Genomic DNA, 112,121 nt, shown 5'->3' with positions numbered 1-112,121 from the left:
CTCCTGGGAGCTGCGGCCATGCTCAAGCAGAATCCGCCGCCAGGCCACGTGGTGCTGATTTTTCAGCCGGCCGAAGAGCGGGGGGCCGGGGCTAGGGTGATGATCCAGTCCGGGGCTCTCGATCGCGTAAAGGCGATCTTTGGCGGTCATGTGATGCGTCAGTTCAGGGTAGGTGAGATCATGGTCGCCCATGGTGTCATTACCGCCCAGTCCGATAGGTTCACCATCCGGGTACGAGGCCGCGGGGGACACGGTGCAAGACCCCATGAGGCCGTCGATGCCGTGGTCGTCGCCGGTCTGTTGATCATGGCGGTGCAGACCCTGGTTTCACGGGAAATCAACCCGTTTCATCCTTCGGTGGTGACCATCGGCCAGGTACAGGCCGGTACGGCGCCCAATGTCATTGCGGAGCATGCCGTCCTGCAGGGAACGATTCGAACCACCCAGCGCAAAGTGAGAAAGCAAATCATCGAGGGCCTCAACCGCATGGCGAAAGCGACCGGCGTCTTGCATAACGCAGTCGTCGATGTGGAGGTTGCGGAAGGTTACCCGCCCGTGGTTAATACCGAACAGGAGGCGGAGATCGCCAGACTCGCGGCGCTTAAGGTGGTCGGGCAGCAGGGACTGGTCCCCCTTGATTATCCCAGCATGGGAGCGGAAGATTTCGCTTACTATCTTGAGCAGATTCCGGGCTGTTATGTCCGGTTCGGCGCCCGGCGAGAAGGCTGGGAGAACATTCCCTTGCATAGTCCGGCCTTCGATTTTGATGAAGAAGCCTTGAAGGTCGGAGCCGCCTTCTTCAACGAGGTCGCAAGAGAAGCGATCAGAGTTTATGCCTGACATGCCTGAGCACGAGATTCATCCCTACATCGAATTCAAGGCATGCCCCGATGCCACGTTGGGTATGGAAATCGAGTTCCAACTGCTGAATCCTGTTACACTGGATTTGACGGATGGCATATCAGTCCTGCTGAACAGCTATCCCGAAACGCCGGAAATCAAGCCGGAGTTGACCCAGTGTTCCGTTGAGATCAACTCGAAGGTCTGCGCAAACATCCGGGAGCTGGAAGCGGATGTGATTTCGCTGGTCAGGACGTTGAAGGGACGCTGTGAGTCTTTAGGCATGGCCCTTTGTACCGCCGGCACCCATCCTTTCAGCCAGCGTCCGGTCCGCATCACCCCGCGGCCGCGTTATCTCGCCATCGAGAAGAGAATGGCGTACCTGTCGCACCGCCTGAAAACCTTCGCCCTGCATGTCCATGTAGGGATGCCTTCCGGCGATGCGGCGCTTGCCGTCATGACCCTGCTCAAGCCCTATTTGCCTATCTTGCTGGCGTTATCGGCCAGTTCACCCTTTTGGGAAGGAGAAGACACCAATTTTGCCTCTTTCCGTCAGCGATTCCTGGCGATAATGAAAGATTACGGCGTGCCGCCCAGTTTCAGTGCCTGGAGCGATTTTGCCGAATTCTTCCAAAATACCCGTACGGCCGGACTGAGCGCCATCTGTCGCGATCTCCACTGGGATTTGCGCCCCTCCCCCGGTTTCGGCACCCTTGAAGTCAGGGTGATGGATGCGCTGCCTACAGTCCGCGAGAATATAATGATGGCGGCGCTGGTCTACACCCTGATCGTCTATCTCCTGCGTTGCCACGAACAGGGAGCATGTGGCCATCTTCCCCCGCATCATTGGTGGATGGAAAAAATGAATCATTTCAACGCATCCTGCCAGGGACTGGAGGCCGACTATATCTTCGATGGCCAGGGCCACAGCAGTCCTCTCAGGGAAGTGATTCTGGAAACTTTCCAAAAGCTGACCCCAACCGCTCTTGAACTGGGAACCACGGCTTACTTGCAGCATCTGGAAAGCCATCTTGTCAAGCAACCCAGCTATCTTCGCCAACGGCGGCTTTTTCAGGAGACCGGCTCCTTAAAAATCCTGGTCGCCACGCTGGTCAGGGAATTGGAGGAGGATCTAGCCGTTTAGTAATGAGCACGGAATAAATCAGGAATTTGCAGGTGCGAATTCATTCGCACACTTCCTGCGGGACCGGGTTTTACAGCCCCGTCCCAAGCGTTTGATGCGGCCATTACCTTCATGCTTTGGGCTATACTGCTGATTTGGAGCGATTTGCCTTGTTAAGTGTAGCCACTTGGCTCAGACAATAGATAAACGTTAGGGACGGGATGCATATCGTCCCGCGCAAGATCCTGATTTTCTCAGACCATGCCAAGCCGATGACGTAGCGAATGGAAAACCCTGCATTAATTTTGGTTATAATCGACCCTTTCCAGCTTTCGCCCCTACTGACCCAATGATATGTCCGCGGTACTGATAATTGAAAACGAACCCGTCATCGCGGAAACGATCTGTTACGCGTTGAATACGGATGGTTTTAAAACGCATTGGTGCGCTACCGGCGCCGATGGCATACAGCAAGCGTTAGCGCTGCGCCCGCAGTTGATAATTCTGGACATCGGCCTGCCGGATATGAACGGCTTCGATGTCCTGAGATCGCTGCAAGCCAGACTGGCCGCACCGCCGCCGGTGATTTTCCTGACCGCGCGCACCGAGGAGATCGACCGGGTTGTCGGCCTGGAGCTGGGCGCCGATGACTATATCGGCAAACCGTTCAGTCCACGCGAACTCAATGCCCGGGTCAGGGCCGTATTGCGCCGCAGCCAGCCGAAACCGGAAGCGCCGCCATCGATTGCCGCCACCGAGCGTTTCCGGATTATTCCCGAACAGTATGAAATCCATTATTACGGCATCCCTCTCGATTTAACGCTGCAGGAGTACCGGCTCCTGCATACTTTCATCAATCAGCCGCAGCGGGTCTTTACCCGGGAAGCGCTGCTGGCGCATTGCTGGGACGCGCCGGAGCATCGCCTGGACCGGGCCATCGACACGCATATCAAAACCCTGCGAGCCAAACTGCATGCCATCCGTCCCGATGAAGACCCCATTCGCACCTTGCGCGGCATCGGCTATGCCTTGAATCCGCCGGCATGACGGTCAGGACCCGCATACTGCTGATATTTCTGGTCACGCTGGGCAGCGGTTTTTTTGTGCTTGAGCGCTGGCTCAGCCTGGAGCTGCGGCCGCGTTATTATCAATCGTTCGAAGAGCCGTTAGTGGACATGGCCAACATTCTGGCCGAAATCGCCGCGCCTGAATTCAATCAGGCCGCGCCGCGCTTTGACAAACTGCAGGCCGCGTTAACCCATGTTTATGCGCGGCAGGTCAACGCCGATATTTACGGCCTGAAAAAAAACGATGTCGATATCCGCATCTACATTACCGATAGGGCCGGTACAGTATTATTCGATTCATACCAACTCGATGTCGGTAAGAATTTTGCCGGCTGGCGCGACGTGTCCAGGACTTTACAAGGCCAATATGGCGCCCGTTCGTCGCCGAATGACAAGCGCATGCATGGGATCGAACAACGCGAGAGCAATTCCATCGCCTACATTGCCGCACCGATTTATCGCGGCAATGACATCATCGGCGTACTCAGCGTCGGTAAGCCTAAGGTCACCGTGTCGCATTTTATTATGGCCGCCCGCGAGGATTTATTATGGACGGTCCTGGGCGTCACCGTGCTGGTGATTGCCATCGCCACCATGCTCTATCTTTGGGTAAGCCGTCCGCTTTATCAGGCGGCCCAATTTGCCGAACGCATCGCCGCGGGCGAGCCGGTTAGCGTTCCCGATCTGGGCCGCAATGAAATCGGCACGGTCGTCAATGCCATCGATGCCATGCGCAAAGCCCTCGACGGCAAGAACTATATCGAAAAGTACACGCAAACCCTGGCGCATGAATTAAAAAGTCCGTTAACGTCGATCAAGGCGTCGGCGGAATTATTGCTGGAAGAGATGCCTGCCGCCCAGCGCCAGCGGTTCATTCAAAACATTCAGTCCGAAAACGACCGGGCGTTAAATCTCATTCAGCGCCTGCTGGAACTGGCGGCGCTGGAAAACCGGCAAGGCTCGATTGAAGCGCAAACGGTTCCGCTTGCCGAACTGCTGGATGAAATCGGCGGTTCCTTGCAGGGCACGCTGGAGCGGCGCTCAGTCAGTTTAAACCTCGATAATCCGATAACGTTCAGCGTGCAGGGCGAGCGCTTTTTGATTCGTCAGGCCTTGTTCAATGCGATCGACAACGCCATCGATTTTTCGCCCGATGCCGGGCGCATCCATATTAGCGGCTATGCCGACGAGGACTGGCTAGTGGTGTCCATTCGCGATCATGGCACGGGCATACCGGACTATGCCAGGGAACGCATTTTCGAGCGTTTTTATTCCCTGCCCCGCCCTGCTAATCGCGGACGAAGTTCAGGATTAGGGTTGAACTTTGTGAAGGAAGTGATGGAACTGCATCAGGGCCGGGTGGAACTGGTTTCGCATGATAACGGCACGGAAGCGCGGCTCAAGTTTCCGCAAAGAGGATGAGCGACGACTTAACCCGGCTCGGTAGGATGCGGTGAGGCGCGAACCGCATCGATCGAGTTAGGATAAGCATGATGATCATCCGTATTCCCCAACGGCATGTGTAATGCTTGGCTTAGTGGTTCGATTTGACGGCTAAAGCCTATGCTCGACATAACGGTGAAAGGTTGAACGAGACTAATCGGCCATCTGTTCAACCAAGCCGTGTTTTAGGGTTGATAGGGCAGTAATCGACATGGCCGCATAGTCTTCGTCATCCCGAACCACATGTTCCCAAAAACGGCGGTACCAAATGCCCCTTTCGCTACATGCGATACGGACATACGGAACGCCATTCGGTAATCGGCAGGCATGCGGCGCAATACGCTAGCGCTATTGCGCCCTACGGTTTGTGCGCCTTACCGCGTTGGAAACATTAATAGTTGTTTAAACCAATCATCAGTCATTGAATAGCATAACGCTGCATTCAGCGGCTTGTCCGCTGTAATGCTTTGTTAGCAGCCAGTTGTTCAAGGCGCTCAGCCAACCAGACTTTTATTATGGATTGGCGTGTTACTCCGACGCGGCTTGCTTCTCTGTCCAATGACTCAAGCATCCAGGCAGGAAAATCGACATTAACCCTTTTTTGATCGTGCATAATTCTTTTGGCTTTAGATAAATCCAAGGAATCCAGGATGTCTTCCCCGTTATCAAATTTTTGGTCAAGCTCTTTAGCTTTCATATAGATCCACCTCTTCTTGCCGCGCTCGACGCACAGAAATAATTCTAATGTTTCCATCCCGGTATGTAATCACACCAGACCAGTGCTTTCCAGCAATCATGCCTATGATTAGCGCTCGGGGTTCATCAACAGTTTTTGCGGGTATTTCAAGAAGGTCTGGATCATCCCAAAGTTGCTGAGCGCCGACAAAATCAATTCCATGTTTCTCAAAGTTGGACCGGCTCTTATTTTCATCAAACTCGAATGTAATCATGGTATAGAAAATATACCAATATCACATTGCTTGCAAGTGGAATGGCGTGATAAGCGACTGACAAATAAGTATTTTATCTACCGTATGAGCATGACAGATAAATGCGTGTTGGACTAAGCCGCCCTGGATGTTTGGCTTAGCCCGTATTCTTTATTAATGGGGACTGTATTGTTTTCGATCAGGGCTGTCTAAAATTTATCGACTTTTTTGGGGACGTTAGGCTTGTTTGTAGCTGGCAGCTTAGCGTCTGCTTTGTCCTTCGAGGAAAGGATTTTTTCCATTTTGCTCGCTTCATCGGTGAGTTTTTTGATTTTTCGTTGCTTTCGATCGCACGGTATCCCAGACTTCTTTGGCGTCTGTAGGTAGGTTGTGCCGTACGTGGTACGGTTTGTGCGCCTTACCGCGTTGTTATAAACATTATTCGCCTTTCTTGATCTTTTCTACAATTTCCTCAATAGAAGGAGATTTAAAAAAGTACCAAAATGACTTTAGTAGCCATAAAGAAGATAGCACTAGAATAATTACAAATATCGCCTTCCACGTGTCTGCCGAGAAATAAGCTTCTTGAAAAGTGGTTGTTGTAAGAACAACAACCAAGGTAATAACAATACCTAAAGGAGCTATCCATTCCTTCTTTCTCTCCATGAGATGTAGGTGGTCCTTTAGAATTAACTTTAATTTGTCTGTGGTTATTTTAATTACTTCTTGACTTAAGTTGCTGTGAACGTATGTCACTTCAACAGTCTCAGGAATTAACTTACCTTGTGGTTCAGTCATTTTTGCTTCCCATGAGAACTTGAAAGGTCAAATTGTTCGTTCCTCCGATACAAAAATTGGCAGCTGTAAAAAATATTTTTTCACCTGAATGATATGTACCTAACTCTGCTGGTTTAGTGGTGCATGTACCAAGCCCGTTATCCCATTTTATTAGGGTAATTTCAGCGTAATCATTAATTGGTCTAATTGTTATTCCTTGTTCCTTGCCATTTGGATCAAAAATAACAACAATTTTAAGTTTCCAGCCTTTGAGGTTAAGGAACATCTCAACTTGCTCTCCTGCTGGGACTATAAAATCACCAGAATACAATAATTCTCGATTTCCAATTTTTTCCATTTGTACACACTTCATTTCATGCTTATAACAAGTGATTCTCTAGATCTGCATATTTTATATACTGGGCCACCGTATCAAAACAATTTTCTGAAAATGTTATGGCTCTAAACGGAATAACCTACGTAATTTTCACGATAACCAGATCCAGATAACTTCAATACTCATGTTTACAACTGCCTTGCCCAAGCCGCTCAGCGACAGATCGAAGTTAGACAATTAATTTCAGACTCAATCAGAGCTATTTCGAATGCAGAGAAATGACGGGGTCATCTCCTGCCCATACAAGTCGTTCATGGCGAAATATTCAGGTTAAGCAACATTGTAGGGGCGACTTCGCCTAGAGCGCCTACTTTTGGCAGTCGCCTTGGGCGAATTAATTCGCCCCCACAGGCGGGCACGGGCTTTACACATATTCCCCATCAAAAACACATGTTCGCCACATAAAAACCCCTTATCCGGTTTTTATACTCGTTTCATCCCAAACCACAGATGACGAGGAAAAACCATGTTCAAGCCCCTATCAATTATCATCCTGCTGTTCTGCATCGCCGCCGGCAGCCATGCCGGGACGACTTGCGACGACTGCACCGAAAGCCTTGCACCCAGATTATGGATACCGGACGGAGACCCTGCGACCGATGTGCTGCCGTTAAAAGCCAGCCATGCCGATATTCGCATCAACGGCCCGATTGCCGAAGTGACCGTCACCCAGCATTACAGCAACGCCGGCAAACGCGCGATCAATGCCCGTTATGTGTTTCCGGGCTCCACGCATTCCGCCGTGCATGGCCTGACGATGAAAATCGGCAACCGTATCGTCAAAGCCAAAATCAAGGAAAAAGCCCAGGCCGAGCATTTATTCGCCAAGGCGCAACAGGAAGGCAAGCGCGCCGCGCTGATGACCCAGCAGCGGCCGAATGTGTTCATGATGGATGTCGCCAATATCATGCCGGGCGACGACGTGGAGTTGAAGCTCACCTACAGCGAACTGCTGATTCCCGAACAAGGCGTTTACGAGCTGGTGTATCCGACCGTGGTCGGGCCGCGCTATGGCAGCGATCCGTTTCAGGTGGCGCGCGATGCCGCCTGGATCGCCAACCCTTACGCCAAGGATACCGGCGACGGCCGCAATCCGGCGGCGACCGAAACCCGCATCAATCTGAGCATCGACAGCCCCATCGCGCTTAAGGACCTGCAATCGGTTCAGCATGAAATCGAAACCCACTGGCAGAACGACAGATCGGCGACGGTCAGCCTGGCCGGTTCCGAAACGCAGCCGGGCAATCGGGATTTTATTCTGCGCTTTCGCCTGCAGGATGAGCAAATCGTCTCCGGCTTGATGACTTACAGCCAGGGCGCGGAAAATTACTTTCTGATGATGGCCGAACCGCCCGCCCGCGTGCAGTCCGGGCAAGTCATGAACCGTGAATATCTGTTCGTGGTGGACGTGTCCGGCTCGATGATCGGTTTCCCGCTCGATACGACCAAACAGTTGATGACCAGACTGCTGAGCGCACTGAAACCGACCGAATCGTTCAACATCCTGTTTTTTGCCGGCGATGCCCGTGTTTTGTCGCCGGAGCCGTTAACGGCAACGCCCAAGCACATTCAGCAGGCGCTCGGCATGATGTCGGCGTATACCGGCGGTGGCGGCACGGAACTGATCAATGCCCTGACCCAGGCGTATGCCATGCCGCGCAAGCCCGATGTGGCGCGCAGCCTGGTCGTGGTCACCGACGGGTTTGTGAGTGCCGAGCGCGAGGCCTACACGCTGATCGCCGACAATCTCAACGACAGCAATCTGTTTGCGTTCGGCATAGGCAGTTCGGTGAACCGCCATCTTATCGAATCCATGGCTAAAGCCGGCGCCGGTGAGCCGTTTATCGTCACCGGCGAAAAAGAGGTGGATGCGGTAAGCACGCGTTTTCGCCGCTATATTGAAGCGCCGTTGCTGAGCAATATTGCCGTGAGCGGTAAAGATGTCGAGATTTATGATCAGGAACCCAAAAACGTACCGCTCATGCTCGCGGAACGGCCCATCGTGATTTTCGGCAAATACCGCTCAACGAGCGATCAAGCCGTGATTGATCTGCACGGGCAAAGCGCGAACGGTGTGTATCATGTCGCGATGCCGCTGGCCGAGGCAAGCCATGACAGCCGCGCCGAACTGCTCCCCGTACTGTGGGCAAGAAACCGGTTGATGCATCTGGCGGACATGGCGGGCAACGAGATGGAATCGAATCGCGACGAGATTGTAAAGCTGGGCTTGGGCTATTCCCTGCTGACGCCGTACACCGCTTTCATTGCCGTGGATGAGGTCGTGGCCAATGCGGCAAAACAGGCTGAAAACGTACAGCAGCCTTTGCCTCTGCCGCAGGGCGTTTCCGAATACGCGCTGGCCTCGCAGCCCATGCCGGAACCCGAATTTTACTGGCTGATGGCCATGCTCATGGCGTTGATCGCCGCCAACTCGCTGCGTAAGAGCCAACCCCATGTTTAACAGCAAATTGAAAATGTTCAACCGTACGGCGGTCAATTGGGGGTTGACCGCCCTCATGGTCTTCGGCCTAAAACACTACTACAGCCAGGCCAGCGCCGACGAACTGCAATGGCTGCTATATCCCTTGGTTCTGTTGCTGGAACTGCTCAGCCCGCTGTCCTTTGAACCGCTGGCCGGCGGGGAATGGCTGGACGTGCGGCATCATATCCGCATCGTCAAGGCCTGTGCGGGTGGCAATTTTTTCATTATCTCGCTGGTCGGTTACTTGTGGTTGCTGCCGGACCGGCGACAACCCCTGAGCCGCATCGCCGTTGCGGTTCTGGCGGCCTGGCTGACTACCTTGTGCGCCAATAGCCTGCGGATTCTGCTCAGCGTTTATGCAGGCGCAGCGCTGTCCGACGGACTGGCCTTGCCGGCATCGGACAGCCATCGCCTCATCGGCATTTTGAGCTATTTCCTGAGTATCTGCCTGCAACTGAGCCTGGACCGGCGCCGCGATTGGTACGCGTCCGTGATGATTGCGGCATTGCTGTATTTAACCGTAACGCTACTGATTCCGCTGCTGCGCGGCTGGGTGGATGGCCGGAACACGCTGAATTCAGCGTACATCGTTTGGGTAACCGGCATTCCTTTGGGCCTGCTGGTATTGGCTTATGGCGCGAAGAGCGGCGGCCTTGCCGTTCGGGCAGCGGGGTTATTGCGGCTCAATCTGCCGAAGTCCTGAGACAGAATAAAGTTGCCGATGCCCGGAAACATTTCCTTTCTGTCTCCGTCATAGTTAAATCTGAAAATTCGGGAGAAAACCTCATGAAAGCACCCGAATCCGCCGCGAAGAATGTAAACATGCGCAAACCCGGCCAGACAGGACCTGAAACAAGCCGGTACTGAACGTTCACCACTGACCCGGAGGAACATCTCATGACGGAAATTCACGGCTGGGCCACGCACGGTCCCAGGCAGAAACTCAAACCGTTCAGCTATGACGCCGGGCCGCTCGGTCCGGAAGAGGTGGAAATCGCCGTCGAATATTGCGGCCTTTGCCATTCCGATCTGTCGATCATCAATGACGACTGGGGCATGTCCCAGTATCCGGTTATTCCGGGGCATGAGGTGACAGGAAAAATCGTGGCCCTGGGCGATTACACCAAGGGCTTAAGTATCGGGCAGCGGGTCGGCGTCGACTGGAATGCCGGCAGCTGCATGCATTGCCATGAATGCATGACCGGCAACAACAACCTCTGTGCGGAAGCGGTGCCGACCATAGTCGGGCACCAGGGCGGTTTTGCCGACCGGGTCCGGGCGCACTGGGCCTGGACCATTCCGCTGCCGGACGCGCTCGATATGACCAGTGCGGGGCCGCTGCTGTGCGGGGGCATCACGGTATTCGCGCCGCTGATGACCTTCGGCGTCAAACCGACCGACCGCGTCGGCGTCGTCGGCATCGGCGGCCTGGGCCATATGGGCCTCGGATTTGCCAATGCCTGGGGCTGCGAAGTGACAGCTTTTACGTCGCAAGCATCCAAGGCCGAGGAAGCGCGCGGCTTCGGCGCCCATCACGTGGTCCCGAGCCACGACAGCGAGGCCATGCAGCAAATCGACGGCTCGCTGGATATGCTGATCGTGACCGTCAATGCGCCGCTGGACTGGGCGGCGCTGTTGAAAACGCTGAAGCCCAACGGCCGTCTGCATGTCGTGGGCGCCGTACTCGAGCCGATGCCGATTCCGGCCATCGATCTGATTTTCGGACAAAAGAGCGTCTCGGGATCGCCGACGGGCGGCCCCATAAAGATAGCGACGATGCTGGATTTTGCCGCACGGCACGACATCGCCCCGCAGGTCGAGCATTTTCCGATGAGTCAGGTCAACGAGGCGCTTGAGCATCTGGCGGCGGGCAAGGCGCGTTACCGTATCGTGCTGGATGCGGATTTTGCCTGAGCGGATGGGTTTTGAGGAATGCTTCTGAAAAATAGCTTTAAGCGGCCCGACCGTTGGACCAGGCCGCGACTGTCGTAAGACGGTCAGCTAGTTCATGAGGCCGGGCAAACCGATTTCGTCCGCTGAAGATGAGTCAGCAGGCGGTTCAGGACAGCCGTATCAATGGCCAGCCCGAAATGGTCCACGCCCGCGTTGTCATTCAGCTCAAAATGGTAGCAGGGCATGTTCTGCCAGACATAGGCCGCATCGTTAGTGAGATCTTCCTGGTTGCCATCCCCGTCGCGGACAAACACGGGCGCGCTGTTGAAGTCAACCACCTGCCCAACCGACAGGTCCGGAAGTCCCAGACCCACCAGCGTATCAAGCCCGGAACCTTTTTCGGCGTAGACATCCACGTTCGGGAAGTGCTGTGGCTCATTGAATTTGACGAAGCCTATGTAGGCAGCGGCCAGCTCTTTCGACAAGGGCAGATGGGCATCCTCGAACAGTTGCTGGTGATCCTCCGGCGTGTACGAGATATCCCCAACCTGCAACACGGTTTCCTGATCTTTGAAAATCGCAGGATCGGCAGAACTCATGTAGCTGGAAGGATGGCTCTGGTACATGGCGGCGCTGCTGGCCGCATTCGCGGCGTCGGTCGGGAAGGTGAAGTCAATGATATTCAGGCCGGTAAAATAAACGGGGTACAAGAGTCCTTGTCCGGGCCAGTTGCCGGCCAGCGGCGTGAAGCCGTGGATGAATCTGTTCTTCCATTCCTGGGTCGTGTGCGTGAGCAGGTACTGTATGTACAGAGGGCCGTTGGAGTGCCCCACCAGGTGCACGGGGGTATTCTGGTTCTGGTGGTAGGTTTCCTCGATCAGTTCCTTGGTTTTCTCCAGAAAGCTGCCGATATCCGGCGTCAGCCGGGAATCATAGCCGGCAACGCGGATATTCTGGTTGCGCGCGTAGCCGTTTGTTTCCAGAAACACGTACAGAGGCTCATAGAAAGGCGCACTCTCGGTATCGCCATAGTGTTTTACCTTGACCTTGACGCCCGGTTGATTGGAGAAGCGCGATGACATCGGCAGGTTCTTGTCCGGGTCGACCACCAATGTCAGCAGTTTGTCTCTGCAAACCTGGCTGAATTCCGTGCCGGGATTCGGGTTGGGGAACCAGTCTTCGAAACTGCCGGATGCGGGACAGTCCGGGAATGCCGTCTGGTTATGGACTTTCACTTCGAGAGTGGTCAGATGGAAGGCAGGGAACACGACGACCGGCGTGCGCGTATCGGCCAGGGACGACACCGATGCCGCGGACATGAGCATGCCTGCGACAATGGAGGGTACAGATGTTTTTTTCATAAAGCTTTCCTTGTTGTATATGTAAAATGATCTGATCAGAAAGCCCTGTCATACCGATGAATCCCGCATTTTCACGCCTAAGCAGTCCATAGCCCTTGCCCGGCAACGCCGTAGCTTCCTTTAAAAATTCAACAGGGTTGTTTTTTCGAGGCGCGGCCCTTTCCCAAGCGAAGATATTTGCAGTGGAGCGGCTGTAAAGGCGGGATTCCAGCCATGGCGTTGGCAGTTATAAAAATTGTCTTTTGCCAACCGTCATTTCCGATCGGCTCAATTTATACGCTAGAACTTTCCGATTGGCAATAAGCTCAAGCTCTGCCTTATCTATAGTGTTCAGCATCAAAATTTGCTATCCGGGAGAGCATATATTTTGCTTGGCATCCCCATAAGAAACGCTTGATGGGAGAATCTGAAGCCGACTTTTTCCAAAATCCGTACTGATGCGAAATTATCAAGCGTGAAAACCATCGGGTCTTTCAGGCCGGACACGAAAACATAGGTCAGCGGCCACAAAAGTACCGTCACATCACAAACTTCTTTGCAGCACATCTAAGACCAGGCTCAGTGATTTAAGCGCCGCCTCGGAATTTTCGTCGAATTGCGCCCGAACGATGGCGCCGTCCACCGCCACAGATATGGCCTGCGCATACGGTTCGCGAAGCTCGGAAGGCGGAAGCAGGTCTGAAATGGCCTTTGTCATGTCTTGCTTGTGGCTCCGGGTGATCTTAACCACTTCGGGCAGAGTGGTGCCAAGTTCCCCCACGCCGTTAAGGAAAGCGCAGCCGCGAAAGCTGCCGCTTCGAAACCACTCCGCCAGGGTGGGTATGAGCGCATTCAAATTACCGCCATGGCGTTCAAGCGCGTCAATAAACCACGCCATCCAGCGCTGATGCCGGTATTCCAGGAATGCGCGGATCAGATCATTCTTGCTCGGAAAGTGCCGGTAGAAAGTCACCTTGGTGACGCCTGCATCCGCAATGATCCGGTCAATGCCGGTTGCACGGATGCCTTCCTGGTAAAAAAGATCATGCGCGGTAAGAAGAATGCGCTCGCGCGCCGGGAGCGATTGCCTGTCTGGGTTCATATTAGTTTGCATCCTTGTATTGTAGACAGATCTGTCTACAAAGGGTACTATTTTTCGCAGTAGACAAACCTGTCTACATCTAACGCAACTCATTGCCGCAGGAGATCAGACATGGAAAACAAACCGCCGCTTCCCCCTTTTACACCTGAAACCGCCGCCCAAAAGGTGCGCATGGCCGAGGATGCCTGGAACACCCGCGATCCTGACCGTGTCGTGCTGGTCTACACGGAAGACTCCCGTTGGCGCAATCGCGCCGAATTTCCGGCCGGACATGAGGAAATCCGACAGTTCCTTTCGCGCAAATGGGCCAGGGAACTGGACTACCGGCTGATCAAGGAATTATGGGCCTGTACCGGCAACCGCATTGCCGTACGTTTTGCCTACGAATGGCATGACGACTCAGGGCAGTGGTTCCGCAGCTACGGCAATGAAAACTGGGAATTCAACGAGCTCGGCTTCATGATGCGCCGCTACGCCAGCATTAACGACCTGCCCATTGAGGAATCCGAGCGCAAGTTCTTCTGGCCGCTGGGCAGGCGCCCCGATGAGCATCCCGGATTGAGCGATCTGGGCCTGTAAAACAGCATCGAATATTTTCCGCCGATTTGCCAGTCAACGCATGGATCAATTTCGATGCGCTTTGCTGGCAAATTTTCAATGAGATGGTGCAACCATCTTCTGAAAATGGCACCCTCTGTTAGAAGTTTCTCAGCTTCTGTTCAGTGCGGCTGCGGCATCCTGCTCTTGCCCGGCCAAATGCGCATCGCGGGGCGGCAATACATCGGCCACAACCTCCAGATGCTTCCAGGCCGGCGCGGGCGTTTCGCATTGGGCCTTGGGTACAAAAGCCGATTCTTCAATCAACTCCATTTTGTGGATATAACGCGGGCAGTTCGGGAACATTTCACGCACGCTGACCCGCAGGACCATTTCAGCTTCCGGCCAGTGATTGAGCAAGGGCTCATCGTCCTGGATGAACGCGTCGCCGTTCAGGCGGAGACGGGCTTGCTGCTGAAAATCGACGAACAGCAAACTGACATGCGGATTAACCAGGACGTTGCCCGCTGAAATGTACATGCCGCTGCCATCGTACAGCGGAAAAGCCAGTGTGGCTTCATCGACCACCTTGACTAAGCCGCGGCTTCCGCCTTTATAGGAGCAGTTGGGCCGGCCTTCCCGGTCAACAGTTGCCAGGAAAAACATGTTCTGTTCTTCGATGAATGCCTTGTCCTCCGGGCTGATTTGCGAGCTGACGATTGCTTCAACCAGCCGGTCCGCTAACGGGCGCGTCTCAAAGCGATCCTGTAATTGCCGGCTGCCATCGTGGAAAAATTCACTCATTGTCTCTCCTGGGAAGTTTGTTTTTGGGGATGTCTTGTTTTTTTATGGGGTATGCTGCCTTCAATAAGCATTTTGGCAGCCTGTTTGGCATATTCGCCTGCGCCTGAATGGCGTTTCATCTGTTCAGAAACGATCGCGCCCTCGACCAGTAAACTCAGTTGCAAAGCCAGGCTTTCCGGATCGGCGCATCCCGCCGCTTTCGCCAGATCTGAAATATAGCTTCGGAAACTGTCGTAAAACTCGGCGGACACCCGATGGACCGGATTGCCTTCCAGTGGAAATTCGGCAGCGGCATTAATAAAAGCGCAGCCTCGGAACTCCGGAATGGCCATCCATGCGCCAATCACATCAAAAACCGCCAGCAATTTGCCTTCGGGCGTATCGGCTTTTGAATCCACCTGCTCAACAAACCACTGCCGGAAATCCCCGTCCCGTTTGCGCAGAAAAGCCAGCACCAGATCATCCTTGGATGGGAAATATTTATACAGGCTCATCTTGGTGGTGTTTGCCGCTTTAACAATGGCATCCACCCCTGTTGCCCGAATGCCCTGGCGATAAAACAGATCAGCTGCGACATTCAGGATTTTTTCTTGCAGATGGGTGGGCATTTTCATGATCAGGCGGTGGCAGGGTTGCAAACGATTATACCGATCAGTATACTTTTGCGACACTATACAGACCGGTCTGTATAGTTTTAATTTAAAAACTTAGTGATAGGAACAGGTAATGGAAGTTTTATTGATAGGCGCTGTATTGATGATTTTTGCCGTTCTGGCATCGGCATGGTTGATGACCTTTGCCAGATGGTTTCCTGTTAAAGGCATCGATGGCGATTTTCTGGTCGACTATAAGACCCTTATTAGAGCTCATATCGATTTTGCCTTGATGGCGCTATTTTGTTTGGGATTCTACGCCGTAAAGGTGCCATTGCCCGTAATCGCCTGCTGGCTGGTGGTCATCGGCGGCATCAGCAATCCCGGTGTTTTTGTGATTGCCGCCTTCGATCCGGACTTTTGGAATAAGCCGGTGTGGAGAGCCTACACCGCGATTAGTTTTGCCATTACCACGATAGGCTTTGGCTGGGTTTGTGTCAGTTTACTGGATTATGCCTTATCGCTGTAAAACAGCGTCAGCTATTTGACAGTTGTCGCATCCATTTAAAAACAGAGCATTAATGCCACTTTTAATGCTCAATCCGGACGCTCTTTACCGGCAGTTTTCAACGCCTTTCGATCTGCGGGATACGGGTTATCCACAAAAATTGTGGATAACTCTGTTACAAAAAAGTGAAATTCCCCCCCAAATCCTCATTATTCGGATCATTGAATCAGATTGACTAAAAATTGGCCGATCAGCAAGGCGCCATCCGCATGACTTGAAAGCGTCGGATTCATCGGCTTTGTTAAAGATTTTCCGCATTCAACAGTATGACCTCAATTTCCTCGGTGATTTCTTCCTGCCGGCGCATCTGGAATTTCCGGTGCAGTTTTGCCGTTTCATTGTCGAGATGCAGCACGGCCCCATCCAGATGCTGCAAGCGCCGGTGATTTTCCGCCATCAGCGACGTGTAGCAGAGCTTATGCAGTACGGCGAATAAATAATGTTCCACCATGTCCGCAAAAAAATCGGCCGGATCGAGATTCAGTAGCGGCGGGAAAGCGAAGCGGGGGCGCTCCTGAACGGTTTGCTGAAAAGGCGGCAGCAGGGGCTGATGCGTGGGCCGGCTCAGCGTGTTGTCGTGATAAACGGCACTCAATTCAAAGAAACCGCGCGTTTCCTGCAGCGAGGTAATCGCGCCGAGCAAGCGGTTGACAATGGCGGGCACTTCTTCGGCGACATTGGCGCCTTCAAGCGTGGCAACCGGCTCGGGATAGACATCGGACCAGCGGTTGGCCAGTCTGCTGCCGATGAGGATGATGTCCTCCGAGTAGGCTGCTGGCGCTATTTCATTAATCAGGCTGTCATTGAAGTCGCCGCAAAAACCGCGCTCGGACCCGATCAAAATAACGATATGCGGGGCCTTGACATCGGTATCCAACAGATAAGGGTGAAAACTCAGGAAATCCATGGCCGCATCTTCAATGGCCTTGACCGCCTGGTTCTGCACGGATTGAAAGCGGAGCAGCTTGTGCGTTTCTATAAACGCGAGATTTTTCATCGAATTTAAAATGCCCCGGATATCCTCCATCTGGGCGATATGCTGTCGCAGACGCCGGCTTTGGCTCATGGCTGCGGATTCGGTTCGATGCCCAGCCAGTCGCCGATGGCTTGCAACCACTGGTCAGGGCTGCTGTTCAGCGTCAGCCTGGTGTCGCTGATGCCTTTTTTCATCCGCGCCAGAAAATCTTTAATCTCCTCCGGCTTGGCCTGGTCGAACAAGTGTTCATTGAAAGCAATCAACCAGGCGAGTTGAAAAAGACTGCTGAGCGGGCTCAGCCGCTCCTGCTTGAGAATCTCCCGCAGCACGCGTCCGCGTTGAATCCGCGCTTCCATCGAGGCTTCCAGGCGCTGGCCGAACCGGGAAAAGGCTTCCAGTTCCAGAAACTGCAAATAATCCAGCTTCATTCGCCCGGCCTGATTACTGATGCTCAAGTGCTGGGCCTTGCCGCCTATCCTCGATACCGACTTGGCGATATCGATGGCGGGACGGAATCCCGAGGCGAACAGGTTGGCATCCAGATAAATCTGGCCGTCGGTGATGGAGATCAGGTTGGTGGGAATATAAGCGGCAATTTCACCCTGCTGGGTTTCGACGATAGGCAAGGCCGTCATGCTGCCGCCGCCGTTTTCGGCATTCAGGCAGGTCGACCGTTCCAGCAGGCGGGCATGCACGAAGAAAATATCGCCGGGATAGGCTTCGCGCCCGGGCGGGCGGCGCAGCAGCAGGGACAGTTCGCGGTAAGTTCTCGCGTGGGTCGACAAATCGTCATAGATGACCAGCGTATCGCGGCCCTGCGCCATCCAGTGTTCGGCCAGCGCACAGCCGGCGAACGGGGCGATATATTGCAGGCCGGGCAAGGCGCTGGCTTCGGCCACGACGCAAACGGTGTAATCCATCGCGCCTTGTTTTTTCAAGGTTTCGATGGTGTTCACCACAGTTGAGCGTTTCTGCCCGATCAACACATAAATGCAGACGACATTTTTGTCTTTTTGATTGATGACGGTGTCGATTGCGATCGAACTGCGGCCCAGCCCTTCGTCGCCGATCAGCAGTTGCCGCTGACCTTTGCCGATCGGAATCAGGGTGTCGATGATTTTAATGCCGGTGTACAGCGGGTCGTGAACGAAATCCCGTGCGATAATCGGCGGCGACGCTCGCTCCAGGCCGCCCCGTCCGGCGGGAACCGGAGCGGGAATGCCGTCAAGCGGAGTGCCCAGAGGATCGACCACCCGGCCGATAAAAGCGTCTCCGACCGGTATGCTGGGCGCGTTTTTAGACAAATGCACCAGCGTGCCGGACGTCAGCGCTTCGGTTTCATACAGCAGAATCGCACCGACCCGGTCACGGTTGAGGTCAAATACCATGGCGCGGCTGCCATCGGCAAATATCAGGATGTCGTCGATGGCTGCCGAGGGCAATCCCATGATCCAGGTAATGCCGTCCCCGATCGTTACGACCGTGCCCTGCTCGGTGACCCGAAGCTCCGGCTGATACTGATCCAGCCAGGCGCTTTGCTTGTCTACCAAGTCAGCGAGCGCTTCGGCATCAGTCGAATTCATGGGCAATCTCGGCAAAGCCGGTCAGTTCATGCTGCAGGTTGGCGTGCAGGACCCAAGCGCCGATATCGATGCGCAGGCCGGCGATCAGCCCGGCGTCCTGTTGATAATGAAACACATCGGGCCTGTTGATGAGTGCCCCCAGCTTTTGCTCCAGATTTTGTCTTAGCTCGTCCGGCAGGAGATAGGCGCTGGTAATGTGAATGGACACCGATTGGTCAGCCTCCAGCATTTGCAGGCAGCGTCTGCATTCCTCGGGCAAATCATTGAAATGCTCCAGCAGCATGGCGCACAACCGCTCTTCCAGTTCGGGACCTGCGGCTTGGCGCAGCAATATGGCTGCAAAGCGGGCGCTGTTTTGCAACGCCTTTTTTTCGGCCTGCTGCTGGATGTCACGCTGCAGCCTTGACAGGATTACTTTGGCTTTTTGCCGTTCCTGGTCAAGATCGGCCTGCAGCTGATCCATTTGCGTTTTTCTTTCGGCCTCGATTTCCCGGCGCAGCGCGCTAAGCGCGGCCTGTTTTTCCTGCTCCCACTCGTTTTGCCGGTTTTCATAGTGTTGGCGTAAATCTTCGGCCTCTTGATGCAGCTTTTTGGCTTCGGCCAGTGTTTGGTCGATGTGCTGCTTGCGCCGGGTAATGACGGCCAGTACCGGTTTATAAAAAAGCCGTTGCAGGATCCAGATCAGGATCAGGAAATTGATGATTTCAAGCGCAAAGGTGGAAAAATTGAATTCCATGGCTGTTCTGGCCCGATTATTTGGTCAGGAATTCAAGCAGCGGATTCCTGAACAGTACGATCAAAACAATCACCAGACAGTAGATAGCCAGCGATTCGATCATCGCCAATCCGATAAACAGCGTCCGCATGATCGACTGCTCCGATTCCGGCTGACGGGCCAAGGCTTCCAAGGCGCTGCTGATCGCTTTTGCCATGGCCAGAGCCGGCATCATGACGCCCAGGGCAATGCCGATGATGGCGGCGAGAGTGGAGCCGAACACGATTGAAGCGATGTCTGTCATAACTATTCCTGTCGATTAAGTTGTTGGGATTGTATCGCGCCGGCCAGATAAATCAGCGCGAGCATGCCGAAAACATAAGCTTGCACCAGCGCTTCGACGATATGCAGCATCAAAATCGGAATCGGCATGAGAAAACCCGCGACCAGCAAAATCAGCATCGCCGTCATTTCCAGGCTCATGATGTTGCCGAACAGCCGAATCGCCAGGGCCAGCGTGCGAGTCAATTCGCTGATGATGTGAAAAGGCAGTAAAATCGGACTGGGCGCCAGATAATGGCGCAGATATTGTTTAAGTCCCCAGGTCTTGATACCGAACCAGTGTACCGAAAAAAACACCAGTACGGCCAGTGCCGAGGTGACCGACAGATCGCGTGTCGGCGAATGCAGGCCGGGTATTAAGCCGATCAGATTGGCGACGATCAGAAACAGCCACAAGGTCCCGACAAAAGGCATGATTTGCCGGCCATGTTCCGGCGCGACCGCGAGAACAGCTTCCTCCAGCGCCGAGACGATGCCTTCCACCATGGCCTGCAGAGGACCGGGCAGCATGTCCAGACGCCGGGTTGCAAGCCAGGCCAGTACCGCAGTGACCAGCATGATGCCCCAGGTGGTCAGGACCGATACGCCAATGGCCAGTGGCCCGAGCATAAAAACCAATTCGTTTTCCATGATTTAACCTTGCTAAAGAGGCCGTCCTACAAAGCATTATTTACTGATGTTACGCAGACAATTTGCCCATGCGTCAAGCGCCTGTAGGGTCGAATTCACTTGTGCCCCATGGGTATTCGACCCGAGACGCTCTGTTAGTCATTTAGTGCGAATACCCAAAGGGCACAAGTGAATTCGCACCTACGCGAGCATTTGGCCGCTTTCGTTAAAGGCGGCTCAAGAACTGTAGTGCTCGGGAGCGGCAAACGGCATAAAAAGCTATCCGTGCGTAACATCAGTTATTTATTTTGAATCAGAAAATAAACGTTAAACATGCCGACCACAATGCCCGCGAACAACAGGCTGAGCGTCCAGCACATCGAATAACCCGGCATTATACTATCCAGCCAATGCCCCAGGTAGGCGCCGCCTATGATGGGCAACACCATGACCAGCCCGAGCGTCCCGATATAAGCGGTCTGCGAAAGCAGGTTCGGGCGTTCCCGGTCCGCTTTTTTGATGCGTTTGACCTGATTTTCTATCTGCTGTTTTAATCGCCGCTGTTGATTCATGTCATTTCTCGCTTGAGCGCCCGGAGCCGGGTCAGCATGGCCTGTTCCATTTTTTGCAGACTGGCCTTGGTCGCGCGCAGATCTTCTTCCTCGGCTATCAATTGCTGCTCCAGTAATGAGCTGATGCGGTCGAGGTCTGTGTCTATCATGAAGCGCCGCGTGCTGAGCGCCAGTTCGTTATTGTTGAAATACAGAACCGCACCGGGCAAAGCCAGGTATTGCCAGTCTTCTTCCTCCCCCTGCCGAAAGCGCGCCAGTCCGAATACCAGCGTGGTCATGAAGCGGGCATGGTTGGGGCGGATGCCGAAACTGCCGGACGCGTCCTCGCCGATAAAGGCCGTCACGCCGGTTATGCGCTGTTCATGGGTGGCATCATACAGTTGCAGCGCGAATTCTTTCATACCGGTTCCTGCATGCTGCCGCGCATATAACACTGGGCTTCGGTCAAATCGTCATAACGCCCGGCCAGAAAAGCCTCGCAGTCGGTCAAGGTCTGTTCGAGCGGAACCGAAACGCCGGCTTGCCGGGTGTGCTGCGCCAGAACCGCAAACGGCTGGGTCAGATAGCGTTGCAGCTTACGGGCGCGCATGACAATTTTCCGGTCCCGTTCGGACAATTCCTCCATGCCCAGCATGGCGATGATATCCTCCAGTTCATCATAACGCGCCAGATGTTCGCGCACGCCTTCGGCCACATTGTAATGGCGGTCGCCCAGGGTATGGCGGTCCATCAGGTGACTGCCGGAACGCAACGGGTCGACAGCGGGATAAATGCCCTTGCTGGCCTGGTCTCTGGACAGGATAACGGTGGTGTCCAGATGGCTGAGGATGGCGCTGACCGCCGGGTCGGTCATGTCGTCCGCCGGCACGTAAACGGCCTGAACCGACGTGATGGCGCCCTGGCGGCTGGACAGAATGCGGTCCTGCAGCTCGGCGACTTCCGACGTCAGGGTCGGCTGGTAACCGACCGTGGCCGGCATGCGGCCGAGCAGACTTGAGATTTCGCTGCCGGCCTGAACGAACCGGAAGACGTTGTCCATCACGAACAGGACTTCCTTATGCAGGGTATCGCGCAGATATTCGGCATAGGTCAAAGCCGACAGGCCGACGCGGAAGCGCACGCCGGGCGATTCGTCCATTTGCCCGAACACCATCAGGGTGTCGGACATGACCTTGGCCTGTTCCATTTCCCGCCATAATTCGTGGGCTTCCCGGATGCGTTCGCCGACGCCCGCGAACACGGAAACGCCCTGGTGGATTGCCGAAACCGCATGAATGAATTCCATCACCAGCACCGTCTTGCCGACGCCGGCGCCGCCGAACAACCCGGTTTTGCCGCCTTTGACGAAAGGGCACAACAAGTCGATGACTTTGATGCCGGTCTGCAAAATACCGCTGATGCCGATTGCTTCCGACAAGACCAGCGGTTTCGAGTGGATATTGCGAAATTCGGTATGAGGCAGCGGACTGCCTCCATCCAACGGTTCGCCGAAAATATTCAGTAATCGCCCCAGACATTGCTTCGAAACCGGAACATGCAGCGGCGCTCCGGTGTCGTAGACGGTCAAGCCCCGGCTCAGGCCGGCCGTACCGTGCAGCGTAATAGCCCTGACATGCCGCTCATCAAGATGCTGATGCACTTCGAACTGGTAGACGGTATGATCGAAACGGGCGCATAAAGCCCGGCGCAATGGCGGCAACCGGGCACAGTCGATAATGACGACGGGGCCATGAATTTCAGCGATGGTCCCGATCGGGTGTCGATCTTGTTGTTGACCCGACAAACTATCCAATGATGCTCGCTCCAATTGACTGAGGGTGAACGCGCTTTGTTATGAAAGTTGTCAAGCGCCTTGATCGCTAGTATTACAAAACGCAGTCCCCGCAGCAACGGTCGGCGCCCAAGTTTTGTTTCCGCCAGGACTTGCGCATTTTGCCTTTCTCTCGCCGCGCCGGGATGCACATAAGGAAGAAGAGCAGCGCAAGACATTATCCTGAAACTGCTTTTATGTGTTTTAAAGATCGGAACAAGCAAGACCGAAAGGTACTCTTACCAAATTGTGATCGAAAAGATTGTAAGATAGTCAAATCCCGAAAAATAACCAGTTGACCAAAAGAGAGACATAGGTGAGCGATCGTTTAGTTCAACTTGATGCAATGCGGGGATTTGCCGCCTTGATGGTCGTCGGATTTCATTACACGACGGGATACCAGGATTTATATGGACATCCAGGCCAGCTGCCGCTTGAATTGCCTCTTGGACGCCATGGCGTGCAGCTGTTCTTTATGATAAGCGGCTTTGTCATTTTCATGACGCTTGAGCGGACCGAAGACTTCAGGGACTTTGTTGTCTCCCGCTTCGCCAGGCTGTATCCGGCCTATTGGACTTCAGTTTTCCTTACCTATATTTTCGTATCAATCGCATCACTCCCGGGCAGAGAAACATCTTTTTCCGAAGCGCTTGTTAACCTTACCATGCTTCAGCACTGGTTCCGGGTACCGCATGTTGACGGAGCCTATTGGACATTAACTGTAGAGCTGTCGTTCTATGCAATCATGCTCGCGCTGTTTCTTTTGCGCTGTCTCAATAGAATCAATCTGGTGGCGATCCTATGGCTAAGCCTGATGATTGTGGTTTACAAAGTAGAGCGTTCCACTGCTTTGCGACTTCCTGATCTTGTTAAGACAACCCTGATTCTGGAATACGCCAACCTGTTTCTTGCCGGCATCGCGTTTTATAAGCTATATCGTGCTGATAACCCGCTGCATAACAAGTTGCTCATCAGTGCCTGCCTGGCTGTGGAATTCATAATCCACGGTTGGAAATTGGGGCTGATATGCGGTGTATTTTTCGGCCTGTTTTACAGCGTTTTCGTTTTGAAAATAAAATTTTTAAATAGCCTGCTTTCAGCCAGACCATTCGTCTATCTTGGGACAATCTCCTACAGCCTCTATCTCTTGCATCAAAATATAGGCTATGTACTGCTGCGCATAGGGTATGCAAACAACCTGGAACCCGTTACAGCCATAGTCCTTACTTGCCTTGCATCTGTCCTGCTTGCTTCATTCATAAACACGGTGATTGATGTTCCCGCCAGAGTGGCCATTCGATCCTTTTGGAGGAACAGTAAAGCAATGAAGCAAATGGCAACGGCCACAAAACCATAAAACCTTTCCCAGCAAGATTAATAACCCTACAGCGATAGATGCGCTATCAGTGCAATAGGATGCCGGGGCATGAGGCGCATCCTATAAACTAGCGCATCTTATAACCTTAATGAAGATCGAAAATGAGTATTGAGATTAAGCAGGCAACGCCGGAACAATCCCCGGAGATAGCTGAGATGGTGGGACAGTTGCTGGAAGAAATCATGAACAACATCGGCGTAAAAGCCTTCAATTTTGACTGGAACCAGACCAGGGACAGACTGAGGCAGTTTTTGCTGGATCAAAAATACTTCGTGTTTGTGGCAGAGGATGCGGGCGAGCCAGTGGGATTCATAGCGCTCTATGAAGGCTATGCGCTTTATGCTGAAGGGGCGTTTGGAACGATACCGGAGCTTTATGTACGCCCCGAGTACCGTTCCAAAGGTGTCGGTAAAAAACTCACCGACAAGGCAAAAGAGTTTGCCGCCACGAAGGGATGGACCCGGCTCGAAGTAACGACGCCCCCACTTCCCCAGTTTGAAAGAACACTCGAATTCTACGAGAAAGAGGGGTTCAGCATTACAGGTGGCCGCAAGCTCAAAGTGAATTTGTGAGGTATGGACTTAGCGATCGCTTAATCGGGCGTAGCCAAGTAGGGTACGCACCGCGTACCTTTTTGCGGTTTGAGTCATCACAGACGGTACGCAATGCTTACCCTACTTCATTACCCTTTCAGCCTTCTCATAACAGCCGAACTGGACGTGCAAGTCGCCAGCAACTTGCCGCCGGGGTTTTTGACTTCGGCCCGCAGATGGATCTGCATGGGTGTTCTTTCCACCAGAAAGGCCGTGACATGGATGAATTCGTAAGCCATTTTGACGGGCCGGATGAACGTGGTGTTGACATGGGTCGTGATGCTGGGCGGCAATAGCAGGTAGCTCAGCGGCGCCAGGGTATTGTCCATGGCCGCCACGATCATGCCGCCCTGCATGAATCCGAACGGGTTGCTGTAGCTCTCCTTGATCGGGAACCGGGCGGTCAGCGATTGCTCTTCAACATATTCCAGAAACTCGCCTTCCATTTCCTTGAAGATTTGGGGGGGCAGTTCCATGCCCGGATTCGATCCTATCAACTCCCTGATTTTTATTAACAGATTGTCCTGCACTGTGCCCCCGCTGCGCTTTGGGTTAAAAAACATCAATTCCGGTCGATATTTTATTGCTTATGAGCCGGTTCAAACACAAAAATCGAGTAGCCATGCATCAGTGTTTTCATGAACAGGTTAAAGAGTAGCACGGGCACTTTTACCGATCCGTATTCCGAGGCTTTGGCGACGATGGAATGCTTTTGCCCGATCTGATAGCCGTACCGGCAGAATAACTCGGCGGGATTTGGCAACGTAAACCTGAAGTCGGCGCCCAGTCTGCCCAGTTTCTGCTGCAGAGTATGGCTGTATTTGTTGAAGAACTTTTCCGTCATGAGGTCGCATACCAGTTTATGCGCCGGGAACAACCGGTGTAAGGTTTGCAGGGTTTGCCTGATGGCATCCTCTTGCAGATAAATGAAAACGCCTTCTATGACGACGATGACGGGCTCATCGGTGGAAAACGCCTGCAGTTTCTCTTCCAGCGATTCGGTTTCGAAATCGATCGCGATGCGCTGCAGCCGGTTTTTGCAGGCTTCAATCGGCAGCCGCTCGTTTTTGTAGGCGATGATTTGCGGCTCATCCAGTTCGATCCATGCGCCGCCGTCAAGCCGGTAGGCACGGCTGTCAAAGCCGGCGCCGATCAGGATAATCTTTAAATCCGGGTTATTGGCCAGCTCCTGCCGGATGCAGTCATCGATAATCCGATGCCTCGCCACATTGCCGGCATTGGGATTGGTTTCCTCTTTGAAAGCGGAAAAAATGTTCAAGCCCCGTTCATCCATAAAAACCCTGGCATAGGTGTCCCGGCAGACCGGGTTTGCGGTTTCGGCATCCTGCATGCGAACGCCGCAGCAATAAAAGGCGGTATTGGATATCGGTTTCATAGTGTCCTTTTTTGGATAGAGGGAAAATTTTAGTTGCTGATATTCACAGCTAACGACGCATCTGCCAGCAGTAAACCGGATTAGGACCTCTAGCGCGTCCGCGCGGAATGTGAAAGGGGTTCGGAATCAGGAAAGCAGTCGTTGCCGCTCACTACCCGCGTTAGAAATATTTTAAGTATTTTTTAAGCATGGATCAATACCGGCACATCAGCATCAAGCTCACGCACTTGATGCCGTTTTGTTTGAAGAATGTGTGAAATCACACAGTTTTGGTGCACCAAATACCTTATCCTGAGCACTTCAACCCGGGAAAAAGCCGCTGTAGCGCTGATTTTCCGGAGGCAAAACTATTTATACAGTGCAGATTGTATGCCAACTGTAGAGGCATATTGTCGCGCGTCATCATGTCGCATTTTCAATGAGCCCGGGGATAAATACACTAAACCCGACTCTTGTATGCGCTCTCTTTATGAGAATCAGAGTTTATCTATCCTTCCTCTCAAATGCGGACTTCCCGTCCGCATTCTTTTTCGGCTCATTAAATCCAAAGTTGAATTATTAAGGAGTTTTATGATTTTTTTCGATAATCCGAACTTTCCATCCGCTCAGGATCTTGATCTGGAAAACAAGTTGTTTTTGCCCACCTCAAGACTCTATACGCAGCTGAACTTCCAGTTGCAGACGCTGTATCAGGATATCCGCGCAGAGCTGTTCGATATCCATGCGCTGATGGCTTCATCGGCCAAACAATTGTATGAGCAGCCTGGGCCGACCCTGACGGCCTGGTATGATCAGGCCGCCAGTCGCTCTGTTGAACTTTACGCACGAATTAACGGAGAGCTGTTGCCGAAAGCACAGGCGTCTTACCAACAGCTTATCGTCGATCTGGCCGATGCGGGTCGGGAAACACAGCTTTACCTGCAGAATTTCATGGAAAACCCAGAGACCGCCGCGGCTGCGGCAATCGAGCCTGTCACGGCTTATCTTGCCGCGGCGACCGAAGCATCCGAAGCGGCCCTGGTAAGCGGTTATTATGCCCTGGCCGACCTGTTCAATATGTTTCTGGAACAGCCCACCGAAACACTGGAGGCTTCTTATCATTACCTGTTGTCGCAGTTGCTTGAGCTCTATTTTCAGGCGGTCTCTTCATTATTGATGCAAATATAGCGCTTCACTGTTTGGTTGCACGCACTCCAGGACAAACATTACGAACGGCTGCACGGACAGGAAATGATCCCGCCATTTTCCCGCATTCGCCTCATCCGTCGGGCGAATGCGGGAGCCATTGCCAGACGCACGAAGTTCGTAGTTCATTGAACTGTTTATCTTATGGCCGCTGATGTCAGACGCAAGCCCATCATAATATTTGTTTGCTTATGTCTCGTGTTGCGCTAGAATCTGGTTTCGAATCGATACAATAATTAAAGCAGGCCATAGGGGTGCACTATGAAACACAAGATGCTTTATTTGCTGAGTATGTTGTTATTCAGCTTAATAGGACTCAGCTGCATCGGGGTTGCCAACGCGGACATACCCGATTTTGAACAGCTCAGGAAGAATTACTATGACTCTCATCCGGGCAAGGGATCGCATGCCGACTATTGGGAACCGATTCCCATCCAGAAATACTGGAATCCCAAAGATTTCTACAAGCCACCCAAAACCGTTCAGGGCGAATTCGGCCGAGATGACTGCGTAGGCTGCCATCAAGCCACCAGTCCGGGCGCATTCCATGCCTGGAAAAACAGCGTCCACAGTGATCTGGCCGCGATTCGAAACCTGCCGGACAGCGATGTGCGCGCCTACAAGAAAGAAAAACTGGCGCAAGTGGAAGCCAACCTGGTTAAACAGGATTTACTGGAAGAAGGCCAACAGCTCGATCAGGTCGGCTGTATCGATTGCCACGGCGGCGTCGGCAAGGAAACCGTCAACCACGCCGAGAATCTGGTAATGCCGGACCGCGCCGCCTGCGGCTCGTGCCATTTGAATGAATTTGCCGAAGCGGAATCGGAAAGAGATCAGGAATGGCCGCAGAAGCAATGGGGCAAAGGCCATCCCTCCCATGCGGTCGACTGGGAAGCGAACGTCGAAAATACCGTTTGGGCGGCCATGCCTCAGCGGGAAGTGGCGCAAGGCTGTGACATGTGCCATTACCAGCAGAACAAATGCGACGGGTGTCATACGCGCCACACCTTCTCCGTCGCCGAGGCCCGGCAACCGGAGGCCTGCTCAACCTGCCACAATGGCGTGGATCACAACGAGTTTGAAAATTTCATGATGTCCAAGCATGGCACCCAGTACCAGACACAGGGCAAAGCCAAGTGGAATTTCGAAGTTCCGCTGAAAGACGCCATCACCAAGGGCGGCTATACGGCGCCGACCTGTCAGGTCTGCCATTTCGAATACAAGGGCGAATATTCCCACAATCTGGTACGCAAAGTGCGCTGGGCGTTCAACCCGACACCCGCCATCGCCGACAACCTCGGCGATCCCTGGTTTGAAGACCGCAAACAGGCGTGGATTGACACGTGCAGTCTGTGCCATTCGGCCAGCTTCGCCAAGGCTTATCTGGACACGGCCGACAAAGGCACCATTCAGGGCCTGGCCGTTGAGCAGGAAGCCAAAAAAGTCGTCACCAAACTTTATGACGACGGCCTGCTGGTCGGTCAGAAAACCAACCGCCCCAATCCGCCGGCACCGGAAAAAGACGTACCGGGCGGATTCTTCCAGCTGTTCTGGGCCAAAGGCAACAACCCCAGTCACGTGGAACGCATCCATGCCGATATGTGGGAGCATGACCTGATCAAGCATTATAAAGGCATTTTCCACGCCAATCCCGGCGGCTTCACTTACACCGAAGGCTGGTCGGAACTGCTGAAGGACTACACTGAAATCATGGATGAAGACACACGCCTGCGTGAAGCGGCCGGCAAGACGGCGTCTGCTCCGGCTTCCGCTCCGGCATCATCTCCGACTGGCGAGAAAGAGGGCGGTGACAACAGTCTGATCATCAGCGGCCTATTGCTGATCGTGTTCGGGCTGGGTGTGGCTTATATGGTCCTGAGACCGGCCCGGATCAAAAAACCGGAAGAGGTGGGCGAGCAGGACAAAGAGCAACCGGAGGATGCGAGCGAACAGGGCAGAGAGCAAGAGTGATGTCCCGTAAAATAAGACAAGGGCTGCTTATGGTGATCAGTATTGTGCTGCTGGCGACAGGCGGCACGATACTGTACCGGCAACTGCTGCCCTCGCCCGCCGTTAAGGCGGATGGCGCGAAAAGCGGTGATCAGCTCAGCGTCCGCCATGCGCCGGAACCGAAAGCCGATGTGCAGGGCCGTTTCCCTGCACAGTCGGTCGAACGCTATGCCTTCAGCCAGGAAGGCAAGGATTTGTTCAGCCTGCTGGTGGCCCGGTATCAGGATAGTACCGGCCTGCCACAGGGCGCGGTCCTGTTTCCGAAGGACGCGCAGGAGATTGCTTCCAGTCCGACCGGGTTGCGTCATGATATCTGGCAATCGGCAGCCGACATCATTGCCCGCAAGGCGCCGGAAGATGCCCTGTTCCTGAGCTGGTGGGACGACGGTCAGCGCATTCATTATCTGAGCGGCAAGGAAGCCTGGCTGTGCAAGCCTTCCGATAAAACCTTTGCCGGTCCGGTATGGAAAGCCCTACAGGACAGCCTGCCGGCAGCATCGGACGAGGAACGCGCGCGTTTGACACAAATGGCGCGCTGGCTGACCATGGACAGCGAAAAAGCCCTGTCCGAGATCGCCGCGCATTTTGGCGTGTCGCGGCCCGTCTATCTGCTGGTCAATAATGATCTGCTGCTGCATCTGGCCGAGTTCGCGGCTTACGGCGGCACGTCCCTGTCGCTCGATTCGAAAAACATCCCGGCAGGCAATGATCTGCACGGGGATATTGCCCTGGTCAAGCGCTGGGCTTTCGAAGCAGGCGACGGCAATTATCTGGCGCAGAAAGAAGGCAACTATTACCGCGTCTGGTCCACGCCCGATGCGAAAGCCAAAAACACTCTATTGGTGAGGTTGCTGCCTTTTATCGATTCGCTAAAGAAATTGCCCGAAGGTGTCAGCCTGGTTTACCAGAGCCATTGGGGCGGATTTTTGTCTGTTTACAAAATTGATAACCAGCCAGTACATTAAAGCTTAAGACTCTGGACTTGATCTGGCGGCTTTAAATATTAATCGGAATTGAATCTGATATTGACTGGCTGAATTCGACTCAATATAGTCCTTCCGTCCTGTTTTAAGTGATACGCAGCACAGCTGGCAGGTAGCTGCCAGTAAATCAGGACATGCACCTGCGGGCTACGAATAGTCCGACCCCAGCATTTTAATGTTCACCGGTTTGGTTTCGAGCCCACGGATGCGCTTGGGATCACTAACAAATACTCAGGGCTTGTCGCGGCATCGACTCACCTATATTGCTTTCGCAGATCTCAGGCAGGCATGTACCTCTTGGTTAATCTACCCCGCAGGAGGTCAGGTCTGAACAGCCTTGGTAACCCCTCTTTTACAGCTTTTGTCGGCATTTCTCAGAGAACTCTCAGATCGCTCTTAAAAAGTCCTCAATTAATAATTTAACTCGATATCGAATTGAACCTTTAGCTTTTTCAAGGGCTCAACTATCTAGTATTTGAACTGCCAAAAACTCCAATTAAGTGATTCTTAGCACGAAATTTATCTTTCTAAAATTTATCTTTCTATTAGGGAGGGGTTTATGAAAATAAGCAGTAATATAGCGATACTAATAGCAGGTTCTTTAGCCGCAACTACACCTTTACTTGCGAAGGATGGGCCTGATGATGGAATCAGTTCATCGAGCGCATCGTCTACAAACGACACATCAGGCGATATTGAACCTAAGAAAAAAGTTGTAGCCGGTTTTAGTGATAAATTATTGGTTATACCTTGTGTTGATGTGAGAAATTCTCCATTCGATGGACATTACAACGTATTGATGAGCTTGGCTGGTGACGGCAGCGGCTTTGACTGGAAGCTTAAACGCGCTGAAGTCACAACAGACCCGGTTTGTGATTACCCATTAGACAATGAAATTGATACCGACGATGTACTGGCCGCCATCGGCATGCCGAGTGTTTCGGAGTTCAAAGGCAAGGATGGAACTGACAGAACATTAGAAGTCACGGTAGATTATGACCTGCGCAAGAAAGTGATAATCAGTTTTTCAAATAACTTGTTGGTGATTCCTTGCGTCGACGTGCAACAAACAATCTTCGCCGGACACTACAATGTTGTGATGGAAAGAAATCCGAATAATGTTGAGGAGTGGAAAGTCAGGGAGGCTAAGCCTACAACTTGTGATGGAGAGTCGGCCGAAGAAATTAATCTGGAAATTACTCTTGATGAAGTTTTGCAGAGCATCGATATGAAAAAGTAATTTTTAGGCATTGTTAATAATGCTATTCAATAGTGTCAAGCGCACAGTTCAATCATTCTCTGCTCATTTATTTAAATCCTGTGTGACATGCACCTAATTTAGGTGCCTACTTAAAGTTGTGAGTGAGCAGTTTGTGCCATAAACCAGCCATTCCGGAATGCACTTCAATTGACAGAAAATGGTCGGGATTTCGCCAGTCAACCAGCTAGTGAAAACCGACCATTAAGTAACAGGCGAATTAATTTTTTGGAAGTTGAAGCTGAGCAGCGGATTGAGGCTTGCCAAGAGCGGCTCAAGCGGACTGGTTAAGGCTCATTCTGTGCAGGAACTGTTGATAACAAGTTAACGCCCATTGGAAGTTGTATCTTTTTATTATCGGGCATGACGTGATACGGTTTCTGTTGAAAGTCGCTGAGCATATTCCAATCCAGCTTGACAGACTTAATGCGACAGAACCGCCAAATTACCCAGATAGCCGTTTTTCCGGGCCAAATATTCATCGACAAATGCCTGCATCGGTTCAGATTCATAAACGCTCGATACACTGATCGCCAGTTTTTTAAAGCCTGAGCCAACCACATTTTCGCCCGCCTTGATCTGAAAGTGTAAAAAAGCCGTAGCGCGCTTGCCATTGACTTCCATCTTCGGTTCCATCATTTCAACGGACGCTTGCCGGAAATCAAGATGATGAAATGACAAAGTCATGCTTTCGTAAATCACCAGTGGCCGGTTGAGGTTAAACATAACGTTTTCCTTGGCCAATAATGGAACCAGCACATAGGGAAAATTTTGTCCCGAGAAAGCCACATAATCGCGAGTAAAGCTTTCAATCAATGCTGAATCTCGGCTGAGGTCCCCCGAACGTTCGATCTGCAAATAGGTTTTACCCTGATTGTCGTTCACATCAATCTGCTCGGCATCGGTGTCGGGAAAGTTCAACAGCACACCCTGCCCGACCATGCCAGAAAAGATAAAGTGCATATTTTGGCTCAGGCCATATTTCTCCAATGCCAGTGAGAAAAGCAAATCGCCTGGTACGCAAAAACGTTTGGCATCAACATCGTGTAAAGGGTTGAAATCATGCGCCACTTCTTTGGCGAATGTACTGGCCTGTTCGGCGGAAATACTGACATTGCCTTCATGAATGCAATAAAATTCTTTTAAAAACATATTGTTATTTATTAATCGTACTAAAATAGATAATTCTACCACAGCTTAATATGTTTCACTTTATGACTTCCTAACCGACATGAATTGTCGGTATCTGTAAATCAAATCCAGCTATTTCCATACGTCAACATGTACCTTACCTGAAGGCCTAGACTTTCAAGCGAGAATGTCTCATAAACTTAAATTGAATCCTATTGATACACTGAATTTGCCTCAATAGCTGTGTCTTGTATGGGTAGACTAAAATGATACGCTGGCAGCAATGTGCCAAAAGTGGTCTATCAACAATTTCTATTGAAGGTCTGATGCAAGTTTGAAAAGAGCCATTCAACGATATTCCTGAGCCGTGCGCCGCTGCGACTGCATGACAAAGAGGCGATGCGTCCAGCGCGTCGGATTCAAGGAGATTGTTAGGTCACGTCCCACTTAGACACTTCTTTGCGCCATTCCACTAATGCGTACACGACCAAGGTGAATGCGGCGCCGTAGCGAACAGGAGCATAATCAAGCATTCCGCTCCACACTACCAGTAACGCGGCGGCAACACACGCCACGAGGATTAAAAGGACGATGGCAAGATTTCTCTGTTTTCTTTTTGACGCGGGACCGCCATGAAGGGAGATCTGTACCGCGACAACAAGCGAAGCATTTCCAAGAAAGAGCAACAAGGACCGAGCAGTGCCCGCGAAGACAAGGCTCGCCGCGAAAGCACCCATGGCAATGAAGTAGAAAGTCGAATAGGCGACGAGCTGGGGCCGTTTCATGGGTGACCTAATAAATGATTATCTAAATCTGTATATTTACACTTGAGCTGACTCGGTTGCAAATTAAAATATAGTGAAAAAGACGAAGAACTTGATTTATTAGGCGGGATAAGCAGATACGGATATCTCATCTCATGCTCCTACTACCTAATGAATGAGCGGTTAACCATGCCAAGCTTACCAAATGGGCATCGGCGCATTCGTTTCGGCATTCGTCTCAGCATTCCTTTGCCAGCCATGTATTGCAAGTCAACTAGAGCAATTGTCTGTTACTTGAGATCAACTTGTACTGCTAAAATAGAGTTTTGTTGATAACAGACATGCATCGAAGATGCCCAAACCTTATTCAGAAGACTTGCGCCTGCGTGTCGCGAGGGCCGTTGACAGCGGCAAAACAACACGCGAAGTCAGCGCGATCTATCAAGTCAGCCCCTCCTTTATCTCCAGAGTGCATCAACTCTGGAAAAACACCGGCGGCGTTCAGAGCAAGCCGATCGGTGGTTATCGGCGGGCTCTGCTGGAACCTTATGAAGCGGCCATCAAGGCACAGCTGGTGAACAGTCCGTCGATGACCTTGAAGGAACTGCAAAATTGGCTGGAAACTGAACAAACCTTGAGCGTATCGATTTCGGCGATCGATAAGTTTATCCGGCACAAGCTGGGCTATCGCTATAAAAAAACGCTGGTCGCCAGTGAACAGCAGCGCGAGGCTGTCGCGATAGCTCGTGAACAATGGCAAGCCTGGCAGCAAACTTGTGATCTGTCGAAGTTGGTGTTTCTGGACGAAACGGGGCTATCCACGGACATGATCTGTCGCTATGGCCGTGCGTTAGGCGGTTCTCGCTGTCGGGATGCCGCCCCGGCTGGCCACTGGCAAACGCTGACTTTTATTGCCGGCTTGCGTGCCGACCAACTCACGGCGCCTTGGTGCCTGGATCAGGCCATGACCGGTGAGGGCTTCAAAGAATATCTGCGCTCGCAGCTGGGACCGACCTTAAAGCCCGGCGATATTGTAATCTGTGACAACCTGTCAGCACATAAGGTGGCGGAAGTACAAGCCATTATTGAAGCGCAAGGGGCGACGATCAAATATCTGCCGCCTTACAGTCCTGATCTGAATCCGATCGAGCAGGTATTCTCCAAGCTCAAAGCCCTTTTGCGCAAGGCGGCAGAACGAACCTATGAAATGCTCTGGCGTACTGTGGGCCAATTAATGGATCGGTTTCATCCCGACGAATGCCTGAACTTCTTCAGGCATTCAGGTTATGTTTCTGACTAAAAGATAATCGCTCTGGCTCTCGCTAAATTATTTGAATGCATTATTCAAATGGCCCCGAATTTTTAAACAACAGCTCACGATGGACTATAACTGAAATAATCAAGTTTACCATCTCTAAACGTCGCCGAAGTAAAAGGTGTTCCATATTGGCCATCACTCCAGTAAAAATCTACGCCAGCCGAAGACATACTGTCAAAAACTCCATGACAACCTATAATTTTAACAACCTGATCATAGGTCATCCCTTTCTGGACCTGAGCTGCTTGGGATAAGTCAGGTATGCAAGAAGGATACTTCCCGTCATTGCAATAACTGGTTCCAGGTACATAAGTAGAGCAACTTAAACTATCGGAGACCGGAGGCGCTTCAGTAGAAAGAACACTAAGGGTTCCATCTGAATTAAACCCCAATTTAACATTGGCATACTCAACCTTACCATCAGCCTCCACCGCTGGAATAGTTACTGTGCCATTAGTGGCATCATAAGTAGTGGCAGTAGTGGAAACCGGAGGCGCTTCCTTGGAAAGAACACTAAATGTTCCATCTGAATCGGCCTTCAATTTGACGGTAATTGTCAAAATAACTGTCGCCTCAACAGTTAAATCAGGCCGCTTTTTTCAGCGCCTGCCGAATTATATTTTTGTCCTTCTGGTCAGGGTTCAAATAGACCTCAAGTACAGGCTCCCAATTTCGTGTTTTGTTCCGCCAGCGTTCCGGACGGCGCTTTTTGGCGGCTTCATAGGCCGCCTTTCGCTGTTTCAAAATCGCGAAGTCTTGTCCGCTATGCCGCTGATCTGGCGTGACAAACTGAATGGCGCTGTGCCGATGTTCATGGTTATACCAGTCCACAAAGCCCGACACCCAGCGTCGGGCCTGATTCAAATCCGTAAAGGGGTGGACCGGATAGTCCGGCCGATATTTGAGGGTCTTGAACAAGGCTTCCGAATACGGATTATCATTGCTCACCGCCGGTCGCGAGAACGACGGCAGGATGCCCAAGGCCTGCAGGGTCGCCAGCATCGTGGCNCCCTTCATGGGGCCGCCGTTGTCAGAATGCAAAGTCACCTGCTGACGGGGGATGCCTTCCCGCTGCACGATATCCCGCACAATGTCCGCCGCCCATTCGCTGCTTTCGCGTTCGTACACCTGCCAACCGACAATCTTGCGGCTGTAAACATCCATAAACAGATAAAGATACAGGAATACCCCTTTGACGGCCGTGGGCAGATAGGTAATATCCCAGCTGTACAGCTGATTGGGCGCCGTGGCCTTCAGGGCTTTCGGCTTGCGGCAGTCGGTGGCCGCCCGACTGGCCTGGCGATGCTGAAGTTGCTTCGCCTCGCGCAAGATCCGGTAGAAGGTCGATTCCGAAGCCAGATACTGACCCCGCTCGGCCAGAATCGGCACGATCTGGCTGGGCGCCAGCGCGGCAAATTCGGCCGAATTGGCTACCGACAACACGGACTGACGCTCCTGCTCACTGAGTTTGTTCGCGGGAATCAGCTGGCGGCCGCGACGACCGTCTTCCGCGACTTCACCCGATTGCTGCCAGCGCTGCAATGTGCGCAAGGTGATCCCCAATAAGTCGCAGGCTCGATGCCGACGGGCTCCGGCGGCGTGGGCTTCGTCTAGCCAAGACACAATTTGTTGGCGCTCTGACAGGGAAATCATGCGTCCTTTTCCTCCCAGAGCGCCTGATACTTTTTTTGCAGAACCAGTAAGGCCGCCGCTTCCGCCAAGGCTTTTTCCTTGCGCTTCAGCTCCCGCTGTAACGCTTGATGGCTCACTTGCAGTTCTCGCCAGTCAGCGCGACTGACGGCAGTCTCCGACGTGCCGGTTTCAAAGGCTTTACGCCAGGCGTGTAAATGATGCGGAAAAATCCCTTGTTCCCGGCACCAGGCATGCAATGTTTCCCCTGCCTTGCCCTGACTATCCAGGATCAGTTGAAAACGTTCGCTCTGATTCCAGTCTTGAGGTCGTTTTGTCATCAGGTCGGCTTGGCCCTCAACCACGTCTTTCGGTAATTTCATCCAGTTCTTCAACGTCCAGCTATTTATGTTCAAGTCATCGGCAATCGCTTGAACGGTACGATCGCCCCGGTTATAAACTTTCTCCAACGCCTGTTGGCGAAAAGCTTTCGTATAATAAGTCTTCTTTTTCAATTTCATTACCTCTAATAGTCAATCAATGAAAATTAGAGGCGACAGTTATCCTGACACAGGGGGTAAATGAATTCGCACCTACGCGTGCATTGGGCCGCTTTCGGTAAAAGAGACTCAATAACTGTAGTGCTCGGGAGCGGCAAACAGCATAAAAAGCTACCCGTGCGTAACATCAGTTATCATTTCATCAGCCTGGAAATGTTGAGTCGCGGAAAGCAAAAAATTCCCCACGCGGCTAATTGTTCTCGGCTCTCTGATCGCTCCCTTTCAACAGTTTGTCGATTTCCTCCTTGAAAGTCGGGAAGGGATGCGCGCCTTGAATCATTTTCACATTCTCCACCTTATCGCCATTGCTCACTCCGAGCATCAGCGTAGGCGTGCCGTTGATCCCCAGCTTCTGGCCCTCGGCGATATCTTTCCTGACCTGCTCGGCATACTTGCCGCTGTCCAGGCATTTCTTGAAAGGACCGGCCTTCAGTCCGACCGCGCGGGCATACCGGGTCAATTGTTTCGGTTTCAGCGCCTGCTGATTGGCGAACAACTGGTCGTGTATTTCCCAGTACTTGCCCTGCTCGTCCGCGCAATGCGCCGCCTCGGCCGCTTTCAGCGCCTGCTTGTGCATTTCCAGCGGGAAATCGCGGAACACGTAGCGAATCTTGCCCGTAGCGATGTACTCTTTGTCGATCTGCGACAAGGTTTCTTCCGCATGGCGTTTGCAGAACGGGCACTGGTAATCGGAGAATTCTATCAGGGTAAGCTTCGCATCCTGATTGCCCTTGAGGGGAGCGCCGCTGATCTCAAGCACTTTGTCGAGCGCCTGCGCCACTGGCTGTTCCTCGCCTATCTGGAGCAGTTTCTTGATTTCGGCCATATCTTTGAGCAAGGCTTCCTGGCTCTGCTTGAGCGCCTCGACGTCCTGCCGCACAGAGTCCTTGCGCGGCGTTTCCCGGCCCTGCTCGAGCGCCTCGACATCCTGCCGCACTGGTTCCATGCATCCCGTCAAGGCAAGCCCTACTAAAGTAACAAGCAGTGTTATTCGTTTCATAGTCTTCCTTTGATTTCTTGTGGGCCTGTGAATGAAAACCTCCGTATCCGGCCCCTATTCAGGATAGGAGGAATTAAATCAGGATTGAAAAGTGGGAAATGGAGCGGAAATAGCCTCCCATCCCTTACACCACCGACGCCGGCGGAATAAAAAACCGGAGCCTGCCGAATGAGTCGCGAAACTCAACCGCTGCCGCGTCATCGATGGGTGTAACCCTACAGGAAAGCCGGGAGCCGGCAATTACGCCGCCTCCCGGCGCTTCTTTCAAGACTGGTCGGATCAGTCTCCCGAGAGAGTGTCCGACCAGGTCCAATTGCTGAAATTTACTCAGACTAATATTTAGTCTTCTCTGTCTTATAGTCATCATCACGGCCATAACCATCATGACCATGATCATCATTACGGCCATAACCATCATCATGACCATCATCATGATCATTATCCCTATCAGGGAAGCAGCCTTTATCTTCGCATTTGCTCGTGCGAACGGGTTTTCCATGTGAGTCAAAGCAAGCAACAATCTCGCCTGGGAGCTTTCTAGTCACACATATATTGCCAACGCGTATGAACACTTTGGTGGCGGCGGTTATATCTGCCTCAAACGGATATTTCTTGGGCTCTTTGCAAGTCACGCGATAGGGATCTTTGTCGATAACGCATTTTTTGACATGATGCAGATGAGAGAATTCACCACCCAGTTTCTCGCATATCCTTTCGTTGTTTGCAGGAAATTTATCTTTTTTCGAGCAATCAAAGTTAACATTGTCCATTTTTGGATCGTCATACGAATCGTCATTTGTGTCGTTATATGCTACTACTTTGTCATCATGTCTTTTCTTGTCATCATGTCTTTTTTTGTCGTCATCCTTCTTTTTTGAATACTCATGACCCTTTTTCGAGTGGTCATTACCCTTTCCATAGTCATCACCGGCTCCAGCCGTTCCTACGACAGCCAAGGACAGGACCAGCGCCAGTGCGCTCTTACAAAAAATATTCTGTAACATATTACTCTCCTGTTTCATGATCGAATCATCGTGGCTTCAGAATAGAAGGCTTCATCACTCCGGATTTGTGCCATTTTTCGCTTATCACTAACTCGACTAATTGGCCCTCCTATTCAATAGTTAAAGAGAAGCCACCTCTTGTTAGATAAATTTAACGAAACGGCAAGCGCCGTTACTCAGTTGCAACTTGATTTCAATTTCATTCAAGCCGAAGTCAGTCTATTCAATTTTATCGATGGTCCGCATCCTTCAAATGGAGGACAAGTTCATCTTTTATTTACACTCGCGTGAACAAATAAATCAGCCGCATCAGATCGGATTGCCCATGTGTGGCGGTTTTGGCAAATACGTCCCTCAGCTGGCTGCGTGCGGTGCTGATCCTGACACGCCAGATGGTGCAGTAATCGTTGAGCGTCAAGCCGTCCGCCAAGGCGCGACAGAGCCGGGCCTCGGCTGGCGTCAAACTGAATTGGCTGGTGAAAAAATGCCACTGCCGGACAGGATAGTGGTTGGGGTCACGCAACGCGACCATGTAACGGGCCGCATGCAAATTGGCTGTCAAAGGCTCCGGCAGGCGAAAGCAGGTCAGCAACAGCAGGTCCGCGTCTCTCTCGCCCGTCAGCAGCAGGATGAACGGCCCCGGCTCGGTAGTTTTCCCGTTCACGAAAGCCGCGAAGCGGAAAGCATCCTTATGCCGAGGCGGCAGGGTAAATTTCTGCACTAACGTGCAAGGCATGCCGAACCTGCTCATGATTTTATCGGCTTGCGATGTAGCGTACATGATCCGCCTTTCGCTATCCAGCAGCAGCACGGCATCGTCCGTACGCTCCAGGCAGGAATGGCAATGCGGGGTTGAGAAGGTCTTATAGAGATCGTTAATGGCTCGATCTGCCAGCCGGCGCGGCAAATAGCGGCGCTCGGCTTTTTGATGAGTAGAGATAGTCATCACATCAATCTCCTTTTAGTACTGTGGTACTGCCATTTCTCGATATGAAAACGATTCTGTCTTTTGTAGAGCTTGAAAGATATCAATAACATAGAATACGTAAAAATAAATTGATTAATCTCAGCCATTTTTTAATTGGTGTAGACATTTTTTTTAGCTATGTCCTATCGCTAAAAATGGCTTTCACGGCAGCCTCGTCCTTGACTAACGGCTAAGCTCCAGCCTGATCTATCATGCTGTTCATTTATGTAATGTTTGCCGACATCAGCAGCGCATTTACAGACAACCGGCTCAGAATCACATCCCCGCGCGCGGTAATGCGGAACTACCGCGGACGATGCCTATCGAATGATTCGAGCAGATAACAGCCGCTTGACGATAAAACCCGCCTGCAAGCTATCTGGCGATACGGCCGGGAAATGTCGGTGTCATTCGGCCTTTAAGAAATTAAGCGGCGCGCATTTCCTATCCTTCACTGCCGCATCCGCTACTGTCAAACGCGATCAAATCCGCTCCTGGCAGTGGCTGAAAACCAAAACCAGTTCTGCACCCAAAGGGGAAAACAATGACATTTTACTTTCATTTTCTTTCTCGCATGACTCTTGCCCTCATTTCCGTCGGCCTGCTGGAAGCCTGCAATCCAAAATCCGATGCTCCCCAGCAACCGTCCGGCAAGGAAAAGACGACGAAAACCGAAATGCTCGAATCAGGCGCCGCCATTTTCCAGAGCGACTCGCCCTTGCAGCCCATGAACATCTATCTGGACGGTTTTCATGCCGCCAAGGATGACCCGACTCATCAAATGGAAGCCCACCATTTCTGCCGTCAGGTCAATGAAGATTTCGCCCAATGCGTCCTGTTTGACGGCAATACCCGGCAGGCGAACCTGATCGGCATTGAATATATCATTTCGGAAACGCTGTTCGAGACATTGCCCGAGGAAGAGAGACAGTACTGGCATCCGCATAATTACGAGATTCTGTCCGGCCAACTCATCGCGCCCGGCATTCCCGGAATAGCGGAAAAGGAACTGATGAAAGACAAAATGAACAGTTACGGCAAGACCTGGCATGTATGGAACTCCGCCCCATTCGGAAAAACCGGCGACAAAATACCCTTGGGCGAAGCCGTACTGGAGTGGTCGTTCAACCAGGACGGTGAAGCCCTGCCCGGCCTGATCGAGAAGCGGGATCAGCGGATGAACATCAGCACCAACGAGAAGCGCAATGATCGCGCTGCATTAAAGGACCTGGCCAAACCACAGTCCGGCGTCGATGCGCTGAAAGGCAAATTTTCAATGCCTGCGCACCCGCTTCCCGGCGTCGTCGATAAAAAGGCTGCGGGGCCGAAATAGCCGTGTCGCAATATCAGAAAGCAAGCCCGGCATGGACGGCTTCGAAATGCCGGGTTTATCAGCCCGGCCTATCGCGCTATCATATTCAATGAAGTCAGGACTTACGCAAGCCCCCACATAGGCATAACAACTTAGATCATCTCATCCCTGCCGGTGAGAGAAGGGAAAATGCGTAAGTTCTGGAAGCATAAGCTATTGCAAGGAAATATTGATTAGTTCAAGGGCGAACAATGGTTTCGAATGAATCGTTCTTACAATCGCTGAAAATCTTGGAAACGGAGCATTAACGAAGTGAAGATTTTTAGCCCCCGATAGCCGTAGCACCGAGTGTTTTTGCCTGAATCTGCGTGAACAGCATGGGAGAGAGGCAAAATACAAGGCATCACAAAACGGCGTAGTCATTGATTGGGATTGCCACGAAGCCCGCATCAAGTTTACCGGGATGCGGCAGAGGGGTAAGGACGCAGGACGAATCGGAGCCGCATAATTTTTGCCGCTTGATTGGGTTGCCATACCCAAAACAAGCTTTCGCAAACCCAATCAATAAACTTCTTGGTGAATATATGAAAACATTGCAAAAAACCATCATTGCCGTATCGATGTCAATTGCATTGGTTCTGGCTAATTATGCCGTCTTCGCGGAAGTCGATGTTCCTATTTCCGAAACCAAGGAAAGTGGAAATAAAGTTGCTACCGGAGTCACTATAAACAAGCGTCCGACGACCGACGCATCCCCACTGGCGGGTGGCTGGATTGAATCAAAAGACGAAGATTCGTCGCATAAATTAAATGTTTACAAAGATGGAACCGTATCCATGAGTGCGCAACAAGGCCAATATTCAGGTTCAGCTAAACATTCGCCGAGTACCGGGGATAAATCACTAAAGCTTGGCGTGGATAGCGAACACGGTAATCTATCCGGTTCTGTCAGCCATTCTCCGGATACCGGAAGCTCATATGGTGTAGGCGTAGGTCATGGCCAATATTCGGGTTCAGTCACGCATTCGCCGAGTACCAAGGATAATTCACTAGGGATTGGCGTTGGCAGCGAATACGGTAAATTCTCCGGCTCTGTCAACCATTCTCCAAGCACAGGAGATAAATCCTATGGTATTGGTTGGAAAACAACCTGGTAGCAAAAACTAAACCGCTTTTATTTTTTATCGTTCGCCGTCAGTCCTGAAGGGGTTGATAGTCATGTAGTCATATAGGCCGGGTTGGAGCTTTGGCGGAAACCTGGTCTACAACGAAAATGAAATTCCCGACACCGGGCAAAATGCCCGCTTTCAAAAGGCAGTTTTCACTTTCAAGCCTGACGTTCGTTCAGTAGCATTCAAATTCACCTTCACAACCTGTGCAGCCAGTGGCAAAGCTGATGAATGCGCTTCAGCCAGCCGGAACAGCTGTCGAGTTGAGGGCTTCGCTTCAAATAAGGAAAACCGCTATGAGCAACTACCTTTTTAATGATAAAAACATCGCATGGCAGCAACTTGGCGAATTTGAGAATTTCCGCTACTCGATTCTGAATATCGATCAAGACAGCAAAATTGTCGACGTAATCTTCAAATTTGAACCACACGACCCGATAATCCTGCATCGGCACCGCGCGCTGAATCACACCTTTGTTATTCACGGCGAACACCGGCTCTATCATGCCAATGGCGAATTAAAAGCCGCTCGCGCCGTCGGGAGTTACACCATCAGCCATCCTGATCCGATACCTCACAGAGAATGCGGTGGCGATGAAGGGGCGATTGTCCTGTTCAGCATTCGGGGAACCGAGGGTGTGATGTATGAACTACTCGATGATGAAGAAAATATTATTGCTACATTGAGCATGCAGGATTTTGTCGGCTTATATGAAATGAATAACCGCATGTAGGCCGGGCTGGCGCTTGCGGAACCCCGGCATGGGCGGCTTTAAAATGCCGGGTTTGCCCACCCGGCCCATCGTGCTCAAGTGAGTTCGTGTCCATTCCCAGACGCGATTTCATCAGGCGTAACTCAATACCGTTTACCTCGATGCTCCGATTAGGCTATGCTTACCCTCGGCGCTTATTTCTTATCCAAATACAAGGATTTGAAATATCTTCAGCCGCAGATAACCAACACAATAAATATAAAGTATGAGGAGCTTGAAATGGCAAAGAGTTTTATAGATCAATTGCTCGACCTGGTAGGGGTAAAACTGCCCGATGCTCATGGTCACTACAGTCCATCGGTCTACAGAGACGAGCAAAGCAGTAAGGAACCGTCGGATGCAGGGAAACATCAGCCGAAAAAAAGTCCCGAAACCGCGCAAGCAACGGCCGAATTGACGGGTGTTGCAAGATACCTGGCAAACAACTACCCGGAAGAACAGAAAGATGCAGCCCAGGCAGATACCTCGGGAACCGCAGGCTTGACCAGGGTTGCAAAATACCTGGCGAAAAAACAGCAGGAAGAACAGGAACAAGCCGAAGCGGAGGCGGCAGCACTGGCCAAGATGACGGGTGTTGCAAGATATCTGGCCAAACTGGAAGGTAAAATTGCAACCGCCCCTGCCAAAACAGAAACAGCAGAGCCCGCAAATACCGCGAGCCTGACACGCGTAGAGAAATACCTGGCCAAACAACAAATTACGCCATCCGACCTACCACAACCCGAAGCGGTCCAGCCAGCCGCCCAGGCAAAGGCAGCAGAGCAAAAACCTGTTGTCGAAGAGAAAAAAACCCAACCTAAACAAGAGGTCGAAAAACAATCGCCCCCTGCCGCTAAAACGCCAGGCAAAATCATCAACCTGGCCGAAGCCGCCTCACAATGTCAGTCGACAACCTCGAAAGGCACACAATGCAGACGCAAAACCAACCTGGATACACTCGAGAAAACCATCAACCAGCAAAAGTACAAATTTGTTGCCTGCAGCCAGCATAACAGTGAAGGATTCATACCTTTTGCAGAACTTCTGCAAGAAGAGTGAACGAAGCTTTCTGGCTCATCAATCGTTAAAAAATCGAGCATGTAGGCTTGGGCGGCTTTGAATGCTGGGTTTATCAACCCAGCCTACAGCGCTATCTCAGTTTTGTAGGCTGGGTTGGAGCTTTAGCGGAAACCCGGCATTGGCGGCTAAAATCATCATCAATGCAAAAGGCAAAAAAAAGCCCCAATTAAGGGGCTCGGTAGTTTAGGGACTAAGGAGAGCAATGATTAATGCAATTCTGCAAGATAGCGTAAAAAGATATAGTGTCACGACAGCTAATTTTCAACTGTGGATTGGAAATATCTTTTGTGGCCCGCTCCAGCAAAGGATTGCACCATCAAAAATTTATAAGCATTCAAGCAGTAACGGATACGATGAACGGGAAACGATGCTTAGAGCGCAATAGCCGTCAATTTGATGGCTTTGTTAAATTTCAGGGCAGCTTCGAATGCTGGGTTTAGCAACCCTGCCTACCTCTCTATCGCTCCAATTTCGTCCAAAACACCATGCCCCAACAGCGGCGCGAGAGCGTCGTACACCATTCCGCGACTGTTACGCTTCCTTGACTCCTTCACGGTCTCTGCAGTTTCATCACCATAGAAGGCAAAACGAGAGCCGAGTCGGCCCCCCGTTGCGTGCCCGGCTTGATGTAATCTCGTATAGTGGCTAAGAATTGATCGCCCGATGGGATTAATTCCTCCGAGAGCGGAAAGCAGTGGCCGTCCGTGAGGTCTTCCAGGCCGGAACAGTCCCGCGTGAAGTAGTAAAGATAGAATTTGCCGGTATTGCTTGCTTCTCCCGCGTATCCATTCGCAGTGCCTTTCAGGTCATCATTGAACAGATTGGCGACCCCTACAATGCGTGATCTCTGATTGATACCGAAGCCCACATACGTTGCATTGCCGGTTTCCGTTCCGAGCGTGCCCGCAATGGCATAGATCTCTCCGTTGTCGAGCGGCATGGGGCCGAAGAGCTGATAGGTAGTGTCCAAAGTGTCGAGAAGGCAGTTCTGTCCAACTGAGAGGCAGAGCGGCCCCACCATATAAGTGGGGAACTCCTGCAGCATTGTGAAGCTTCCGGCCCGGTCCGAACAATCGGCAGTGGCACAAGGCTGCTCCCATCGATCACCGACCGCTTTCACCAGATTCAACAGATCGGGTTTGAGATAGAGCTCATCCTGTGCTGTTCTGGTTTCGATCTCGACCGGCGGGTACCCTTGAGGCTCGCGGTCGGAACGCGTGTCCCTGACGCGAAGCACAACCAGGGGCAGATCCTTTCTCCAGGTGTCCGAGCGCGTGCCGGGCGCTCCTCCGTCATCAGGTTTGACATAGCGAATAAGGTTGGTAAAGTCATCGGCGCCTTGGTCGAGACCGATATTCATGTCGGATGGGATCGGTTCGGTAAAGACGTCCTTATCTTCCACCGAGATACGGCTGAAGGCCTTACGGACCTCCTGATCCATGACCTGGTCCGGGGTGATGATGAAATAGCGGATCTGGTCAAAGGCTGCGCCGGATTGTCTTTCGATGACCACATTATTGTTGGGATTGCTCAGGCTGGATAAGACCTGAATGCGTTCGGGATGATCGGGCACGTTCGCGAAAAAAATCGACAGGAAGTCGGGCAGATACTTTTCAATATCCTTATACTTCTGGCTGTCCTTATCGTAAGCCCCCTCCCGCGTAAAAATCCATGTCTGTTCGGAAAAAAAAGCGGCTGGCGGAGGCAGTTGCCCTAAAATTATGATCGCCTCGCGCGGATCGAGGCGATAGATATCGTTGTAACCCGCTTGAGAGGGCCCCCACATGTTACCGAATATGGGGTCCACAAATTCCTCCGGCCAAGGGGGCACCGTGAAAACTGCATAAGGTGCGGCAGGATTGTTGCCGTAACAAGACCCGATTTTGTCAAAGGTGTAGTCACAATCATCGACTGTGTAGAGCTTGAAATAGCCGCGGCTGACTTCGAAACCCTGTTGCTTCAGGTCGTCCATGAGATTCTGCGCCTTGCTTTCAACACTCTCGGGAACCTTGTTTTCCGGCGTAGTACTGCCGCCTCTGGCAACCGCTCCCGCTGCAAACAGTACAGCAGTTACAAACAGCAAATAAACTGGAATCTTTCGATAACTAGTCATTTTGGCTTTCCTCCTAAATGAAAGGCATCCGTGGTGAATTACTCTTTCCTAGGATTCAATGCGGCTACAGTTCCAGTTATGCATTAAGATTACTGTCGCTCATCTCCCGACTCATTATCTATCGTAAAGAAAATAATGCCGTGCTTCACTAGATCTGGTCCATTGAGTCCGCCAATTTTACAGATTTTATAGATAGGACGAGGGGGCAAATAATTCCGTGTAACCGCTTATTTTCAACATAGCCTGCGCGCTTCGATGACCCGGTCGTGCGCAGCCTTTAGGATGTCGTCGTAACGCCCGGTCAGCGGGTTGAGCTTTTTCCGGAAAAATTCACTGCCTGAAAGCTTGTTTTTTTGATCTATTTCAAAGACGGCCGATCATATACTTTGGGGGTATTCAGCCCCGGCAAAGAAAGCGTGGAGGTAAGCAAATGCCGAAATTCCTGATCGAACGAGATTCCCGCTTGGTCCGGGCGTGCAATGGATTCAGAGCCACGAAACCGGCGACAAGGCCTGCTGCGTCTACATCGCTTCCGATGAAGCCATCATCCGTCAGCAGGCCGGGCAAGGCGGTTTTCCCGTTATAACCGCATCAGCGAAATCGAACCGTGATCGACCCGACTACCGCGGGCAACTAACCGAATAGAACACTGGAGAGAAATCCATGAAACAAGCATTGAAGATAGTTGGCCTATGCGCAATGGCGCTAAGTGTCCCGGTTACCGCAAACGCGGAATTGCTGGCTCTACTCAATTACGAGAGCAAGGCTGACCAGCCGAACCGGCGCGAAGGCATTGCCGTCATAGACGTCGACCCGAAATCGCCGAACTTTAACAAGATCATCAAAGATACGCCGCTGCCCCCGGATTTCGTGGCGCACCATATCTTTTACAACAAAGACATGACCAAGGCTTATGTCACTTCGCTCGGACACACCGAGCTCTACATCTATGACGTAGCAAAATTTCCCGAGTCGAAAACGATTGTGCCGGTGCCAGACTGCAAGGTCGGGGAGGACCTCACCTTCTCAGCCGACAAGAAGCGCTGGTTTCTGAGCTGCATGGGCTCCAGCAACATTATCGTGGGCGACGCCCAAACAGACAAACCCATAGGAACCATCGCCAGCGGCGACTCCCCCGATAAATTCATCAAGTATCCGCATGGCATCATGTTGAACGACGAACTGGACCGGATATTCGTCACCAGCACAGTAAACCCGAACGACCCCAAAGACGCCGGCGAGACCGTCACGGTCATCGAGGCCTCGACACAGAAACTTCTTTCGACGCATAAACTCTCGACCAAACCGTCTCCTTCGGGAGAAGCGCCCGTTGAAATTCTCTTTGCGCCGGGTCAAAACCCGCCGCTGGCCTACATCGACAATATGTATGGCGGCACGCTCTGGACCGCGACCTGGCGCCCTCAATCCAGGGATTTCGGTTTTCATCAGGTATTCGATTTTGTCGGCACCGGCCAAAGCCTGCCGCTGGAAATGGGCTTCAATGAAAAAGGCGATCGCCTTTTCGTTACGACGGCCAAGCCGGGCGCTTTCAATATCTTCGACATCGCCGAGCCTTACGAGCCAAAGCTCCTTGCGACCATCCCGACCGCGGGAGGCGCTCACCACTTCGTCTTTTCGCCTGATAACCGCTACGCCTTCGTCCAGAACAGCTTCCTCAATCTGCCGGAGATGGACGATGGCTCTGTCAGCGTCATCGACATGACCCGAAATAAAGTGGTCGCAACGGTTGACGTCCTGAAAAAAGCCGGACTGACGCCGAACTGCATCATCGCCATGCCGAGCTGGCATAAACACGTCCAATAAAGGACCGCAGGCGCTTTAGATGCGAAATGTTGGCCGCCTCCCCGGACATCCACGACCATTCATGGGAATGAGTTTATGTAACTTATGTAGGCTGGGTTGGAGCCTGGCGGAAACCCAGCTTTGGCGGCTTTGGTAGGCTGGGTTTATCAACCCAGCCTACAATCTGGACTATGGATATAGCACAACCACGGCGCTTCATCTAAGCTTTGTGGATGCGAACCTATAAGCGAGTCCGGCTGACCGGCGTACAGTATTTCTTTACCGTGAATCTTGCCGAGCGCCAGAACAATGACCAACTGACTCGGCATGTCGATCACTTGCGCGCCGCCTTCCGGCAAACACGAAATGATCATCCCTTCAACATAGACGCCATCGTCATCCTGCCGGAGCATCTGCACTGCATCTGGACCCTGCCGCCGGGCGATGACGATTATTCTACGCGCTGGCGTCTGATCAAGGCACGGTTTTCAATGAGCCTGACTGCCGATGAAACCATTTCCGAGAGCCGCAAGCGCAAAGGCGAAAGAGGCATCTGGCAGCGCCGCTATTGGGAGCATTGCATTCGCAACGAGCGGGATTACCACAACCACCTGGATTACATCCATTACAACCCCGTCAAACACGGCTACGTTCAGGCCGCCAAAGACTGGCCGTATTCATCGTTCCGGCAATGGGTCCAGCGCGGCATGTACCCCGAAAACTGGGCCGCCTCCCCGGACATCCAAGACTATTCATGGGAATAAGCATCATGTAGGCTGGGTTGGAGCTTTAGCGGAAACCCAGCTTGGGCGGCTTCGAATGCTGGGTTTATCAACCCAGCCTACCATGCTATTCATGGGAATAAGCATCATGTAGGCTGGGTTGGAGCTTTGCGGAAACCCAGCTTGGGCGGCTCCGAAATGCTGGGTTTACCAACCCAGCCTACCATGCTATAAATGTTTTCCAATCCATTTTTACGTTTAACAAATAATTATGTAGAGCCAAATATTCTATACTCTATCTCAAAATCAGCCTTAAAAAATAACTAGATGATCGCGCTACTTGTAAGGGCATTTTAATTTTGATCATCAGCACGCATGCTCAAGTTGAAACTTTAGCCTAAACCCTAATATAAATTACTTCGAATAGCCGAATATTCCCTCTCCTACACCAATCCCCCAACTTTGTAGCATTTCCTACAATCCCCTCCCAACCAACCCCAACAAAATCAACATTCCCCAACCTGGCACAATCATTGCTCTACCCTAAGTAAAACAAAACTACCGGTCAGAGCCATGAAATCAACCAAAGACATTGCTGAATTACTGGACGAGCCCTCCTGCGAGCATAACAAGAAGGAGAAATCCGGTTGCGCCAAGCCCAAGCCCGGCGCTTCGGCGGGCGGGTGCGCGTTTGACGGGGCGCAGATTGCGCTGTTGCCGATTGCCGATGTCGCGCATATCGTGCACGGGCCTATCGCCTGCGCCGGCAGCTCCTGGGATAACCGCGGCACGCGCTCTTCCGGGGCGAGCCTGTACCGCATCGGCATGACCACGGATCTGACCGAGCAGGATATCGTCATGGGGCGCGCCGAAAAGCGGCTGTTCCATGCTATCAAGCAGGCCGTCGAAACCTACCAGCCGCCGGCCGTGTTCATTTACAACACCTGCGTGCCGGCGCTGATCGGCGATGATATCGGCGCGGTGTGCCGGTCGGCCGAAGAGCGCTGGGGCGTGCCGGTCGTGCCTATCGACAGCGCCGGCTTTTACGGCACCAAGAACCTCGGCAACCGCATCGCCGGCGACGCCATGTTCAAGTATGTGATCGGCACGCGCGATCCCGACCCGCTGCCGTTGTCGGTCCAGCGCGCCGATATCAAAATACACGATGTGAATCTGGTCGGCGAATACAACATCGCCGGCGAGTTCTGGCATGTGCTGCCGCTGTTCGATGAGCTGGGCCTGCGCATTCTATGCACGCTGTCCGGCGATGCGCGTTTTCGCGAGGTGCAGACCATGCACAAGGCTGAGGTCAACATGATGGTGTGCTCGAAGGCCATGCTCAACGTCGCGCGCAAACTGAATGAAAAGTACGGCACGCCCTGGTTTGAAGGCAGTTTTTACGGCATTACCGACACCAGCCAGGCCCTGCGCGATTTCGCCAAAGCTATCAATGATCCCGATCTGACCGAACGCACGGAACAACTCATCGAACGCGAGGAAACGCGCATCCGCGCCGAGCTGGCACCGTGGAAGGAACGCCTGAAAGGCAAGCGCGTGCTGCTGTTTACCGGCGGCGTCAAAAGCTGGTCGGTGATTTCGGCGCTGCAGGATCTGGGCATGGTGGTCGTCGCGACCGGCACGAAGAAATCGACCGAGGAGGACAAGGCGCGGATTCGCGAATTGATGGGCGAGGACACGCTGATGATCGAGGACGGCAGCCCGAGGGAACTGATCCGCATCGTGCACGATTACAAGGCCGACATCCTGATCGCCGGCGGCCGCAACATGTACACGGCGCTGAAGGCGAAAATCCCGTTCCTGGACATCAACCAGGAGCGCGAATTCGGCTACGAAGGCTATCAGGGCATGCTGGAACTGGTGCGCCAACTGGCGCTGACCATGGAAAGCCCCGTCTGGCAATCCGTTAGGGCGCCGGCGCCCTGGAAAAAGACGAAGGTGGCGGCATGACCGAGATTCTGAAACGCAACAAGGCGCTGTCGGTCAGCCCGCTGAAAGCCAGCCAGCCCGTCGGCGGCTCGCTGGCGACGCTGGGCTTCAACCGCGCCATGCCGATGCTGCACGGCTCGCAAGGCTGCACGGCGTTCGCCAAGGTGTTCTTCGTGCGTCATTTCCGCGAGCCGATTCCGCTGCAAAGCACGGCCATGGACCAGAGCAGCTCGGTGCTGGGCGCGGACGAGAATGTGGTGGTCGGCATCAAGACCATCGCCGAAAAATCCCGCCCTGCCCTGATCACGATTCTGACCACGGGCCTGGCTGAAACGCAGGGCGCCGACGTGCATCGCAATGTCCGCGAATTCAGAGCCGCCAATCCCGAATTCGACGATGTGGCCGTGGTCGCGGTCAATACGCCCGATTTTACCGGCAGCGTCGAAACCGGCTATGCGGCCACGCTGACCGAAATCATCCGCGCGCTGGTGCCCGATGCCAAGGAGGCCGGCACGCTGCCGGGCTGGCGCCGGCGCCAGGTGAACGTGCTGGTCAGCTACATGCTGACGCCGGGCGATCTGGAAGCGCTGCGCGACATTTTCGAGCAGTTTCAACTGCGGCCGGTGTTCGTGCCGGACCTGTCCGACTCGCTGGACGGCTGCCTGACCGATGACGATTTCAGCCCGGTCACGATCGGCGGCACGCCGCTGTCGGAAATGGCCACATTAGGCCACGCGAAGGCGACGGTCGTGATCGGCGCCTCATTGCAGAAAGCGGCCGACCTGCTGGAAGAAAAGACCGGCGTGCCGACTTACCGGTTCGACCATCTCTACGGCCTACACGCCAATGATGCCCTGATCTCGGCACTGTCCGAGATCAGCGGCCTGGACGTGCCGGAACGCATCGAGCGCCAGCGCTCGCAGTTGCAGGACACCATGCTCGATACGCATTTCATGCTCGGCCAGCTGCGTATCGCCATCGCGGCCGATGCGGACCTGCTGCATGCGCTGGTCGCCCAGGTGCAGGAGATGGGCGCCGAGGTCGTGGCCGCGGTCACGTCCTGCAATACGCCGCTGCTGTCGCGCATACCGGTCGCCAGCATCAAGATCGGCGATCTGGAAGACATGGAGCTGATTGCCAAAGCCAATAACGCGCAACTGGTGATCGGCAACTCGCACGCCGTCGACAGCGCCGAGCGGCTCGGCACGCCGATTCTGAGGTCCGGCTTTCCGCTCTACGACATCATCGGCGGCTACCAGAAGACCTGGATAGGCTACAAGGGCTCGCGGCAGACGCTGTTTGATCTGGCCAATCTGGTCATCAATCACGCGCACGAGGAAATCCCCGTTTACCGCTCGGTTTACGCGCAAAAACCGGCCACCGAAGCCAGCGCGCCGTCATGTCATTAAGCAGAAGACTGCACGTCGTGCAAAGTAAAGATGAGAGCAAATTTATGGATACCGCATTGAAAATAGCTTTTGCCACCACCGATATGGAATACGTCAACCAGCATTTCGGCTCCGCCAGGTCGTTTGCGGTTTACGCCGTCGACATGGAGAACTCCGAACTCATGGAAGCGGCGCAATTTGGCGAACTGGCGCAGGACGGCAACGAAGACAAGCTGTCCGTGAAAATTCAACTGCTGGACGGCTGTGCGGCAGTTTATTGCCAGGCCATCGGCGCCTCGGCCGTCAACCAGTTGATCGGCAACGGTATACAGCCGGTCAAGGTGCATGAAGGCAGCAAAATCAAGGACCTGATCGCCGATCTGCAGAATGAATTAAAGGCAGGCCCTTCAAGCTGGCTGGCGAAAGCGATCAACAAACACAAAGCCCCCGACCCCAGCCGTTTCGACCAGATGGAAAACGAAGGCTGGGATGAATAAAAATTTTCTCCATCCACTTTAAATTAACGGAGTACACCATGACCACTGCTGAACTGGTCGTCCGAGAGGACGACGTAAACCTGGATTCCGAGCTTGTTCAGGATCTGATCAAACAACTGCGCGCCATCGACACGTTCGACACCTACGACGGCTGGTCGCCCGCGAAGATTATCGATCCCATCGTCCTGACCAAGGAGCGCAAGCGCGAAATTCCCGTTATCGGCGATCCGGACGGCATTACCATCGCGCGCATCAAGGCTTATTACAACTCGCTGGCATCGCTGATCGAGAAAAGATGCGGCCTCATGGCCGTGCCCGTAGTCAACCTGAGCCATGAAGGCTTCGGCCGGGCGTTCGTCATAGTCGGCAAGCTGATCGTGGTCGATAAAATCCTGCGCGACGTGCATCGCTGGGGCTTTCCGAGCCTGGAGACGATGTGCGAGCAAAGCGACAAGACTATCGAGAATGCGCTGAACCTGATCGAAAAATACTACACAGCCGCGACTGACTAGGAGGTGTGACCGTGAGTCCCGAAGAACTGAGAAAACTGGAAAAAGAGGTCAAGAAGACCAAACGATTGGCCAGCGAACAGGCCATGGAACTGCACGATCTGATCGAAGACCGCCTGCCGGAAGCCTATCAGGAGCTGATGGGCATAGCCCAGGCCACGTTTGATGCTTGCAAGGCCTGGGATGAGGCCAATCAGAAACTTAACGCCGCGCAATCCGACGCGGCCTGACCGGGAGCCTTAGTATGTCTGAATTTGTAACCGGCGTAACCTTCGGCGGCGCGGAATGGACGCCGTCTTATGTCAACGACATCAACCAGTCGACCTGCATCGGCTGCGGCCGCTGCTTCAAAGTCTGCCCGCGCGATGTGTTCGACCTGGTGGAAAAATCCGACGCGCTCGCTGACTTCGACGGCTATGGCGACGAGGACGATGACGACGAAAACATGGTCATGAGCATTAAAAATGCCAACGACTGCATCGGCTGCGAGGCCTGCTCGAAAGTCTGTCCGAAAAGCTGCTTTACGCACGCGCATAAGAAAGCGGCGTGATGCGAATGTAATGCACGTATGTGTACCTTACAAAGTCTTTAACCATGGTAGGCTGGGTTGATAAACCCAGCATGGGTGGCTCCGAAATGCTGGGTTTATCAACCCAGCCTACTGCACTTTTAACAGAACAGGCCCGCAGGGGCGCGGCAGAGATGCTGCGCGTTGCCAAAAGGACAGGAGCTGTAGGTGCGAATTCATTCGCACTGAAGAAATATTAGTGCGAATACCCCTTTGGGGCACAAGTGAATTCGCACCTACATTTGAAACCCGATTCAAACAACCGTCGCGCCAGCGACAATTAATTGTGAATTTAGCGTATTTGCTGGGTTTATCAACCCAGCCTACATTTAAGGAACCCACCATGCCCAGACCAGAAAAACACGTATTCGTCTGCACCCAAAACCGCCCCCAGGGCCATCCTCGCGGTTCCTGCGCGAGCAGCGGCTGCGCGGAAGTCATGAACGAATTCATGAACGAGATACAAAACCGCAACCTGTTCGAGAAGATCGCGCTGACCAACACCGGCTGCATGGGCCCCTGCATGATGGGGCCGAGCGTGCTGGTTTACCCGGAAGGCGTGATGTACGGCAGAGTCAAACCGACCGATGTCAAGACCATCATCGATCAGCATCTGCTGGGCGGTGAGCCTGTCGCCGACCTGATAGCGCCGGCCGAGGTCTGGTAGCCATGGACGTGGGAGAACGCATCACCTTCAGTCCGAATATGCCGTCCGAGGTCAATCAACTGCTGCAAGCGGCGGTAATAGCAAGTTCGGTCGACCAAGCGCGTGCCGAAACATTGTTTATACAGGCGCAGACCATGGACAGCCATTGCCTGCAAACCTATTTCGCCCTGTACAAGTTCTACTTCTATCAAAAGCGCCTGACTGATGCTGAACGTATTGTCCTATCGGGGCTGGAGGAATCGGCCCGACAGGGCGGCTTTCCCAGCGATTATCGCCGACTGGCCAGAGAGCCGAGAAAATGGGATCTGTACGCGAACGAGATTACGCTGTTTTATCTGTATACGCTGAAGGCGCTGGCGTTCATCAAATTGCGGCAGGGCCATCTGGTCGAAGGCCAGTTCATCTTGTCGCAGTTGCAACAACTGGACCCGCAGGATCTGTCCGGTGGCTCGGTGATCATGGACCTGGCCGCCGGACTGGAGGCGTAAACGATGGAACTGGCTGAACATATCCAAACAAAGCGCGAGCTGGGCGCCTCGATATGCACCCGGATCGGCGATGAAATCGACCGGCTCGGTTTCGAATCTGGCAGCGTCGAGCACTACCCCCTGTTCGACAAAGCCCGTTTCGAGCTGGTCAAGGACCCGTACACGGGCGAGCATAATCTGGCCGGCTATTGGCACGACCAGCGCCAGCAGCGTATCGGCAGCCTGCAATTCAACAGCGACGGCACGTTTTACGCCGAATACGATGTGGTCAAGCCACATCCGACCAGACCTAAATGGTTCGTCGAAGGCATCACCGCCTGGGGCAGCGCGGACAGGATCACGGCCGAAGCCAAATTGCTGCCGATGCCGGAATAAACACTATGACCCGGCCGAACCGCATTTATGAACTGTTGCTGGATTATGCCGCCAATAATGCGCGCGTCGCCGAATTGACCATCGGCCTGGTGTGGACGGTCTGCAAGGCGCAACCGGATGGCGGCACCGCGCTGGGTATGGCCATGAGCCCTGGCCTGCCGACCCGGACCCTGCCCTGGCCCGGCACGCTGACGGGTAAAACGCTGGGCGAGCTGGCCGGCTGGATCACCGACTGGGAACCCTACACAGCCACCGTCGGCATGGCCGCGATCAATTGCAGCCTGAATGCGCGCGAGCTGCCGGCGGGCCTGACCCTGCAACCGGCTCCGGGCCTCGGCAATCTGGCCGTCTTCGAACATTTCCTGCCGCAGCTGCGCGGCAGGAAAGTCGTTGTGATCGGCCGCTATCCGGGCATCGAGCGCTATGCCGAAGAGATCGACCTGCACATTATCGAGCGGCAGCCCATAGCCGGCGATTATCCCGACCCGGCCTGCGAATTCCTGCTGCCGGATGCCGACTGGGTATTTCTGACGGCCAGCTCGCTGATCAACAAGACCTTTCCGCGCCTGGCCGAACTGTCCCGCGATGCCGTTACGGTGTTGATGGGGCCGACCGTGCCTTGGCTGCCGGAATTCCACGACTTCGGCATTGACTATCTGGCCGGCATCGAAGTGACCGATGCAACCAGCCTTTACCGGACGGCGGCCGAAGGCGGCGGCGTGCGCATTTTCGAGAACGGCGCCCGCTACCGGATCGTGGAGCTGAACCCTGACAACAGCATGGCCTGGCTGAAGTCCCAGATCGCCCAGTGCTATGCCGAAAAACAGCAACTGACCCAGGCGATGGAGGCATGGTACGGCGCCGGCAACCCCGGCCGCTGTCCCGAATTCACCCGGCTCGATCAGATCACGGCCCGTCTGTCGCGCATGGACAGCAGTTACAAGAACCTCTGGGACGCTCACCATTAGCAGCCATATGACCGAAGCTTTCGAAAACAACCGCGTTATCCTCTATTACAACGGCGCCATCAGCGCCCTGACCCTGTTCGTGCAACACGCCAATGGCAGCGTCTGCTCGCCTTCGCCGTTGCCGCTGCTGTCTTCGGCGCTGGAATCGGAAGAAACGGTGCATGACGTGGTCAGCACACACCCGGCCTCCGTCGTGCAGGCTGCGGGAACGGCCCTGGATCTGCCGATCCACCTGCTGAAAGCCGAGTCGGGCTACCGCGAACGGATCGAAACGCCGGGCGGCATCATTACCGTTTACCTGGCCCGCTTCGACTTGCTGGACCCGCCGCACCAACTGATGGAAAGCAAAGACTGCCGGTTCAGAACCCTGACCCAGCTAAGAGGCCAGCCGCCGGCCGAAATGGAATTGCTGCGCCGCGCCTACGCCTACATCATGGAGTCGTGAGCATGTTGGAATTTTTCGAAGACAGCTTCGGCGCTGACGTGGCTTATGAACAGAACGGCCTGTACATTCCGGAAGTCTCGGACTGCATGCGCTGCGGTCTGTGCGTCAGCCACTGCCCGACCTTCAGGATCAACCGCATCGATGAGGAAACGCCGCGCCGCCGCATCCGCACGATTGACAAGATTCTCAACCAGTCCGTAATGCCTTCCAAAGAAGAACTGGAACATCTGGACAACTGCCTTCAGTGCCGGGCCTGCGAGACCGTCTGCCCCAGCAAGATGGCTTACGGACAACTGCTCGATCAGAGCCGGCAAAAACTCGCCGAAATGCCCAAGCCCGCGCGCCTGGCGGGTTTCATGGAAAAACTGTCGCTGGCGCTGATCGAGCACAAGCCCCGGCTGCGCTTCTTAAGCCGGCTGCTCGGCTTTTATCAGCGCTCGGGCCTGCAAAACCTGTTGCGCAAATCCGGGCTGTTATCCGTTTTAAAACTGGAATCCTATGAGGACTTGCTGCCGCCCGCCATCGACGCTGCGCCGCTGGAGCCGTTCTATCTAACGACTGCCGACAGGCGCGGCAGCGTGGCGCTGTTTACCGGCTGCATCGCCGAAAGTTTCGACAGGGCCACGGCGACGGCCGCCATACGCGTGCTGAACCGGATCGGATTCGACGTGATCATTCCCGGCCAGCAAGGCTGCTGCGGCGCCATACATCAGCATCGGGGACAAGCCGAAACGGCGGCCCGACTGGCCTACCGCAATGTCGGCGTGTTCAATTCGCTGGATGTCGATGCCGTCGTCTACACGGCCAGCGCCTGCGGCCTGATGCTAAACGAATACGGGCAACTGGCCATCGCCGATTTCGATGACGAAGAACTCGGCTTTTTCGGGGACCGGCTGTTCGATGTCACCCATTTCATCAACCTGCACTGGCCCGACAAGATGCCGCTCCAGGCCTATCCCAAAACCATCGCCGTGCACGAACCGTGCAGCCAGCGCAACACGCTGAAAAACCAGCAAGCCGTTTACGAACTGCTAGCGCGCATCCCGGCCATCAACCTGATTCCGCTGGCCGACAACGCCGTCTGCTGCGGCGCCGGCGGCGTGCACAGATTGACCCATCCGCACATAGCGGATCCTCTCGGCGCCGAAAAAATCGAGCAGTTGCACATCAGCGGCGCGGATTTGCTGATCACCTCCAACATCGGCTGCGCGCTGCATCTGGCGGGCGGTGCCGGCAAACTGGCGCCGCCGGTGACGGTCATGCATCCTGTGGGATTGATCGCGCGATTGATTCAGGAAATGGGTTAAGAATATAAAAAGGGTGCGCAATGCGTACCTTTCAGCAGACCACTTGCAAAATTAATCTCAACTACACAGGACATCGACTGTCTCAAACCGGTCCTTCGGATGTATATTTTATGTGAAGCGGCGTCGGATATTATCCGCACTCGATTTCTGAATTTTTACCAGGCCGGCAACACGGATTGCCGTTAAGCGCTCTTCTTATTACGCCAGGAAGAGGAGCCCTTTTTGGCACAGTTCAGAGCCTCATCGAGCGTATCAAAGACGCCCCAACATCTGAGCCATCCTCCGATTAAGCAATGCACTGACAATACATGTTCAGTGCGAAGAATAAAAGGCACTACCGGAGTAGAACCGCGCAGCAAAAGCGGATTGATTAAATAGCCGTCGATAAAATCTTCCGCCAAATACTCAGTACCATCCTCAAGTTTAAACTTAGCCATAATCATGACGCCTCCCTAATCCTGTTTTATTTTGTTTTTCAAAGAGTAGCTTCACTAACTTAAGTTTACTTTAAATCGGCGGCCTGCTCGTTCATCCGCACGATTAACAACAAGGATTAATCGCTGCAATCGTGCTGCTGAATTTCCTTTTTGTAAAACTGATCACTGGGGAAATGTACTGCACCCTCTCTACCCGACCGATTGACACCAGCAAGCAGCCAAACTATAAAGGGAAGATTGTTTGCACTGCTCAGGTCCCAGTTTATTGGTGAGCCGATCTCAAGTAACTGATGTTGCGCAGTTGCAGGGTCAATTTCACTTGTCCCTAGAGGGTGTTCGAGCCGGGACAGCGAATGTCGGGGTGCCGGCATTGACAGGCCGTGCGAATGAATTCGCACCTACACGCGTATTCACTGTAGCCTGGAGGCTAAACCCGGCACCGGCGCCGCAAACGGGATTAAAAAAGGCCCTAGCGCAACATCGGGTAAGTAAACCAGGGTTGCTGATTATTAACATTGAACGCTATAAAAGTAATGATTTTGATAAGGTGAGCCAAGATGACCGAATACCGTAAATACCACTGCATGGAATGTGAGCATATCTACGATGAAGCAAAAGGAGATCCCGATTGCGGCATTGCGCCTGGCACGCGCTGGGAAGACATCCCGGATGATTGGGCTTGTCCAATTTGTGGTGCGCCGAAAAGTTTTTTCAAACTGCTGGCATAGATCTTTTTGGGTGCTACACGCTGCCGCAAGTCGATGAGCTCTTCATTTTAATAGCAGAGCCAATCATTTTGTAACAGTCTGGTTGTTGGCTGAGGCCGGCCTTTCAGGGAATTGAATTTTTGATTCTCCGAATGTCTTACAGTGGGCGAGCGCTTCAAATCGTCCTCAAGGAGACATTCAGAGCAGCATGAAACCATCGCGTTGGCGATCAATGCTTTTTTGCCTGCTGTTCAGTGCCAGTCCGTCAGGGCCGCTCACTGCAGTCACCAGTTAGACGTCTGTTTTGCTGGCTTTTTAATTTTATCCATTAAGGTTTAAAAATTATATGAATACGGATCAGTTAACCATTCGCGTGGAATGTTATGCCGGTTACCGGGGAGAGGAAACGCCTCGACGTTTTTTTATGGGTGATAAATCCGTTGAAATTGAAGAAGTAATCGACCGCTGGTTAGCGCCCGAATACCGTTATTTTAAAGTGCGCGGAAGCGAAGACGATATTTACATACTGCGGCATGATGAATTGGCGGATCGTTGGGAGCTGACACTGTTCCAAAGCGGGAAGTATGACGGCGGCGCATTGTCCTCGACTTGAACAGGCAAGCACTAGCCGATGGCGGATATTCACTCTGCCTGCATAAAGCTAGCACTTTCTCAGGCAAATTAATTGCGTTTGCCGCCAGGCCTGTTTTTCATAAAACTTCAAGGCCGGCGGATTGTTTTTGTCCGCCAGCAATTGCAATCGCTTGAGACCCTGCCGCTCCGCCCAGTCAACGGCCGCAGCCAGCAGTTTTTCGCCGATGCCCTGGCAGCGGAACTCCGCCGTAACGATCAGATCCTCGAGCAGGCCCACCGGACCGCCTTCAGCCGTGGAAATCAACGTTTGCAGGCTGCACATGCCCACTATCCGTTTGCCTGATTCGGCGACAAAAACTCGACCCATGCCGCTGTCCAGCAACTGTTTGAGTCCGCTAACCTGCTTGTCCCGGTCAAAAACAAAATCGGCTTCGATGGCAAACAGCTCTTTCAGAAGCTCCGCCAACTGCGCAACATCGGGAGACTCGGCGTTTCGTATAGTAATCATGGGTGCAGTAGATAGGAATATCGAGTTATATGGCTGCGAGACTTTCAAGCCTCAAATTCGCCATCGTGCTGTAAATGCGGGCGTTTGAGCAAAGCAATCTGCTTGCGCTTGTTAAGTATGATGCGAGAAACCTGGAGGCAAACCAGAAAAGCGCCATAGGTCAATGGAACGGATATATCGACTTTTTCGCTGAAAACGAAATGCGCAATGCTCAGCAAAGCGGCGGTATGCACGAAATTGTGCAACTTCGCCCAGCGCTTGCCCAACAGGCGCATCATTTTATTGGTCGATGTCACGGCCAGGGGAATCAATATCAGATAGACCACCAGACCTATCTGAACGGCGGGACTTATAGCTATCGCTTCAACGATATAAGCCCCATTGAGATAGTGGTCAAAGACCAGGAATACCAGTAGATGAACACTGGCATAGAAGAAAACGAACAAGCCCAGCATGCGCCGGTATTTCATGACCGGCAAGTTCTTGAACAGTAGCCTGACAGGGCTGATCGCCAAGGTAATCATTAAGAATCGCAAAGCCCACAAACCGCTCCGGTCCAGTAATTCCTCTACCGGATTCGCCCCGAGATTGTCGGTAATAACATCGACCACCATTAGTAGAAACGGCGTCAACGCACATATAAATAATAAATATTTAAATGTAAAAAATGGACATAATTTTCTGATCATTAATACTGCATCTGTCAATTGGCCTTGCCAATTATTCATCATATTCCCTAATTGTTAAAGTGCAAAAACTGGTTGACCGCACTATAGGTCCTCCTGGTCGTACGAAAAAAGTCACTAATTCCATCCACGGCATTTATAAAGCCCATCCTCAGCAATTGCACACAACTGGCGTGGTCTATATACGCCAGGCCGATTCCTTCGGGAAGGGCTTCCAGATGCGTGGCAAAAATCCTGTCCCAGAAAGAGAAAACAATGCCAAAGTTTCTGTCACGCTGACTAAACGCCCTGGAATGGTGCAGCCTGTGCAAATGCGGCACGATAAAGATTTTCCCGATGCGCTGTTCGTAGGGAAAAGTGATATTGGTATGCTGGAGAATGACGAATACCGTCATAATGCCTTCAAAGTACAGGACGGACGTCGCACTCAGCCCCATGATGATAAAAAACAGCGCCTTGACCGCAACAGCCAGTATCAGGGCCAGCGTATGGAAGCGCACGGCGGTCGTGACGTTAACGCAGGCATCGCTATGATGGATCTGATGAAATCCCCAGAGGAACTTGAAGACATGCTCGGAGCGATGCCATAAATAAAGCGTCAGATCCATCAGCACAAAAGCCAGCAGGTATTTGACCGGTCCCTCCGCCATGCTGCTCAGCAGCCCGTGGCCAGAGAATTTATCGACTAATAAATAGATCGATTCGACGGAAAATATCGCCAGGGCTATTTCATTGAACAGGAACAGCTTGAAGTTGGTCCTGTAGGACTCCAGGACTTTAGCGGGAGGGTCTTTCAGAAAGGGCATGTTCCGTTCCACTTTGATAAGAATCGCGAACAAAATCAGTGTCAGGAATAGTAACCACATGGTCGTATCTCCTTTTCACAGCTTATCTTAAAAATACAACAAACTCAGACTGTCAGATATCTAACAGTCCGCGATACCTTCAGTCGGCATTTTTGTAGCAAAACCGACATTATCTTGTCCGCATTACTTCAAAAAACCGCTTCTGTTGCGTCTTTGAGCGGTTTTCTCGCTAATTTGTTCAACTCATTTTTCAATGCAAAATCCGCGTATCACGCATAAATTCTGGCTTTGCAGTCTTTCAGCCTGTGTTTTTCACACGGTCCGATATTATTGGCAAGCATTTTGCTTTCTCTTTGATAAAAGGGGCAACCCAAACAAAGTCACTATCTATCTCAAAAGTTCAGGAGAAATAAACAATGCTACTCGACACTTATCAAGCGAAAGGATTACTGACGGTCACGCTGGTGAACGGTCAGACCAGTGATTCCGGCGTATACGCTTACCGTGGCGACTTGGTTTTAAAGGAAGGCAAATTGCGCGAAGGCACTACAAACGCAAACGACCGCAACCCGCCCGAATCATTATTGATTCATTCCGCCCTAGTGATTGAAAACGACAAAATCAAATTCATCAGCGGCCTGCTGCCGGAACTGAACTTGCTGCCCGTGCTGGTCGAAAAATATAAAGACGATCTGGCGGAAGACTGTGTTGCCCTGATTTATATCGAAAATATCGGCAAAGGCATGCAAGTGGTGCTGGAAGGCGTGACTTATAAACTCATCCCTTACAAACAGGGCCTGGTCTGGAATGAATTGCTTGAAGAACTGTATATAGAAAAAAACGATTTAAAAGGCCAGTCCGCCGAGGACAAGGTTGCGACGGCTTACAGGGAGGCAAAAGCCTATAAGCCGAATACCGAGATCGTCTCTTTCGAAGAAGCCGAGAAAAATACCATCGTCGTGAACAAGGAAGCGGCGGTCGGAGCGGTCTAGCGAGTTCGCTGCCCCGCACAGAACGGAATACGCACCAAAATGGATAGCTTAAAAGCCGGTTTTGGTGCAAAAAGAGTCTTGATAATTAACCGAAACTTTAACAAGTTATTGAAGAAACTGGAATTTTTAGTTTGGCACTATTAGTGCTGCTGTTTGTAAGTGTACCTCTCTCATCACCTTCTCATTTGCCCATGAAGCTAGAGCTCGGCGTCTTATCTTTATGATAAGGCGCTTTTTTTTGCTTAAAAGATAACCATCGCATCCGCCCGCCATTTTCAATGTAAAAACTGGCAAACGTTTTGCTTAATATATCAACAGGACCGGCTGACACCGGCTAACCGTTTGAAATCAGTGAATAAGATTTTTCATGGACGCGACAACACCGTCCAATTGTCAGCTTTACTACAAACAGCCGTATCTTTATGAGGAGTGACTGTCTCAGTCATTATAAGACGATGAAATATAAAAAAATCTCTGTTGCCGATTCTGAAAAACTGATCAAGGAATCCCATCCGTTGATTCTGGATTGCCGCGGACTGCAAGACTACAAGGCCGGCCATCTGGAGGATGCGCTGCATGTGCACGAGGGCCTGAAGGAATCGCTGGTCAAACGCGGCGACAAACAGCGCAGTCTGTTGATTTACTGCTATTACGGCCATGCCAGCGAGCATCTGGCCGAATTTTTCGCCGACTTTGGATTCAAGGATGTCTACAGCCTGCAGGGCGGCTATGCCAGTTGGCAGGAAAGCCGCAAGGGCGCCACCGATGCAGCCTGAAATCACGGACTGGCTGCAGAATCATTACTTTTCTGTCAGCCATCCCGTTGAACAAAACGATGCCGGCATGTATCCGTTGATTTTAGCCTGCCAGCAGGGCCGTAGCGACATGGTCGGATTCCTGATCGGGCGCGGCGCCGATTTAGACGTCATCGACCAATACGGCAATAATGCCTTGTGGGCCGCCTGTTATGCGCAGGACATCGCCTGTATCGACAGGTTGCTCGATGCAGGCATCGACATCGATTTTCAAAACGCCGCATCGGGCGCCACCGCCCTGATCTTTGCCGCTTCCAGCGGCCGGGAGCAAGTTGTCGCACGATTGCTGGCGGCCGGCGCGAATCCCGATTTGAAAACCCATGATGATTTCACTGCACTGGATCTGGCATCGACCAGAGAAATACTGAAATTATTACGCACACCTTCTCATCCCCAACGCACACAATTATCAGGAGCTTAATATGGAACCTTTACCACGTGAACTGGCCTTGCGCATCGCTCTGGCAACGCGTGTCCTACCCGGCATCAGCGTACCGAGATTGCTGGACATTCTGCATGAGCGCGCAGGCTCGCCTCTGAGTGATGAAAAATTGAAATCAATCACCGTCACCAACCTCAAAACCGGCATCGGCAGCCTCGATGGCGAGGAAGACGGCGAGGACATCGGCATCGGCCTGGAGAACATCAAGCTGGCGGTGCGCTACCTGTGGGGCGAAGGGACCGAAGATGAAAACCTGCCGGTAATCCAGCCCTATAAGGACGGCGATATGCCCGAATCGATCCGGGTTGCCATTGGTTCAAACAGCGGCGCGCTGCTCAACGGGCATTTCGGTTCCTGCATCCATTTCCTGGTTTACCAACTGTCGCGCACCGACTGCAAACTGATCGATATTCGCTCAACCGTCGAAGCCGACGGCGCCGACGACAAAAACCTGTTTCGCGCCAATCTGATCAAGGATTGCCATGTCCTGTTCGTGCAGTCCATAGGTGGCCCAGCGGCCGCCAAAGTCATTCGTGCCGATATCTATCCGATCAAAGTGCCCGATGTCGTCGAGGCGGCCGACAAACTGAAGGAATTCCAGCAAGTATTTGATGCCCCGCCCCCCTGGATGGCCAAAGCGCTGGGCCGCTCTGCCGAAGAGCGGGTGCGGTTTAGTCATGCGGGATAGGGTTTGACAAGGCGCCGCTAACGCGATGGCTGTTTGGATAGAATGCCAAATGCAGGTGCGAATTCATTCGCACTCATGGTCGGTAATTGTCAAAATAACTGTCGCCTCAACAGTTAAATCAGGCCGCTTTTTTCAGCGCCTGCCGAATTATATTTTTGTCCTTCTGGTCAGGGTTCAAATAGACCTCAAGTACAGGCTCCCAATTTCGTGTTTTGCTCCGCCAGCGTTCCGGACGGCGCTTTTTGGCGGCTTGATAGGCCGCCTTTCGCTGTTTCAAAATCGCGAAGTCTTGTCCGCTATGCCGCTGATCTGGCGTGACAAACTGAATGGCGCTGTGCCGATGTTCATGGTTATACCAGTCCACAAAGCCAGCCACCCAGCGTCGGGCNTGATTCAAATCCGNAAAGGGGTGGACCGGATAGTCCGGCCGATATTTGAGGGTCTTGAACAAGGCTTCCGAATACGGATTATCATTGCTCACCGCCGGTCGCGAGAACGACGGCAGGATGCCCAAGGCCTGCAGGGTCGCCAGCATCGTGGCNCCCTTCATGGGGCCGCCGTTGTCAGAATGCANNGTCACCTGCTGACGGGGGANGCCTTCCCGNTGCACGATATCCCGCACAATGTCCGCCGCCCATTCGCTGCTTTCGCGTTCGTACACCTGCCAACCGACAATCTTGCGGCTGTAAACATCCATAAACAGATAAAGATACAGGAATACCCCTTTGACGGCCGTGGGCAGATAGGTAATATCCCAGCTGTACAGCTGATTGGGCGCCGTGGCCTTCAGGGCTTTCGGCTTGCGGCAGTCGGTGGCCGCCCGACTGGCCTGGCGATGCTGAAGTTGCTTCGCCTCGCGCAAGATCCGGTAGAAGGTCGATTCCGAAGCCAGATACTGACCCCGCTCGGCCAGAATCGGCACGATCTGGCTGGGCGCCAGCGCGGCAAATTCGGCCGAATTGGCTACCGACAACACGGACTGACGCTCCTGCTCACTGAGTTTGTTCGCGGGAATCAGCTGGCGGCCGCGACGACCGTCTTCCGCGACTTCACCCGATTGCTGCCAGCGCTGCAATGTGCGCAAGGTGATCCCCAATAAGTCGCAGGCTCGATGCCGACGGGCTCCGGCGGCGTGGGCTTCGTCTAGCCAAGACACAATTTGTTGGCGCTCTGACAGGGAAATCATGCGTCCTTTTCCTCCCAGAGCGCCTGATACTTTTTTTGCAGAACCAGTAAGGCCGCCGCTTCCGCCAAGGCTTTTTCCTTGCGCTTCAGCTCCCGCTGTAACGCTTGATGGCTCACTTGCAGTTCTCGCCAGTCAGCGCGACTGACGGCAGTCTCCGACGTGCCGGTTTCAAAGGCTTTACGCCAGGCGTGTAAATGATGCGGAAAAATCCCTTGTTCCCGGCACCAGGCATGCAATGTTTCCCCTGCCTTGCCCTGACTATCCAGGATCAGTTGAAAACGTTCGCTCTGATTCCAGTCTTGAGGTCGTTTTGTCATCAGGTCGGCTTGGCCCTCAACCACGTTTTTCGGTAATTTCATCCAGTTCTTCAACGTCCAGCTGTTTATGTTCAAGTCATCGGCAATCGCTTGAACGGTACGATCGCCCCGGTTATAAACTTTCTCCAACGCCTGTTGGCGAAAAGCTTTCGTATAATAAGTCTTCTTTTTCAATTTCATTACCTCTAATAGTCAATCAATGAAAATTAGAGGCGACAGTTATCCTGACACAGGGGGTGGTTCTTCAGTGCGAATGAATTCGCACCTATAGCGCTTCAGCGCGTAGGCTGGGTTGATAAACCCAGCATTCGAAGCCGCCCAAGCTGGGTTTCCGCAAAGCTTCAACCCAGCCTACATAAGCGCGTAGGCTGCGTTGATAAACCCAGCATTCGAAACCGCCCAAGCTGGGTTTTCGCAAAGCTTCAACCCAGCCTACATAAGCGCGGCAAACGGCAAAGGAGACCCTCTTGCACCCTTTCATTGAAGCGGGGTGTTCAAATTACTCTTATCGCCGATATACAAGACGGTCTGCCAATATTGATCCTTGAAATAACGAATTGAGACGACAGTCTTGGAGCCCTCTTTAATGAACCTGGTGTGTTCGCCACCGGAAGAGGTCGGATTTTTATGGCGAGTCCATTGCGGTCCCAAGCACCGTTCCAGGATGCCTTCAGCTCTATGAAAATCGGCTTTCGCCCCATTTATGCCGTCAGATTTCCATTCGCAAAAGTAATTGTCCAAACCATCGCTCCATTCCCAGACCTGACAGTCATCAGCTTCAGGAAACGATACCGTTGCATCCCAAATGATCATTCTTCTGGTGACTCGCTTATTTGTCTTATAATCGGCAAACTCACCAGGATGCGCGTCTATTATGCTGTGCAGCTGAGTGCAGACCTCTTCTTCCGACATAGCCTCGCGTTTAGGCTCCAAAGTGGAACATGAGGTTGAAAGAAACGCGCCCGCACAGGTCAAAATTAAAAGCACCGGTTGCATGAATCTGGATGGACTGGATAGCTTTAACTTCATTGTTGCCTCCTGAAATGATCGAAATTTTTACTCGGCCTGGACTTTATACCCGGCGATCTGGGAATAAGTTCGATCACGGAAGCAACTAGCACTGTTTTTTAAGCGATCCGCGTCACTTTGGGTGTTGGCTGGTTGAGATCATCCTGCCGCGCTACTCTCCCCGAGCGTTGTCAATACGCAAATCCTTAAGCGCTTTACCAGCCAGTTTCGATACATAGAACAATATCGCCAGCGTCAACACCAGTCCAGCCGCCAGTAATGGATACGAAACCGTCGTATGTGCCGGAGAGCCGCTGGCCCAACCAGCCATATGTTTGGTTGCGTAACCAATATAGACCAGCGTCAGATTGTAAATAAACATTCCGCTGGTTGCCGCCAGATAAGGCCAGAACCGGACCGGGGCAACAGCAAAGGCATAGCTGAGCATTGCAAACGGCAGCGGTGTCAGCCGCAACAAAAACATCAGTTTGAAGGCGCGCTTGGCCAGGGCAGTGTTCAGCGCGGCAAATTTTTTGTGTTTCGCAATGAAACCGGCTACTTTTTGGCTGAACAAATAACGGCCTAGTACAAAAATGAGCGCAGCCGCAAGATAAGTGGCAATAATGACGTAAAGCGCGCCGGCACTGATGGGAAATAGCAAACCCGCGGCAAAGCAAAGCGCATCGACCGATGCAAAAAAAGGCGTCAATGCCACGAATAAACCAACAAAACCCAGCGGCGCCCAGGGCCCCAGATTTTCCACCCAGCGTTCGAGATCAGGAAGATGCAATTCCAGTTCATGCCCAATCAGGATTAAAAGCCCGGCAATCGGCACTAAAGGCAATAATCTTCGGGTCAGTTTGTTCATTTCTCTCAACATAAAGTGTTTTCAAAACAACGGATTGCCGTTGATCTTATGCCAATCGAGAATACCCTGCCAAATGTCTTCGGCGGTCTCCGCGTACCAGAACAATGCCCGATCTTCAGGATCGACCACGCCTTCATCAATTAAAAAATCGATATTGAAAGCCTGATTCCAATACTTCTCGCAGACCAGAATTACCGGAACTTGCTGAATTTTGCGGGTTTGCATCAACGTCAGCGTTTCAAACAACTCATCAAATGTGCCATAACCGCCTGGAAATACGACTAATGCCTTGGCCCGCAATAAAAAATGCAATTTACGCATGGCAAAATAATGGAACTGAAAACAAAGATCGGGCGTGATATAAGGATTCGGAAATTGCTCGTAGGGCAGATTAATGTTCAGTCCGACCGTTTTGGCGCCGACGTCGTAAGAACCGCGATTGGCAGCCTCCATCATTCCCGGCCCTCCGCCGGTCATGATTACGCAACTGCAATCGGAAGGCCCTTCGCCGGATTCACCGACTAAACGGCCGAATTCGCGAGCGACATTATAAAAACCGCTTTTGGCATAGATGCGTTCGGCTATCGCCAATTTTCTTTTTAAATCCGGATCATCCGGCCTATTTTCTAATACAGCCTGTAAAGCTTCGACTTTTCGCTTTGCGCCGCCCGGCTCTTTGATACGGGTACCGCCGAATACGACAATAGTGTGTATGATTTTATTTTCCTGAAGCAGCCTTTCTGCTTTTAAAAAATCAACCTGTAACCTGAAAAAGCGCAGATCGTCCTGATAGAGAAAATCGAGATCCTGATCGGCTGGGCGATAACTGGGACTGGCGAGAATTTTTTTAAGCCGTTGCGGCGCTTCCGGATCCTCCTCGGCCGGTTTCGGTGTCTCCCAGGGCAAAGGCTCTGATCTTGGGAGGGTACTTGATTTTAAAGTAGGGGCATCGGATTTGACGTGATTAGCCATAGGGTTGATCTCTTCCGCTTTGTATTAACGTTAAACGCTCAAGCCATTCTCAGTTGAATATAGCCTGGAGACAATCAATTGAATCAGATGGACAAAGCCACCGCATTTGCCGGGTTTACGGCCAATAATGCTTTGATGCCGGTCATGATAGCGGCACAGCCCTGGATATCAATACAGTGCGAATACCCTATGGGGGCACAAGTGAATTCGCACCTACAATTTTCTGATTTATTCCATGCTCATTACTTAGTATCTTTTCTGACTATTTCATTCCAGATAAAACTCGCAGGACTTACGCAAAAATGTGGGGCGACTTCGCCTGAAGCTTTAATATTGCATTTATTACGAAGACGCGAACGACCGTAAGAATACAAGCCTGCGGATCAGCGAAAAGCTAAACCCTACTCCCACTAAGTATTTGCCCGTCTTGTCCTGATCGCTTTTACTTGCTACGTTTGCTTGAAAATTCCGGAGGGCCAAACCATGCACGTAACCTATGAGCAGGCGGAAATGGCAATAGCGGCGGCCATTGAAGAAGCCAACAAAATCAGCACGCAGATGTGTATAGCGATAGTGGACTCGGGCGCCGATCTGAAGGCGTTCGTGAGAATGAACAATGCCTGGGTCGGCAGCGTGGATATCGCTATCAAGAAGGCCAAGACGGCTTGTTTCTTCGGCATGAACACCGGGCAGATCGGCGAGCTGTCACAGCCGGGCGGCAAGCTTTATGGCATTGAGCATTCGAACAATGGCCTGATCACTTTTCCTGGCGGCATCCCTATCGTTGACCAGGATGGCGTTCTGATAGGGGCGATCGGCGTCAGCGGCAGCACGGTGGAAAACGACCATCAGGTCGCCAAAGCCGGGGTTGTCGTCATCGGTCTTACCGATCTTCCGGCGCACCCCTGGCGTACTTGAATTCAGCCTCTACAGTAAAACGGGTTGTGTTGTTTGCCGCATAAACATCAACTCAACGATGAAGAACACGAAGCCCTGTAGTATGCATTGCATACCATTTTGGCATTTGCGGATCACCATGATTCTAAAGATCACCATGGCTCTAAAAGGGTACGCAATGCGTGCCCTACGCCTGGATTCAGGATCAACAGGGTGGGCACAAAAGCCTGTGCCCACCCCATTCAACTAAGCTTGCAACTGTTGCAAGCGTTCCGCCATCCTGGCGCAGACAAGCGCTTCGTGATGACGCTTCAGCACGGAATCAGTCGGGCGATCCGGCAGTTCGGACTCAACCTCGTACTGAAGATGGGACAGAAAATGCCTTCTGAGCACCGAGTCTTCCGGTATCCTCATTTTATGCTCGGCAGCAGGAACGCGGACTACCTCGCGAACGACCGCCAGGGATGGCGGCGCTTTGGCTTCAGGCTGGTCGCTTGCAGGCGCCTTGACGGCGCGTTCTTGCGGCGCAGGCGCTTCTTCGCTGCCTGTCCCAGCCGGCTGCCAACCCAGCTCCATTTTTATCATGGTCTCATAATGGCGGCGTAAAGTGGAATCGGTAGGATAAGGATTGGTCAGCGCTTCGCGTTCGGATTGCAAATGCGTCAGATAATGCCGCCTGAGCACGGAATCCTCCGGCAGCCAGTCTTCGGCTGCTGCCTTGGACTCGGCCTGAATCTCATCATAAGTTGCTACCGAAGATGACTCGCGTTCCGATGCGATTTCATCTTGCAGGCTCGCAACGGCGGACTGGCCGCTTTCCAGATCTTCAAGTCTGCTTTCTTCTTGAGTCGGCACATTTTCTTCGTGTGCCTGAATCGATGGCCCGTCAATCTGGATTTTCACCATGGCGTCATAATGGCGGCGTAAAGTGGAATCGGTCGGATAGGGATTAGTCAGCGCTTCGCGTTCGGATTGCAAATGCGTCAGATAATGCCGCCTGAGCACGGAATCCTCCGGCAGCCAGTCTGCCGGCAGTTCCCCGCGAGCGGCTGCCGGGGCCGGCTCGGCCTTCGGGGGTTCGGCTGTTCTGGCTGTTTCCGTGACAGCCGCTGGAATCTCCTCGCGAACAACTGCCGGAGCCGGTTCCGCTTTCGGGGCTTCGGCGATTTTGACTGCTTCCGCGGCAGCCGCAGGAGTTTCTTCGTGAACAGCTACCGGCGCCGGTTCTGCTTTTTGCGCCTCGACGGCATGATGACGTCTGTCAACGACTCCAGGCTGGCGTTTTTCAACGAAAGGCTGAACACTCTCTGAAGTCTGGAAACTGCTTTCTGACCGCACAGGCTGCACATCCCTCTGATTCGCCGCGGCGGCAGGCGCGCTTTCGGATTTTTTCGGAATTGGCTTCACCGCCCTGTCTTTGGCCGCCTTTCGTTTGATCAAATATCGTTTGACGGTCCAAAATATAAGAATGATTGCCAGCGTAGCCAGTCCGATCAGTATATGTGACGTTTGCATGATGTCTCCCCTCTCTTAAATTTATTGATTAAACCCGCCATATTTCTTCCATTGGGGCTTGGTTGCCTCTTTGTAAACAAACAAAGTTTATTGTTTATTCTTCAGCCAGACTTTTTTAAGTCAATGTTACCCGTTGACCCTGAGCGGCGGACTGCAAGGCCGCAACGATGGTCTGGCAGTTGATCCTGGCATCGTCGAGCGATAGCAGCGGCGGCTTGCCGTTCAACACGCAATCGCTGAAATGCTCGATTTCCAGCCGGAAATGGTTGGCTGCCGGCAAGCGCTCCTCGCATTGCTGGCCGTCTTCGGTCCACCAGGAAATCACCGGCACATCGCCTGGCAATTGCCAGACCGTATGGCATTTGACGCCGCCTTTCGTCCCGATCACCTCGTATTCGGAGCGGCGCGCCCTTTCAAAGCTGAAATCGAAATGCGCGAACTTGCCATCGCCGAAATCCATGATGCCGCTGTTCGTCACATCGGCGCCGCTTTCGACATACTTGGCCATGGCCGTTACCGCCAGCGGTGCCTGGTCGAAAAACAGGCGCGCGGAATGGATGGCATAACAGCCAATATCCCACATGGCGCCGCCGCCGCGCTCGACGCTTTCAGCCAGCCGGTACATGCGCGCCGGCCGCATCATGAATGAGTAAGTGGCGCGCACCGACCGGATCTCGCCGATAAGGCCCGAGCGGACCAGTTCCAGAACCCGCGCATGCTGCGGATGAAAGCGGTACATGAAGCCTTCCATGACCGTGACGTGACGGCGATACGCCGCCGCTTTGATCGCCTCGATATCGGCTACTGTCAACGCCATCGGTTTCTCGCACAGCACATGCTTGCCCTGATCAATCGCCCGCAACGCCCATTCCGCATGCTCGTGATTCGCCATGGGCAGATAGACGGCCTGAACGTCGGGATCATCAAGCAATTCGTCCAGGTCGTCATACATATGAACACCCTGCAGCTGCGGCGCATACTTCGCCAATGTCTGCGCGGCCGCGCCGGGACGCCGGCTGGCTATCGCGACCAGTTCCGAATTCTGCGCCTCCACAATGGCGGGCAACAGTCGCTCATTGACGCGCGCCGCACCCAGAATGCCCCAACGTAATTTCGAATTGTTGCCCATAAGAGTCACCTTTGTTTACCAAATGTATATGCATTATATCCAGACAGGCTCAGTTCACAACTCCGGCGTTTCGAATGTGTGTCTGTGGGAGGGGTTTGCCGGGGCTCTAACTCGGTCTGAACGCACGAAATGCATGTTGGGCAGGCATGCAAGCCGGGCCATAGCTGGGGTATTTTTTGCCGTAAAGAGGAGAATTTGCGCCTCGGATTTTATCCGGTATTAACTGAAACTGGGTTCAGGCTTGTGCTGGCACTATCCAAATCATAATGATTTTTTGCAAAAAGCCACAAATAGAGCTCGACCCTGTCGTTTGTGTTTTTAGATTACAATTTAAAAAACAGACGACGGAACATCATGAGCCCGATAGCAGAAACCTACTCCGACCTTTACTCAGCGCTCTCGAATTTGAGGGAACATCTTCATTTGGCCGGCAGGATTGACGATTCCAACGCCAAGCTGGATGAAGTCTCAAAAATCCTGGCTATCTGTATCGCTGTCAATCGGGGGTGGATAAAGGCCGATGAGTTTGAAGCTTTAATTAATTCATCACAACACGACCATAGAGCCACAGAAGTATTGCAAAAAACGTTTTCTGCTTGCGCCAAGGAGAAACCGTTTCTGAATTCTGACGGCTCATCCATTTTTGGGGCATTCCCCAAACTGAACATTCAAGATAACGATAATGAATTTGCCTTATTGTTATCACGGACCCTCTATGCAACTTTCTCAAGAGCGTTATCTCATGCCCGATCCGGCTGCTCATTTGATTTGATAAACGAGGCATTTGGCCATTTCGTCCGCGACAACTTTCGGGGAAATATTGAAGACGCGCAATACATGACGCCTCCCGAGGTCGTGGACTTTATATGTGAATGGGCCTTAGCCGAAATTAAAAGGCATGACGAAAACTTCCTTGACAGGGAATTTATCGTCATGGACCCTTCTTGCGGCGTAGGCAGCTTCCTTGCCTCGTTTTACAGAAAGCTATCATCGCTGTCAGAGAAAGCCGAAAAGAACGTAAAGCTGATCGGTCAGGACAAAGTCGACAGAATGGTCAGGCTTTCAAAAATTAACATGATGCTTTTCGGTAGCGAAATTTACGATATTGATCAGGGCAATTCATTGTTCAATTGCGGCAGGCTGAACAGATTTAATGGGAAAGTCGACCTTATCCTGACGAATCCTCCCTTCGGAGCCAACATCTCAAGCGCTCAAATTACTGATGAGCCCGCCGCAAACTATCCGCTTCTGGGTAACGCGTCAGACATTTCTTCTTCAATCGATTCGGAACTGGCGTTTATTGACAGGGAACTGGCCTTGCTAAGAGACGGCGGCAAGTTATTTATTGTTGTGCCTGACTCGACTGTCTCTTCAAGAGGTCTGGCTGAAACCTTGAGAGTGAGGTTAATGGGAAAGGCAAGGCTGAAAGGTGTTGTGGAATTGCCGTCAGTCACTTTTGCACAAGCCGGTACTCGCACCAAAACCTCTATCCTTTATATTGAGAAACGCCTGGATAAATCGCCTGATGATCTGCTGGCGATGGCAATCATTGAAGATCTGGGTTTTCAGGTTTCAATGAGAAAGGGCGTGGCTGTAAAAAAATATGAAGGAACAAACGAACTGAGCGTGCTGAGCAAAAGCCTCTTTAACTGGCCGGGAGGCAAAGGGGTCGTCTCGGAAAATCCATCCTGCATCATTGAATGCGCTGATGATGTTGAGCAAAAATCCTGGACCGCAAGCCACTATAGTGCAAAAAGGCTTAGAGCGACTGCCTCAATAAACGCCATCCGGGAAACAGAAGTAAAACAGCTTCAGGAAATCGTTAACTTTGAGACTAAAAGCCGAAGAAGGCTCAAAGCAGAACCCGGAAGCAAATGTATAAGCGTTTTGCATGTGATAGGCGATGGCGTTATCAATTTTAACGAGTTAATGAGTTATAACCCAAAGACAAAGGGCAATGTCTGTTTTCCGGGTGACATACTCATATCAAAGATAAATCCAAGAATTCCGAGGGTTATTGTGGTTCCTGACCTGGGATTTCCTACCACATGCTCTAATGAATTCGAAATCTTATCTGTAAAAGAGGGCATTGACCCTTACTGGGTGAGTTATATTTTGCTTAACAAGCTTGTACAGGATCAAATTCAAAGTCTTACGTCAGGTACCTCGTCTTCTCACAATAGAATCAAGACAAGCGAGCTGAAAATTGTTGAAGTGCCTGTCCCTAAAACGGAAAGCAAAAAAATCGATATGAGTAAAGTTGTGAGTACGTACAGGGATTCAATAAACAGCATGATTTTGTCATCGTTCAATATCTATAAAATGAGACAGCGCCAGGCGTAACAGCGCTGCCGTGGATAAGTTGACCGCTGCGCTGCAAATTTTCCGAAAGTAGGCCGGGTTGGTAAACCCAGCTTTTCGAAGCCGCTCATGCCGGGTTTATCAACCCAGCCTACAAAGAGGCCGGTTTAACGTCAAAAGCCACGCAGACCCGCTCCTGGTCGGACTGGAAAGGCAGGGTGTGGTGAAACAGGGAGGAAGGAAACAACACCAGATCACCGACCTGCACATCCACGATCCGGCTCGGAAAATCGTCATGCAGCCTCGGATAATCGTCGCCATCGGTGCTGTAGGCAAAACTGCCCTCGTGATCAGCGATCCGCTCCGGCAGTTTGAGATAAACACAACCGCTGATCCAGCCTTCCTCATGGATGTGCGACCCCAGGTATCCGCCCTTTTTCATGCGCAGATACCAGGAACTGGTAAACTCGACTTCCCGCGGAAAATCCACGATCAGCCGATCCGTAGTTCCTGCGTAATGCTGGCGGTATTCGTGGATTTTTTCGCGAATCAGCGCCGCGAGCCGCTGAAAGGAATGCTCTGAACGCAACAGCAGATTTCCGGCGGACTGTATGCCGTAATACAGCCGGCCCTGCTTCCTTTCGGCGATGGCCAGATGCTGGATGTCGTGCAGCAGTTCCTGAAGCAGCGGGCTTTCGGGACTGGTCAGTTCATCGATATGCGTATGTCGCACATAGTCCATCGGCGCCGCGCAGAAAGGGTAAGGGTTCTCCTGACGAAAGTTGGTGGCGTAGTGGGTCGATAGAGCCCCAAGCAGAACGGTAGTAGTCCGGGCATTGGCGGTCAGCAAGTCGAATCGCTGTTTGAAAAGCTCGAATTGCCCGGTTTTGTACAAACATTGCAGCGCCCTCTCCTTGCTGTCGGCGAAGTCGGATGCCTCGAAATACGGGATGGCATCGTTGAGCCGGCCGGCGAGACACAGATATTCGCCCAGATTGTATTTGGCCCGGTCGTGCTCAGGCTGCGCCGCCAGCGCCTTTTCATAGCAGCGGATCGCTTCATCCATCTCGCCGCGGTCGCGCAAGGTTTCGCCGAGCGAGTTCCAGGCATCGGCAAACTGAGGGTCCAGACTAACCGCCTCCCGAAACTGCCGGACTGCCTCTTCGTGCTGCCCCAGCCCGTACAGGACCGTTCCGAGGTTGAAATACCCGCGCGCATCGGCATTGAGCGCCAGGGCCTTGCGGTAGCATTGTTCGGCTTCTTCAAGCCGGCCCTGCTGTTGCAGGACTGTGCCGAGATTGCCCAGCGCCGCAACAAAGCCGGGCTCAAGATCAACCGCCTTTTGATAATGCTGTGCCGCGTTGTTTAATAATCCCTGGGCCTGCAGCAAAGTACCCAGGTTGAAGTGCGCGACCGTCAGGCTCGGCTTGAGCTGTAGCGCTTTCCGGTAACTGGCGATCGCCTCTTTGACATCATTGAGCTGAGTGAAAAGCACGCCGAGATTGAAATGAATTTCGGCGATGCGCGGGTCGATCGCCAGCAGTTTCCGGAAACTGGCCACGGCTTCACGGTACTTGCCCTGCCCTTGCTGGCAGAGCCCCAGTATGTTGTACAAAACGGGGGCTTTGGCATACCTGCCGAGCATCGATTGCGCCATCACTTCGGCTTGCTGCAAACGCCCGCCCTGAAAGAGCTGGTGCAGCGTCTGCAATTCGGCGGGAGTCGGTTGTTTTAGTTGCTTCGGCTGTGTTTTCATCGAAAATCAACTCAATTCTGGTAACAAATGAAGGGATTCTAGCGCAATGCGAAAAGGCTGTCAGCCCGTCTCTATAGGCGAATAAAGCTTGGCAGGACTTGCACCCCGGCTGGAAAAGCGGCGGCAACCGACTACATGCAATAAATTGGCGAAAATGACAGTAATCGACAAGAGTTTATGATGAAAACTGCTTGAAAACAGGTATTTATTCCAGGTGTTTATCAGGAATTTTTTAATGCATGGCCCGTCGAAATACCGAAATGAATCATTGATGTTAGGCACGGGCAGCTTTTTTATGCTGTTTGCCGCTTCCGGGCACTACAGTTCCCGAGTCTCCTTTACCGAAAGCGGCCAATGCCCGCGTAGGTGCGAATTCATTTATGCCCTTTGGGTACTTGTGCCCTTTGGGTATTCGCACTATTCGCACTAAATGACTAACAAGGCGTCCCGGGTCGAATACCCTATAGGGCACAAGTGAATTCGACCCTACAGGCGCATTTGACGTAGGGGCCAATTGTCTGCGTATAGGACCTGGCCGATCCGGACAAACTTGTCAGGCTCTAAATAATGCGTTTTTTGGAAAAAAAGAGCCGCCACAACCACACATTGAACCGAGAGGAGATTTGCTATGTGAACAGACTCCATCAGGCTTATCTTAAAAGCAAAGGGCGCGGCAAAAACGCTTCGTCCTTCATTCAGCACATTAGCCATATGCCATTACTCAATTTGTGGTGGCTTTTTCCCACACTCGCTTGAGAAAGAGGATACCCGTATGTCCACAGATAAGTATGTTGTATTACGTACCCGGAATATCGTAGTTCCAACACTGGATAACATTGGAACTCTCGGTAGAGCATCGGCTTCTGAATTGGCTCCCCAGTCCATCGAAATAGATGAAGCAGACTTGACCGCCAAGGAGCGCAGCAATCTCAGGCGCGACCCAAGAGTTCGCGCGATAGCGCCTCCCATGCCAATGAAACTGGTCAGCCCGATGGAAGCAAGTGATGTTGATGCTTCAGCACTGTCTTCATCAACATGGGGCGTTCAAGCGGTGCGAGCGACGGAATCCCCTTTCGACGGATCAGGCATAACTGTGGCAGTACTTGATACGGGGATAGATCCGAATCATCCTGCATTCCAGAATGTAGAATTGTTGCGGCGCAATTTTACGGCTGAAGGTGAAGACGACCAAAACGGGCATGGCACACATTGCGCCGGCACAATTTTCGGGCAGGATATCAATGGGAAACGCATCGGAATTGCGCGAAACATAAAGCGCGCTTTAATTGGAAAAGTGCTTGGAAATGGCGGTGGATCATCCGCGACAATCGCTCAGGCTATCCAATGGGCGGTCAATGAAGGAGCGCACGTTGTTTCCATGTCTCTGGGTATCGATTTTCCGGGCTTTGTTGAGTGGCTGATCAATGAAAAGGGACTAAATGTAAATCCAGCCACATCAATCGCGCTGGAAGCCTATCGAGCGAACATCAATCTCTTTACCGAACTGTCTAACTTCGTACGGGCTCAAGGAAGCTTTGCCGATGGTACAGTGGTCGTCGCGGCATCCGGCAATGAAAGCGTTCGGCCCCAGTACGAGATCGCTGTCGCACCACCTGCCGCCGGCACAGGAATTATTGCAGTCGGCGCACTTGGCGAGACGGCCAACGGTCTCGATGTGGCCTCTTTTTCGAATAATCAGGTAGACGTTTCCGCGCCTGGCGTTGGAATCATATCGGCTGTCCCTGGCGGCGGACTTGGCAGCAAGAGCGGCACCAGCATGGCGACACCTCACGTTGCCGGCGTGGCGGCGTTATGGGCACAGCGCCAGCTCGACATGGCAGGTCGTGTTGAAAGCAATACGTTGTTAGCTCAACTGATTGCCAGCGGAACAACAGCTCCGTTAGCTCCAAACGTTGAAGAAGAGGATGTGGGGACAGGCCTGGTGCAATCCCCCATTAATTGAGCAACCGTCAGGAAAGATTTACCGAATCTGCCAAGAATAATGATATGGTTTTATATTAATCGACGTTAATCCATCCTGAGCCAGTTCAGCAGGTACACAAAGGACGTGTACTGCTGATTACCGTCGTTCAGTGATACAAATCAGCCAATCCCCATGCATTCGGGCGGAAGTGGCAAACCGCTCGTGGTGATAGAGTGTCTCATCCGAAAAACCGAAAGCCGCAGCCAGAATTTGATCATGCGCTATCCGGTTACTACGGAATCCGACCAATAAGGATCGAGCATAAAATAACTTCCTCAAGCGTGCGGATGATTTTCTGATGTAGGTGCGAATTCATTCGCACCTACAATTCCCTGATTTATTCAATGCTCATTACTAAGGACGAAAATACCGTCGCTGTACGGGATATATATTAATTTCAGACTATATCATGCTTAATAAAATAGTAAGCGGCGGGCAAACGGGAGCCGACAGAGCGGCCCTGGATGCCGGCATCGAATCGGGCTTTCCGGTGGGCGGTTATTGTCCGGTCGGCAGGCTGGCGGAAGATGGTGAAATTGATGTTAAGTATCCATTGACGGAACTCGGCGGCGGCTATCGTCAGAGAACCAGGAAAAATGTCGAAGATTCGCACGGCACTGCCATTTTTTATGAGTCGGAGCTTCAAGGAGGTACGGAACAAACCGTGGTTTTCTGCATTAAGTCCGGAAAGCCTTATAAGCTCATCGATATCAGTCTGGTTGATCGCGATTCAGCGGCAAAGACCATCCGTGATTTCATCGACAGCCATCATATTGCCGTCCTGAATGTGGCAGGACCGAGGCTGAGCAGTTGCCCGGCCATTTATGGCTACGTCAAGGAAGTCATTAAAAACGCCCTTAAAAAGTCGACCTAAAAAATATTAAAAATCATTAACTTACCCTGCCTCAGTGGAAATAAACGCCCGAATCTGGCATCATGCCACCTCACTACGCCTTGTATTCCGCAAGGTTGAAACAATCTGTATAAGGTAAAGCAATGAGTAACCTACCAAAATGCCCGGCATGTGGCTCGGAATTCACTTACGAAGACGGCGATATATACATCTGTCCGGAATGCGCGCACGAGTGGCCAAAAGGCGAGACAGCCGAAGCCGGCGCCGATGAACTGGTCGTTAAGGATGCCAACGGCAACGTGCTGCAGGACGGCGACAGCATCACGGTCATCAAGGATCTCAAGGTCAAAGGCTCATCTTCGGTTGTCAAAGTCGGCACCAAGGTCAAGAACATCCGCCTGGTCGAGGGTGATCATAATATCGACTGCAAAATCGACGGCATCGGAGCCATGAAGCTGAAATCGGAGTTTGTTAAGAAGAGCTGATAACCTGCATAACTGAACGCGAACGACGCGACTCTCTAAAGAGGCGCATCGTTCGCGATTGATGCGCATCAATGCGTTCAGTGCATCCTATCGAGCTAGAGTTGAAATATAACGTTTTTTGAAAAATCACATTTAAAGAGCTTGCTGACTTTTACGTCTGGCTCCAAGCAAACCTAATAACCCTGAACCAAAAAGCCAGACTGCGGCAGGAACGGGTACGGCACTAGGAGCATTCTCATACTCTACATAATATCCAGTTATCCAGCTATCAGCTGACGCAATATCATTCCATTGGTTGTTAGACCATTTCATCAGATAATTTTCGCCACCACAGCAATTATTGGGTTCTCCTGCTGCCCAGTTTGTATAAGACCATGTCTCTCCGGTCACCCACTTCCAATTTCCTTCGCTATCTGCATCGGAAGCGCCCAAATAAGCAAAAGCATTACCTGCTATGGATGATATGAACTGATCTTCGCCGGCATCCGTAACAGTAGCCAAATGTCCATTCACTCCGTTGTGAATTGAGCCTGCAGCGCCGCTCACTGCGTTATCCCAACTGATATTTCCAGCACTAATATAATCATACCAGTGTCCATTGCCAGCATATTGCACCGGCGCAGCATTTGCCGAACCTACTGAAGCCAACAGTGCAATACTGCTCAATAAAATTAATTTCTTCATAACTATTACCTTAAATTCCGTTTATAACTCAAAACATTAGCAGCCTGTAAGAGACTGCTGCGCAACTGCACATTATTTAATGCAGGGCTTGAGTATAGTATTGGGATCTTTTCAAAAATATGAAAAAATTCACAGAAAAATCCGGATTGATACCCTTGACAATTTCAACATTTAATGCATATACCATACAGAATTTTGCTAACTATCGTCTGTCGGGATACGCATTGAGTATATTGTTGGGGCTTAATCCACCTAAAATTTTGAAAATGGCGCGCAAAACTTTTACAGGGCATAAATACACGCCCTACACCTGTTCATTAAAATCAAGTTCGCGCTCCTCGTCATCTTCAATAATCAGCGCGTGTCTCAATACGCCGTTGTCATCGTACCGATAGCGGTGTTCGGATTCGACTTCGCCGTACACGATCTTCTGGCAGATCAGCAGGCGGTCCTGGGCGTCGAAATAGCCGCGATAAAAGGTGTTGCGGTTGTTCAGACCGGCTTCAGTCAGTTCGTTGACCAGTTTTAACGGCAGTTTGATGCCGCTGTAGCTGACGAAATGGCGGCAGATGAGTGAAGATTCCTGATTCATGAAGGTGGTGTTAGGAAAATAAATGGATGGCGATGATTTCCAGGGTCCGGTCCAGCGATAGGTTTTCATTTTCGCCGATGATATTGTGTTCGGAAATCGGGTATCTCAGATCGATGCCGTAGCATCCGGGGTTCTGCGCAAAGGTATAGACATAGGCGGACGTGGCCGGATCGTCGGGCAGGCACAGCTCGACCGCCTGACGGTTCTGCTCCCGGGTTTTCAAGGCCAGCGTGTTTTCGCCGTAAAGACGCACCAGCTCCAGAAGCAACAGCTTCAGCGCGATATCCTTATCGATAGCCCAGACATTGATCATGGTTACAGCTTTTTCAGCACGATCGGCCTGGCGCAATAGGTCATCAAAAACAGTTTCTGGCACCTGTTGATCAGCCACGTCGAAAGCAAAAGGCCGGACAAGGCGCAGCCTGCCATCCACAGATCGGCATGGGCGCTGGTGTCGGCCAGCAGCCAGTCGGCCATGCCGGCGCCAGTGAACATGGCCAGCAACGGCAGCAGGTACAACAGCAACGAGGCTTTCAGCACCAGGCCTTCGTCGACGGCGACGATGACTTCATCGCCCACGCGCAGATTGATCTGGCTGTCGACGGCAACGGCTTTTTTGCCGATCACGCCGCCGATTGCCGAAACCGAGCACGAGGTTTTTTGCTTGCAGCCCGCGCAGGCACCGCTCTGCCGGCTTTCGACCCAGACCTGATGGTTTTCCGTTTTTACGACAACGGCCAATTCTTCAAGCATGGTTTGTTCCAATTAACTCGCTTTGAAAAGGTACGCAGTGCGTACCCTACGGTTTTCCTGAATTTCGATGAGTAACATTTGCAGGGGCGAATTACTTCGCCCCTGTGTAGTTGTTAACCAGCCCCTACCCCTGTATCTGCAATAATCCCGGGTCATTATGCGCCTGCTTTGCCCGCCATTCGTCGGGCGTATAAGCCTTGACGCTGACGGCGTGCAGTTTGCCCGAGGCCAGCGGTTCCTTCAGCGTCGCCAGAACCTGTTGCTGTTCTTTTACCGGAGTCAGATCCGTGAATTGCTCGCTGACGACCACGAGGGACAGGTCGCAGCCGGCGCCTTCGACATAAACCTGCGCATCGGGTATGCCCTGTCTGACGAGTTTTTCGACCTCGGCGACACTCAAGGCATCGCCTTCCGCCTGCACGTCATTGGCGGCCGCCTGCCGCAGTAACGGCAGCAGACTGCCGTCATTGGCCATGGCCTCGACAATATCGCAGCCGCCCACCAGCTCGGCATTCACGAACAGCTGCGGATATGTCGGCCAGTGCGAAATGCTCGGCAGCTTCTCGCGGATGAAAGGCGCTTCCAGCACATTGACATAGGCATAGTCGATGCCGGTATTGTTCAGAATGCTTACAGCCTTGGCTGAAAACCCGCACTGCGGATTGGCCGGGATGCCTTTCATGTAAATGATGATCGGGTTGGATGCCAGTTGCTGGCGGATTTTGTCTTCGGTTTTCATAGTGTTCCTGTATTCCTGTGGGGACGACTGAAGCGGCTGTTACGATGCCTGCTGCCTGATTTTGACCACGTCTTTTTCGATCACTTTGATTTCGCCTTCGCCCTTGACGACAGCGGCATCGATGATGCACTGCTCGACGTCGTCGCGCGACGGAATCTCGAACATGGTCTTTCTGAGAATCTGCTCCAGGATGCTGCGCAGGCCGCGCGCGCCGGTTTCCCTTTCGATGGCCTTGTTGGCGATTTCAACGAGCGCGTCGGGTTCGAATTTCAGCTCCACGCCTTCGAAGGCGAACAGTTGCTGATACTGGCGGACCAGCGCGTTTTTAGGTTCGGTCAAAACCTGTATCAACGCATCCACATCCAGCGGCTCCAGAGGCGCCAGCACCGGAAAGCGGCCGATGAACTCGGGGATCAGACCGAATTTGCGCAGATCACTGGGCTGCGTGGCGTTCAACATCTCTTCGAGCGCCGGTTTTTTGTTCGGATTGCTCACGGCGGCATGGAAGCCGATGGCCGTATCGGTAGGCACGATACGCCGCTCGACATGCTTTTCAAGGCCCGGAAACGAGCCGCCGGCGATGAACAGAATATTGCGCGTATCGACGATGGTATCGCCGCCGTCCTTGCCGCGGCCCTTGGACGGCACTTTTACCTGGGAGCCTTCGACCAGCCGCAGCAAGGCCTGCTGCACGCCCTCGCCGGAGACATCGCGCGTGCCGGTCTGCTGCTCCGGGCTGCGCGCGATCTTGTCGATCTCATCGAGATAGACGATACCCCACTCGGCGTTGCCGATATTGCCGTTGGCCACGTCCAGCAGCCGCACCAGGATATTTTCCACGTCGTCGCCGACATAACCGGCCTGCGTCAGCGTCGTGGCATCGGCCACCACGAACGGCACGCCGACGATCTTGGCCAGCGTGCTGGCCAGCAGGGTCTTGCCGGTGCCGGACGGCCCGATCAGCAAAATGTTGGATTTGCCGATTTCCACGTCCTTGTCGAACTCGCCCAGCCCCGCGTCGCCGCTTTCGTGCTTGAGCCTCTTGTAATGGTTGTAGACCGCGACCGACAATATTTCCTTGGCCAGATGCTGGCCGATGATGTATTGGTCCAGATATTCCTTGATCTTGGCCGGAATCGGCAGCGGCCCTTGCATTTCGGACAGTTCCTTCCTGCGGCTCCAGCTCGATATGACCTGACTGGACAGCAACACGCAGGCCTCGCAAATACAGCCCTCGGCGCCGGCGATCAGCGGCACGGAAGCCGATTGCTCGATACCGCAAAAAGAACAGTGTCTAGTTTCTTTATTCGCCATAACTATTTCCCTCCGTTTCCGCGACCGGCAAATTGGCCAGCCAGGCGCGCTGGCAGTTGCGCCTGTAGCGTTCCTTCATCAGCTGGCGTATTTTCGGCGTCGCATTTTTTAATGAAATGGTTTCCGCTCTGTGTATCTGTTTGCATAACAAGACGTGAAAACCTATTTCCGATTCCACGACATCGCTGACTTCGCCGGCCTTCAAACTGAACAGTACGGCATCCAGTTCGGGATAAAGCTTGCCGCGGGGCACCTTGCCCAGCAATCCCCCGTTCAGGGAAGTCGGGCATTCCGAATACTTCAAGGCCAGCTCGGCGAATTTGTGGGGCTTCTTGTGCAGTCTGGTGCAAATGTCCTGAATTCTGTCCCAGGCATTCTCGCGCGTGTTTTCCGGAAAATCGGGGTTGATGCTGATGAAGATGTGGCAGGCATCGCGCAGCTCTGGCCGGTTGAATTGCTCGGCGTGCAGATGGTAGTAAATGCCGATTTCCACCTCGTTGACCTCGGGCGAACGCGCGGCAACCGACTCCAGCACCGCGTTCACCTTGCATTGCCGGTATATCGCCTCGCGCAGAGAGGCTTCGGTCAGCCGGTTTTTTGCCAACTCGCTCAGGAAAGCGCCCTCGTCTTCATAACGGTCGCGGATTTCCTTGTAGGCCGTCTGCAATTCGCGCTCGGGGATGATCACGCTTGCGGCTTCCGGCGCGTTCAGGACGCGGCTTTCCAGCCGGTATTCGTTCCTGGCCTGCGCTTCGGCCTGCTTCAACTCGGCCGGAGTCAGCTTGTCCGGCGCTTTCCGAAACAGCGCCAGCGAGGCTCTCAACAAAACGTAAGGCTCTGCCCGGACGGGTTTTTCAAGGGTTTCCATAGTCAAACCTCCGGTTCGTTAAAGGTTTCAGGATGGGCGGGCGCCAGTGCGGATTCGGGCACTTGCAGCATCCGGCCGGTGAAATTGACGTGGTATTGAATCATCTCGCTGTCTCTGATGACTTTGAAAATCTCCCCCTCCGTGCCTTTCGGGTACAGTACCTCGCCCCGCATCCCTAAATCGATCGTGCAGACCACCTTGTCCCTGAACTCGAAACGGCTCGGATTCCAGGGTTCATCGGCGCTTATCAGCTCTTCCAGGCGGCAGCCGACCATGCGGCCGTGATCAAGAAAATGCACCGTGAAAATGACCTGATCCTGCAGGAAAGTGCCGACCTCGACCACGTTGCCGACGCTGCCGCGCCGGATCAGCAGATGGCCCACGTCCAGGCCCGGATAGGTGCCGTCGTTGCGGATGTTGCGCGTCACGCGCACCCCCTCGCCGAATTCAAACCGGCCTTCGTCAAAGCGCTCGGGGTTCATGTTTTTATATCGCTTAATGATACAAACGCGGTTTGCGGCTCGCCCATGGAAAAGACCTTGAATACCTTCTCGGTCTGGGCGTCGGATTCGACGAAGTCCTGGTAGGCGCGCATCAGCAATTTGCTGTAAACGGCCCGTTTGGCCTCCTCGCTGTCCGGCATGCTGTCCGCGGCTTTTTGCAGGTAGTCGTGGAAACGCTGCAGGATATGCAGGCGGTTGACGTGCACGACACTCTGATCGTATTCCAGTTCGAAATACCGCAGGAAGTCTTCGGCTGATTCCAGCTCTTCCATTTCTTCTTCAAAACTCATCGCTTTTCTCCAAACATTCAAATGGGTCCGACTAACGAGACATCCTGAAACAGCAGGTATAACGCCAGCAGGACGAACAGGGCTGTCGTTGTCACGGTCATCAGCATGGAATAGGGTTTTTCGTTTGACATGACTGCCTCTCTAAACAAATTAACCACGAAGTAGTACGCACCGCGTACCTTTATTAATATTACGGTTCCGAAAAGGTACGCAATGCGTACCCTACGCCTGATGAAATCAGAGCTGTAGGCTGGGTTGATAAACCCAGCATTCGAAGCCACCCATGCTGGTTTATCAACCCAGCCTACATGTGCTACAAAGCTTCCTGTCCTTCGTGGTGCAACACCTTCATTGTCCCGTGGTGGCAGCTTCGCCTACTTCAGCCCTGCACTGCTGCAGCAATTCCAGCAGTCCCTTCGCGCCGATGCGGTCCATGCGGTCCAGCTCGACCAGCTTTTCGAAAATCGACTGGCTTACATCCAGCCTGTGCAGGCGCATGTTCAGAAAGCCGATGGCTTTCAGAGCGAACAGGTACAGCCGGACCCGCGTCAGCAAATCGGGCGGAACCTCCTCGATATGCCGCGGCTGCAAGTCGCGCCAGTCCTCGGGAAAGCCGATCGCGGGCCTGACCACATCCAGAGCCTTGCCGGTCGCGCTCAAGGCGTCTTCCAGCCGGTGCTGGTAATAATAAAAACGGTTCAGGGCCACCAGCACATTCATCGATTCGGGCGCCAGAAAATAAGCCCTCAGCAAGGGCAACTCGGCCTCACTGCTATAGTCTTCGGCCGCCTGTTTGATCAACCGCTCGACTTCTGGCGCATCCGGCCGGTCGAAATACAAATCCTTGGCTTCAAAGTCGAGCAGATCCATTTATTCCCCCACGGCGCGCTTGATGACGATTTCCTGCTCGGTCGCGCAGATGCTTTCCGCTTCGCAGGACTCACAATGTTGTTCGTGCAATGCCTTGCTGACTTCGGTCTGCCGGGCTTCCAGCTCGTCGATGCGATCAATCAGGCAATTGATGGCCTTGCCGACCGGATCGGGGACCAGATGATGGTCCAGATCAATGCCGTTCCGGCTCTGTATTTTGGTGCCTTTGCTTTGTATGACGCGGCCGGGAATGCCGACGACCGTGCAACAGGGCGGCACGTCCTTGACGACCACGGAATTGGCGCCGACGCGCACGTTGTCGCCCAGCGTGATGGCGCCCAGCACCTTGGCGCCGGAGCCGACCAGCACGTTGTCGCCCAGCGTGGGATGGCGTTTTTCCTTGTTCCAGGTCGTCCCGCCCAGCGTCACCCCGTGATAGAGCGTGACGTCATTGCCGATAATCGTGGTTTCGCCGATCACGACGCCCAGGCCGTGGTCGATGAACAGGCGCCGGCCTATGGTCGCGCCGGGGTGAATGTCGACGTTGGTCAGCATGCGGGCGACCGATGCCAGGATTCTGGCCGGCAGTTTTCTGCCCGCTTTCCACAGCCGGTGATTGACGCGGTGAAACAGCGTCGCGTGCACGCCCGGATAGGTCAGCAGAATTTCCCAGATACTGTGCGCGGCCGGATCGCGGGCGAATACGCAGTGAATGTCTTCACGCCATTGCGCCATGAGGCCCAGCGGCGTTTCCGGGTGCTTGCCGAGCTTGTCGAAAGCGGCGGAAACCATCAGCTTAGGCTCCAGCTTGTTTTGCCGGGCACCGCCATCCCCGGTATCCTGAAAAAGGAGCCGGGATAGCGATCATCGTCCTGCTCTTGTCTGTAAGGCTCTGCCGGTAGCGATGGCCGGGGTGTTTCCACGATCTTTTCCGCTGTGGGTTGTTTATATTGATCATTCATAGCAATATCCTCCGGAGAGATTTTGATGAAACCGGTTCAGGTCGGCAGCGGTCGGCGAGGTTTTTGTGCGGCTGACGAACAGCCGGACTTGCGTCAACAATTGTTGCGCCTGCAGGCGCGTCACCGCTATGCCCAGTTGCTGATAGGCATGCATGACCCCGCGCGTGCCCGAGTGCTTGCCCAGAACCAGTTGATGGCGGCGCCCGACGATGGCCGGATCGACGCCCTGATAATTGTTCGGATCTTTCAGCAGGCCGTCGACATGGATGCCCGCCTCGTGGCTGAACACGTCCTTGCCGATCAGGCTCTTGCGGCTGCCGATGGCATCGCCCGAGGCGCTGGCAACCTGCTCCGACAAGGCCGTGAAGTTGGTCAGGTCGATGCCCGTCTCAAAACCGTACAACTGCTTCAGGCCGACCACGACTTCTTCCAGCGCGGCATTGCCGGCCCGTTCGCCCAGTCCGTTGACCGTGGTATTCAGATGCGTGGCGCCGGCCATGGCCGCAGCCAGCGTATTGGCGGTCGCCAACCCCAGGTCGTCGTGGGCGTGCATCTCGATTTCCAGATCGGTCGCCGCACGCAATGTCTTGATGGTTTCAAACACGCCGAACGGCTCCATGATGCCGACGGTATCGGCGAAACGGATGCGGCTCGCTCCCGCCTGCTGCGCGGCTTCGGCCATGGCCAGCAAAAAGCCGGTATCGGCGCGCGAAGCGTCTTCCATGCCGACACAGACCTCCAGGCCCAGATCGCGCGCCTCGCGGACGCAGGTGGCAATAGTCTTCAAAACCCACGACCGGCTTTGTTTCAGCTTGTTCTGAATATGCTGGTCCGAGGCCGAAATCGACAGATCGACTTTATCGACATTAAGATTCAGGCAGGAGCGCAAATCCTCGCGCCGCATTCTGGACCAGACCAGCAGTTTCGCGGGCAGCCCCAGGGCCGCAATGGCCTTGATCTCGTCGCGCTCAAACTCGCCCATGGCCGGAATGCCGATCTCCAGCTCCGGCACACCCAAAGCCGCCAGCCGTGTGGCAATCTCCAGCTTTTCGTCCAGCGAAAAGGCGACGCCGGCCGATTGCTCGCCATCCCTGAGCGTGGTGTCATCAATGATGATGGTGCGATGTTGAGATTTCATAATTCACCTGTCGGGTACGCGCCGCGTACCGTAATTTGCGTCTGTTACCTGAAAAGATACGCAATGCGTACCCTACGCATAAGTCGGCTGGAATGCCTGCTCAGGATTGACGACCGGTCCGTTGCCGTCCCAATAAGGCGACAGCTTGCGCAAGGTCGCGGCGATATCGGGCATCACTTTCAGCACCTCGTCAACTTCGTCCATGGTGTTGTAGCGCGAGAACGAGAAGCGGATCGTGCCGTGCGCGGCCGTATAAGGAATATCCATGGCCCGCATCACATGCGAAGGCTCCAGCGATCCCGAAGTACAGGCCGAGCCGCTAGAGGCGGCGATGCCGGCTTTATTCAGCAGCATCAGTATGGCTTCGCCCTCGATGTATTCAAACGCGATATCGGTGGTATTGGGCAAACGGTTGTCGATGTCGCCGGTGATAAAACAGTTCGGGATCAGCTCGACAATGCCGCGCTCCAATTTATCGCGCATGGCCCTGACGTAGGTGTTCTCGTGTTCAATATTCGCCAGCGCCAGTTCGCAGGCTTTGCCGAGTCCTACGATCGATGCCGAGTTCTCGGTGCCGGCGCGCCGTCCGCGCTCCTGGTGGCCGCCGCGCAGCAGGGGACGGAAACGCGTGCCGCGCCGCAGATACAGGACGCCGATGCCTTTGGGCGCATGCAGTTTATGCCCGGATATCGACAGCATGTCGATCTTGGTGTCCTTCAGCATCATCGGAATCTTGCCGACCGCCTGAACCGCGTCGGTGTGGAACATGACGCCGGCGGCATGGGCCATTTCGGCCATTTCCACGACCGGGAACAGGGTGCCGGTTTCGTTGTTGGCCCACATCACCGAGACGATGGCGACGCGATCGGACAACAGACTTTTGTAAGCGTCCAGATCCAGGCGCCCGACCTTGTCCACGGGCATCCGGTGGATCGTGTAGCCTTCTTTTTCCAGATGCTCGCACAGATTCAGGATGGCCGGATGCTCGACGGTCGTCGTGATGATTTCCTTTCTGTCCGGCTGCGCCTTGATGGCCGACAGGATGGCCGTCGAATCGGATTCGGTGCCGCAGGACGTGAAGATGATCTCCGAATCGTGCTCGCAGCCTATCAGTTCCTGCACTTGATGACGCGCCTGCTTGATGCCTTTGGCGACGCCGTCGGCGAACCGGTGGATCGACGACGGGTTGCCGAACTGTTCGGTGAAGTAAGGCAGCATCGCCTCGACCACCAGCGGATCGACCCGCGTAGTGGCATTGTTATCGAGATAGATGGCGTTCATGGCTTACGCTCCTGCCGCAGCGGCTTTGGGCATTTGTGACGCAGGGACGACCTTGATGAATTCGCCCAGTTCTTCCATCAGCCGTTGCTGAATGCCGCCGATGGTCATGGCGGCCATATGGCAGCCGCTGCAGGCGCCGGTCATGTTGACATAGGCGGTGTTGCCGATGACTTCGACCAGTTCCACATTGCCGCCGTCGGCCATCAGTTGCGGCCTTAACTTATCCAGCACCTCTTCAATTTTCTTGATGCGTTGCAGGTTGGTCATCGGCATTTTTTCCTTGGCCGACGCGGCCACCTCGATCGGCGCGGCGCTCGGGTCGAATTTCTCGCCCCGCTCGGCCAGCACTTTTGCCAGAATGCCTTCGATGTCTTCATGACAGGCCGCGCAGCCGCCGCCCGCTTTCGTGAAGTTGGTGACATCCTCGACCGTGCGCAGCTTATTGGCCACGACCATCTCCTCGATCATGACGGCATCGATCGCGAAACATTTGCAGATCAGCGCGCCTTCTTCATGATCGTCCTTCCATTCCTCGCCGCGATAGTTCGCCACGGCGGCCTGCAGGGCTTCGCGCCCCATGACCGAACAGTGCATTTTTTCAGGCGGCAGGCCGTCCAGCTCGTTGGCGATATCCTGGTTGGTCACTTTCAGCGCCTCGTCCAGGGTCAGACCTTTGATGATTTCGGTCAGCACTGAGGACGAGGCGATGGCGGAACCGCAGCCGAAGGTCTGGAAACCGGCATCTTCGATGATCTCGGTTTCTTCGTTGACTTTCAATGTCAGTCTTAACGCGTCGCCGCAACTGATCGAACCCACCTCGCCGATCGCATTGGCATCAGCGACAGCCCCTGCATTTTTAGGGTTGAAAAAATGTTCTTGGACTTTTTCTGAGTAATCCCACATCGTTTAATCCTCCAGAAAATATTGAATTAGGGCTGTTTACGAGCACGTATTGAACGAGGTGCCACAGGCACAACTTTTAGCGGCATTAGGGTTGCTGAACTTGAACCCGGAGCCTTCCAGGCTGTCGATAAAATCGACAGTCATGCCGTCCAGCATAGGCATACTGCCAGGATCGACGAATACCTTGACGCTGCCGCAATCGATAACGGTGTCTTCCGCGCCCTGATTTTCTTCCAGCTTCAGGCCGTATTGCAGACCGGAACAACCGCCATCGGTTACTTCAATCCGTAAGCCGGCTGACGGCTTATCGGAGCCGGCGATAAAACGCCCGACAGCGTGAATAGCGTTTTCAGTTAATGTAATCATGTAATTCTCCTGAATAGGGTTGGCATCGTTCTTGTAAACAGTTATAGCAACCTGTATGCCATCACCTTTTTTATTATTTAATGTCTTGTTTAATAAAGAATAAATTAAGCAGGAATAATATGCGGGAATGGCTAGGGCAGGTTCTAAACAGACAATCACTTAAACTTTGTAGGCTTTGCTACAAAATAATCGGAAGCATTGAGGAGATAACACATGAGAATAGAAGACCTGGATATAGGCGATGTTGTTTATGCAGCTCACGCTATCACCGATGACGGCTCCATGCCGCACGGCATGGCAGGCGATGTGCTGGTCGAAACCGGAGCCCGCGGCGTCATCACCATGATCGGCCATGTGGAAGAGCAGCCTGAACGTAGAGTTTTCATAGTGCGCTTTGAAGACAAGGAGCTGAACCTGGGCAGCCCGATCGGATGCTGGCCTGAGGATTTGAGCCTGGAGAGGCGGCATGAGACTGTGCGGATCGGGCTGGAATTTTCGTAGCCTTGCATTGGTATAAGTAAAGTACGGATGACTGCATGGATGCAGAAATGTAGGGTACGCATCGCGTACCTTTTCGAAACTTGAAAAAGGTATGCGTACGCGATGCGTACCCTACAAAGCTTGCGGGTTGATAAACCCGGCGTTTCGGGCCTTCCATGGCGGGTTTCCGCTAAAGCTCCAACCCAGCCTACCCACGATGCAACATCAAACAGTAACATTAATATGAACGAACAAACACAGACCGTCACCGACTACCACCACCGCACCAAACACCACCTGGAGCGTTACGCAAAAGGCCCCGAAACGCTGGACTGGGATGACCAGCCCGATCCGTTCCGGCGCTTTGCCGGCTGCGAATTAGTACCATTGCCTAAACCGGGCGCCGAACTGCCCGTCCTGTTCAGCGAACTGGATACTCCGCAGGCCATCGAACCCCAGGCCTTGACGCTGGAGACGCTGGGATTGCTGCTGGAGCTGTCCTTCGGCCTGTCGGCCTGGAAACAGTACGGCCCGGACCGCTGGGCATTGCGCTGCAACCCGTCCAGCGGCAATCTGCATCCGACCGAAGCTTATCTGATCAACACGGACAGCGCGCTGATGAAACCGGGCGTTTATCACTATGTCAGCCATGATCATCATCTTGAGCAGCGCTGCCTGTTTAATGACGACGTGGATAATATCGGCATTTTGATCGGCCTGAGTTCAGTGCACTGGCGCGAAGCCTGGAAATACGGAGAGAGAGCTTACCGCTACTGCCAGCACGATATCGGCCATGCGCTGGGCGCCTTGCGTTATGCCGCGGCGACGTTGGGCTGGTCGGTCGAATTGCTGGCCGAATGCGCCGATGACGACATAGCCGCGCTGCTGGGGCTCAACCGGTCCGATGATTTCAAGCCGGACGAGCGGGAATCGCCCGACGTGCTCTGCCGCATGCGCATAATCTCCGAGGCAGGCACATCGTTCGGAATCGAAACTTTGTCGCAAACCCTACAATCGGCCACCTGGTCAGGCCGGGCAAGCAGTCTGAGGGCCTATCACATGTACAAGTGGCCGGTCATAGACGAAGTCTCCGCAGCCGCCGCCAAGCCGCGTACCGAAGAGCCGCGCTGGCAGGCCGACCCGCAACCGGTCGTCGCCTTAACTTGCCGGCAGACTGCAACGACCCTCATCAGACAGCGTCGCAGCGCCCAGCATTTCGACGGCAAGACCACTCTGCCGCTGGCCGACTTTTACCGGCTGTTGAACGCCGCCCTGCCGGCCCGTAAGCCGCCTTTCGATCTGTGGCGCTGGCCTGCGAAAATCCATCTGTTTCTGTTTGTCCATCGCGTTGAGAGCCTGGTGCCAAGCGTGTATGCCCTGCCCCGCGATCCTGAAGCGCTTGAGAGGCTACAGGCGGCCACGCTTGCCGATTTTGACTGGCAGCCCGTGTCCGACATCCTGCCGCTTTATCATCTCTACATGGGCGATTGCCGGCCGATCGCCAAATCGTTGTCCTGTCACCAGGCGATCGCCAGCGATAGCGCCTTCAGCCTGGCGATGGTCGCCGAGTTCACCTTCGGCGATCAACCCTGGCTCTACCGCCGGCTGTTCTGGGAATGCGGCCTGATCGGCCAGGTGCTGTATCTGGAAGCCGAAGCAGCAGGCGTGCGCGGCACCGGCATCGGCTGTTACTTTGATGACAGTGTGCATGAAATTCTCGGCATCGAGACTGACCGGTTCCAGAGCCTGTACCATTTTACCGTGGGCACGCCGCTGGAAGACACGCGGCTACAGATTCTGCCGGCTTACGGGCATTTGCAGGGCTGAAAAGGCGCGCGACTGTTTTGACAGGATGGGGTTTATACGCTCTAATCTGACCTGATGCCGAAAAGTACGCCTGCCCGGCAATCATAAACAGGGCTTGCGCATTTTGCCCGCCGGAAGAAGGAGGGAATGAGGTGTTCCAGGAAGGCAAAAAGCTGTTTTGGAACTTGTGGGGGCGGCTTCAGTTGCCTTATACGCTCGGCCGGCGCTGTTGCCTTGAAACGTTCGAACTTGGTAGAGTTCTGTAGGGCATGCATCGCATACCTTTTTCAAATTTGCCGGTTCATCAGGACTCTGAAAAGGTACGCAGTGCGTACCCTACGGCGCTTGGATTCTGTGGGGGCGGCTTCAGTCGTTTTGTATGCCTATATAGGCGACCGCAGCCGGACAGGGCATGTTGCCCCGTCCGAAACGTTTGAGGTTGGTTAAGTGTAGCCATTAAGCCCAGTCATTGCAGAAACGTTAGGGACAGGGTTGCAAACCCTGTCCCGCTTCAGGCAGGCGCCCCAGGCGAAGTTGACCCCGCATGTAAATCCTTTATGAAAATAATAATTGATATGAGGTAATTATGAAGAGCAACAATCAGGTAGTTGACCAACTGAATAAATTACTGGCCGGCGAACTGACCGCCATGGACCAGTATTTCATTCATTCGCGCATGTATGAAAACTGGGGGTTTAATGAGTTATACGAGCGCATCAATCATGAAATGCAAGATGAAACAGGTCATGCCGATGCGCTGATCAAACGCATCCTGTTTCTTGAAGGCGTACCGAACCTGTCGGTTCGCAATCCTCTGGCCGTCGGCGGCACGGTTCCGGACATGCTGAAAAACGACCTCGCGCTGGAAATGCAGGTGATCAGCTCGCTGAAGGAAGTCATTGCCTATTGCGAATCGGTCAATGATTACGTCACGCGCGAAATTCTGGAAAGCATGCTGCAGGATACCGAGGACGACCATACCCATTGGCTGGAAAAGCAGCTGGGCCTGATCGATAGAATCGGACTGCAAAACTACCTACAATCGCAGATGTAGTCGCCCGTGCCGGGTGTATCAACCCGGCCGCCGCTTTGGTCAGTGTATTACTGTATTATCCGTGGCGGCCTGTTCGGGCTCCGGCGCATTCAGATGCCCCGGCCTCAATCCGGCTCTGGCTTCCCTCGCCAGCTTCTCGTAATGCGCATGGAATTCATCCAGCTGGGCCTGCTCCATTTCCTCAAGGTCCAGCAATGCGTTATGGGCGCCTTTGGTGGCGCGGATCAATTCATCGAGTTTGATCTGCATGGCCTCGGTGTCGCGATTCTGCGTATTCTGGATCAGGAACACCATCAGAAACGTCACAATGGTCGTTGCCGTGTTGACAACCAGTTGCCACGTATCGCTGAAATCAAAAAGAGGCCCCGTGATGCCCCAGACAACAATAAATCCTACCGCTACGGCAAAGGCAGCCGGACGCCCGCTGATCCGTGACGCCAGTTTAGCCAGATTTGAATACCATACCATGTGTTTCATCGCTTGCCTCCAGTGTCGTTATTACCGTTAAGACAAGGGGATGGGCTGAAAGTGCGGCTTTGGAACGGTTTGAGCGGACTGGGCTGGAACTTTGCGAAACCCCGGCGCATCGGGTGAATCGCCGGGCGTATCAACGGGTGTTACGCGGTTGTAGGGTCGAATTCATTCGACCCGGGACGCCTGTATTGTTGTCTGGTGCGAATACCCTGAAGGGCTCAAGCAAATTCGCACCTATACGCGCATTAAAGCATAAACAGCCCTCCTGCGCGGCATCAGTTATCAACTTATCCGGCCAAACCATAAAGTCTGACTTGAAAAACCGGTTGCTGAGCCTTCCCCATCTTCTGCCGGCCCTGCCGCGTAAAAAACGACATTCCAAAGGCTTGATCAAATGGTTTTTTCGATGACGTACCGAGGTCGGCGTTTGGTTTCGGAATAGACTTTCGCCAGATACTCCCCCATGATGCCCAGGCATAGCAACTGTATGCCGCCCAGAAAATAAATGGGCAATACCGTGGAAGCCCAGCCAGGGATGGCGTCCTGGGTAAACAGCCGGACAGAGATTGCCCAGGCGGAAATTACAAAACTGAACAGCGATACCAGCAGGCCGATTCCGGTAATACAGCGCAAAGGCAGTACCGAAAAAGAGGTTATCCCCTGCCATGCAAAAGCCAGCATCTGTCTGAGCGGATATTTCGATTCACCGGCATAACGCTCGGCCCGCTCGTAAAACGCCAGCGCATGCGAAAACCCTAATTGCGGAATTATGCCGCGCAGAAACAGGTTAACCTCACCGAACTCTCTCAAGGCTTCCACGGCGGGGCGGCTCATTAACCGGTAATCGGCATGATTATAGATAATTTCCACGCCCATCGCGTTTAACAGCCGGTAATAAGATTGAGCTGTAAATCTTTTGAAAAACGTGTCGGATTGCCGCGAATCGCGGACGCCATAAACAATATCGTAACCGGCCCTATACAAATCGATCATCTTGACGATTGCGGACAAATCGTCCTGCAAATCGGCGTCGACACTGATAATCGCCTCCCCTTCTACCGTCAGCAATCCGGCCAACAGCGCATTTTGGTGTCCTCGGTTGCGGGACAGTTTGATGCCATGCACAAATTGCTGCTGTTCCGCCAGGGATTCAATCAATCTCCAGGTGCCGTCACGGCTGCCGTCATCGATGTAATACACGCCGCTGTCTGCCGTGATTTTCTGATCCGCGATGAGCGTCTGAAATAAATCAGCCAATTGCCGGGTGGTTTCCGGCAATACGCTTACTTCGTTATAACAAGGCACGACTATACTGAGCTGTATGGGCTGACAAGACGTTGGCGCCAGATTTTCCGGCAATTCGGCAGGCTGTTGACTGCCGGACGGGGCCGCATGTTGCTGATTACGGAAGGTGAAATACTTGTTCCCCAAAAATCCGATGATCGTGTAGGGAAAAATACCCGCCGCCTGCGCAAGATAAGCATTAACATGAAAACGGGAATCGAAAAACAAAACCGTGTAAAGATTGGCTGTATAAGCTACGGCCAGCACCGTGATAAAACGCAAAAAGCTGAACAAAAGATGATCGTCGCTTTTGAACGTCCAGGATTTATTCAACAAAAAACTGAATAAAACGCCAATTGTGTAGCCGACCGCATTGGCATGAACAATGTTCAAATGCAGAAAATACATGGCGATATAGATAGTGCCTAATCCCACAATGGTATTGGCCACGCCAACAAGTAGATATCTGCCAAAAGTCATAGTCATAGATTCGTTGATTAATTAATTAAGCTGTATGGATCTGCCTGCCATCAGGGTCATCGGATTTCAAGGGGATGAACGTCCGCAGGCTTCAAAGAAACCCGGCCAAGCCTCATCCGGTTTCCGGCGCATGGCCGGCCGGACGCTCCACGCCCCGCTTAGCTGAGCCCTTACCCTTCCCGACAGTGTATATTCCACATTGCCCATCGGTATCGACCTCTTGCAAGCCGGACCGGATTTCCATGCGATTTTTAATCTTTTCACCGCATAACAGCAGATATTGATAATCTTCAGGTATGGCGGCATCGGTTTGCAAAACTGTTATTTCCAGGCCTTTCTTCCTGAGCGTATTGATATAAAAAAGCGCAGGAGCAACATAAAAATTGCCCTCATAATAACCGGGATGCACCACGGCAAACTTTGGTATCTGTTTGCTTTGTATGAATTTCGAGCGTAGAAAATAATTATATTGGTCGGCCACCCTATTTTTCGAATCCGCTTCCTGCTTTTCAATTTCCCTGAAGTTAAAGGCAAAAACCAGAAGGCTCGCGAAAATGGCCGCCGGAAAAATAATCAATCCCGGTCTTGCGCCCGGCAAAGTTGCTTTAACTTTAAATAATTTATCTTCCGCTAATTGATAAAGCGCAATGGCAATCAGCATGGAAGCCAGCGGCGAAAGGGGTATCAGATACCAAGCTATTTTAGTGGAAGCCGCTGAGATGATCAGCAGATAAAATAAAAACATCATGCCCAGAAAAATGCTGAAATCCCGAAGCTCTGAAGGATGGCGCCGGCTAAATTGAAAACCGATTATCCCGAGCGTCAAAATCATCCATGCAGGCTTTACATAATAAAACGGGCCGCCAGCATGGTTTTCAATCACCGTTGCGAATCGCCCCAGCAAATCGTTCAATATCGCTGAGTCAAAATAGCCGGGATCAATCTGGTTGCGCAAAAGATAATAGGCTGCGCATATCGCCAGAATCAATAGCCCATAGAAATAGACCAGAGCGGATTTCAGCACAAAATACTGGCGTTTGTATAAGGCATATATGATAAGTGCCGGGGCAAAAATCAGCCCTTGTACGGTTTTCGTAAAAAAAGCCAGCAAAATACCCAACATGCACAATGAAAGCCACAATATGCGGTGATCGTGATCCTTTAAATATAAATAGCCTGATAACAAATAGCCGGTAGTCCAAAGGGTCAGAATAGCGTCGTAATTGCCGGAACGGGCGCCGTGAAGGTGAATATAGGCTCGAATGCAAAGCAGGATCAGGACGGAAAGAAAACCGATTAACGGCCGTTTCAAATAATAAGCGGCAAATGCAAATACCATGATGAGGGTAGCCATAGCTGCCATGACCGAGGGAATGCGAACGCTCAGTTCGGAAGATCCGAAAAACGCTATTGATAAGGACATCAGCCAGATAACCAAGGGAGGCTTTGTATTCCAGTGATCCGGACTGCCGTCGTAAGTAGTAACCAGCGACAGGCCGCCACTGTTAGCCATCTCCAAGGCATTATTGGCAAGGCGCGCCTCATCCCAGCAATCGATGGACAACTCCCCTAGCCGGTAAAACAATACCCCTGATGAAAGCGCTAATGAGCATATAAACAAGAACCCTGTAGGACATTTATTTATTAATTCCCGCATCTTGATTTACCGTGTCTACGTTTATCGCTCCATGGAGATCAAAATCCAAGTCACCCGTATTTAAACGACATGCTTGCCTTTATGCAGTTTGTCAGGCTGGCTAGAGACATCAATCGCTTATCGATTCACCATCTGACAGTGCAAGTGCATAGGGCCTTTGAGTTTGGCTATCTAAATTCATGACTTCACCCTTTTTTAAGGGCGCATTGTCAGTTTCAATACATCATTAAGACAACTCAGTCGACCTGGGCCTTGGATTGAAAATAGGGAGGATCTAGCGATTAAATTAGGCAACAGTATTTCATGTTTTTAAAACCATAATAAATACGTATAACCACTTAAAAACACTGGCTTTTTAATTTCCAACGGCATCAGTCCCATCGTAATCCCATAGGGTGGATTGAGGAATGAAAACCGGCGCATTGAGACCGCGGGGTCACAATGGCCGTTGCCGTGTTGATGAGCAGTCGCTTTATCTCCCGTCCCTATGCGGTCAGTGCCGGAAGAGCTATACTTTTGCGCAGTATCTTTCAAGTTAATCCGGAGCAAGGCGCGACAATGGACAACGCAAAAATTTCCTGTAAGTATTTCCCCGAACTTCCGGCGCGCTGGCGTTGCCCGCGTTGTATGATCAACATTTCCGACGCTTGCGCGAAACGCCCGGAAGGCGCCGACGACCGCTACGAAATTCGCCGCGATTGCCCCATTTGCCTGGAACCGCTACAGTCGCTGGGGATCGGAAATTCCATCAAACCGTTCTGGGAACGCATCCCGGAATTTTTCATTTATCCCGCAAGGCTCGATGCCTTGATTTACTTAGCATTGCTGTCGCTGTTGAACCTGTTGTTCGCGGTCAATATATTATTGGGGATCATCGCGTTGGTGACGACTTCATACGCCTTGCTGCTCTACTCTTATAAATGCCTGAACCATGTCGCCCGCGGCCACCTGGAAGCGCCGGGCCTGATGGTCGATTATAAGGTGCTCAAATCATCCCTTATCTTCAAGCAATCGATGGTATATTTCCTGGTGGTGTCGGCGTCGCTGTTTGCACTGCGGCTGTTCGGCGCGCCGGGCCTGATCGTCACCGGGGGATTTTTCCTGCTGGGCATTCCGGCCTCCACCACCCTGCTGGCGATCAACGGCAGCATCCTCGATGCGGTCAACCCGGTCAGCATCTTTCGCACCATGGCGGCCATCGGCCGCCCCTATTTCGTTCTTTACCTGTTTTTGCTGCTGATGCTCGGCAGTTATGAAATGCTGGAACAGACGATGCTCGAACATATTCCCGAGTTCTTGATTATGCCGGCAGTATTTTTTTTACAGGCGTACTTTACCGTCGCCATGTACGCAATGATGGGTTACGTGATCTATCAATACCACGAGCCCCTGGGGTTTGACGAAGTCAAGAAAGTCGAGGAAAGCCCGCGTAAACCCATTCCCGGCCTTTCCGCCGATCCGCTGTTGAACGAAATTTATATCCTGAACATTGAAGGAATGCAGGATGCGGCGATCAAGCGCCTGCAAAAGGCGGTCACGCGAGACCCCAAGCCGGAATATTACGCCAAGCTGCACAGGTTGTTGCAATCGACGGGACGCAACGCCGAGCTATGCCGATATGGCGAAGCCTACCTGAAACGCTTGTTAAAACATGAAGCCATGCCACGCTTCAAGCGCCTGCACGAAGCCGCCGGCGTTTATGCCGATTGCACGCGCGCCGATCCGGCATTCGACTTTCAAGACCCGCAAGTGGTTTACGACTTGGGCGAAGCCGCTTTCCAAAACCGGCAATTCGACGATTGCCTGGCGATCCTGAACGGCTACCACAAACGCTACCCGCAAAGCGAATTGCTGCCGGAAGCGTATTTGATGGTCGCCAAAGTGATGGTAGAACACAAGCAGGACGATGCCCAGGCGAAAAAAATATTGGATGCCTTGCTGAAGCGCTATCCCGATCACGCCGTGACCCCGCAAGTCAGGGAATATCACCAACTGGTGTCTTCGATTATCGGCTGAGGGATTGCATGTTCATTATTCCGCTGGAAAAAGCCATCGACTGGAAACGGCCACCGCTGGTTACCCTGTTGCTGATTTTAGGCTGTGCTGCGATCCTTTTCGGGGGCCAGCACTATGAAAACAGGAAATACGCTGCCCAGTTCGATTTTTATTTTGCCTCCAGCCTGCCGCACCTCGAATTGCCGCGGTATGCCACTATGCTGAATGACGAAGAAGAGGATATCGATCCCGAGTCCTTACAGGCATTGTTGAACACGGATTACCGGCAACTGGACGAGCCCCGGCAATATTTCCTGCAAGGGTTGCTGTTGCACATGCAAAACAACGCCAGATTCATGGCGCGCCTGCACGACGGAAAAATCGTCACCGCCGACAATGCCGAATTCGGCGATTGGCAAGTCCAACGCAAACGTTTCGATGCGTTGACATTCCAGCCGGTGAATAAAATGTACGGTTTCACGCCGGCAGAGCACAAGCCGTTAACCTTTTTGACCCACATGTTCCTGCATGGCGATACCGGACATCTGATCGGCAACATGCTATTCCTGTTCCTGGTCGGGTTTACCGTGGAAATGGCGCTGGGTTCGGCGCTTTATCTGCTCTGCTATGTGTTGACCGGCCTGGCTGCGGTCGGACTGTTCTGGGCGGTTAACCCGGCCAGTGAAGTGCCGCTGGTCGGCGCGTCGGGCGCGATAGCCGGCCTCATGGGCTTATATGCGGGCATCTTCGGGCTGCGCAGGATCCGCTTTTTTTATTCGCTGTTGTTTTATTTCGATTATGTACGCGCTCCGGCCTTGATCATGTTGCCCGCCTGGCTGGCGAACGAGTCCTACCACATGCTGACCATGCCCGACAGCAACGTCGCTTTCATTGCGCATATCGGCGGCTTGCTGTCCGGCGGTTTGCTGGCGGCATTGTTGCAGCGTTTTGGGAGCGCCAATATCGACACGGCTTACCTTGATGCGGCGAAACGCGACGAAGACAAACAGCAGCGCTACCGGCAGGCCATGCAATTCCTGGGCGCGCTGGACATCCCCAAAGCGCAAAAATTATTTCAGGAATTGCACGCCGAATATCCGAACGACCGGGATATCCTTTGGCAACTTTATCATGCCTTGAAACATGACCCGGGCAGCGCCGATTTTTACCGCATCCTTGTCGAGATCCTGAGCCTGAACGACAACGACACGCAAACCTTGAAACAACTCAACGACGCCTTCGGGTATTATCTCAAGGCGCAACCCGGAAAAATGGCGTTGGAATCCACCTGTCTGCACCATCTCGCGATCAGGTTCGCGAAATACGGTTATCCTGAAAACGCCGAAAGGATCGTGCTTGCCTTATTGCGCTGCAATCCGGAGTTGGCGGATCTGGACAAAACCCTGTTTGCCGTGGCTGTCGCCTGGCGGCGACGGGCAAACCCAACCCGATGTGCCGAAGCCGTCGCCCTGCTGCAAAAATATTTTCCGAAAAGCCACGTGCTTATCCAGGCGCGGTTGTTTGCTAAAGCTAATGAATTTTGAGACGGGCACGGTCTGGGTAAACAGGTCGGGTCCAATCTGCGTGACAGGCGTTGGCCAGGTGAGCACCGGCCAGCGCCTACGGTACCGTTAATGATGCGTTAGACTTTTGATTTCTCGGCCAGAATGATATTGGTTATCCAGCCTAGCGCTTTGCTGTTCCTGGTGCCGTCTTCAGTTACAAAAACATCCGAGCAGTCCGGGTTGCCATCCATTGAAGCTTTTACAGCATTGAGTTTGGTATCTCTATTTACTGCGCCAAAAGCCGTTGAAACCAGTTTATACCGATCGTCCGCAAACAGTTCTTTCAGAGTTAATTTCTCTGGCTCTTTATTCCCGGAAAGTACCTGCTCGGTAATGAACTTGTCGATAATACTGCGATGTACCATGTACTTAATCTTTCCATCGGCATCGATGAGTGGCAGACGGTTTCTTCCGGAGCTATTAAACAAAGCCAGTAACGCTGTTTTTAAATTGATTTGATCCTCTGGCTTGTCAATAATCATTTTGGTGGTGTTTGGGTCAGTCATCGAAATCATGGCTTCCACGACAGGAATTGCCTGAAGTTTTTGATCCGGCGTTAACTGACGCACAAGATTCGATGTTTGCTCCGCCGCGGCGATAAAATTTTCCTTTGAGAAATAAAAGGCCAGCACCGTGCCCACCCATGTGCCCAATACCGGCAGAAGCGCCGTCAATATATCTTTTACCAGATTGGCCCGAAGCGGGAATTCATCTTTAGGAGCCAGCCCTGTCACCAACATTGCCGCTACGCCAAGAATAGCAATAACGGTTATGGCAAAATAAATTATTCCTTTCCCGATTTTGGCTCTTTCATCGCTATTGGCCTGGGGTGGTTTATTGTTGTATTGATTTTCCGTCATGTCATTTTTCCATCGAAGAACATTTTGTAAGTATAGTTAATACGCCTTCAAAGATGCGGTGCATAGTACGCTCCGCCCCCAGAGCCTGAATTCAGCGGCCTGAAACCGCGAAGCGTTCAGGAATGCATACAGATTCCAATCCTGAAGATCTTGTCAGGAAAGCAGAGTGAGCCGCCTTCTCATCGACGGGTATACCGATGCTTCACCCCCGCCGGAAAATATGCCGGGCTGGCAAACGGGTGCAGGGTGATCCGGGGCAATTGCCGCTCCGGAGGCGTGTAATTGGCGAATTCGCTGTTCAGGCGAATTAACTGCGCGCGAATGGATTCGGCTATCACGGACGCTATCCCTTCATCGGGCTCGACGCCGGGCAACAATTCCACGGCAATGTGCAGATAGCTGTCGCCCTGTTCGGTCTCCGCTGTTTCCAGCACGAATTTACCGGTCAGCCACTGCATGATCTCCAACTGCTCCAGGCCGACCGCGACGTTTTCCGGATAGATGTTGGCGCCATAATAGGACACGGTGAAATCGGCCCGCCCGAACACATACACAAACGGCAAATGGCGCGGCTGAAAATCCTCGTTCAGTCCTAAATCGCTGAGCGAGCGCACCCCTTGCGCCTGCAGGAAACGCCACAGCTCATCGAAACCCAGCACGCCGCCTTTGTCGGCAATGTGATAGCGCACCAGGGGTACGCTATTGTCTGCCGAAATCACCAGCGTGCCTGCGTGCACTTCGAAGAACCGCCGGACGGGATCGTATTGCACCAGCGTCGGTAGCCTTGATTCGCCGAACAAGGTTCGCGCCGCATCGGGATGGGCCCCCAGCCAGCGACGGACAGCAATGCTGAGCGGCGTTTCATTGCCGAGTACGCCGCCGTCGGCCGTGCCGTACAGCGAAGCGGAATCAAAACAGGGTGAGTCAGAGCCGATGCGCTGCCCCATCAGGCTGCGCCATTCCTCGCTGAACACCTCGCCGGCAAAGACCAGTTTGGGATTATGGCCGGACCAGTCGATGCCTTCGGCGGCGCCGGCGTCGATAACGTCTTTGACGAAAGGCGGGTAACCCAGCAACACCGTTTGCTCGAAATGGGGCGCCAGTTCGCGCACCACGCGGAAGATTTCCGCCTTGTTGTGCCGGGCGTCGCCACCATCAGCGGATAACCCTTGCGCGCCAGATGCCAGCAGCAAGACGTCGTGTACAGGCCGCCCACCCAGTTGCCCAAGGCGAAGCAGACCACCGCCAGGGTGCTGCGTTCATGGGCACGGAAACTGTCATGAAACACCTGCTCGAAACGCTGGGCCACATCCAGTTCATGGGCGACAGACCGCGGCCAGAAAGTCGGCTGCCCCGTAGAACCGGAAGAGACCGCCACACGGTCGGCACTCCCGAGACTGCCGCCCAGGCAGCGCTCCGGCAGCGGATAAGCCTGCATGTAATTGGCCTTGCTCATCAGCGGTAACGTTTGAAAAGCCTGGTACGAGGTGATCCCGGCGGGATTTACCCCTTGCGCCTCCAGAAACTGGCGATAAGCGGGAACCTCGGCTGCGCATCGGTGAAACAGGGCCAGAACCTTGTCTTCGGGATTTACGGCTTGTGATTCTGCCAGAAGCGTATCCAGAGGCGTCGAGATAAAACGATTATAAACTTCGGCGGATGGCGGCATAAGCGGGCTGGACATGAAAGATACCTCGGAACAATGTGCTCATATTGATAAAACGCCTGGCTTTCGATGGAGGGATTAGCAGTAAAACCACTCTGCCCGCCCTTTATCTTGAATTTTTTTCCAGTGCCGTTTGGCAGGCTAAACAATATTTGCAGGCAATAGCCTTCCGGCGACTTTCCGGTATCGGTTCGCCACATTCTTCGCACTCGATAGCCGACTCACCGGCGTACATCGATTTTCGCGTTTCTTCGATAAAGAGCGAGGTCATTTGCTCCATTCGCTCCATGATGGCATCGGTGCCGCCTGCCCATGCTGATGACATATTTATTTCACTTAACTTTTAACTTATGGAATTTACAGGATTTGTTTAAGCGTTCAGCTTTTAAAGCCTTTACGCTTCATTTTAACGAAGTCCAGCCATTTTTACCGCATTATCCGCTACTTGTACAGCAAACCAATGCAGAACAGACAGCCTCATCCTTCAATAAAAGTCCGCTCATCACGCCTGCTGTCATACGGCTGTCATCTGGCTGCTCTAAGCTAGCGTCAGTAGCTTAAAAAACGACAGGTGTAGAGATGTTGCTGGACTGGATTAGAGAAAAAACGAAATTCGGATTAAACAATCAAGCGATCGATTACGATGAGTTTGATATCGGGTTTGATTTTGCCTTAAGCTTTGAAATGGTTGATCAGCTATCCGGCCCCATCATCAACGTTCCGGACATTAGAACGCATGCCGATGCTGATACGATGGAACCGGTCCTGGATGAACACGAATTGGCATTGCGTTGATTTCAATGATTGAGCGAAGTCATCCTGCTATCCCCTCATCATGACCTTTAACGATAATGCTCCGGCAATCAAGCCATTAGTCCTCAACAACTGACTGACAAGGCCAGACGACCGTATCTATCGACCAATTCGACCTTCGTACCCAGCAACCGGCTTTCCCTGTCCAGGACTTGCTGCAGCCAGAGCGCATCTTTAGGCGATGCGTGACTCAACCGGAAGCGCTTGATTTGCATAGGCACCATCATCAAGTTGACCAACTCTCCCGTCGCGACATCCAGGGTGACGAAGTACATCAAAGAGAGATCGCCCCGGAACTCCTCGTACCCCGAAATGCCCTCATAGTCGTTCAGAAAGTCGCCGCAGCCGTAGAGGATCGGCTTTCCCCGGTAGACCTCGACGCCCTTGGGATGATGGGATGAGTGACCATGCACCACGTCCACATGGGCCAGGTCTATCAGCCGGTGCGCAAATTCCCTTTGCGCGTTTATTATCTTATAATCCCAGTTGCCGCCCCAGTGTATCGAGGCCACCACGCAATCGCCTTTCTGCTTAAGATCCGAGATCCGTTCAGCGATACGGCTTATCGTGTGCTCCGACAAGTCCGGCAGCAGATTCACGCCCGGCTTGTGGCTGCGGGCGCCCCATAGCCAGGGGATGCCGCTGCTGTCATCGCCGAAACCGAACACCAGCACGCGCCCTTTTCCTGCCACATCGATAACCGCCGGCGCTTCGGCTTCCGGCAGGTTTCGGCCCGCGCCCGCGGCCTTGAGGTTGGCGTCGGCCAATGTGGTCAAAGTCTCCGTCAAGCCGTTATAGCCCCAATCCAGGACATGATTGTTGGCCAGCACGCAGCAGTCGATCGCCGCGGCCGTGATGCAGGGGATGTTCTTCGGATGCATCCGGTAATTGATGCCCTTGTCAGGCCAGAAGTCGGAACTGGCCGTCACGGCCGTCTCAAGGTTGATGATGCGGGCATCGGGGGCCGTGCGCCGCAGTTCTTCAAGCGCATCGCCCCAGATATAGTCAAATCCGGCCGGTTTCGGAATGGGGCCGTTGGCATCCTCCGCGAGCTGCACATACCCCCGGGCGGAGTTCATATAAAATTCATGAATACGCGGGTGAGAAGGGTTAGGCAGCACCTGGTCGATGCCCCGGCCGGTCATCACATCGCCGCACAGGAACAGCATAATCGTTGAGTTATCGCGGGAAGCCGTCCGGGGTGAAAGATCTTGATCGGACACCCTGTCTTTCCTATCCGGCGCCGAACGCGTTTCGGTCATACCCCAAGCGGCCATCGTGATCCCGGCCAGTTTCAGGAAGTCCCTTCGCGTTCTCAGTTTTGGCCGATAATCATTCATCGTCGGCGATAGTAGTTGGTTTATGCTTCATTGGCCGTCATTCCAATCAAAAAGCTTGGCATATTAGTTCGTAAAGCGATCCGATAAGTTTCATCGTGTGGGGATAGGTAAAGGGGTTGTAGCGGTCATAGAGACATCTTTGGTGCTGCGTAGAGGAAACCACCTTGAAACTGCCATTTGAAAACCGAGTCTACGCCGGACGTCTGCTGGGACAGGCGCTGGCCAAGTATGCCAACCGGCCGGACGTGATTGTCCTTGCCTTGCCCCGCGGCGGAGTCCCCGTAGGGTTCGAGGCCGCCAAGGTGATTAACGCATCGCTGGATATCATGCTGGTGCGCAAACTGGGAACGCCCGGCCATGAGGAATTGGCCATGGGAGCAATCGCCAGCGGCGGCGTGAGCGTGCTCAATTCCGATTTGGTGGGGAGACTTCTTATTGATCCGGAGCTCATAGCCGCCGTCACTAAAAGAGAGCAACAAGAACTGGAGCGGCGCGAACGGGCCTATCGGGGCGATCATGCGCCGCCCGTAGTTCAGAATCGCCACGTGATTCTGGTGGACGACGGTCTGGCTACTGGAGCCAGCATGCGCGCCGCTGTCGCCGCCTTGAAGCGACGAAATCCCGCTTCCATCATAGTCGCCATACCTGTAGCCCCGCCTGATACGGTAGAGGTGCTAAAAGAGGAGGCCGATGAGGTGGTCTGCCTGGCCATGCCCGAGCCATTTCTGGCCGTCGGTCGCTGGTACGGGGATTTTTCGCAGACCAGCGATGATGAAGTCAAATCTCTGCTCACACGCGCCTGGGCTACGGAATTCGGTTCCCCAAACTTCACGGAGCAGCCATGACTAATCCCGCACCGCCGGCCTCCATTGATGTCAGCATAACCTTTGAAAAGATCTCACTTGACGGCAGCCTTACCATTCCTGAACCTGCAAAGGGCCTGGTCGTGTTCGCCCATGGCAGCGGCAGCAGCCGGTTCAGCCAGCGCAATCGTTTCGTGGCCGAATTCCTGAACGAGGCCGGGCTTGCCACGTTGCTGTTCGATCTTTTGACTTCGGAGGAGGAAGACATTGATCTGCGCACACGCGAATTTCGCTTCAATATCGATTTGCTGACCGGCCGGCTGATTGGCGTGGTCGATTGGGCAAGACAAAATGCCCAAACAGCCGGTTTTCCCATTGGGCTGTTCGGGGCCAGCACCGGCGCGGCCGCGGCACTGGGCGCAGCCGCGGCGCGCACCGGCAGAGTGGCCGCTGTGGTCTCGCGAGGCGGACGGCCGGATCTGGCCTTGCGCCATCTTGCGCGGGTTAGGGCGCCTACGCTGTTGATCGTGGGTGGAAAGGACAGTGTGGTGATCGAGCTCAATCAGCAGGCAGCCGCGAAATTGCTGGTTAGACATCGCCTGGAGATAGTTCCCGGCGCCACACATCTGTTCGAGGAACCAGGCAAACTGGAACAGGTGGCAGAGCTCACCCGCGACTGGTTTCTGCGCTATCTGGCCGGCTCATGAATCTCGATGCGATGCGACTGTTTGCGTTGAGCGAAAGCCGATCGCTCGGAGAGAGCATCGGAGCGGCTCTCGGTATACCGCTGAGTCCGCACGAGGAAAGAGACTTCGAAGACGGCGAGCACAAGACGCGCCCCCTGGAAAGCGTGCGAGGTTGCGATGTCTTCGTGATCCAGTCGCTGTACAGCGAGCCTGGAAAAAGCGTCAACGACAAGCTGTGCCGCCTGCTGTTTTTCATCGGCGCCCTGAAGGATGCCTCGGCGCGATCGGTGACCGCCGTCCTGCCCTACCTCGGCTATGCGCGCAAAGACAGAAAAACCAAAACGCGTGATCCGGTGACGACCCGCTACGTGGCGCAACTGCTGGAGGCTGTGGGAACCGATCGGGTGCTGACCCTCGACGTGCATAACCTGGCCGCTTTTCAAAACGCCTTCCGCTGCCCGACGGACCATCTGGAAGCCAAGGAGTTGTTCGTCGACTATTTTGCCGCCCACATCAGCAACGCGGAGGTGGTCGTGGTCTCGCCCGACGTGGGTGGCGTCAAACGGGCGGAATTGTTTCGCGAGGCTCTGAACCAACGCCTGAGCAGGCCCGCAGGCAGCGCCTTCATGGAGAAGCAGCGCAGCGCCGGGATCGTCAGCGGCGAAGCGTTGGTGGGCGACGTCAACGGCAAAGCCGCCATCATCATCGACGACATGATCAGCACCGGCGGCACGATCTCACGTACCGCACACGCCTGCCGCAGACAGGGCGCGCAAAGTGTTTATGCCGCCGCTTCCCATGGCATTTTCGTGGGCAAGGCCGATCAGGTCGTGGCCGATCCCGCCCTGGATAGCCTGGTGGTCACCAATACGCTCCCGCCGTTCCGGCTCGATCCGGAACTCGCGCGCAATCGGCTGACGGTATTGGATGTTGCGCCATTACTGGCGGACGCCATTCGACATATCCATACCAGCGGTTCCATCGTAGAGTTCCTTTAACCGTTACCAACGGCGCATATACTGCTCTGCCCGGTCGAGATAGGTTCGGGCAAGGCGGAGCCAATGCTGATGATCCTGAACATCATGGTCCACGGTGTGCCATACCGCGATCTTGGCGCGCAAACAGGCGCGGAAAGCCTTGTAAAACACTATCAGCTCAATGGGGCAAGCATCGCCGGCTGCTTTCTTGTAGTGTCTCAGTACGTGGTCACCGATGGCGGGCGCACTCAGACGCTCGCATTCCAGGGCCAGATAGGCCAACTCATCGACTGGATCGAGGATGCGGAACTGCCGGTTGAACTCCAGGCAATCGATGATCACCGGCTCGGGGGTCAAGCAGATGTGCTGCGGCCTGAGGTCGCCGTGCGCATCGATGATGCGCCCGTCCTCTGCCCGTTGCTCAAGAAGACACCCCTGTTCCGATAGAAATTGCCTTTGCGCCGCCATGAGACGGTCCACCAGCACTCTGGGCAAAGCGTACCGGCTGTCGCTCAATTCGATCAGATTGCTTTGAATATCCGCCTCGAAGCTGTGCCGATATTCGGCCGGGCTTATGGCTAAGGAAGGAGAAAGCCGATAGAAGCTGGCCAGCACCTGGCTCAGCTTCCGCACGTCCTCGGCATCGACCGTGCCTTCACGAATCGTAACATCGAGCATGCGATCGGCAGGCAAGCGGCGCATTTTGACCAGCCAATCCACCACCCGGCCTTCACCATCCAGTTTCAGGCCGCCATCCGCTTCTAGCGTGAGCGGCACGGTGCCGAGATAAACGTGTTCGGCCAACCGCCGGTTGAGGCGCACCTCGTTTTCACAATTCCTGCGCCTGTCCTCCAGGGTGCTGAAGTCCAGGTAATCATATCGAACGGGCTTCTTCAGCTTGTAAACCAGCCTTTCGGTTAAAAAAACCCAGGACATGTGGGTTTTGATGACCTCCACGCGTTCCGGTCTGTCCGGATAGATCTCCGGCCGTCGGAGAAAGGCTACCTTTTCCTCGATATGCATGGCACACATTTTCCTGTAAGCGTCAAAGTCCAGTGAGCCAGGTTCGAATACCATACTATGTGTTTCATTGCCCGCCTTCAGTGTCATTATTACTGTTAAGACAAAGGGCTGGGGTGAAAGTGCGGCCTTGGGGCGAAAGCAGGCTGGGTTGCAGCTTTGCGGAAACCCGGCATATCGGAGCGGTAAATTGCTGGGTTTATCAACCCAGCCTACCGTGCTGATCGCGCCGGCGGTGAACAACCTGGTGCCGAAGGTTGCCGGCGACGTGATCGACAACATCTGGCGTTATGACATCGCCGGACCAGTGGGACGCCTTGCCGGCCGTCGAAAACGCTTGGGAGCCGCCTTCCCGGGATGCTTGGCTATTTGAAGATCATGACATTTTGGAAGCATGCTTTAGTGCAAAGAATATAACCACAGCCGGCATAAGCAGCGCCATGGCGCTCCATAGTCCCATTGCAAGCAAAAAAATCTGGTTGAGCGCTATAAGACCTGTGTAGGTATAAACGGCCCATTTTTTCATCATCCACAACCCGAGCATACACACTAGAGCCATGAAGGACGAAAGCCCCAGGTATAGCAGATACCCAAAACCAATTTGCTGCGCTACGGGTGAGAAAATCAAAGGTACTGATATTAATGCCCCAATGAAGCCAAGCACACAGATGGCTGTTATTGATGTCGGGCGTTCGGCTGTTTCTGTTATTTCATTCATGGACTGTGTTTCCTTTTTTGTTGAGATCTAACAATTTTATTCATCTGCGCTCAATCATCAAGGGATAGTCAGTAAGATACGCGCCGCGTGCCACATTTTCTGACTGAGTAGGCTGGGTTGGAGCTTTGCGGAAACCCGGCATATTGAAGCGGTGAATTGCCGGGTTTATCAACCCAGCCTACCGTGCTTGAGAGAGGCTATTCATGGCTTCATCGAGTTCTGTCGTTAACCTTAAAGCCGTCTGTCTATCAATGGGCTCGTCCGAGGGTATTACGACGGGAGCCCCAAACGTGACGCGAATAGCTGGACGGCGAAGTAGATGAATGAAGCGGATTTGTTCCGGCCCTTCGTAATGCGCGGGGATAATTTGCGCCTTGGCATGCAAGGCTATGGTTGCTGCGCCTCGCTTTGCTTCGACTTGATCGCGGGTGCGCGTGCCATTAGGAAAAACGAGAACAAGTTTGCCTTGTTCCACGAGCGAAATCACTTGCTTGATGGTCGCGGCGGAAGGCCGGCCACGATCGATCGGGAACCCACCGCCACTCCGGACGAGCCAACCGATGACAGGGTTCTTGAAGAGTTCCTTTTTGGCCATTTGATGCAAAGTGTGCGGCATGGCGGAATACCCCATCCACAGCGGATCTGCCCAGCCTATGTGATTGCATACCACGACTTTTCCTTCCTGACCGTCCAAGTACTCAACGCCACTCACCGTGACCTTTCCTAGGCGAGACAACAAAGTTTTCAGCACAAGGATGAAAATCGATGATTTTGAAGAGGATGCGCGAACTTTGGTATTCATTGTAGTTGTCAATATGGCGATTTCAGCGTATAGGGCGCATTAGCGTCAGCGTAATGCGCCGAATGGTTAAAGGCCAACATGCGGCGCAATACGGCTAGAGCCTATTGCGCCCTATGAATTGCGCCTTATCGCGTTGGGGCGAAAGTAGGCTGGGTTGGAGCTTTGCGGAAACCCGGCATATCGAGGCGGTGAATTGCCGGGTTTATCAGCCCAGTCTACCGCGCTTCATCGCCATCTCCAGAAATGTGCTCAGATGAACGATAAAATTCATATTATCTTAAGACTAAACAGCTAGCTGGTGCTTATTAAACAATTTACTTCGCTTAATAGCAAACGAGGCCCTTTAAGCCAATGCATGATCAGAGCAATTCGCCACCATCCCCGGCTTCGAATACTTTATACTCAACACTTCCCAAAACGGCCCGATCAAGCCGGCCGTTATTCACTACCGTTTGCTGTCAGGAGCCATTATGTACAAACCCGTTACGCCGTTGCTCGCCGCCGATACCTTGATTGAGCTGATCGATCTGCCCGGGCGGCCGTTTGTTTTGATCGAGCGCGCCAATCCGCCTTATGGCTGGGCCGTGCCGGGCGGGTTTGTCGATGTCGGCGAGACGATGGAATCGGCGGCCGTGCGCGAGGCA

Annotated in this window: 118 protein-coding genes and 2 pseudogenes (2 of these 120 cut by a window edge); 57 read left to right on the top strand and 63 right to left on the bottom strand. The window is 53.1% G+C overall.

Annotated elements, in window-relative coordinates; genetic code table 11:
• From METLU_RS0118250 to creC, 4 genes are all read left to right on the top strand, one after another.
• Positions 1–840, top strand: the 3' portion of a protein-coding gene (locus METLU_RS0118250; protein ID WP_231383648.1) for a M20 metallopeptidase family protein. 312 nt of this gene lie to the left of the window's left edge; the window shows 840 of its 1,152 coding nt (coding positions 313–1,152); its start codon lies beyond the left edge, outside the window; the stop codon is at positions 838–840.
• A complete protein-coding gene (locus tag METLU_RS0118245; protein WP_081679135.1) occupies positions 833–1,984 on the top strand; it encodes a carboxylate-amine ligase in 1,152 nt (383 codons plus the stop codon). Before METLU_RS0118250 ends, METLU_RS0118245 begins: the two co-directional genes overlap by 8 nt.
• Before the next feature lie 333 nt (positions 1,985–2,317).
• On the top strand, positions 2,318–3,010 hold the full coding sequence (gene creB, locus METLU_RS0118240; RefSeq protein ID WP_027159483.1) for a two-component system response regulator CreB: 693 nt from the start codon (positions 2,318–2,320) through the stop codon (positions 3,008–3,010).
• Positions 3,007–4,452, top strand: a complete 1,446-nt coding sequence (creC, locus tag METLU_RS0118235; RefSeq protein WP_027159482.1) for a two-component system sensor histidine kinase CreC — start codon at positions 3,007–3,009, stop codon at positions 4,450–4,452. The genes creB and creC overlap by 4 nt, the downstream gene beginning before the upstream one ends.
• Positions 4,453–4,915: 463 nt before the next feature.
• On the opposite strand, the gene brnA is transcribed toward creC, so the two are convergent.
• From brnA to METLU_RS0118215, 4 genes are all read right to left on the bottom strand, one after another.
• On the bottom strand, positions 4,916–5,170 hold the full coding sequence (gene brnA, locus METLU_RS0118230) for a type II toxin-antitoxin system BrnA family antitoxin (protein ID WP_027159481.1): 255 nt from the start codon (positions 5,168–5,170) through the stop codon (positions 4,916–4,918).
• Complete coding sequence (locus METLU_RS0118225) at positions 5,160–5,423, bottom strand: BrnT family toxin (RefSeq protein ID WP_027159480.1); 264 nt, start codon at positions 5,421–5,423, stop codon at positions 5,160–5,162. The genes brnA and METLU_RS0118225 overlap by 11 nt, the downstream gene beginning before the upstream one ends.
• A 417-nt stretch (positions 5,424–5,840) precedes the next feature.
• Positions 5,841–6,200: a hypothetical protein gene (locus METLU_RS0118220; RefSeq protein WP_027159479.1), complete on the bottom strand. Its 360-nt coding sequence runs from the start codon at positions 6,198–6,200 to the stop codon at positions 5,841–5,843.
• Positions 6,193–6,537: a DUF6864 domain-containing function gene (locus tag METLU_RS0118215; RefSeq protein WP_027159478.1), complete on the bottom strand. Its 345-nt coding sequence runs from the start codon at positions 6,535–6,537 to the stop codon at positions 6,193–6,195. The genes METLU_RS0118220 and METLU_RS0118215 overlap by 8 nt, the downstream gene beginning before the upstream one ends.
• A 505-nt stretch (positions 6,538–7,042) precedes the next feature.
• Here METLU_RS0118215 and METLU_RS0118210 point away from each other — a divergent pair.
• The 3 genes from METLU_RS0118210 (at position 7,043) to ahr (ending at position 10,972) form a co-directional block, all read left to right on the top strand.
• Positions 7,043–9,037: a VIT domain-containing protein gene (locus METLU_RS0118210; protein ID WP_027159477.1), complete on the top strand. Its 1,995-nt coding sequence runs from the start codon at positions 7,043–7,045 to the stop codon at positions 9,035–9,037.
• Positions 9,030–9,761, top strand: coding sequence for an exosortase K (gene xrtK, locus METLU_RS0118205; RefSeq protein ID WP_027159476.1), 732 nt, complete (start codon positions 9,030–9,032; stop codon positions 9,759–9,761). Before METLU_RS0118210 ends, xrtK begins: the two co-directional genes overlap by 8 nt.
• Positions 9,762–9,955: 194 nt before the next feature.
• Entirely contained in the window at positions 9,956–10,972 is a 1,017-nt protein-coding gene (gene ahr, locus METLU_RS0118200; protein ID WP_027159475.1) for an NADPH-dependent aldehyde reductase Ahr, read from the top strand.
• A gap of 92 nt (positions 10,973–11,064) precedes the next feature.
• Here the strand turns inward: ahr and METLU_RS0118195 are convergent, their stop codons facing one another.
• Positions 11,065–12,312, bottom strand: a complete 1,248-nt coding sequence (locus METLU_RS0118195) for a lipase/acyltransferase domain-containing protein (protein WP_027159474.1) — start codon at positions 12,310–12,312, stop codon at positions 11,065–11,067.
• 523 nt (positions 12,313–12,835) lie between these two features.
• Positions 12,836–13,393: a TetR/AcrR family transcriptional regulator gene (locus tag METLU_RS0118180; RefSeq protein WP_196806561.1), complete on the bottom strand. Its 558-nt coding sequence runs from the start codon at positions 13,391–13,393 to the stop codon at positions 12,836–12,838.
• Positions 13,394–13,504: 111 nt separating this feature from the next.
• On the opposite strand from METLU_RS0118180, the gene METLU_RS0118175 reads away from it, so the two are divergent.
• The gene (locus tag METLU_RS0118175) at positions 13,505–13,972 is read left to right on the top strand and encodes a nuclear transport factor 2 family protein (protein ID WP_027159471.1); all 468 of its coding nucleotides are present in this window, start codon (positions 13,505–13,507) and stop codon (positions 13,970–13,972) included.
• 129 nt (positions 13,973–14,101) lie between these two features.
• On the opposite strand, the gene METLU_RS25795 is transcribed toward METLU_RS0118175, so the two are convergent.
• Together METLU_RS25795 and METLU_RS25790 are read right to left on the bottom strand one after the other, a co-directional pair.
• Positions 14,102–14,734, bottom strand: a complete 633-nt coding sequence (locus METLU_RS25795; RefSeq protein ID WP_036243266.1) for a pyridoxamine 5'-phosphate oxidase family protein — start codon at positions 14,732–14,734, stop codon at positions 14,102–14,104.
• Positions 14,731–15,348: a TetR/AcrR family transcriptional regulator gene (locus METLU_RS25790; RefSeq protein ID WP_231383647.1), complete on the bottom strand. Its 618-nt coding sequence runs from the start codon at positions 15,346–15,348 to the stop codon at positions 14,731–14,733. The genes METLU_RS25795 and METLU_RS25790 overlap by 4 nt, the downstream gene beginning before the upstream one ends.
• A 112-nt stretch (positions 15,349–15,460) precedes the next feature.
• Between METLU_RS25790 and METLU_RS0118160 the strand changes: the two genes are divergently transcribed.
• A complete protein-coding gene (locus METLU_RS0118160) occupies positions 15,461–15,856 on the top strand; it encodes a hypothetical protein (RefSeq protein ID WP_027159470.1) in 396 nt (131 codons plus the stop codon).
• A 280-nt stretch (positions 15,857–16,136) separates the two neighbouring features.
• Here the strand turns inward: METLU_RS0118160 and METLU_RS0118155 are convergent, their stop codons facing one another.
• The 8 genes from METLU_RS0118155 to atpD form a co-directional block, all read right to left on the bottom strand.
• Positions 16,137–16,961: a F0F1 ATP synthase subunit gamma gene (locus METLU_RS0118155; protein WP_027159469.1), complete on the bottom strand. Its 825-nt coding sequence runs from the start codon at positions 16,959–16,961 to the stop codon at positions 16,137–16,139.
• On the bottom strand, positions 16,958–18,454 hold the full coding sequence (locus tag METLU_RS0118150) for a F0F1 ATP synthase subunit alpha (protein WP_027159468.1): 1,497 nt from the start codon (positions 18,452–18,454) through the stop codon (positions 16,958–16,960). Before METLU_RS0118150 ends, METLU_RS0118155 begins: the two co-directional genes overlap by 4 nt.
• On the bottom strand, positions 18,441–19,190 hold the full coding sequence (locus METLU_RS0118145) for a F0F1 ATP synthase subunit delta (RefSeq protein WP_027159467.1): 750 nt from the start codon (positions 19,188–19,190) through the stop codon (positions 18,441–18,443). Before METLU_RS0118145 ends, METLU_RS0118150 begins: the two co-directional genes overlap by 14 nt.
• Before the next feature lie 16 nt (positions 19,191–19,206).
• Positions 19,207–19,473 carry an ATP synthase subunit c family protein gene (locus tag METLU_RS0118140; protein WP_027159466.1) on the bottom strand — a complete coding sequence of 89 codons (267 nt, stop codon included), beginning with the start codon at positions 19,471–19,473 and terminating at the stop codon, positions 19,207–19,209.
• 2 nt (positions 19,474–19,475) lie between these two features.
• Positions 19,476–20,141 carry a F0F1 ATP synthase subunit A gene (locus METLU_RS0118135; RefSeq protein WP_036243264.1) on the bottom strand — a complete coding sequence of 222 codons (666 nt, stop codon included), beginning with the start codon at positions 20,139–20,141 and terminating at the stop codon, positions 19,476–19,478.
• Positions 20,142–20,419: 278 nt separating this feature from the next.
• On the bottom strand, positions 20,420–20,692 hold the full coding sequence (locus METLU_RS0118130; RefSeq protein ID WP_027159464.1) for an AtpZ/AtpI family protein: 273 nt from the start codon (positions 20,690–20,692) through the stop codon (positions 20,420–20,422).
• Positions 20,689–21,093 (bottom strand): F0F1 ATP synthase subunit epsilon, encoded by a 405-nt coding sequence (locus tag METLU_RS0118125; protein WP_027159463.1) that lies wholly within the window; start codon positions 21,091–21,093, stop codon positions 20,689–20,691. The genes METLU_RS0118130 and METLU_RS0118125 overlap by 4 nt, the downstream gene beginning before the upstream one ends.
• The gene (gene atpD / locus METLU_RS0118120; protein WP_027159462.1) at positions 21,090–22,484 is read right to left on the bottom strand and encodes a F0F1 ATP synthase subunit beta; all 1,395 of its coding nucleotides are present in this window, start codon (positions 22,482–22,484) and stop codon (positions 21,090–21,092) included. Before atpD ends, METLU_RS0118125 begins: the two co-directional genes overlap by 4 nt.
• Before the next feature lie 334 nt (positions 22,485–22,818).
• Here atpD and METLU_RS0118115 point away from each other — a divergent pair, with 334 nt between their 5' ends.
• Entirely contained in the window at positions 22,819–23,859 is a 1,041-nt protein-coding gene (locus METLU_RS0118115; RefSeq protein ID WP_027159461.1) for an acyltransferase family protein, read from the top strand.
• A 122-nt stretch (positions 23,860–23,981) separates the two neighbouring features.
• A complete protein-coding gene (locus tag METLU_RS0118110; RefSeq protein WP_027159460.1) occupies positions 23,982–24,452 on the top strand; it encodes a GNAT family N-acetyltransferase in 471 nt (156 codons plus the stop codon).
• Positions 24,453–24,562: 110 nt separating this feature from the next.
• Here METLU_RS0118110 and METLU_RS0118105 read toward each other — a convergent pair whose 3' ends face one another.
• Together METLU_RS0118105 and METLU_RS0118100 are read right to left on the bottom strand one after the other, a co-directional pair.
• Positions 24,563–25,036: a PaaI family thioesterase gene (locus METLU_RS0118105; RefSeq protein WP_027159459.1), complete on the bottom strand. Its 474-nt coding sequence runs from the start codon at positions 25,034–25,036 to the stop codon at positions 24,563–24,565.
• 17 nt (positions 25,037–25,053) lie between these two features.
• Complete coding sequence (locus tag METLU_RS0118100; protein ID WP_027159458.1) at positions 25,054–25,869, bottom strand: class I SAM-dependent methyltransferase; 816 nt, start codon at positions 25,867–25,869, stop codon at positions 25,054–25,056.
• Positions 25,870–26,439: 570 nt separating this feature from the next.
• On the opposite strand from METLU_RS0118100, the gene METLU_RS0118095 reads away from it, so the two are divergent.
• The 4 genes from METLU_RS0118095 (at position 26,440) to METLU_RS0118080 (ending at position 31,287) form a co-directional block, all read left to right on the top strand.
• Positions 26,440–27,036, top strand: a complete 597-nt coding sequence (locus METLU_RS0118095) for a hypothetical protein (protein WP_027159457.1) — start codon at positions 26,440–26,442, stop codon at positions 27,034–27,036.
• Between the two features lie 279 nt (positions 27,037–27,315).
• Positions 27,316–29,025 carry a multiheme c-type cytochrome gene (locus METLU_RS25785; protein WP_051299978.1) on the top strand — a complete coding sequence of 570 codons (1,710 nt, stop codon included), beginning with the start codon at positions 27,316–27,318 and terminating at the stop codon, positions 29,023–29,025.
• Positions 29,025–30,029, top strand: a complete 1,005-nt coding sequence (haoB, locus tag METLU_RS0118085) for a hydroxylamine oxidation protein HaoB (protein ID WP_027159456.1) — start codon at positions 29,025–29,027, stop codon at positions 30,027–30,029. The genes METLU_RS25785 and haoB overlap by 1 nt, the downstream gene beginning before the upstream one ends.
• A gap of 577 nt (positions 30,030–30,606) precedes the next feature.
• Positions 30,607–31,287, top strand: a complete 681-nt coding sequence (locus METLU_RS0118080) for a hypothetical protein (protein ID WP_027159455.1) — start codon at positions 30,607–30,609, stop codon at positions 31,285–31,287.
• Positions 31,288–31,728: 441 nt separating this feature from the next.
• On the opposite strand, the gene METLU_RS0118075 is transcribed toward METLU_RS0118080, so the two are convergent.
• Positions 31,729–32,457, bottom strand: a complete 729-nt coding sequence (locus METLU_RS0118075) for a DUF3581 domain-containing protein (protein WP_027159454.1) — start codon at positions 32,455–32,457, stop codon at positions 31,729–31,731.
• A gap of 410 nt (positions 32,458–32,867) precedes the next feature.
• Positions 32,868–33,221, bottom strand: coding sequence for a hypothetical protein (locus METLU_RS0118070; RefSeq protein ID WP_027159453.1), 354 nt, complete (start codon positions 33,219–33,221; stop codon positions 32,868–32,870).
• A 331-nt stretch (positions 33,222–33,552) separates the two neighbouring features.
• Between METLU_RS0118070 and METLU_RS0118065 the strand changes: the two genes are divergently transcribed.
• Positions 33,553–34,500, top strand: coding sequence for an IS630 family transposase (locus METLU_RS0118065; RefSeq protein WP_027159452.1), 948 nt, complete (start codon positions 33,553–33,555; stop codon positions 34,498–34,500).
• Positions 34,501–34,574: 74 nt separating this feature from the next.
• Here the strand turns inward: METLU_RS0118065 and METLU_RS28055 are convergent, their stop codons facing one another.
• The 5 genes and pseudogenes from METLU_RS28055 to METLU_RS0118040 all read right to left on the bottom strand — a co-directional run bounded on the left by METLU_RS28055 (position 34,575) and on the right by METLU_RS0118040 (position 39,657).
• Entirely contained in the window at positions 34,575–35,078 is a 504-nt protein-coding gene (locus METLU_RS28055; protein WP_155920621.1) for a hypothetical protein, read from the bottom strand.
• Positions 35,079–35,103: 25 nt separating this feature from the next.
• Positions 35,104–36,668, bottom strand: a pseudogene (locus tag METLU_RS0118060) (IS3 family transposase).
• 229 nt (positions 36,669–36,897) lie between these two features.
• Entirely contained in the window at positions 36,898–37,707 is an 810-nt protein-coding gene (locus tag METLU_RS25780; protein WP_051299976.1) for a DsbA family protein, read from the bottom strand.
• Positions 37,708–38,039: 332 nt separating this feature from the next.
• Entirely contained in the window at positions 38,040–38,711 is a 672-nt protein-coding gene (locus METLU_RS0118045; protein ID WP_027159450.1) for a hypothetical protein, read from the bottom strand.
• 277 nt (positions 38,712–38,988) lie between these two features.
• Entirely contained in the window at positions 38,989–39,657 is a 669-nt protein-coding gene (locus METLU_RS0118040; RefSeq protein WP_027159449.1) for a helix-turn-helix transcriptional regulator, read from the bottom strand.
• A gap of 565 nt (positions 39,658–40,222) precedes the next feature.
• Between METLU_RS0118040 and METLU_RS0118035 the strand changes: the two genes are divergently transcribed.
• The 4 genes from METLU_RS0118035 (at position 40,223) to METLU_RS0118020 (ending at position 43,970) form a co-directional block, all read left to right on the top strand.
• Positions 40,223–41,011: an OBAP family protein gene (locus tag METLU_RS0118035; protein ID WP_036243260.1), complete on the top strand. Its 789-nt coding sequence runs from the start codon at positions 40,223–40,225 to the stop codon at positions 41,009–41,011.
• 563 nt (positions 41,012–41,574) lie between these two features.
• Positions 41,575–42,147, top strand: coding sequence for a hypothetical protein (locus tag METLU_RS0118030; protein WP_027159447.1), 573 nt, complete (start codon positions 41,575–41,577; stop codon positions 42,145–42,147).
• A 239-nt stretch (positions 42,148–42,386) separates the two neighbouring features.
• Complete coding sequence (locus METLU_RS0118025) at positions 42,387–42,893, top strand: cupin domain-containing protein (RefSeq protein WP_331271280.1); 507 nt, start codon at positions 42,387–42,389, stop codon at positions 42,891–42,893.
• Positions 42,894–43,049: 156 nt separating this feature from the next.
• The gene (locus tag METLU_RS0118020; RefSeq protein ID WP_027159445.1) at positions 43,050–43,970 is read left to right on the top strand and encodes a hypothetical protein; all 921 of its coding nucleotides are present in this window, start codon (positions 43,050–43,052) and stop codon (positions 43,968–43,970) included.
• A 571-nt stretch (positions 43,971–44,541) separates the two neighbouring features.
• On the opposite strand, the gene METLU_RS0118010 is transcribed toward METLU_RS0118020, so the two are convergent.
• A complete protein-coding gene (locus METLU_RS0118010) occupies positions 44,542–46,104 on the bottom strand; it encodes a hypothetical protein (RefSeq protein ID WP_027159443.1) in 1,563 nt (520 codons plus the stop codon).
• Between the two features lie 474 nt (positions 46,105–46,578).
• Here METLU_RS0118010 and METLU_RS27480 point away from each other — a divergent pair, with 474 nt between their 5' ends.
• The 15 genes from METLU_RS27480 (at position 46,579) to METLU_RS0117930 (ending at position 57,788) form a co-directional block, all read left to right on the top strand.
• Positions 46,579–46,749 (top strand): nickel-binding protein, encoded by a 171-nt coding sequence (locus METLU_RS27480; protein WP_231383646.1) that lies wholly within the window; start codon positions 46,579–46,581, stop codon positions 46,747–46,749.
• A 54-nt stretch (positions 46,750–46,803) separates the two neighbouring features.
• Positions 46,804–47,928 (top strand): YncE family protein, encoded by a 1,125-nt coding sequence (locus METLU_RS0118000; protein ID WP_231383645.1) that lies wholly within the window; start codon positions 46,804–46,806, stop codon positions 47,926–47,928.
• A gap of 212 nt (positions 47,929–48,140) precedes the next feature.
• On the top strand, positions 48,141–48,671 hold the full coding sequence (locus tag METLU_RS0117995; protein ID WP_027159441.1) for an REP-associated tyrosine transposase: 531 nt from the start codon (positions 48,141–48,143) through the stop codon (positions 48,669–48,671).
• A 531-nt stretch (positions 48,672–49,202) separates the two neighbouring features.
• Positions 49,203–50,597, top strand: a complete 1,395-nt coding sequence (gene nifE / locus METLU_RS0117990) for a nitrogenase iron-molybdenum cofactor biosynthesis protein NifE (RefSeq protein WP_027159440.1) — start codon at positions 49,203–49,205, stop codon at positions 50,595–50,597.
• A complete protein-coding gene (gene nifN / locus METLU_RS0117985; RefSeq protein ID WP_027159439.1) occupies positions 50,594–51,985 on the top strand; it encodes a nitrogenase iron-molybdenum cofactor biosynthesis protein NifN in 1,392 nt (463 codons plus the stop codon). The genes nifE and nifN overlap by 4 nt, the downstream gene beginning before the upstream one ends.
• 44 nt (positions 51,986–52,029) lie before the next feature.
• Positions 52,030–52,461: a nitrogen fixation protein NifX gene (nifX, locus tag METLU_RS0117980; RefSeq protein ID WP_081679246.1), complete on the top strand. Its 432-nt coding sequence runs from the start codon at positions 52,030–52,032 to the stop codon at positions 52,459–52,461.
• 38 nt (positions 52,462–52,499) lie between these two features.
• Complete coding sequence (locus METLU_RS0117975) at positions 52,500–52,973, top strand: NifX-associated nitrogen fixation protein (RefSeq protein ID WP_027159437.1); 474 nt, start codon at positions 52,500–52,502, stop codon at positions 52,971–52,973.
• 11 nt (positions 52,974–52,984) lie between these two features.
• A complete protein-coding gene (locus METLU_RS0117970; protein ID WP_027159436.1) occupies positions 52,985–53,200 on the top strand; it encodes a CCE_0567 family metalloprotein in 216 nt (71 codons plus the stop codon).
• 14 nt (positions 53,201–53,214) lie between these two features.
• Positions 53,215–53,520 carry a ferredoxin III, nif-specific gene (gene fdxB, locus METLU_RS0117965; RefSeq protein ID WP_027159435.1) on the top strand — a complete coding sequence of 102 codons (306 nt, stop codon included), beginning with the start codon at positions 53,215–53,217 and terminating at the stop codon, positions 53,518–53,520.
• A gap of 361 nt (positions 53,521–53,881) precedes the next feature.
• Positions 53,882–54,205, top strand: coding sequence for a (2Fe-2S) ferredoxin domain-containing protein (locus METLU_RS0117955; RefSeq protein ID WP_027159434.1), 324 nt, complete (start codon positions 53,882–53,884; stop codon positions 54,203–54,205).
• A gap of 2 nt (positions 54,206–54,207) precedes the next feature.
• The gene (locus tag METLU_RS0117950; protein WP_027159433.1) at positions 54,208–54,693 is read left to right on the top strand and encodes a hypothetical protein; all 486 of its coding nucleotides are present in this window, start codon (positions 54,208–54,210) and stop codon (positions 54,691–54,693) included.
• A gap of 3 nt (positions 54,694–54,696) precedes the next feature.
• Positions 54,697–55,068 (top strand): hypothetical protein, encoded by a 372-nt coding sequence (locus METLU_RS0117945; RefSeq protein ID WP_027159432.1) that lies wholly within the window; start codon positions 54,697–54,699, stop codon positions 55,066–55,068.
• A complete protein-coding gene (locus METLU_RS0117940) occupies positions 54,987–56,036 on the top strand; it encodes a DUF364 domain-containing protein (RefSeq protein WP_331271279.1) in 1,050 nt (349 codons plus the stop codon). Before METLU_RS0117945 ends, METLU_RS0117940 begins: the two co-directional genes overlap by 82 nt.
• 7 nt (positions 56,037–56,043) lie before the next feature.
• A complete protein-coding gene (locus tag METLU_RS0117935; protein ID WP_027159430.1) occupies positions 56,044–56,481 on the top strand; it encodes a hypothetical protein in 438 nt (145 codons plus the stop codon).
• A 2-nt stretch (positions 56,482–56,483) separates the two neighbouring features.
• On the top strand, positions 56,484–57,788 hold the full coding sequence (locus METLU_RS0117930; RefSeq protein WP_027159429.1) for a (Fe-S)-binding protein: 1,305 nt from the start codon (positions 56,484–56,486) through the stop codon (positions 57,786–57,788).
• A gap of 182 nt (positions 57,789–57,970) precedes the next feature.
• Here METLU_RS0117930 and METLU_RS0117925 read toward each other — a convergent pair whose 3' ends face one another.
• On the bottom strand, positions 57,971–58,225 hold the full coding sequence (locus METLU_RS0117925; protein WP_231383644.1) for a hypothetical protein: 255 nt from the start codon (positions 58,223–58,225) through the stop codon (positions 57,971–57,973).
• 557 nt (positions 58,226–58,782) lie between these two features.
• Here METLU_RS0117925 and METLU_RS0117920 point away from each other — a divergent pair.
• Together METLU_RS0117920 and METLU_RS0117915 are read left to right on the top strand one after the other, a co-directional pair.
• A complete protein-coding gene (locus METLU_RS0117920; RefSeq protein WP_027159427.1) occupies positions 58,783–58,953 on the top strand; it encodes a rubredoxin in 171 nt (56 codons plus the stop codon).
• Positions 58,954–59,278: 325 nt separating this feature from the next.
• Positions 59,279–59,545: a hypothetical protein gene (locus METLU_RS0117915; RefSeq protein WP_027159426.1), complete on the top strand. Its 267-nt coding sequence runs from the start codon at positions 59,279–59,281 to the stop codon at positions 59,543–59,545.
• Between the two features lie 48 nt (positions 59,546–59,593).
• On the opposite strand, the gene METLU_RS0117910 is transcribed toward METLU_RS0117915, so the two are convergent.
• From METLU_RS0117910 to METLU_RS25770, 3 genes are all read right to left on the bottom strand, one after another.
• The gene (locus tag METLU_RS0117910) at positions 59,594–60,034 is read right to left on the bottom strand and encodes a GNAT family N-acetyltransferase (RefSeq protein ID WP_027159425.1); all 441 of its coding nucleotides are present in this window, start codon (positions 60,032–60,034) and stop codon (positions 59,594–59,596) included.
• A gap of 44 nt (positions 60,035–60,078) precedes the next feature.
• The gene (locus tag METLU_RS0117905) at positions 60,079–60,648 is read right to left on the bottom strand and encodes a protein-methionine-sulfoxide reductase heme-binding subunit MsrQ (protein ID WP_231383643.1); all 570 of its coding nucleotides are present in this window, start codon (positions 60,646–60,648) and stop codon (positions 60,079–60,081) included.
• Positions 60,649–60,770: 122 nt separating this feature from the next.
• Positions 60,771–61,586 (bottom strand): sterol desaturase family protein, encoded by an 816-nt coding sequence (locus METLU_RS25770; protein ID WP_051299974.1) that lies wholly within the window; start codon positions 61,584–61,586, stop codon positions 60,771–60,773.
• Positions 61,587–61,942: 356 nt separating this feature from the next.
• Between METLU_RS25770 and METLU_RS0117895 the strand changes: the two genes are divergently transcribed.
• From METLU_RS0117895 to METLU_RS0117875, 4 genes are all read left to right on the top strand, one after another.
• Positions 61,943–62,518, top strand: a complete 576-nt coding sequence (locus METLU_RS0117895; RefSeq protein WP_027159423.1) for a hypothetical protein — start codon at positions 61,943–61,945, stop codon at positions 62,516–62,518.
• A 455-nt stretch (positions 62,519–62,973) separates the two neighbouring features.
• On the top strand, positions 62,974–63,294 hold the full coding sequence (locus METLU_RS0117885; protein ID WP_027159422.1) for a rhodanese-like domain-containing protein: 321 nt from the start codon (positions 62,974–62,976) through the stop codon (positions 63,292–63,294).
• Positions 63,284–63,754 (top strand): ankyrin repeat domain-containing protein, encoded by a 471-nt coding sequence (locus METLU_RS0117880; protein ID WP_027159421.1) that lies wholly within the window; start codon positions 63,284–63,286, stop codon positions 63,752–63,754. The genes METLU_RS0117885 and METLU_RS0117880 overlap by 11 nt, the downstream gene beginning before the upstream one ends.
• A gap of 1 nt (position 63,755) precedes the next feature.
• Positions 63,756–64,463, top strand: coding sequence for a dinitrogenase iron-molybdenum cofactor biosynthesis protein (locus METLU_RS0117875; protein WP_027159420.1), 708 nt, complete (start codon positions 63,756–63,758; stop codon positions 64,461–64,463).
• Between the two features lie 118 nt (positions 64,464–64,581).
• On the opposite strand, the pseudogene METLU_RS0117870 reads toward METLU_RS0117875, so the two are convergent.
• The 4 genes and pseudogenes from METLU_RS0117870 to METLU_RS0117845 all read right to left on the bottom strand — a co-directional run bounded on the left by METLU_RS0117870 (position 64,582) and on the right by METLU_RS0117845 (position 68,814).
• Positions 64,582–66,146 (bottom strand): annotated as a pseudogene (locus tag METLU_RS0117870) (IS3 family transposase).
• Between the two features lie 297 nt (positions 66,147–66,443).
• Positions 66,444–66,995: a hypothetical protein gene (locus tag METLU_RS0117855; RefSeq protein ID WP_027159417.1), complete on the bottom strand. Its 552-nt coding sequence runs from the start codon at positions 66,993–66,995 to the stop codon at positions 66,444–66,446.
• Positions 66,996–67,146: 151 nt separating this feature from the next.
• On the bottom strand, positions 67,147–67,842 hold the full coding sequence (locus METLU_RS0117850; RefSeq protein WP_231383642.1) for a TVP38/TMEM64 family protein: 696 nt from the start codon (positions 67,840–67,842) through the stop codon (positions 67,147–67,149).
• Between the two features lie 21 nt (positions 67,843–67,863).
• On the bottom strand, positions 67,864–68,814 hold the full coding sequence (locus tag METLU_RS0117845) for an LOG family protein (protein ID WP_027159415.1): 951 nt from the start codon (positions 68,812–68,814) through the stop codon (positions 67,864–67,866).
• A 483-nt stretch (positions 68,815–69,297) separates the two neighbouring features.
• On the opposite strand from METLU_RS0117845, the gene METLU_RS0117840 reads away from it, so the two are divergent.
• Entirely contained in the window at positions 69,298–69,732 is a 435-nt protein-coding gene (locus METLU_RS0117840; protein ID WP_027159414.1) for a GlcG/HbpS family heme-binding protein, read from the top strand.
• 225 nt (positions 69,733–69,957) lie between these two features.
• Here the strand turns inward: METLU_RS0117840 and METLU_RS0117830 are convergent, their stop codons facing one another.
• The gene (locus METLU_RS0117830) at positions 69,958–71,226 is read right to left on the bottom strand and encodes a hypothetical protein (RefSeq protein WP_027159413.1); all 1,269 of its coding nucleotides are present in this window, start codon (positions 71,224–71,226) and stop codon (positions 69,958–69,960) included.
• A gap of 115 nt (positions 71,227–71,341) precedes the next feature.
• Positions 71,342–72,355, bottom strand: a complete 1,014-nt coding sequence (locus METLU_RS0117825; protein WP_027159412.1) for a Gfo/Idh/MocA family protein — start codon at positions 72,353–72,355, stop codon at positions 71,342–71,344.
• Positions 72,356–72,709: 354 nt separating this feature from the next.
• Between METLU_RS0117825 and METLU_RS0117820 the strand changes: the two genes are divergently transcribed.
• Entirely contained in the window at positions 72,710–74,698 is a 1,989-nt protein-coding gene (locus tag METLU_RS0117820) for an N-6 DNA methylase (RefSeq protein ID WP_027159411.1), read from the top strand.
• A gap of 109 nt (positions 74,699–74,807) precedes the next feature.
• On the opposite strand, the gene METLU_RS0117815 is transcribed toward METLU_RS0117820, so the two are convergent.
• Positions 74,808–76,412 (bottom strand): tetratricopeptide repeat protein, encoded by a 1,605-nt coding sequence (locus METLU_RS0117815; protein WP_027159410.1) that lies wholly within the window; start codon positions 76,410–76,412, stop codon positions 74,808–74,810.
• A 772-nt stretch (positions 76,413–77,184) separates the two neighbouring features.
• Between METLU_RS0117815 and METLU_RS0117800 the strand changes: the two genes are divergently transcribed.
• From METLU_RS0117800 to METLU_RS0117785, 3 genes are all read left to right on the top strand, one after another.
• Complete coding sequence (locus METLU_RS0117800; protein WP_027159407.1) at positions 77,185–78,375, top strand: S8 family peptidase; 1,191 nt, start codon at positions 77,185–77,187, stop codon at positions 78,373–78,375.
• A 430-nt stretch (positions 78,376–78,805) separates the two neighbouring features.
• Positions 78,806–79,270 (top strand): putative molybdenum carrier protein, encoded by a 465-nt coding sequence (locus METLU_RS0117790; protein ID WP_036243256.1) that lies wholly within the window; start codon positions 78,806–78,808, stop codon positions 79,268–79,270.
• Positions 79,271–79,392: 122 nt separating this feature from the next.
• Positions 79,393–79,734 carry a zinc ribbon domain-containing protein YjdM gene (locus METLU_RS0117785; protein WP_027159405.1) on the top strand — a complete coding sequence of 114 codons (342 nt, stop codon included), beginning with the start codon at positions 79,393–79,395 and terminating at the stop codon, positions 79,732–79,734.
• Positions 79,735–79,866: 132 nt separating this feature from the next.
• On the opposite strand, the gene METLU_RS28770 is transcribed toward METLU_RS0117785, so the two are convergent.
• The 16 genes from METLU_RS28770 to METLU_RS0117695 form a co-directional block, all read right to left on the bottom strand.
• Positions 79,867–80,418 carry a lectin-like protein gene (locus METLU_RS28770; protein ID WP_027159404.1) on the bottom strand — a complete coding sequence of 184 codons (552 nt, stop codon included), beginning with the start codon at positions 80,416–80,418 and terminating at the stop codon, positions 79,867–79,869.
• Between the two features lie 304 nt (positions 80,419–80,722).
• A complete protein-coding gene (locus tag METLU_RS0117770; protein ID WP_231383641.1) occupies positions 80,723–81,079 on the bottom strand; it encodes a DUF6156 family protein in 357 nt (118 codons plus the stop codon).
• A complete protein-coding gene (locus tag METLU_RS0117765; RefSeq protein WP_036243254.1) occupies positions 81,021–81,323 on the bottom strand; it encodes a hypothetical protein in 303 nt (100 codons plus the stop codon). Before METLU_RS0117765 ends, METLU_RS0117770 begins: the two co-directional genes overlap by 59 nt.
• Positions 81,324–81,325: 2 nt before the next feature.
• Positions 81,326–81,763, bottom strand: coding sequence for a SoxR reducing system RseC family protein (locus METLU_RS0117760; RefSeq protein ID WP_027159401.1), 438 nt, complete (start codon positions 81,761–81,763; stop codon positions 81,326–81,328).
• A 124-nt stretch (positions 81,764–81,887) separates the two neighbouring features.
• Positions 81,888–82,502: a Grx4 family monothiol glutaredoxin gene (grxD, locus tag METLU_RS0117755; protein WP_027159400.1), complete on the bottom strand. Its 615-nt coding sequence runs from the start codon at positions 82,500–82,502 to the stop codon at positions 81,888–81,890.
• Between the two features lie 39 nt (positions 82,503–82,541).
• Entirely contained in the window at positions 82,542–83,816 is a 1,275-nt protein-coding gene (gene clpX, locus METLU_RS0117750; protein ID WP_027159399.1) for an ATP-dependent Clp protease ATP-binding subunit ClpX, read from the bottom strand.
• The gene (nifM, locus tag METLU_RS25765; protein WP_036243252.1) at positions 83,806–84,684 is read right to left on the bottom strand and encodes a nitrogen fixation protein NifM; all 879 of its coding nucleotides are present in this window, start codon (positions 84,682–84,684) and stop codon (positions 83,806–83,808) included. The genes clpX and nifM overlap by 11 nt, the downstream gene beginning before the upstream one ends.
• Before the next feature lie 2 nt (positions 84,685–84,686).
• Positions 84,687–85,166 carry a nitrogen fixation protein NifZ gene (locus METLU_RS0117740; RefSeq protein ID WP_027159398.1) on the bottom strand — a complete coding sequence of 160 codons (480 nt, stop codon included), beginning with the start codon at positions 85,164–85,166 and terminating at the stop codon, positions 84,687–84,689.
• Entirely contained in the window at positions 85,163–85,477 is a 315-nt protein-coding gene (nifW, locus tag METLU_RS0117735; RefSeq protein ID WP_027159397.1) for a nitrogenase-stabilizing/protective protein NifW, read from the bottom strand. The genes METLU_RS0117740 and nifW overlap by 4 nt, the downstream gene beginning before the upstream one ends.
• Positions 85,478–85,825: 348 nt before the next feature.
• A complete protein-coding gene (locus METLU_RS0117725) occupies positions 85,826–86,347 on the bottom strand; it encodes a hypothetical protein (protein ID WP_027159396.1) in 522 nt (173 codons plus the stop codon).
• Positions 86,348–87,139 carry a serine O-acetyltransferase gene (cysE, locus tag METLU_RS0117720; RefSeq protein ID WP_027159395.1) on the bottom strand — a complete coding sequence of 264 codons (792 nt, stop codon included), beginning with the start codon at positions 87,137–87,139 and terminating at the stop codon, positions 86,348–86,350.
• Entirely contained in the window at positions 87,139–87,309 is a 171-nt protein-coding gene (locus tag METLU_RS28460; RefSeq protein WP_196806560.1) for a hypothetical protein, read from the bottom strand. The genes cysE and METLU_RS28460 overlap by 1 nt, the downstream gene beginning before the upstream one ends.
• Positions 87,302–88,447 (bottom strand): homocitrate synthase, encoded by a 1,146-nt coding sequence (gene nifV, locus METLU_RS0117710; protein ID WP_027159394.1) that lies wholly within the window; start codon positions 88,445–88,447, stop codon positions 87,302–87,304. Before nifV ends, METLU_RS28460 begins: the two co-directional genes overlap by 8 nt.
• A gap of 72 nt (positions 88,448–88,519) precedes the next feature.
• Positions 88,520–89,728: a cysteine desulfurase NifS gene (gene nifS, locus METLU_RS0117705; protein WP_027159393.1), complete on the bottom strand. Its 1,209-nt coding sequence runs from the start codon at positions 89,726–89,728 to the stop codon at positions 88,520–88,522.
• Between the two features lie 3 nt (positions 89,729–89,731).
• A complete protein-coding gene (nifU, locus tag METLU_RS0117700) occupies positions 89,732–90,631 on the bottom strand; it encodes a Fe-S cluster assembly protein NifU (RefSeq protein WP_027159392.1) in 900 nt (299 codons plus the stop codon).
• Positions 90,632–90,667: 36 nt separating this feature from the next.
• On the bottom strand, positions 90,668–90,997 hold the full coding sequence (locus METLU_RS0117695) for a HesB/IscA family protein (protein WP_027159391.1): 330 nt from the start codon (positions 90,995–90,997) through the stop codon (positions 90,668–90,670).
• A gap of 213 nt (positions 90,998–91,210) precedes the next feature.
• On the opposite strand from METLU_RS0117695, the gene METLU_RS0117690 reads away from it, so the two are divergent.
• The 3 genes from METLU_RS0117690 to bfr all read left to right on the top strand — a co-directional run bounded on the left by METLU_RS0117690 (position 91,211) and on the right by bfr (position 94,337).
• Entirely contained in the window at positions 91,211–91,498 is a 288-nt protein-coding gene (locus METLU_RS0117690) for a nitrogen fixation protein NifZ (RefSeq protein ID WP_027159390.1), read from the top strand.
• A gap of 222 nt (positions 91,499–91,720) precedes the next feature.
• Positions 91,721–93,304, top strand: coding sequence for a SagB/ThcOx family dehydrogenase (locus tag METLU_RS0117685; protein WP_027159389.1), 1,584 nt, complete (start codon positions 91,721–91,723; stop codon positions 93,302–93,304).
• A gap of 565 nt (positions 93,305–93,869) precedes the next feature.
• A complete protein-coding gene (bfr, locus tag METLU_RS0117680; RefSeq protein ID WP_027159388.1) occupies positions 93,870–94,337 on the top strand; it encodes a bacterioferritin in 468 nt (155 codons plus the stop codon).
• A gap of 39 nt (positions 94,338–94,376) precedes the next feature.
• Here the strand turns inward: bfr and METLU_RS0117675 are convergent, their stop codons facing one another.
• From METLU_RS0117675 to METLU_RS0117665, 3 genes are all read right to left on the bottom strand, one after another.
• Positions 94,377–94,814, bottom strand: coding sequence for a low affinity iron permease family protein (locus METLU_RS0117675; RefSeq protein ID WP_027159387.1), 438 nt, complete (start codon positions 94,812–94,814; stop codon positions 94,377–94,379).
• A 387-nt stretch (positions 94,815–95,201) separates the two neighbouring features.
• A complete protein-coding gene (locus METLU_RS0117670; RefSeq protein ID WP_196806559.1) occupies positions 95,202–96,575 on the bottom strand; it encodes a glycosyltransferase in 1,374 nt (457 codons plus the stop codon).
• 112 nt (positions 96,576–96,687) lie between these two features.
• The gene (locus tag METLU_RS0117665) at positions 96,688–98,160 is read right to left on the bottom strand and encodes an ArnT family glycosyltransferase (RefSeq protein ID WP_196806558.1); all 1,473 of its coding nucleotides are present in this window, start codon (positions 98,158–98,160) and stop codon (positions 96,688–96,690) included.
• A gap of 513 nt (positions 98,161–98,673) precedes the next feature.
• Here METLU_RS0117665 and METLU_RS0117660 point away from each other — a divergent pair.
• Together METLU_RS0117660 and METLU_RS26890 are read left to right on the top strand one after the other, a co-directional pair.
• The gene (locus METLU_RS0117660; protein WP_027159384.1) at positions 98,674–100,248 is read left to right on the top strand and encodes a tetratricopeptide repeat protein; all 1,575 of its coding nucleotides are present in this window, start codon (positions 98,674–98,676) and stop codon (positions 100,246–100,248) included.
• A gap of 8 nt (positions 100,249–100,256) precedes the next feature.
• Positions 100,257–101,771 carry a rhomboid family intramembrane serine protease gene (locus METLU_RS26890; RefSeq protein ID WP_051299972.1) on the top strand — a complete coding sequence of 505 codons (1,515 nt, stop codon included), beginning with the start codon at positions 100,257–100,259 and terminating at the stop codon, positions 101,769–101,771.
• 98 nt (positions 101,772–101,869) lie between these two features.
• Here METLU_RS26890 and METLU_RS0117650 read toward each other — a convergent pair whose 3' ends face one another.
• From METLU_RS0117650 to METLU_RS0117640, 3 genes are all read right to left on the bottom strand, one after another.
• Positions 101,870–102,652 carry a hypothetical protein gene (locus tag METLU_RS0117650; RefSeq protein WP_027159383.1) on the bottom strand — a complete coding sequence of 261 codons (783 nt, stop codon included), beginning with the start codon at positions 102,650–102,652 and terminating at the stop codon, positions 101,870–101,872.
• A 179-nt stretch (positions 102,653–102,831) separates the two neighbouring features.
• A complete protein-coding gene (locus METLU_RS28765) occupies positions 102,832–103,767 on the bottom strand; it encodes a phenylacetate--CoA ligase family protein (protein WP_231383640.1) in 936 nt (311 codons plus the stop codon).
• Positions 103,768–104,424: 657 nt separating this feature from the next.
• Complete coding sequence (locus METLU_RS0117640; RefSeq protein WP_027159382.1) at positions 104,425–104,643, bottom strand: TraR/DksA C4-type zinc finger protein; 219 nt, start codon at positions 104,641–104,643, stop codon at positions 104,425–104,427.
• A gap of 254 nt (positions 104,644–104,897) precedes the next feature.
• Here METLU_RS0117640 and METLU_RS0117635 point away from each other — a divergent pair, with 254 nt between their 5' ends.
• The gene (locus METLU_RS0117635) at positions 104,898–105,113 is read left to right on the top strand and encodes a hypothetical protein (protein WP_027159381.1); all 216 of its coding nucleotides are present in this window, start codon (positions 104,898–104,900) and stop codon (positions 105,111–105,113) included.
• 83 nt (positions 105,114–105,196) lie between these two features.
• On the opposite strand, the gene METLU_RS0117630 is transcribed toward METLU_RS0117635, so the two are convergent.
• Positions 105,197–106,471: a CapA family protein gene (locus METLU_RS0117630; protein ID WP_027159380.1), complete on the bottom strand. Its 1,275-nt coding sequence runs from the start codon at positions 106,469–106,471 to the stop codon at positions 105,197–105,199.
• A 164-nt stretch (positions 106,472–106,635) separates the two neighbouring features.
• On the opposite strand from METLU_RS0117630, the gene METLU_RS28760 reads away from it, so the two are divergent.
• From METLU_RS28760 to METLU_RS0117615, 3 genes are read left to right on the top strand one after another with little or no spacing between them, the layout of a single operon-like run.
• Positions 106,636–107,316, top strand: coding sequence for a phosphoribosyltransferase (locus METLU_RS28760; protein ID WP_027159379.1), 681 nt, complete (start codon positions 106,636–106,638; stop codon positions 107,314–107,316).
• Positions 107,313–107,981, top strand: a complete 669-nt coding sequence (locus tag METLU_RS28755) for a dienelactone hydrolase family protein (protein ID WP_036243248.1) — start codon at positions 107,313–107,315, stop codon at positions 107,979–107,981. The genes METLU_RS28760 and METLU_RS28755 overlap by 4 nt, the downstream gene beginning before the upstream one ends.
• A complete protein-coding gene (locus tag METLU_RS0117615) occupies positions 107,978–108,958 on the top strand; it encodes a ribose-phosphate diphosphokinase (protein WP_027159377.1) in 981 nt (326 codons plus the stop codon). The genes METLU_RS28755 and METLU_RS0117615 overlap by 4 nt, the downstream gene beginning before the upstream one ends.
• Positions 108,959–108,961: 3 nt before the next feature.
• Here the strand turns inward: METLU_RS0117615 and METLU_RS0117610 are convergent, their stop codons facing one another.
• A complete protein-coding gene (locus tag METLU_RS0117610) occupies positions 108,962–110,014 on the bottom strand; it encodes a hypothetical protein (protein ID WP_231383639.1) in 1,053 nt (350 codons plus the stop codon).
• A 133-nt stretch (positions 110,015–110,147) separates the two neighbouring features.
• Here METLU_RS0117610 and METLU_RS0117605 point away from each other — a divergent pair, with 133 nt between their 5' ends.
• A complete protein-coding gene (locus tag METLU_RS0117605) occupies positions 110,148–110,330 on the top strand; it encodes a hypothetical protein (RefSeq protein ID WP_155920619.1) in 183 nt (60 codons plus the stop codon).
• A gap of 3 nt (positions 110,331–110,333) precedes the next feature.
• Here METLU_RS0117605 and METLU_RS0117600 read toward each other — a convergent pair whose 3' ends face one another.
• Positions 110,334–110,675: a hypothetical protein gene (locus tag METLU_RS0117600; RefSeq protein WP_027159374.1), complete on the bottom strand. Its 342-nt coding sequence runs from the start codon at positions 110,673–110,675 to the stop codon at positions 110,334–110,336.
• A 178-nt stretch (positions 110,676–110,853) separates the two neighbouring features.
• Positions 110,854–111,477 carry a lysophospholipid acyltransferase family protein gene (locus METLU_RS25750; protein ID WP_081679132.1) on the bottom strand — a complete coding sequence of 208 codons (624 nt, stop codon included), beginning with the start codon at positions 111,475–111,477 and terminating at the stop codon, positions 110,854–110,856.
• Between the two features lie 470 nt (positions 111,478–111,947).
• On the opposite strand from METLU_RS25750, the gene METLU_RS0117590 reads away from it, so the two are divergent.
• Positions 111,948–112,121, top strand: partial view of an NUDIX domain-containing protein gene (locus tag METLU_RS0117590; protein ID WP_027159373.1) — the 5' portion only. Its footprint extends 264 nt past the window's final position; the window shows 174 of its 438 coding nt (coding positions 1–174); its start codon is at positions 111,948–111,950; its stop codon lies off the right edge, out of view.

The organism is Methylobacter luteus IMV-B-3098 (assembly GCF_000427625.1).
GTDB lineage: Bacteria > Pseudomonadota > Gammaproteobacteria > Methylococcales > Methylomonadaceae > Methylobacter > Methylobacter luteus.
Note: the sequence above shows the minus strand (reverse complement) of the source record. Positions and strands in the feature narration are given on the sequence as shown.

Coding starts and splice junctions, on each gene's coding strand:
- METLU_RS0118245 (WP_081679135.1), top strand. CDS start 833: ATGCCTGACATGCCTGAGCACGAGATTCATCCCTACATCGAATTCAAG.
- creB (WP_027159483.1), top strand. CDS start 2,318: ATGTCCGCGGTACTGATAATTGAAAACGAACCCGTCATCGCGGAAACG.
- creC (WP_027159482.1), top strand. CDS start 3,007: ATGACGGTCAGGACCCGCATACTGCTGATATTTCTGGTCACGCTGGGC.
- brnA (WP_027159481.1), bottom strand. CDS start 5,170: ATGAAAGCTAAAGAGCTTGACCAAAAATTTGATAACGGGGAAGACATC.
- METLU_RS0118225 (WP_027159480.1), bottom strand. CDS start 5,423: ATGATTACATTCGAGTTTGATGAAAATAAGAGCCGGTCCAACTTTGAG.
- METLU_RS0118220 (WP_027159479.1), bottom strand. CDS start 6,200: ATGACTGAACCACAAGGTAAGTTAATTCCTGAGACTGTTGAAGTGACA.
- METLU_RS0118215 (WP_027159478.1), bottom strand. CDS start 6,537: ATGGAAAAAATTGGAAATCGAGAATTATTGTATTCTGGTGATTTTATA.
- METLU_RS0118210 (WP_027159477.1), top strand. CDS start 7,043: ATGTTCAAGCCCCTATCAATTATCATCCTGCTGTTCTGCATCGCCGCC.
- xrtK (WP_027159476.1), top strand. CDS start 9,030: ATGTTTAACAGCAAATTGAAAATGTTCAACCGTACGGCGGTCAATTGG.
- ahr (WP_027159475.1), top strand. CDS start 9,956: ATGACGGAAATTCACGGCTGGGCCACGCACGGTCCCAGGCAGAAACTC.
- METLU_RS0118195 (WP_027159474.1), bottom strand. CDS start 12,312: ATGAAAAAAACATCTGTACCCTCCATTGTCGCAGGCATGCTCATGTCC.
- METLU_RS0118180 (WP_196806561.1), bottom strand. CDS start 13,393: ATGAACCCAGACAGGCAATCGCTCCCGGCGCGCGAGCGCATTCTTCTT.
- METLU_RS0118175 (WP_027159471.1), top strand. CDS start 13,505: ATGGAAAACAAACCGCCGCTTCCCCCTTTTACACCTGAAACCGCCGCC.
- METLU_RS25795 (WP_036243266.1), bottom strand. CDS start 14,734: ATGAGTGAATTTTTCCACGATGGCAGCCGGCAATTACAGGATCGCTTT.
- METLU_RS25790 (WP_231383647.1), bottom strand. CDS start 15,348: ATGAAAATGCCCACCCATCTGCAAGAAAAAATCCTGAATGTCGCAGCT.
- METLU_RS0118160 (WP_027159470.1), top strand. CDS start 15,461: ATGGAAGTTTTATTGATAGGCGCTGTATTGATGATTTTTGCCGTTCTG.
- METLU_RS0118155 (WP_027159469.1), bottom strand. CDS start 16,961: ATGAGCCAAAGCCGGCGTCTGCGACAGCATATCGCCCAGATGGAGGAT.
- METLU_RS0118150 (WP_027159468.1), bottom strand. CDS start 18,454: ATGAATTCGACTGATGCCGAAGCGCTCGCTGACTTGGTAGACAAGCAA.
- METLU_RS0118145 (WP_027159467.1), bottom strand. CDS start 19,190: ATGGAATTCAATTTTTCCACCTTTGCGCTTGAAATCATCAATTTCCTG.
- METLU_RS0118140 (WP_027159466.1), bottom strand. CDS start 19,473: ATGACAGACATCGCTTCAATCGTGTTCGGCTCCACTCTCGCCGCCATC.
- METLU_RS0118135 (WP_036243264.1), bottom strand. CDS start 20,141: ATGGAAAACGAATTGGTTTTTATGCTCGGGCCACTGGCCATTGGCGTA.
- METLU_RS0118130 (WP_027159464.1), bottom strand. CDS start 20,692: ATGAATCAACAGCGGCGATTAAAACAGCAGATAGAAAATCAGGTCAAA.
- METLU_RS0118125 (WP_027159463.1), bottom strand. CDS start 21,093: ATGAAAGAATTCGCGCTGCAACTGTATGATGCCACCCATGAACAGCGC.
- METLU_RS0118110 (WP_027159460.1), top strand. CDS start 23,982: ATGAGTATTGAGATTAAGCAGGCAACGCCGGAACAATCCCCGGAGATA.
- METLU_RS0118105 (WP_027159459.1), bottom strand. CDS start 25,036: ATGTTTTTTAACCCAAAGCGCAGCGGGGGCACAGTGCAGGACAATCTG.
- METLU_RS0118100 (WP_027159458.1), bottom strand. CDS start 25,869: ATGAAACCGATATCCAATACCGCCTTTTATTGCTGCGGCGTTCGCATG.
- METLU_RS0118095 (WP_027159457.1), top strand. CDS start 26,440: ATGATTTTTTTCGATAATCCGAACTTTCCATCCGCTCAGGATCTTGAT.
- METLU_RS25785 (WP_051299978.1), top strand. CDS start 27,316: ATGAAACACAAGATGCTTTATTTGCTGAGTATGTTGTTATTCAGCTTA.
- haoB (WP_027159456.1), top strand. CDS start 29,025: ATGTCCCGTAAAATAAGACAAGGGCTGCTTATGGTGATCAGTATTGTG.
- METLU_RS0118080 (WP_027159455.1), top strand. CDS start 30,607: ATGAAAATAAGCAGTAATATAGCGATACTAATAGCAGGTTCTTTAGCC.
- METLU_RS0118075 (WP_027159454.1), bottom strand. CDS start 32,457: ATGTTTTTAAAAGAATTTTATTGCATTCATGAAGGCAATGTCAGTATT.
- METLU_RS0118070 (WP_027159453.1), bottom strand. CDS start 33,221: ATGAAACGGCCCCAGCTCGTCGCCTATTCGACTTTCTACTTCATTGCC.
- METLU_RS0118065 (WP_027159452.1), top strand. CDS start 33,553: ATGCCCAAACCTTATTCAGAAGACTTGCGCCTGCGTGTCGCGAGGGCC.
- METLU_RS25780 (WP_051299976.1), bottom strand. CDS start 37,707: ATGAAACGAATAACACTGCTTGTTACTTTAGTAGGGCTTGCCTTGACG.
- METLU_RS0118045 (WP_027159450.1), bottom strand. CDS start 38,711: ATGTTACAGAATATTTTTTGTAAGAGCGCACTGGCGCTGGTCCTGTCC.
- METLU_RS0118040 (WP_027159449.1), bottom strand. CDS start 39,657: ATGACTATCTCTACTCATCAAAAAGCCGAGCGCCGCTATTTGCCGCGC.
- METLU_RS0118035 (WP_036243260.1), top strand. CDS start 40,223: ATGACATTTTACTTTCATTTTCTTTCTCGCATGACTCTTGCCCTCATT.
- METLU_RS0118030 (WP_027159447.1), top strand. CDS start 41,575: ATGAAAACATTGCAAAAAACCATCATTGCCGTATCGATGTCAATTGCA.
- METLU_RS0118025 (WP_331271280.1), top strand. CDS start 42,387: ATGAATGCGCTTCAGCCAGCCGGAACAGCTGTCGAGTTGAGGGCTTCG.
- METLU_RS0118020 (WP_027159445.1), top strand. CDS start 43,050: ATGCTTACCCTCGGCGCTTATTTCTTATCCAAATACAAGGATTTGAAA.
- METLU_RS0118010 (WP_027159443.1), bottom strand. CDS start 46,104: ATGACTAGTTATCGAAAGATTCCAGTTTATTTGCTGTTTGTAACTGCT.
- METLU_RS0118000 (WP_231383645.1), top strand. CDS start 46,804: ATGGCGCTAAGTGTCCCGGTTACCGCAAACGCGGAATTGCTGGCTCTA.
- METLU_RS0117995 (WP_027159441.1), top strand. CDS start 48,141: ATGCGAACCTATAAGCGAGTCCGGCTGACCGGCGTACAGTATTTCTTT.
- nifE (WP_027159440.1), top strand. CDS start 49,203: ATGAAATCAACCAAAGACATTGCTGAATTACTGGACGAGCCCTCCTGC.
- nifN (WP_027159439.1), top strand. CDS start 50,594: ATGACCGAGATTCTGAAACGCAACAAGGCGCTGTCGGTCAGCCCGCTG.
- nifX (WP_081679246.1), top strand. CDS start 52,030: ATGGATACCGCATTGAAAATAGCTTTTGCCACCACCGATATGGAATAC.
- METLU_RS0117975 (WP_027159437.1), top strand. CDS start 52,500: ATGACCACTGCTGAACTGGTCGTCCGAGAGGACGACGTAAACCTGGAT.
- fdxB (WP_027159435.1), top strand. CDS start 53,215: ATGTCTGAATTTGTAACCGGCGTAACCTTCGGCGGCGCGGAATGGACG.
- METLU_RS0117955 (WP_027159434.1), top strand. CDS start 53,882: ATGCCCAGACCAGAAAAACACGTATTCGTCTGCACCCAAAACCGCCCC.
- METLU_RS0117950 (WP_027159433.1), top strand. CDS start 54,208: ATGGACGTGGGAGAACGCATCACCTTCAGTCCGAATATGCCGTCCGAG.
- METLU_RS0117945 (WP_027159432.1), top strand. CDS start 54,697: ATGGAACTGGCTGAACATATCCAAACAAAGCGCGAGCTGGGCGCCTCG.
- METLU_RS0117940 (WP_331271279.1), top strand. CDS start 54,987: ATGGTTCGTCGAAGGCATCACCGCCTGGGGCAGCGCGGACAGGATCAC.
- METLU_RS0117935 (WP_027159430.1), top strand. CDS start 56,044: ATGACCGAAGCTTTCGAAAACAACCGCGTTATCCTCTATTACAACGGC.
- METLU_RS0117930 (WP_027159429.1), top strand. CDS start 56,484: ATGTTGGAATTTTTCGAAGACAGCTTCGGCGCTGACGTGGCTTATGAA.
- METLU_RS0117925 (WP_231383644.1), bottom strand. CDS start 58,225: ATGGCTAAGTTTAAACTTGAGGATGGTACTGAGTATTTGGCGGAAGAT.
- METLU_RS0117920 (WP_027159427.1), top strand. CDS start 58,783: ATGACCGAATACCGTAAATACCACTGCATGGAATGTGAGCATATCTAC.
- METLU_RS0117915 (WP_027159426.1), top strand. CDS start 59,279: ATGAATACGGATCAGTTAACCATTCGCGTGGAATGTTATGCCGGTTAC.
- METLU_RS0117910 (WP_027159425.1), bottom strand. CDS start 60,034: ATGATTACTATACGAAACGCCGAGTCTCCCGATGTTGCGCAGTTGGCG.
- METLU_RS0117905 (WP_231383643.1), bottom strand. CDS start 60,648: ATGGTGGTCGATGTTATTACCGACAATCTCGGGGCGAATCCGGTAGAG.
- METLU_RS25770 (WP_051299974.1), bottom strand. CDS start 61,586: ATGTGGTTACTATTCCTGACACTGATTTTGTTCGCGATTCTTATCAAA.
- METLU_RS0117895 (WP_027159423.1), top strand. CDS start 61,943: ATGCTACTCGACACTTATCAAGCGAAAGGATTACTGACGGTCACGCTG.
- METLU_RS0117885 (WP_027159422.1), top strand. CDS start 62,974: ATGAAATATAAAAAAATCTCTGTTGCCGATTCTGAAAAACTGATCAAG.
- METLU_RS0117880 (WP_027159421.1), top strand. CDS start 63,284: ATGCAGCCTGAAATCACGGACTGGCTGCAGAATCATTACTTTTCTGTC.
- METLU_RS0117875 (WP_027159420.1), top strand. CDS start 63,756: ATGGAACCTTTACCACGTGAACTGGCCTTGCGCATCGCTCTGGCAACG.
- METLU_RS0117855 (WP_027159417.1), bottom strand. CDS start 66,995: ATGAAGTTAAAGCTATCCAGTCCATCCAGATTCATGCAACCGGTGCTT.
- METLU_RS0117850 (WP_231383642.1), bottom strand. CDS start 67,842: ATGAACAAACTGACCCGAAGATTATTGCCTTTAGTGCCGATTGCCGGG.
- METLU_RS0117845 (WP_027159415.1), bottom strand. CDS start 68,814: ATGGCTAATCACGTCAAATCCGATGCCCCTACTTTAAAATCAAGTACC.
- METLU_RS0117840 (WP_027159414.1), top strand. CDS start 69,298: ATGCACGTAACCTATGAGCAGGCGGAAATGGCAATAGCGGCGGCCATT.
- METLU_RS0117830 (WP_027159413.1), bottom strand. CDS start 71,226: ATGCAAACGTCACATATACTGATCGGACTGGCTACGCTGGCAATCATT.
- METLU_RS0117825 (WP_027159412.1), bottom strand. CDS start 72,355: ATGGGCAACAATTCGAAATTACGTTGGGGCATTCTGGGTGCGGCGCGC.
- METLU_RS0117820 (WP_027159411.1), top strand. CDS start 72,710: ATGAGCCCGATAGCAGAAACCTACTCCGACCTTTACTCAGCGCTCTCG.
- METLU_RS0117815 (WP_027159410.1), bottom strand. CDS start 76,412: ATGAAAACACAGCCGAAGCAACTAAAACAACCGACTCCCGCCGAATTG.
- METLU_RS0117800 (WP_027159407.1), top strand. CDS start 77,185: ATGTCCACAGATAAGTATGTTGTATTACGTACCCGGAATATCGTAGTT.
- METLU_RS0117790 (WP_036243256.1), top strand. CDS start 78,806: ATGCTTAATAAAATAGTAAGCGGCGGGCAAACGGGAGCCGACAGAGCG.
- METLU_RS0117785 (WP_027159405.1), top strand. CDS start 79,393: ATGAGTAACCTACCAAAATGCCCGGCATGTGGCTCGGAATTCACTTAC.
- METLU_RS28770 (WP_027159404.1), bottom strand. CDS start 80,418: ATGAAGAAATTAATTTTATTGAGCAGTATTGCACTGTTGGCTTCAGTA.
- METLU_RS0117770 (WP_231383641.1), bottom strand. CDS start 81,079: ATGAAAACCTATCGCTGGACCGGACCCTGGAAATCATCGCCATCCATT.
- METLU_RS0117765 (WP_036243254.1), bottom strand. CDS start 81,323: ATGATCAATGTCTGGGCTATCGATAAGGATATCGCGCTGAAGCTGTTG.
- METLU_RS0117760 (WP_027159401.1), bottom strand. CDS start 81,763: ATGCTTGAAGAATTGGCCGTTGTCGTAAAAACGGAAAACCATCAGGTC.
- grxD (WP_027159400.1), bottom strand. CDS start 82,502: ATGAAAACCGAAGACAAAATCCGCCAGCAACTGGCATCCAACCCGATC.
- clpX (WP_027159399.1), bottom strand. CDS start 83,816: ATGGCGAATAAAGAAACTAGACACTGTTCTTTTTGCGGTATCGAGCAA.
- nifM (WP_036243252.1), bottom strand. CDS start 84,684: ATGGAAACCCTTGAAAAACCCGTCCGGGCAGAGCCTTACGTTTTGTTG.
- METLU_RS0117740 (WP_027159398.1), bottom strand. CDS start 85,166: ATGAACCCCGAGCGCTTTGACGAAGGCCGGTTTGAATTCGGCGAGGGG.
- nifW (WP_027159397.1), bottom strand. CDS start 85,477: ATGAGTTTTGAAGAAGAAATGGAAGAGCTGGAATCAGCCGAAGACTTC.
- METLU_RS0117725 (WP_027159396.1), bottom strand. CDS start 86,347: ATGGATCTGCTCGACTTTGAAGCCAAGGATTTGTATTTCGACCGGCCG.
- cysE (WP_027159395.1), bottom strand. CDS start 87,139: ATGGTTTCCGCCGCTTTCGACAAGCTCGGCAAGCACCCGGAAACGCCG.
- METLU_RS28460 (WP_196806560.1), bottom strand. CDS start 87,309: ATGAATGATCAATATAAACAACCCACAGCGGAAAAGATCGTGGAAACA.
- nifV (WP_027159394.1), bottom strand. CDS start 88,447: ATGAAATCTCAACATCGCACCATCATCATTGATGACACCACGCTCAGG.
- nifS (WP_027159393.1), bottom strand. CDS start 89,728: ATGAACGCCATCTATCTCGATAACAATGCCACTACGCGGGTCGATCCG.
- nifU (WP_027159392.1), bottom strand. CDS start 90,631: ATGTGGGATTACTCAGAAAAAGTCCAAGAACATTTTTTCAACCCTAAA.
- METLU_RS0117695 (WP_027159391.1), bottom strand. CDS start 90,997: ATGATTACATTAACTGAAAACGCTATTCACGCTGTCGGGCGTTTTATC.
- METLU_RS0117690 (WP_027159390.1), top strand. CDS start 91,211: ATGAGAATAGAAGACCTGGATATAGGCGATGTTGTTTATGCAGCTCAC.
- METLU_RS0117685 (WP_027159389.1), top strand. CDS start 91,721: ATGAACGAACAAACACAGACCGTCACCGACTACCACCACCGCACCAAA.
- bfr (WP_027159388.1), top strand. CDS start 93,870: ATGAAGAGCAACAATCAGGTAGTTGACCAACTGAATAAATTACTGGCC.
- METLU_RS0117675 (WP_027159387.1), bottom strand. CDS start 94,814: ATGAAACACATGGTATGGTATTCAAATCTGGCTAAACTGGCGTCACGG.
- METLU_RS0117670 (WP_196806559.1), bottom strand. CDS start 96,575: ATGACTTTTGGCAGATATCTACTTGTTGGCGTGGCCAATACCATTGTG.
- METLU_RS0117660 (WP_027159384.1), top strand. CDS start 98,674: ATGGCCGTTGCCGTGTTGATGAGCAGTCGCTTTATCTCCCGTCCCTAT.
- METLU_RS26890 (WP_051299972.1), top strand. CDS start 100,257: ATGTTCATTATTCCGCTGGAAAAAGCCATCGACTGGAAACGGCCACCG.
- METLU_RS0117650 (WP_027159383.1), bottom strand. CDS start 102,652: ATGACGGAAAATCAATACAACAATAAACCACCCCAGGCCAATAGCGAT.
- METLU_RS0117640 (WP_027159382.1), bottom strand. CDS start 104,643: ATGTCATCAGCATGGGCAGGCGGCACCGATGCCATCATGGAGCGAATG.
- METLU_RS0117635 (WP_027159381.1), top strand. CDS start 104,898: ATGTTGCTGGACTGGATTAGAGAAAAAACGAAATTCGGATTAAACAAT.
- METLU_RS0117630 (WP_027159380.1), bottom strand. CDS start 106,471: ATGAATGATTATCGGCCAAAACTGAGAACGCGAAGGGACTTCCTGAAA.
- METLU_RS28755 (WP_036243248.1), top strand. CDS start 107,313: ATGACTAATCCCGCACCGCCGGCCTCCATTGATGTCAGCATAACCTTT.
- METLU_RS0117615 (WP_027159377.1), top strand. CDS start 107,978: ATGAATCTCGATGCGATGCGACTGTTTGCGTTGAGCGAAAGCCGATCG.
- METLU_RS0117610 (WP_231383639.1), bottom strand. CDS start 110,014: ATGGTATTCGAACCTGGCTCACTGGACTTTGACGCTTACAGGAAAATG.
- METLU_RS0117600 (WP_027159374.1), bottom strand. CDS start 110,675: ATGAATGAAATAACAGAAACAGCCGAACGCCCGACATCAATAACAGCC.
- METLU_RS25750 (WP_081679132.1), bottom strand. CDS start 111,477: ATGAATACCAAAGTTCGCGCATCCTCTTCAAAATCATCGATTTTCATC.